The following is a 115,343-nucleotide window of genomic DNA, read 5'->3' as shown; positions in this document are numbered from 1 at the left end:
CGGGGGTCGATCATTCCCTGGCTCATCTTGTAGACGGCGCATTCCATGGTCGACTTTCCTTCCATATCAGGGTCGTCGTAACGGGCGGTGCGCTGGCTGGCGAAGATCGCTCTCAGGCGGATCTCGTCCCCGTTTGCGATGGCTCGAAGTGCATCGGGATCACTAGAGGGCTCGAAAAGTTCTGCTACTGCAGTACGACTTGCGTACCCGAAGAGTTCAGGGATCCCCTTCTTGCGGCAGTGTTCGCACCCGTCCGGGTTACGGATCTTGAGCGGATCGCTGCCGAAGTCGTATAGGGCTTCGATGTCCGCCAAGTACCGTTGCCATGTATCGCGATCTCGATTGATTCCCATCCGATCCTGGGCGCCGTCAAGGAGTGCCACGGCGGGAAGTGCGCAGCTGCACAGCTTTGGCATCAAAGCCTGGTGAACGAGCAGCTTCAAAACGCCAGGGGTTCCCAGCGTGCTGCGCGGTATTCCGATTTCGCTGGAGGCAAAGCGCTGCGGAATGGCAAGCGCACCTCCCACGTGCGTCGTGCAATATAGGTTGCTGCCCGAGAGCACGATGTCCTGAAATGCAGCGCCCGTGAGTACATCGCGAATCTCACCGAGAAAGACGTCACTGGCGGCTGCCCGCTTGAGCGCCATGAGCTTCGATTTCATCGTGTCGCGGTCGGAGCCATCCAATGAGCGCGAAACGCTGGCTTGGAGCACTGCCTCCATGATGAGTTCCACCGGATCCTCGATCGACATCCGCTTGCGGGTCTTCGGCAAGCGCACGATGAGTTGGGCGATGCTCACCGTTTTCCCGGAGCCGGGGATACCGCCCATGACGATGGCGCCGCCCATGCTGCGCATCGCCCGCTCGAACTGGGCGATCTGCGAGGGGAGGTATCCAAGGGCTGACATGTCCACCGTTTGCACCTTGGAGTCCACGTCCAGCAGGCGCAGTGTGATGGACGGCCCCTTGTCCGCAATGAATGAACCCCAGCGAAGCATGTAGCTGCGCTCGTCCACCACCTCGTACAGCCGGCCCTGTTGCTCGTTGGCCATGTCAAGGAATAGGCCGTTCCCGCCGCTGACATCCAGCCATGCAACGCTGGCCATGTCGAGGAGCTGCTGCGTGGGCATCGCCAGATGTTCAGGCGTGGTGTACTGGCCGTCGATGGTGGCGCTGATGCGCGATTTCGCGGCCGTAGTGTCGATGTTCAGATGCAGATCGCTCGCATCGTTGCGAACCGCCCAGGACACAATGTCGTAGAACCCCTGGCGAACCGCCGACTTCTCCTTTTGGCCACGGATCCGGGAGCTTCGCTGCATCACGTCTTCGGCCTGCATCCGCTCTCTGACAAGGGTCAGCAGAATGACCGGGTTGATCGTATATATGTGGACCGGGCCTTTGGCGGCGTCGATGGCGCGCTGTTTGACGGCGCGAAAGATGTCCGTGTCGACTTCGCGCGGTTTGACGAACACGACATAGCGCGGTCCCTCGAGCTCGGCGACGCATGCGGTGACCGCCGATGTCGAGCCGCACCAATCGACCTTGAGCGTCCTGAACGCCGGCTGCATTTGCGTAATGTCTTCGAACGAATCGAGGTGCGGGTAGTCGTCACCGGTGGGCACTGCAGGCATCGATGCATGCATATCCAGCACCGGCATTTCCTCTTGTTCGCGCAGGCTGACATGCAACGTTCGCTTGAGCCGCCGCACCCACTGAAGGAAGCTTGAAATCATGGTGTTCCCCGATTAAGGCAATAGGTGACTACGTCCTGAGACTGGTCAACGAAGCTGGCGCAGGGTTGCGAAACGGCCTGCAGGCGCAGTCCGAGGTCGACGCCGGCAACCGGCTCGGCGTGGCCGCTGCGAAAATGCGCCCGACGGCCCGCCTGGTCGACCATCACCGTCAGCTGCTTGCCGACACCTGTGATGGCGAGAAGCCGAGGCGGGGCAACAACTGGCGTTGCGTTTGGATCGGGTTTGGCGGCCTGCGCGGCAGGCGGGCCAGAAGCGGCAAGGTGCGCGCTTTCGCCTATTCCGGGCTGCGCCTTGCGCTTTTCCTCATCGAGTGCGCGTTGGGCATCGAGCTCCAACAGTTCTTGCACCATCCGAGGAACTGGCTGGCTTAGATTGACGGCATCGACGCCAAAGACGGGAATCTGCGCCGCCACCGATAGCGGCACGGCAATTGCAGCTGCTGCGCAGACGACTATTGCGACGAATCGTTGTCGCTGTCTGCGTTCAGGGCGATTCAACATAGATGGTTCCTTTGAGCGTTGTGTCGAAGGCGCTCGTCGTGAGCCCTGGTGTGGTATCTGGCGAAAAGCGCACGTGCAACTGCGTGACTTCGGTGGCGCGCGGAAGCGCCAAGCCGTACAGGGAGCGCAGCGGCGCGTTGATGACGAGCGCGCGCGTTGCCGGAAGCTTGATCTCCTTGGGCCGGATCACGGGTTGTTCCAACCCGTTGGCAAGCTTGATGTTCGGTACCGAGATCGGCACTTGTCCTGGCGCAGACAGAGAAATGTCCTGCAGCGCTGGGCGCAGTGCCTGCCAGGATGGCTCCCAAACCTGCCGCATCGCGTTTGCGTCGGGGAGTTCCGCCAGCAGCAACGGCTGAGCCGCCAGCCCCGCAGGGACGGTCCAGGAGGCGTTCGCGCTCTCCAGATCGACATGCTCAATCTTCCAGGTGGGAGGTAAGGCCGCGTGCAGGGTGCGATTATCCGCAAGTCGCGTGCGCTCGTACTTCGCTACGCAGCTGCGAACCTTGGGTTGGCAGTCAACCTCGACGAGCTTCCACCGACCGGGCGCGGTCGGCACGGACTCCACTTGTTGCAGCAGCGGAGTGAGCCCCGGCTCGCCAAGTGTTCGCGCGGTCTTTGCCCACGCAGCGATTGCCTTTTTCCACAGCGTTGCTGGGTCAACTTCGGGCTGCGCGGCCAGCATCTCCTGTGCAATTCGTGCTTGCCGCTCCTCCCAGTAGCTCATGCCGATGTCCCAGGCCTCGTACACCAGAAATAGCCCCAGGATGGTCCACCAGAAGGGCGAGACCATCGCGAGACTGAAGCCCGCTCGGCGCAGGGTCGACTGCTGGTTGGTGTGCGCGGCAAGCTGTTGCAAGGAGAAAGGCCGCGACTGCGTGCGGTGGTCCCCGTGCACCTGCGCCTCGCCGTAGCGGGCCAGCGCCTCATCGAGCGCACGCTGTGCCGCCTGCAGATCTGCGAAGACCGCGTCTCCGCCTGCCTGGACCACACCAGCAACGACGACGGCAATCCATACGGATTTGTCGGGCAGGTTGAGCGTCACGATGTGGGTGCCGTGACGGTGCATCTGTGCAAACGCGGAGGCCGCCGAGAATAGGCTGGCGCGCGTCTTTGCGCGACGCTCCTTCCCTTTGGCGATGAGGAGTCCGACGGAAGGGCTGCGGGCATCGCTGTGGACAAAGTGCGTGGCCTTCACCTTGCGTGCCAGCCGCAGCGCTTCTTTCTGCGGATCCTCTCCGAGGACCGTCTGCCATCGGACGCCGAAGACAAGCTGATTCGATGTGCCGGGGATGGCGACGAGCCGATAGCTCAGCCGCCGCGGGGCTTTCTCTCGTCGTGCCACGTCAGAATCCTTCTTCGGGAATGGCCGTGACCAGCACGACCGTGAGCATCTGCTTCTCTTGCGAAGCGTCGGAGCCGCCGGCGAGCATCGGAGCCTTGTCATCCAGGCGCCGCCTGGTAGAGGTGTCGGCCGATTGTTGGTAGCCGCCGATCACGACCTGCTCGCCGGGGCGCACCATCACCTGCTGCACTCGTCCCTGGCCACCGATGTCAGTCTGCTGGACAAATGACTGATCACCACGCGCACCGACCGGCTCCTTTTTCATCTCGATGAGCCGGGTGTCGTCGTAGGCAATGGTCAAGAGCACTTGGCCGTCGTCCTGCGCGTCCGGCACAACCGTAAGGAAAGTGCCGACCGTCTTGTTGTCTTGCGTGACCGTGACGGTGGGGGCTGAGGTGTCCGACGTGCTTTGCGTTTGCTGCAGGTCCTTGATGTAGTCGAAGGAGCGGCGGGTGTCGTACTTGCCTGGGCGGCGGTTTTGCATCAGGAGCGGGATGCTCTTGTGGTCGATGATCGAACCCAATTGCGATAGCGCTGACAGTGCAAGGTTGGTTCCTGCGAACGGGCCGCTGCCCACTGTGGCTCCTACGCTGCCAGCGGCCTTGGCCGCGTCCAGCATTGGAGCGACACCAATTGCTGACGCGGTGTTCTGGCGCCCGAGGCTGTTGAACAGGATGCTCCAGTCCACACTCCCCTGGTTGATCCGATCGCTCTGCACCGTGATTTCTTCGAAGACCAGGCGCACGCGACGAGTCATCTGCCGATTCTCGGCGTCCAGGAATTCGCCGATCCGGTCCTGAGCTTCCTTGGTGTCCGTTACCACGATCGTGTTTGACGCGCCGTCCGCCGCCTTGATCACGCCGGCGCGGCTGAGGAACTGGCTGACCTTGCTGACGACCGCCGCCAGCTCGCGGGCTTCGTCTTTCGCACCAGCGGTGGTTCTGTCTGCAAGCATCGAATTGGTCGACTTGATATCGCGCTGCAGGTTTTCCTCGGCCGCCTGAGTGGGCGTGCGGACCACATAGCTCTTGGTCTCTGTCCGGTAGAAGCGCAGCGCACCGATCTTGTCGTCGTAGCGCCAGTACACGCCCAGGCGCAGTGCGATTGCGTCCAGCACGGAGGCGAGCGGGGCCTGGCCAGCTGGCAGGGGCGCCATCTTTGTGCGCGCTACGCCCGTCGGCAGCGCGGGACCCGCAACACGATCCACTGCCGCGCCGGGGATGAGAGCCGGGACGAGCGTGTCTGCCGTGCTGGCGCTCAGGCTAAGCGGGTTTACCGTGCCGAGATCGCCTGCCAGGCGCGGCAAAAAGTATTCGGCGGGGAGCAGGGCGTCGGCAGTGACCTGCGTCAGGATGCCGGTGGCGATCTGGATCCGGTCGGCCAACGTCTTGAGATCGGCGGAGTTGTTTTCAAAGAGCAGCGTCGTATTGACGTTAGCCCGGAGCGCCGGCGGCAGGGTGACTTCGCGGGCCAACGGCTGCGGTCGGCCGGCGATCCAGGGGAGCTCCACGACTTGACCCTTTGCCCGGTCGATGTCTCCGGCTTTGAGCTTGAAATGGTCCAGCGCGATGGCGCCGTCGGCTTGACGGAGGGCGGCGCGGGATTCGACTCGGTCGGTGGCCTGCAGGGCCGAGCAGCCAGCAAGCGCTGCCAGCATGACCGCCGTCAGTACGGTGCGGTAAGCAATCATTGGATTTCCTGTTCAACGCCACGGCTAGGATTGCGTGGCGGGGGATCGGTTGCAGCTGCGGGTGAAGGGCACCATGCGAAGCACGCGGTTGCCATAGAAGCAGGGGCGGATCGGCGATTCACTCATGGCGACCGCCTGCGATAGCGCCTGGGTGGCCTCTTGGAACGAGTCCGCCTCAAACTCGGCGGGAGCCTGTATCGGAATGTCGAAATTCAGTTCCCACTGATCGGGCCCGAAGGTCCAGCTGGCATCGGCTGCCCAGCGCACGAGCGCTTGGCGGACCGTGCCGTCTTGCGGACTGACCCGCCAAGTCTGTTTAGGCGGCTCCACGACTTGCGGTTCAGCAACGGGCTCGGTCGGAGCAACTTCGACCGTCACGACGGTGCCAGCGGTCGGAGTGACTTGTTGCGGGCTTGCGTTCACGTCAGTAGTAGGCGCCGTGGTTTCATTTGCCGCTACCGGCGTCGGCGTCGACGCAGAGCTGCTGGCGCCAGGCGTTGCATCAGTCGTGACCGGCAGAGGCGCGGTGGCGGCGGGTGCAGTGCTTTCGAGCTTGGGCGGCGCTTCCGGTACGGGGATGGGGGGAATGTCTGCCGAAGCCAGGGCGGTCGGCGATTTACCCGGTAGAACAGTGCGCGGATCCGCCTGGTTGATGAGGATGCGTCCAGAGTCCGGAGGTGTCGGAGGGGCGGGCGGGACAAATCCGCAGGCCGAAAGAAGGCAGGCCGCCGAGACGACGGCCGCCAAGAGGGGTGCTTGCATTGGGGATCCTAAAGAGTTACTTGAAGGTCTGGGGCGTCACGCCCTGCCGTTCAAGTTCATGGTGAACGGCGCGCAGCTCGGCCGGGGAGCTCTGTCGCCTGGTGAGCAGCAACAGTTCGAGGAGGATGGGGAGCAGCGAACCGTCGGACTGTCCGCTCGGGGCGTTATCCAGCAGCGTGAGGCGCAGCTGCGAAACATGTTCGGCGACCTGGTCGTCGACTTCGAGCCGATCCCGCAGGTACGCGGAAAGCGTCATGCCGCGATCCGCAGCTGCTTGCGCGTACCGCCGGCGGGCGTCATCGGATAGCCGGAATGTGATCGGGCGCTCAAGCAGGGAGCGCATGAAGCCTCGCCTCCTCCACCACGATGTGGCCCATGGCCTCAGCAAATGCCTGCTTGAAGGCGTCCCGCCGGATTCTGCGTTCGAGGGGCGAATCGGCTTTGCCTTTGCAATGCTCGATAAATTGCTGGTCGCGGTACTGAGCCGGAGTCATCTCCGGAGCCGTTTCGAACCAAGTGCGAGCTGCTTGGCGTGCGTCGCGCGCCGTGGATGGAAATTCAAATGCGGCGCCGGATGGGTAGGCCGCGGACGACTGAACCATATAGATCCTCTGCGAATGACGTGCGCACCTCGGCCTGCCGCCGTGGGCGACATACGCGGGCTGCGGGTTTAGCTGACTATCCAGCGTGACTGGGGATGTGCCGCGAAGGAGCGGCTAGGGCTGCTGGCGCATGTGTCGGCGCGCCAGAGAGGTGAAAGTCCTGCTAGGTTCGCGCGGCAGCGGGCCTTGACCAAATCTTGACCGCAATCATTAAAAAAGACCGCAAAACCCTGCGAATCACTGATTGAATGTCCAGTGGCTAAAGGGGGGCTATCGTTGCAAGTCTTTGATTGAAAAGACATTCTGACTTGCAGGGATTTGCAGATCGGCGGACTTTTAATCCGTTGGTCGCGAGTTCGAGTCTCGCACAACCCACCACCCAGATACTGAAGTACCCAGGAAATAACGCCGCTCTTATGAGCGGCGTTTTTCTTTGGGTTCTGTTTCTGAAGGCCTACGATTCGGAAATAACTTTTCCAGATATCCGGGCTGCACCCGATATCTTCCGGGTTTCGCTAGAGATTTAGGACTTCGCGTTGTTCCGGTCCTTCTCAAGGCAAGCAAGGTTCGGAGGCGTTACGATCTTGTCCACGTGCAATCGCGATGAGTTAACTCATCGATCGAAAGAAGGGCGCCAGCTGGAGAAACTATTGCAAGCATCTCGACAATTGAGATCTCGCGATTCTTGTGTTCTATCGCAAGAAATGTTTGAGCTTGACGCAGGCCGTCATTGGTGACTTTCAGCACGAACCCGTAAACCGTGCTTTTGATGAAGCTTTCGCCAGCCCCAAAGTCTCGCTGCTCGAAATGCGCCGGGCGCTCTTTGTACACTTCGTCTCCCCCGGGTTCTCGGTATGTTGTCCGAAGCTGTGTGCCGTCCCATCGCCACTGGACCGAATGCGGGCGTTTCGTGCCTGACTTGTTTACTGCAGTCTGACAGTCAATGACGAACGCAGCTTGCGCCGATGCACTCGCAGCCATAAGCATCACAACAATAGCAATTTTCTTCATGTATTCAGCCCAGCCAAAAATTTTAAAGAAGCGCTCCTTAAACTAGCCTGAGGACGCTAGGGAGGTTGAGGAGCGCAGCGGAGGTTGTCGGCTATTTAATCTGGTTCCGAACTTCATTCTTCCGCGCGATTTCAGCGTTGTGTTTGTCGAGACTGGCTTTGTCCTGAGCCGACGCTGATTCGTCTTTGCAGCCCGAAAGCAGAGTGCCAATTAACGCCAGCATTGTGACCACTGCGGCCCTCGTCGCGAGAGTGACAATGCGGGGCTGGCTGTTATGCGTCATATCGTTTGACCTATGGAAATAGTGAATTTGGGAACTCAAATTACATCATATGTCTAAACGAAACGTTGTATTTCTAATATTTCCTTAGGCCTGCCATTCCGTTTTGGCGCGCGCGCCTCTTGGTCTTTTCTACTTGTTCTGACGCTCACGATTCATTGGCGATAATGACTATTTTTTATAGTCATCCGCTGTTATAGTGACCACTTTATGTGACTATTTGACCGGGGGCGTCATGCACAGTCAGCAAGTGTCGAAATCTGAGTTCAAGGCGCGGGCGCTTGAGCTTTTTCGGCAGGTCGAAGCCACCGGCGAGCCCATCGTCGTCACTGATCACGGTCGGCCTGCGCTGGAAATCCGTCCCTATAGGGTGCCCGCAAAACGCAATCCGCTGGACATGCTGCGCGGCTCTGTCCTGCGTTTTGACGATCCTTTTTCGCCGATCGGCGACGATACGTGGGAGGCGGCGCAATGATCGTGTTGGACACCCATGCATTGATTTGGTGGGTGAGTGGCGACTCTCAGCTGAGCCGCCCCGCACGCAATGCCATCGAGGCCGAGGCGCAGAACGGGGAAATCTTGATTTCGGCCATGAGCGCCTGGGAAATTGCGATGCTTGCCAAGGCGGGGCGACTGGCGCTAACGATGGATGCAGAGGCTTGGCTGGATACAGTTGCCGAGGTGCCGGCGATTCGGTTTGTCCCGGTGGATGTCCGTATCTCTGTTCAGTCGGTCGACCTACCGGGAGACTTCCACAAGGATCCCGCGGACCGGATCATTGTGGCTACTGCGCGGCACCATTCGGTGCCTCTGGTGTCTGCTGACTTAAAGATCCGCGACTATCCACATGTCCAGACAATCTGGTGAGATCGACCCATCTCGCTTAAGCAAAGGTCGCTCCTGAGCGAACCTTTGCTATTGCATAGACCGCGCTTCTGTTAGGTGCGTCCGTTCCAACCGGCTGCGGTCGCGGGTCCCTCGTTGGGGCTTCATGAGAGTCGCCCGGCGTGACATCGTTAATCCGGTGGCATTGCCGAGGCATCAAACGGCTGGACGCGCCTTCTGCAGATACTTTGTAATTTCTGCTTCCGGCACCGCGCGCGAAAACAAAAAACCCTGCAGCTCATCGCATCCCGCCGCACGTAGAAAATCGCGCTGCGCGGCTGTCTCGACCCCTTCCGCGTTGATCGTCAGTCCCATTGACCGTCCCAGCATCACGACCGCATTCACGATGGCGGTCGAATCGCTGCCTTCGCCAATATTGGCCACGAAGCTGCGGTCGATCTTGATCTTGTCGACCGCGAACCGCTGCAGGTAGCTCAGGCTGGAATAGCCGGTTCCAAAATCGTCCAGCGCTATCCGGAATCCCGCGGCGCGCAGTGTGGCGATGGCCCTCTGGACTCGGCCATCGTCCTCGATGAACACGCCTTCAGTGACCTCCAGTTCAATCTGCGCGGGGTCCACGCCCGCGCGTTGCACCAGGTCGATGACGCGCTCGGCGAATCCTTGGCCGCGAAACTGCACGGGCGACAGGTTCACGGCGATGGACAGGCCCGGCCATTGCAACGCGGCGCGGCAGGCTTCCTTCAGTACCCATTCGCCCAGCGGCACGATCAGCCCCGTGGATTCGGCCACCGGCACAAAGATCTGCGGCGACACAGGGCCCTTGCCCGGATGATTCCACCGCACCAGCGCCTCCACGCCCACCAGCTGCTGCGTGCTGCTGTCGATCTGCGGCTGGAAATGGACCTGGAGCTGGCCGCTGCCGGCCAGCGCGCGGCGCAGGTCTTCCTCGATGACCGCCTTGGCCTTCAGCGTGTCGTCCATGTCGGGGGCGAAGAAGCTGTACTGGTTCCTGCCCAGCTCTTTCGCGCGATACAGCGCGATGTCGGCCTTGCGCAGCAGCTCGCTGCGCGTCGTGCCGTCACGCGGGGCCATCGACGCGCCGATGCTGGCGCCCACGAAGGCCCGGCCGCCCAGCAGGTCGAAGGGCTCGCGCACCTCCGCGAGAATGCGTTGCAGCAGGGCGGTCGCGCCAGCTTCGGTCGCGTTCTGCATCAGCACGGCGAACTCGTCTCCGCCCAGCCGCGCGACCGCATCGTCCGGCCCGAGGATGAGCTTGACCCGTCTTGCGAACTCTTCGATGAGCGCGTCGCCCGCGGCGTGGCCCCACGTGTCGTTGACCTGTTTGAAATGGTCCAGGTCCAGCAGCAGCACCGCACAGCACGCATCGGGCCGGCGGCGGACCAGCGCCTGGTCCACGCAGGTGTTGAAATAGGCGCGGTTAGGCAGTCCGGTCAGCACGTCGTGAAAGGCAAGGTGCTGCGCGTGCGCCTCGCTGGCCTTCAGTTCCACGTGGGCCGTCCGAAGCGCGCTCAGGTGCGCCTGTTGCTGGCGCAGCAACCGATAGGTGCGCAGCGCAAGCCACGCGACAAGGATGAAGGCGCTGGCGAGCATGGCGGCAACAGCGGGCAGCATCGCGCGCCACAGTTCGGAGCCGGGCAGGTCTGGCCGCCACATTAAATAGCCGAGCAACGCGCCATCGGACGACAGCAGGGGCTCCTCGCGCTCGTTCACGCCATTGTGACGCGTGCGCACGGGATGATAATGAAGCCCGTCTATCAGGTTGTCCCGAGCGAACGAGCGCAGGAAATCTCCGTCGACGAATCTGACGCTCACGAGCAGATTGGGCGTCTCGACCGCCGGGGTATCGAGGTTGGGCGGAAAGCGCGCGACGCGCATCACGCTCACCACCGCAGGCCTTTGCCCGATGGTTGCGAGGTCGGTGGCATGCACGGCGGCAGCCGTCGTGCGCACCGAAGAATTGGTGGAGGGAGGCTGGCCGGGCAGGCGCTCATGGTCGTTGTTGGGCCGGGTGTCCTGTCCGCGAGTCAGCGCGATGAACGGGCGCAGATCCGGTTCGTACACGGCGTAGCGTTCAGGGGGAACCAGTTCGCCGTGGACATTGCCGAAGCGCACCGTGTTGTCCGGGCCAAGGATGAACACCAGATCCTGTTCGAACAGCCGATGCAGAAAGGCCCCCACGTTGTCGTCGAGCCAGGCCTGGTCGGGCGCGGGCTTGGTCAGTTCGTCGGCCAGCATGTCCCAGATGGCGACGGCTTCCTGCGCCTGCGCCACGTCGTCCAGCGTGTTGCTGATTGCCTGCTGCAGGTCCTTGCTCTGGCGCATCGCCGCCATATCGTCGCTTTTGTCGACGGACAGGTGCAGCGAGAACAGCATTGCCGCCAGAAAACCGACAAAGGCGATCAGCAGCAGGACGAGAAGTCCGCCAGCGGAACGGGGAAGCGGCCCTTCTTTTATTCTCATGCCGGTACAGCTCCGTGTTGTTGGGGCGATCAACAGACGGATCAGATGTGCTTCGAGGCCGCGTGCCGGCGCGGCAGCATTCGAAAAGGCACATGATCGATCCGCACGCTGACGCGGTCGTCGACGATTCCAGTGCCGGGCAGGCATCGGTCGCAGCAACTCGCGTGCCTGCGCGGCGCGTTGTTGGTGCGCACGGCAACGCCGCCAACGCGCCGATGCATGCCTGCGGCATGGCGCTTGCTCAATGACGGCGTTGCCATTCACCGCGATCCCCTGCGGATCAAAAACACCCGATGGACCTCACGCAAGCGCAAAACCCGGCTGACGATCCTGCTTTGCCGGCATCCCCCCTGGTCGTGATATCGCCCCATCTGGACGACGCCGTCCTGAGTTGCGCGGGCCTGCTGGCCGCGCGGCCAGGCAGTACGGTCGTGACGGTGTTCACGGCGCGGGCGCCCCTGCACCAACCGCTGACCGATTGGGACCGCCGATGCGGGTTCGACAGTGCAGACGCCGCGATGACGTGCCGGCTGGCCGAAGACAGGGAGGCGCTTGGCATCGTGGGGGCGACTGGGCTGGCGTTGGGCTTTTTGGACTGTCAGTACACCGCCACCCCGGATCAGGACGCGCCGCTGATCACCGAACGCCTGTTCCAGCTGCTGGCGAGCCTGGCGCCCGCCAGTGTGGTGATGCCGCTGGGCGTCTTCCATTGCGACCACGAGCGCGTCAGCGACGAAGCCCTGATGATCCGCGACGCTTTGCCCGGCGCTGCCTGGTTCGGTTACGAGGATGTTCCGCACTGCGAGCGGCCAGGCGTCGTGCAGGCCAGGTTGGCGCAACTGCACGCGCGGGGCGTGACGGCTACGCCGGTTCGGCTGGCGGTGAATGCGGCGGACAAGGCGCGCGCAATCCAGGCCTATGCCTCGCAGCTCAAGGGATTGGAAAGCACGGCGCTGGGGCTGGCGGTGCATGAGACGTACTGGCGACTGACGGACAGTGCGACGGATGTGGGTTGAAATGCTGAAATGGCCACGTCGGGTGCCAGTAGCAGCGGCCCGGTGCAGGCGCATCGGTCTTTGGTCGTAGATGGCGCGCGGCCGCCCGCGATGTCTTTCGTTTTTCAAAGCCATCGCGTATAACTGCCGAACGATATGTGCGCCGCAACATGGTTCATATCGCAGTTATCTGATCGCAAGCTCCCTCAGCCTCCCGCAAGGAGTACCGCCGTGGCCCGATCCAAAGCGTCGCCGACTGACCGCGATCCCCTGTTGATCGACCTGGCGCTGCAGGGCGGCGGCGCGCACGGCGCGTTCACCTGGGGCGTGCTGGACCGGCTGCTTGAAGAATCCTGGCTTGGCATCGACGGCATTTCCGGCACCTCCGCCGGCGCCATGAATGCCGCCGTGCTGGTGCTGGGGCATGCGCGGGGCGGCGCCGACGGCGCCCGTGCGGCGCTGGAAGACTTCTGGCGCCGCGTGTCCGACGCCGCGCGCTACAGCCCTTTTCGCCGCAGTCCGCTCGACATCCTGATGGGTTCCTGGTCGCTGGATCATTCACCCATGTTCATCGCGTTTGATCTGGCGTCGCGGGTGTTTTCGCCCTATGACCTCAGCGCTTCGGGGGCCAATCCGCTGGCCGCCATCCTGCGGGAAGTCATCGATTTCGACGAGCTGGCGCGCGCGCCCATCCATCTGTTCATCACGGCGACCAATGCGCGCACGGGGCGCGGCCGGGTGTTCAAGAATGCCGAGGTGAATGCCGACGTGCTGCTGGCCTCGGCCTGCCTGCCGACCATGTTCCGGGCGGTGATGATCGACGGCGACCCGTATTGGGACGGCGGCTACAGCGGTAATCCCACGATCACGCCGCTGGTGCAGGACTGCCAGTCGCACGACACGATCCTGGTGCAGATCAACCCGGTCGAACGCCCCGGGTTGCCCAGCAGCGCCCGCGAGATCATGAATCGGCTGAACGAAGTCACGTTCAACGCGTCGCTGCTGAAAGAGCTGCGCATGATTGCGCTGCTGCGGCAGGTGGCCGACCCCGGCAATGGCGAGGGCAGGATGTGGGCGGATATGCGCATCCATCGGGTCTCGTCCGACCTCATGGTGGAACTGGGCTATTCCTCCAAGCTCAACGCTGAATGGCCATTCCTGTGCATGCTGCGCGACGAGGGCAGGAAGGCCGCCGACCGCTTCCTGGCCGAACATGGCGATGACCTGGGTAAGCGGTCGTCACTGGACATAGACGAACTGCTGGGCGAGGTCTGACCATGGGACTCTTTGGCATCCTGCTCGCGCTGGTATTACTGATCGGGCTGGCCTACCGCGGCTGGAGCATCCTGCTGCTGGCGCCGGCGGCGGCCATGGTGACGGCGGCCGCGGCGGGAGAGCCGCTGCTGGCCCATTGGACGCAGACGTTCATGGGCGGCGCGGCCGGATTCGTGGCCCAGTTCTTTCCGTTGTTCCTGCTGGGGGCGCTGTTTGGCAAGCTGATGGCCGACAGCGGGTCGGTCACCGCGATTGCCGACGCGATGACGCGCAAGCTCGGCGCGCGGCGCGCGATCCTGGCGGTGGTGCTGGCCGGCGCCATCGTCACCTACGGCGGCGTCAGCCTGTTCGTGGCGTTTTTCGTGCTGGCGCCCATGGCGCACGCGCTTTTCAAGTCGGCCGGGATTCCGGTGCGCCTGATGCCCGCGGCCATCCTGCTCGGCACATCCACCTTCACGATGTCCGCGTTGCCCGGCACGCCCGCCGTGCAGAACGCGATTCCCATGCCGTTCTTTGCGACCACGCCGTTCGCCGCGCCCGGACTGGGCATCATCGCCAGCGCGATCATGCTGGGTTTCGGACTGTGGTGGCTGAGCCGGGCGGAAGCGTCGGCCCGGCGCGCGGGCGAGGGCTATGTGGCGCCAGCGGGCATGGCCGCCGACGTGTCTGACGATGTTCTGGTGCGCGAGCGTGCCACGGTCGCGCGCGAGTTCGATCCGGCCGAAATGCACCACGGCCAGCGCAGCCCCGACGCGCCGTCCACGCTGGTGGCCGCGACGCCGCTCGTTGTCGTCATCCTGGTCAACCTGTTCATGACGCTGGTGGTCCTGCCGCGCATGGACACCGCCTGGCTGGCCGAGGCGCGCTGGGGCGGCACCAGCCTGGCCGCGGTGGGTGGGGTCTGGTCGGTGATCACCGCGCTGCTGGCCGCGATTGCCGTGCTGGTGGTGTTGAACTTCCGGCGCCTGCCGTCGCTGCGCGACACCATGGACGCGGGCGTGAACGCGTCGGCGCTGCCCCTGCTTAGCGTGGCAAGCCTGGTGGGTTTCGGCGCGGTGGTCGCGTCGCTGCCGTCGTTCGCCGCGGTGCGCGATTGGGTGCTGTCGATCGAAGGCGGGCCGCTGGTATCGCTCGCGGTGGCGACCAACGTGCTGGCTGCGCTGACCGGGTCGGCGTCGGGCGGCCTGACCATCGCGCTGCAATCGCTGGCCGCGACGTACATGGAGCTGGCCCAGACGCTGGGCATCGATCCGGCGCTGATGCACCGCGTGTCGGTGATCGGCGCGGGCACGCTGGACAGCCTTCCGCACAACGGCGCCGTGGTGACGCTGCTGGCGGTGTGCGGGTCAACGCACCGCGAGGGCTACATGAACATCGTCGTGGTGGGCATCGTGGGACCCATCATCGGGCTGGCCGCCGTCATTGCGCTGGGCAGCGCGCTGGGGTCTTTCTGACGGGCGAACGCTCAGGACAGCGTGCGCGCGGGCAGCGCCGCCGACAGGTCGTTCAGACTGAGACCGCAGCACCGCGCCCGCTCGGCCAGCGTTTCGCTCTGCGCCAGCGCGCGGCTGCTTTCGTCCAGCAGCACGTCCAGCTGCTCTTGCGGCGTGGCGGCCATCGCCCACGCGCGCTCGGCGAAGCGGACGGCAAACTGGTCCACACAGGTTTTGCAGATGGCCGCGCCGTTCTGTTCGAGCAGCGGCGCGCCCTGCGCGAGCGTCGATTGGCAAAACAGACAGGCGAGGGCGTGGTTCATGCGTCGGGCGGCCGGTGCGAATTGTTCGAAGGCGGCCGCGCGGATGGCGGCGCCTGTCATTGAACAACGGCCGCGCACGCCCAGTCTTAAATCGCGATGCGGCCCCTTAATCGACGTTGAAGCCGCCCGGGCCCGCCTGCCCGAGGAGTTCGCGGGCGCATTGGACCGCTTCGCCCGGCGTCGCGACCACCAGGAACGGCAGGCCGAAGGCGCGGGCCATCTTTTCGCCGCGCTTGCGCAGCTTGTCCAGCGCGTCGGTATCGCGCTCGACGGCGATGAATGCCCGGCAGCGTGCCCGCAGTCGCGGCATGTTGGCCGTCTGCCATTCGATCATCGCCTTGCGGTCCTCGTGCGCGGCCTCGTGGCGGGTATCGGGCACCACCATGACGAAGCTGCGCGGGTTGTCCACCAGCAGCTCCATCTCGCGAATCCACGAGGCCGAATAGCCCAGCGGCGCGCCGCCATGGCGGGCGGTCACGATGGGAAATTGCGACAGGTCGTGGAAGAAAAACTGATCGTGGTTCATTCGAAGGCTCCGTGGGGCAGGGCGGGGTCGTCCTTGGCGCAGCCGCAGCTGCCGTATAGCACCAGGCTGTAGGAATCCAGCTCGAAACCGCTGCGCCGCGCGATCTTCCTGACCAGTTGGGCCATGGCGGGATCGCTGGATTCCCGGATCTGTCCGCAACGCGTGCAGACCAGATGGTCGTGATGGCCTTTGTCGTTCAGTTCGAACACATTGGTGTGCGTATCGAGCTGGGTGCGTTTGAGCAGGCCGGCGTGCTCCAGTTGCGTGATCACCCGGTAAACCGTGGCCAGGCCGATATTGCTGTGATCCGAGATGAGGCGGCGGTAGATATCCGCGGCACTCATGTGCTGGTCTGCGTGGCGGTAGAAGATCTCCAGGATCTTCATCCGCGGGAAAGTGGCTTTGATGCCGGCGTCGCGCAGCCGTGTGTGGTCCATGTCGATTCTCCATCCGGGGGGCTGATACCCGGCTGATGAGAATGATGTACATTTTCAAATGGACCCGCTAACGGGAACCCGTCAACCTGTACCTCAAACCTGCCAACCATGCTTCAAGCGGCTGCCGCTTCCTCTTTGCCCGACGTCCTGCTGACGCCGTTCAGCCTGCGCAGGCGGCGGGAGTCCAAGGGCATTTCCGTGCCTGCGCACACCCACGCCGAGGGCATGCTGGTGCTGGTCCACGAAGGGCTGGTGATGGTGCAGTCGGGCGAGCGCGTACTGACGGTGCTGCCCGGCAGCCTGGGGTGGATTCCGCCCGGCGTGCAGCACGGGGCGCGCTGGTTCGGTGAGGCGCGCGGGTCATTCCTGCACGTGCATCCGGACATCTGCGGGCGCCTGCCGGCAAATTGCCGGGCGTGGCCGTCTTCCCGGCTGATCGAGGCGCTGGTCGAACGCTTTACGGAAGGCAGGTGGCAGGATGCGACGCCGTCTTATCAGGCGCAGTTGTTCGACGTGCTGCTGGAGGAACTGCGGCAGCGCACCTTGGATGCCACCGCGCCGCTGCCGATGCCGGCCGATCCGCGCCTGCAGGATCTGGCCAACACGCTGCTGGACACGCCGGACGATACGGCGGGTATCGACGAATGGGCGCAGCGGCTGAATATGTCGTCGCGCACGCTGATGCGCCGTTTTCGTCAGGAGACCGGCGTGACGCTTGGGCAGTGGCGCCAGCAGGCCCGGCTGCTGCGGGCGCTGGAAATGCTGTTCCGGGGCGGATCGGTCACCCAGGCCGCGCTGTCGGTCGGGTATGAAAGCACCAGCGCGTTCATTGGAAGCTTCCGCACGGCGTTCGGCATGACGCCGACACGGTATCTGGCGGATCGCGGTTAGGGGTTGAACGCGGTCAGGCGTGCCACGCAGTCAGGGGGCCACGCAGTCGGGAGGCGGCGCCGTCAGGCGGCGGCAGGCTGGTCCGGATGCAACGGGCCTTCCGGGTCGTTTTCTGCGTCCGGCCGGGGCGGCACCGGCGTCAAGCCGAGCGACAGCCGCAGGCGCTGGCAATCCGGATTGGGCGCGCCGTCCGGCATCCAGATGTCGAACTCGCGGCACGGCGTGGGCCGGCTCTCGTAGATGTCGCAGTGGATGCCGGGCTTGCCCAGTTCGCCGCGCAGTGAAATGCAGCGTCCGCCGCCCATTTCCGTGCCCTTCATGCAGGCGCGCAGCGGGCTCATCTGGGTGACCAGGTCCAGCGGCACGTGGCCGCCGTTTTCGCCGGCCAGTTCCCCGACGTAAAACGACACGCGAAAATGCGCGCAGCAGGCGCCGCAGTCCAGGCAGGGATTGGCGGACGGGTCGTCGCCGGCCAGTACCGCGGGCGAGACAAACGAGACGAGCGAGGTCAGTGGCAGGGACATGGGCGTAGGTCCGAAGGCCGGAAATATTATCTGGATTTGCGTTGCGGCCGCTACGACTTTTTTCAGGGACATTGCAGGAGTAGCATCGGTACCCTGTCAGTCCAGAGGAGCGCTTTCTTGTCCGCAAAAACCGATTTTCCAGATGGCCTGGCCCGTTGCGGCTGGGTGGACACGTCGGCCGAATACATGGCCTATCACGACACCGAATGGGGCCGCCCCGAAGGCGACGATCGCGCGCTGTTCGAACAGCTCTGCCTGGAAGGTTTCCAGTCCGGACTCAGCTGGCGCACCATCCTGAACAAGCGCGAGGCCTTCCGCCGCGGTTTCGCCAACTTCGAGCCCGCCAAGCTTGCAACCTTTGGCGAACCGGAAGTCCAGGCGCTGCTGGCAGATGCGGGCATCGTGCGCCATCGCGGCAAGATCGAAGCCATGATCAACAACGCGGCCCGGGCACTGGAAATGATCGACCGCGAAGGATCGTTGGCCGCGTATTTCTGGCGCTTCGAAGCGCCGCCCACCAAGGTGTCCACCTACGGCGCTTCAACGTCCGAACAGTCCGAGGCCTTGTCCAAGACGCTCAAGAAGCTGGGCTGGAAATTTGTGGGGCCCACCACGGTCTACGCCTTCATGCAGTCCGTGGGCATGGTCAATGACCACAGCCCGGGCTGCCATTGCCACGCGATCATCGAGAAAAAGCGCAAGGCGTTTGTGCGGCCGTTTGTGCGTCCGCCCGTGCGGCCAGCCGGCTGACGCCTTGTACTGAACGGCCCGCGTCAGGCTGCGCGGCCGTTCTCCGGCCCGGTCTGCACCGGCGCCTGCCCCGGCAGGCTGTAACGCCCCTCGCGGTAAGCCCAGCTTGGCCACAACGCATGCGCCAGCGCCTCGGTCGCCAGTTCGGGGTTCAGCGGCGCGGGGGCGTAGTCTTCGGGCGCGGTGTAGCGGTATTGCACCGCCGTCTTGTTGGGCGCCAGCACCAGCAGGTCGTCGCCCTTCAGATACCCGTATGTACTGTCGTACTGCATGATCGCGCGTCCCGGCGTGCTGCGCGTGAGGTCGTGCCCGATCATCGGATGCTCGGTATCCACGCCGATCAGCGACAGCAGCGTCGGCGGCAGGTCGATCTGGCTGACCAGGCGGTCGTCGCGCCGCGCCTCGATGCCGGCGCCCAGGATCACGGCCGGGATATGAAAGTGGCGCACCGGCACCAGGCTGGCGCCGAACACCCGCGAATCGTGGTCCGCCGCCACCAGGAAGACGGTGTTCTCCCAATACGGCGACGCCTTGGCCTTTTCAAAGAACCGGCCCAGCGCCCAGTCGGCATAGCGCACCGTGTTCTCGACCGTGGCGGGATTGCCGTCGGTCTCGATGCGGCCCGCCGGATACTCCCACGGCGTGTGGTTGGACACGCTGAACGCCAGCGTGAAGGTCGGCAGGTCGCCGTCTTCGCGCAGCAGGCGGTCCAGCTGGTTGAACATGTCCTCGTCCGAGGCTCCCCAGGTGCCGACGAATGCCGGGTCGACAAAATCGGCCCGGTCGACTATCTGCTTGAAACCGTTGCCCAGGAAGAAGCCCTTCATGTTGTCGAAGTGCGACTCGCCGCCATAGATGAAGCGCGAGTGATAACCGTGGCGTCCCAGCAGATCCGCCAGCGAGAAGAACCCGCGCTGCGAGCGCGGCAGCTTCAGCACCGCCTGCGCGGGGGTGGGAAGAAAGCCGGTGGTCACGGCCTCCAGGCCGCGCACCGAACGGGTGCCGGTGGCGTAGGCGCGCGTGAAGGACCAGGCGTCGCGCGCCAGCGCATCCAGTTCCGGCGTCAGGTTGGCGCCGCCCAGCGCTGCGCTGTACTGCGCGCCCAGGCTTTCTTCAAGAATGATGACCAGGTTGAGCGGGCGATGCGTCTTGCGGGTGGCCGGCTGGCGGTGCAGGCTGGGGTAATCGGGGTTCGGCGGCGGATACGGCAGTCCGGACTGCGCCAGCACCAGAGCGTGCATCTTGTCGTCGTCCATGTCGCCATACACGGCGGAGGCCGACTTTTCGTTCTTCATGCTGTAGACCGCGTAGAACACGTTGTACAGCGAGTTCAACGCCAGAGTATTGAGCATCCCGTCGGAGCTATAGGCCACCGAGGACGGGTTGATCGGACGGTGGCTCAGCGTGCCGCGGATGGCCAGGATCACCACGGCCAGGATCGCCACGCTGGCAAGCGGCATCTGCCACCACGTCAAAGGCGCGTCGGGACGCGCGTGGCCCAGCAACGTCCAGGCGGCCCAGCCGATGAGCGCCAGCGCGCCCAGCCCGCCCAGCAGCGCGCCCTTGTAACCGCGCCACAGCATTCCGGAAACCTCGCGCGGATGCTTCAGGTATTCGACAAACAGGCGGTTGGGGCGGGAGTCGTATTCGATGATGAAGGGCGGCGTCGCCACTTCCAGGAACGCCAGCAGCACGAACGCCACCAGATACCAGCCGGCGGCCAGGTTTGCCGCCAAGGGAATGTGACCGAAAAGCGGCGACAGGACGGCCGGCAGCGCCGCCAGCACCGCAATCTGATGCGCGTCGATGCGCAGTCCCCGCAGCAGCAAGGGCGCGAGACCGCCGGCATTGCGTACGCGCTGCCATTGCCACAGCGCAAGCGCCAGACGGCTGAGCGTCAGCAGCGCGAACGCCGCCAACACGAAAATCAAGGTTGAATGCCGCATCGGGCCTCCAGGTTGTCCTGCTTCACCACCCGGCGCGGGCGGATTCGGTCATTTGGCATTGGAACCACGCCGGCGTCAAAAATTCTGTGAGGGCGTCCGATAGGGCAGTTTTCGCACGCCCTAGTGGTCTCTGTTTGTAACGGCGGCGCCAGCGCCCGGGCACAGCACTTGCTGCGCAACGCCGCGGACGTTCGTGCCGTTGACATGACTGCCCGGCGCGACCGCCCAGAAAAATCCGCACACATTATGGCGTCGTTCCGTCAGACCGTCGCAACAGGCCGCGATACCCTGGGGTAGCAAGTCCGGCCAGCGGTGTGCGGCCGGCAGCCAAGCCAAGGATAGTAACCATGACGCGCACAAGAAAAATAGCGATCGGGATTGTAGGGGGCATTGCCCTGCTGGTGGCGGTATTGATCATCGTGATCGCCACGTTCGACTGGAACCGCGCCAAGCCCATGATCAACGAACGGGCCACCGCCGCCATGGGGCGCCCCTTTGCAATCAACGGCGACCTGAGCGTGCGATGGCAGCGCGAGCCCGGCGAAAGCGGCTTGCGGTCCTGGGTGCCCTGGCCGCGCGTGGTCGCCAACGACATCACGATCGCCAATACGGAGTGGGGCAAGGCACCGCATTTCGCCACGCTCAAGCGCGCGGAATTCAGCCTGTCGCCTTTGCCGCTGCTGGCTCAGCACGTCGTCATCCGGCATATTCAATTGACGGAGCCGGCCGCCGACCTGGAACGGCTGGCCGACGGCCGCGCCAATTGGGTCTTCACCCTGCCGGAATCGGGCCAGCCCTCGCCCTGGGTGCTGGACATCAACGAGATCGGATTCGACAAAGGCCGCGTCGGCTATGCCGACGAAATGCTCAAGGCCGACCTGACGGTGCTGGTCGATCCGCTGGGCAAGCCCGTGCCGTTTGCCGACGTAACGGGTAAGTCGTTCGTGCCCGAGGACGGCACGGCCCCGGCGCCGCGCGATTACGTGTTCGGCTGGAAGGTCGACGGCAAGTACAAAGGGCTGGCCACCAAGGGCGAAGGCAAGGTCGGCGGCATGCTGGCCCTGAAGGACCCCAAGCAGCCTTTCCCCTTGCAGGCCGATGTGTCCATCGGCGGCACGCGCGCATCGGTCGCGGGCACGCTGACCGATCCTGTGAATCTGGGCGCGCTGGACCTGCACCTGAAACTGTCCGGCTCGTCCATGGCGCAGCTTTATCCGTTGACCGGCGTGACGCTGCCCGACACGCCGCCCTACAGCACCGACGGCCATCTGGTGGCCAAGCTGCAGAATCCCGGCGGGGCGGTGTTCGACTACAAGAACTTCAACGGCAAGGTCGGCGACAGCGACCTGCACGGCGACATCACGTTTGCGCTGGGCGCGCCCAGGCCCAAGCTGACCGGCAAGCTGTCGTCCAAGCTCCTGCAAATGGCCGACCTGGGTCCGCTGATCGGCGTGCAGTCGGGCGGCGGGCCGAAGTCGGCCGTGGATAAATCCAAGGACGCGCCCGCCAAGCCCAAGGGCGGCAAGGTCCTGCCCACGCAAGAGTTCCGTACGGACCGCTGGCGCGACATGGACGCGGATGTCTCGCTGGACGCCGCCCGGATCGTTCATGACAGCAAGCTGCCGCTGTCCAAGCTGTCGGTGCATGTCATCCTGCAGGACGGCAAACTCACGCTGGATCCGCTGCGCTTCGGCATGGCGGGCGGCACCATGAACGCCACTGCGCGCCTGGACGGCTCGCGCGCGCCGCTCACCGGCCGTATCGACATGCAAGCGCGCCGCCTGCAGCTCAAGCAACTCTTTCCGTCGGCGGAAGCCATGCAGAAGACGCTGGGCGAGCTGAACGGCGACCTCGCGATCAGCGGCACCGGCAACTCCGTGGCGGCGTTGCTGGGCTCGGCGAATGGCGACGTCAAGATGCTGGTCAACGACGGCGTGATCAGCCGCAGCCTCATGGAGCTTGCCGGTCTGAACGTCGCCAATTACGTGGTCTCCAAGCTGTTCGGCGACGATGAAGTGAAGATCAACTGCGGCGCGGCGGACCTGGAATTGAAGAACGGCGTGATGACGCCGCGCATCTTCGTTTTCGACACCGACAACGCATTGATCACCATCACCGGCTCGGCCAACTTCAAGGACGAGACCATGGATCTGGACATCGATCCCGACAGCAAGGGCTTCCGCATCTTCTCGCTGCGCTCGCCGTTGTATGTGCGCGGGACGTTCGGATCGCCCGACGTGGGCGTGCATGTCGCCCCGCTGGCGGCGCGCGGCGCGGGCATGGTGGCGCTCGGCGTGCTGCTGACGCCGGCGGCCGGGCTGCTGGCGCTGATCGCGCCCAGCGCCAATGACGAGAATGCGTGCGGCCCGCTGCTGGAGCAGATGCGCAAGCCGCCGAAGGCGCCGGCGCCGGCCAAGAAGTAAGCGGGCGCGTGCCGGCGAATGCGCCGGCTCCGCCCAGGTGACAGGAATATGCGGGCCGGCGTGACCGCAGACGTCCCCGTCCCGCCACTGCGCGTGACGGTCAGCCCCCGGGCATCAGTCGAAAGCCATCCGGCGCGGCTTCGTCGGCCGCGCACACCACATTGCGGCCATGGTTCTTGGCGTAGTAGAGCGCCTGATCGGCGCGCTCGAATACCGCCTCGAGGGTCGCGCCCTGTTCCGGATAATGCGCCACGCCGGCCGAGATGGTGAGGGGGGCGGGTAGCGGCGTCGCCGCTGGCGTCGCCAGTCGCGCGCTCAGCCGCTGCGCAATTGCGATGGCCGCCGCCATGCTGGCGCCCGGCAGCAGCATCACGAATTCTTCGCCGCCCGGCCGCGTCAGCACATCACCGCTGCGCGAGCCCTCGCGCATCACGCCGGCCAGCGCCTGCAAGGCCTGATCGCCCGCCGCGTGGCCATAAAGATCATTGATGCGTTTGAAGTGATCGATGTCGATCGCCACGATGGCGACCGGCGTGCCTTCGGCGCCCAGCAGCGCCAGCGCCTCATCCATGCCGCGGCGGTTCAGCAAGCCGGTCAGTGTGTCGGTCGTGTTTTCGCGGCGTAGGTCGCTGAGCTTGTGATGAAACGACGCCAGTCCCATCAGCAGCGCGCGCCGCAGTTGCGCGGCCTCGAAATACCACGAGCGCACGGCACGGATACGGTCCGCGGAATCGGGGTCCTGCATGCGCTTGGCAATGCTGGCCATCTGCCCCAATGGGCGTGCGATCCAGCGCGACAACAGCCAGATCAGCGCCACCGATAGCAGCAGCAAGGGCAGGGTGTTGCGGGCGGTGGCCATCAGCAGGTCCGAAAGCGGGGCAAGCGTGCTGTCCACCGGCCGCTGCGCGATGATGCTCCAGCCGGTGCTGGGCACGGGCGCAAACCCCGCCAGCATGTCGCGGCCTTCGTTGTCGATGAAGCGCCGCTCGCCGGTCTCGCCACGCCGCGCCGAGGCAAAGGCTTCGTTGTCGGGGGCCGGCTTGCCAAGCTGCGCGCTGTTGGGGTGATAGATCAGCGTGCCCTTGCGGTCGATGACGTAGAGAAAGGAATCGTCGCGGTAGAAATGCTGGTCCAGCAGACGATCCAGCACGTTGTCCTCGTGCAGGTAAAGCGAGCCGGCGATGAAGCCGAGATAGCGGAAATCGCGCGAGAAAATCGGCTGGGTGTAGAGAATCTGCCAGCGGCCGTTGCTGGCCTGAAACGGCTCGCTGATCGTCGGCTGCCGGGCGGCAAGCGCCTGCTTGACCGCGTCGCTGACCAACTGATGTCCCAGCAATTGCGGATACGACGGCGACACCGCCAGCACCCTGCCTTGAGGTGATGAGACAAAGCTGGAATTGAAAAGCCCCAGCTGCTGCTCCTGCCGCCGCGTTTCCTCGGCCATGCTTTCGGGACGGCTTTCCATGCCGGCCAGCTCGTCGGCGCTGTAGGCGAGATAACGGCGAATGTCGTTCAGCAGCGCATCGGTGGTCAGCGCCAGCTTGGACGCATAGATGCGGTTCGTGTCCATGGCATTGCGCAGCAGCAGATCGCGCTGCACCAGATAGCTGGCATGCAGGCCGCCCGCAAGCACCACGACGACCGACAGCAGGCTGATCCACAGGATGAGACGCCGCAGGTCGACGCGGAACATGACGGCATCCGTCAGTTGCGGGCGCGGCCCGGTGGCACGCCGGACGGCGGCGGGGCGTCGCAGATCAGGGCGTCCCACGCGCGCATCGCCTGCCGCGCCACCGCCTGCAAGGTCTTGCGGCTGGCGCCGTCGCGCGCCTGGATGGACATGCCATGCAGCACCGTCGTGTAGAACGCGGCCAGCCCCTTCAAGTCCGCGCCGGCGGGCAATTCGCCTTGCGCGGCTCCTGCGTTCAGACGGGCGAGGATGCGGCTTTGCATCTCGCGCCGGTTGTCTCCCAGGAAATTTCCCACGCCAGGCTGGTTGTCGCATCCAGCCGGTGCGCCCAGGACGATCATGCAGCCAGGCGGCAGGCCAGGGGCGGTGAAACGTTCGGCCGATGCCAGCAGCATGGCCTGCACCGCGTCGCGCGCCGTGGGAGCGGCCAGCAGCGCGCGTCGCGCCGACCCGCCCTCGGTCTCGCGGTAGAGCTCGACGGCTTCGCGGAAAAGACCTTCCTTGGACCCAAAGGCGCCATAGAGGCTGGGCGAGTTGATGCCCATCGCTTCCGTCAGATCGGTCAGCGATGCCCCTTCATATCCCTTCGACCAAAAAACTTCCATGGCCTTTTGCAAGGCCTGGGCACGGTCGAAGTTCCGCGGGCGCCCACGTTCAGCCATGCCCGCGATTTTACTCGCGTCGCGTATTTTGTGTTGATCGATAAAAAATTGTTGACCGTGCCGCAAGCGCGCGGCGATGATATTTGTACCGATCATTACAAAACGAGGTTTCCCATGCAGAACTTGAACGGAAAAGTGGCGTTCGTCACGGGCGGCAGCCGAGGCATCGGCGCCGCCATTGTTCGACGCCTCGCCGCCGACGGCGCGAATGTGGCCTTCACCTATGTCAGCGCATCGTCCGCCGAGCCTGCCCGGGCGCTGGCGCAGGAGCTGACGGCGCAGGGCCGACGCGCGATAGCCATCCAGGCCGATTCCGCGGACGCCGGCGCGGTCAAGCGCGCCGTCGAAGACGCGATCCGTGAACTTGGTCCTGTCGACGTGCTGGTCAACAACGCCGGCATTTTTCTGGCCGGGCATGTCGCGGACACCAGCCTGGACGACTACGAGCGGACGATGGACATCAACGTGCGCGCGCCTTTCGTCGCCATCCAGACGGCGCAGGGCTCGATGCCGGATGGCGGCCGCATCATCAACATCGGCAGTTGCCTGGCCCCACGCGCGGGCCGCGCGGGTGTTGCGCTGTATGCCGCCAGCAAGTCCGCGTTGGTCGGACTGACGCAAGGCCTGGCGCGCGATCTGGGGCCGCGCGGGATCACGGTGAACGTCGTACACCCGGGCCCCATCGACACTGATATGAACCCGGCCGACGGAGACCGCGCGGCTGATCTGATTGCCGTATTGTCTTTGCCCCATTACGGCGAGGCGCGTGACATCGCGGGGATGGTCGCATTCTTGGCAGGACCGGAAGGCCGTTATGTCACGGGCGCGAGCTTGGCCGTCGATGGCGGGTACGCGGCCTAAAAGTGGATGCCTTCAAAACTTTTTCGCCGCCCGACTTGCACAAACAAAAAAAGCCCCATATAATCTTTTTTCTTCGCAGCACACACATAACGAAACGCTACAGCGCTTTGCGCAGCAGCAGATCAAAGTGAGTGACTTGCAGGGCTGTTAGCTCAGTTGGTAGAGCAGCGGACTCTTAATCCGTAGGTCGAGTGTTCGAGCCACTCACAGCCCACCAGAATTCTTTGGCGGTACTTCTGGCAGTAACTGCAGCAGTAACCCCCAGCAGTACCCCAGCGCTAAGCCCACCGGAAACGGTGGGCTTTTTGCTTTGTGGGAATTTTGGCCGCAATGCTAACGTACTCCGGTTTCATCTCCTTAGCTTGCGAGCCGCATCTCGACAGTCGGCAGGGGGATTGCAGGAAGGACGACGCATGTACGACATCATTGGCGACATCCACGGCGAAGACCTGAAGCTCGAGGGGCTGCTGCGTTGTCTCGGCTATATGCCGGCGGGCAAAGGCTACAAGGCCCCGCAAGGCCGGCAGGCAATATTCCTGGGCGATCTGGTGGATCGCGGCGCCGGGCAGCGCCGTGTCCTGGAAATCGTCCGCGCCATGATGGATGACGGCCAGGCGCTGTGCGTCATGGGCAACCACGAATTCAATGCCATCGGCTACGCCGTCGAAGACCCTCACCATCCCGGCGAATTCCTGCGGCCCAATCGCGGCGACTCGGCGACGTGCCGGAAGAACCGCAAGCAGCACGGGGCCTTCATCGATCAGATAGGGGAAGGCAGCCCCGAGCATGCCGCCTGGGTTGCCTGGTTTCGCCAATTGCCGCCCTGCATGGACTTGGGCGGCATTCGCGTTGCGCATGCGTGCTGGGACGACCGTGCCGTCAAAGCGTTGACCGAAGCGGGTTGGGTGGCTGGCAAGTCATTGGATGACGCCATGCTGGTGGCCACGCATCGAAAGGGCTCTGATCTGGAGCAAGCCAGGAAGCTGCTGACGTCGGGAATGGAATTGGCATTGCCTGACGGCCGCTACATCGAGGACAAGGAGGGGCACCGCCATCACCACGTGCGCCTTGCCAATTGGCGCGATTGGGCCGGTGCCTTGCATGAGGTCGCTTTGGTGCCGGCCGGCCAGGAAGAGCAGATCCGCGGCTTGGCATTGCCCGAGGGCTTCAACCGGACGCCCATCACCGGCGCGCCCGTGTTCATCGGCCACCATTGGTTCAAGGGGCAGCCCAAGATCGAGAGCGGGAAGCTCGCCTGCCTGGACTGGTCGGCCGCAGCCGGCGGTCCGCTGGTGGCGTACCGCTGGGATGGCGAGGACACGCTGTCCAATGAAAATCTGGTCTGGGAAAGGGAATAACGCCGCGACGGCTTTCAAGCCATGATCCGCAGCGCCGTCTCGATCCCGAACGTCTGCGCAAACTGCTGCGCTGCCATCGGCTTTCCGAACAGATACCCCTGACCTTCTTCGCAATGCTCGGCCTGCAGCCGTTCGCGTTGCGCATCCGTTTCGATGCCTTCGGCGATGGTGTTCAGGTCAAAGCTGCGCGCCACATCCAGAATCGCGCGGACCACCGTGGCGTCCTGGTTCGATTCCAGTATCCCGCTCACGAACGATCGATCGATCTTGATGCGCGTGATCGGATGGGTCTTTAAAAGGCTCAGCGAGGCATACCCCGTGCCGAAGTCGTCGAATGAAATGCCTACGCCTTGGGCGCGCAGGCGCTGCAGCGTTTCCAAGACCGTGTCGTCGCTGTTCAGCACGATGTTCTCGGTGATCTCCAGTTCCAGCGCCTCGGCGCCTGTCAGTGCGCCCGTCGCCAGATTGATCTGCGGCTGATAGAAGAGCTGGAATTCGCCTTTGGCGACCGCGCGGTGCAGCTCCATGCCGTAGAGGCGCCGCGCCACGGCCTCCAGGCGCAGGTTGGGAGCGAAGACAGAAATGCGGCCGCGGCCGACCGCCTTGGCTTTGACCAAGGCGAGATCGGCGTTGCCCACCAGTTCCAGCGCTTCGTGGGCATGCAGCGGGGCCAGAGCCGGATGCGGCCTGTTCGTGTTTGCGAATAGCCACTCCCGTTACACCAGCTACGCGTCAAAAGCATGTCCGGACGCGAAAAATCGACCCTTTTCTTGCGCGGAAGGTTTTCAGCTCGCATTCATCGTTGCGTCATACGCGGCAAACAGAATGCGGGCCTCGAATAGCCTCCACGGGAAAAAGGAAAATGAAGCACTGGAATCGGAATGCGCTGGCCTGCGCAATGATGAGCGCAATGGCGCTGATTGCTGGCTGCGGTGGCGACAACGACAACGACAACAGCAGCGACCCCGAGACGCCGCCCGTTACCGAACCTCCCGTGCAGGCGCGTCCGCTTGAGCTGACGATCCTCCACATCAATGACCATCACTCCACGCTGGACGGCAAGGACCGGACGCTGACCCTGAAGAACGCCGCGGGCGCCGATACCGAAGTGACCGTGTCCGCCGCTGGCATGCCGCGCGTGAAGGCCGCCATCGACCAGCTGGCCGCGAATTCTCCGAACGTGCTGAAGCTGCACGCGGGCGACGCGCAGACCGGCACGCTGTACTTCAATCGCGCCGGCGAGCCGGGCGAGGCCGATGCCGCGCTGATGAACACGGTCTGCTTTGACGCCATGGCCGTGGGCAACCACGAGTTCGACAAGGGCGACGATGGCCTGAAGCGCTTTGTCGACTTCCTGCACGCCGGCGCCTGCCAGACGCCGGTCCTGAGCGCGAACGTCAACTTCGGCGCGAGCTCGCCGCTCAAGGGCACCGACCTGATCAAGCCCGCCATCGTGGTGGAACGCGATGCCCAGAAGATCGGCATCGTCGGCCTGACGATCGCCAGCAAGACCAAGGAATCGTCCAGCCCCAACGCGGACACGACGTTCACCGACGAAACCGTGGCCGCGCAGGCGCAGATCGACGCCCTGCGCGCCAATGGCGTCAACAAAGTGATCCTGCTGAGCCACATCGGCTACGGCTATGACAAGGAAGTCATTGCCAAGCTGAGCGGCGTGGACGTGGTGGTGGGTGGCGATTCACACACGCTGCTGGGTCCGGACGCGATGAAGACGATGGCCGTGGGCACGCCGGGCGGCGCCTATCCGACCCGTCTGGCCGACAAGGACGGCAAGCCCGTCTGCCTGGTGCAGGCTTGGGAATACTCGCAAGTCGTAGGCGAACTGAAGGTCAGCTTCGACGCCAACGGCGACGTGACGAACTGCGCCGGCACGCCCCACGTGCTGATCGACACCGACTACCGCGTCAAGTCGGGCAGCACGCTGGTTGCGGCCTCCGATGCCGATCGCGCCGCCTTCAAGGCCGGGGTCGCAGCCAGCGGCTTCCTGCGCGAACAGACGCCGGACGCCGCCGCATTGTCGGTGCTGCAACCTTTCAAGGCCAAGATCGACAGCTTCAGCAAGACCAACGTCGCGCAGGTGCCGCTGGAACTGTGCTTCCGCCGCATTCCGGGTCCCACGCCCGCCAGCAATGCAGCCAGCCCCGCTTGCGAGAGCGAAGGCAACGTCGCCCTGCGCGGCGGCGACATCCAGCAGTTGGTGGCGCAAGCCTATCTGGACGTGGCCAATGCCGAATACGGCGGCGCCGACATGACCCTGCAAAGCGGTGGTGGGGTGCGCCGCGCGCTGAACGGCACGGTGACGGCCGCCGACGTGATCGCCGTCGTGCCGTTCGGCAACATGCTGTGGCGCCTGGATCTGACCGCCAACGAGGTCAAGTCCATGATCGAGGATGGCCTGGACGCGACGTACAAGCCGGGCGGCAAGGACGGTCCTTACCCCTACGCGGCCGGCCTGCGTTGGGATGTGACCGCGTCCAACGCCAAGGGCAGCCGCGCCAGCAACTTCCAGTATCTGGACCAGGCCACCAGCACGTGGCTGCCGCTGGATAATGCGCGCACCTATCGTCTGTTCGTGCTTAGCTTCAATGCCACCGGCGGCGACGGCTACACGACGCTGGCCAACGTGCCGGCCGAGCGCCGTTCCGACATCGGTGTGCTGGACGCGGATGTCTTCCAGGCCTACATCGACATGCAGGTGAAGGATTCGGGTACCGGCCTGCCTGTCTTGAACCGCATCGACAACGACCGGTACAGCACGCACAACTGGCAGCAGTAATCGTTAATCCGGCAGGCCGGAACGCCGGTCCTGCCGTGCCGTTGGCGGGTCCCCGATGCGGGGCCCGCCTTCGCGCGTTCTGAATACGCGCTCGGCCTCGCGCCAGCCGCGAGGCCCGTCGCTCAACCGTATTCCAACTGATAGAAATGCTGGCTGGCGATCAGCGTGGCGCCGCACGACGTGCGCATGCCTTCCAGCGCGGTGAGGCGGTCCGAGCCGACGTTCTGCACGCCTTCGACGATGGTGTGGGTGTCGCCGCATTTGGGGCAGGTGACGCGATCGCCGACGCGGGCCATCGGCTGCCCGAAGATGACGACGGTTTCGTCGCCGGTCACGACGACGCCGCCGTGCGACGTTTTATCGCCCTTGCGGATGACGGAGCGTTGGGACATGTTGCGCGCCAAGTATGTGTTTACAGATACGTGCCGTCCGGCGCCAGCCGTGCCGGGCCCACCACGAAAGTGCCGTCCGGCGCCATGCGCACGGGACCGCCGCCGCCTTTGTAGCTGCCGTCGGGGGCGCGTTGCGGCGTGCCGGCCACGTAGGTGCCGTCCGGGGCGCGGGTGATCGGACCTTCTCCACCGACGATGGTGCCGTCGGGCGCGCGGCGCGGGGTGCCGGCGATGAAGTGCCCGTCGGGCAACATGCGGATCGATTTCGTCGTCATGGGTGCTCCTTGATCGGAGCGCAAATCATAGCGAAGCATCGTGACGCGCTTTGTAATAGGACGTGTCATCTTTGAACGTCCTGCGTAAACGGTTGTGGGATGATTTGCGCCTACTTACATATGCTCCGCGCCCATGACCGACATCAACGCCCTGTTGCTTCCGATCCCCGGCGACGCGCCTTGCGGCGTCGACCTGGTGTTTTCGCCCGAGTTCGACGCGATCCGCGAGGCGCGCCGGCATGACGATCCCCAACTCGACCAAGGCGATTGGGTCATCGACCTGAAAGAGGCCGACTGGCCCGAGGTGGCGCGCATCTGCTCGACGGTGCTGCGCGAGCGCAGCAAGGACATCCGCATCGCGTCATGGCTGGCGGAAGCCTGGGCCAAGACGCGCGGGTTTGCCGGGCTGCGTGACGGTTATCTGCTCATCGACGGGCTGTGCCGTGATTATTGGGAAGGGCTGCATCCCGTGCCGGAAGACGGCGACGTGCAGCAGCGCGTGGGCAATCTGGCGTGGCTGCTGTCGCGATCGCAGCAGCTGATCGGCGAGATTCCGCTGACCCAGGCCGACGGCGCGCGCTACGGCGCGGTGCTGTGGGAGGCGGCGAGCCAACTCGCCAACGCCGTCAAGCGTACGCCGGACAACGCCAATGAATTGACGCGCGGCAAGCTGACGCTGGACCGCTTCGACGCCGCGCGGCGCGATACGCCGCCGTCGTTCTATTCCGAGCTGGACACGCAGCTCGAAGGTTGCTCGCAGGCGCTGGCGCAACTGGAGCGCACGCTGGACGAGCGGCTGGGCGACGAAAGCCCGGCGTTTTCCCGTGTGCGCGAGTCGCTGCGCAATGTCACGGAACTGGTGCACCGCTTTGCGCGCGATGCGGGCCTGCTGGTCCGTGTCGACCTGGCGGCCGCACCGCCGCCCGCGGCGCCCGCACCTGCCGTTCCCGTTCGAGTGGAGCCCACCTTGCCCCCCGCCGATCACTTTCCCGCTGTCGATACGCCCGCGCAGGGCGCCGCACCAGCCGCCGTGCGCGGTCCGATCCAGACCCGCGAACAGGCGCTGGCGCAACTGCGCGAGGTGGCCGATTTCTTTCGCCGCACCGAGCCGCACAGCCCGGTTGCCTACCTGGCAGACAAGGCCGCAAGCTGGGGCGAGATGTCGTTGCACCTGTGGCTGCGCACGGTCGTCAAGAACGACGAGACCCTCTCGGGCCTGGAAGAACTGCTTGGCATCAAGAAGGCCGGCGAGGGCAGCTAAGGCGGCCCTCGGCGCGCGGCCTCAGCGCGCCGCGCGGAATTCGATCCGCCGGTTCTTGGCGCGGCCTTCGGGCGTGGCGTTCGTGGCCACCGGCTGATCGGGGCCGGCGCCCATCGCCTCAAAGCGCGATGCCGGCAAACCCTTATCGACCAGATAGTCCCGCACCGCGTCCGCGCGCGCCTGGCTGAGCGCCAGGTTGGTGCTGCGGCTGCCTGAACTGTCGGTATGGCCGATGATCTGGATCTTGTCGGCACGCAGCTTCGGCACGGCATCGGCCACCCGGTCCAGCAGCTCGCGGCCGCGTGCGGTCAGGCGCGTGCTGCCCGTCTCGAATTCCACCACGCGATTGCTGAGCAGGTTGTCCAGCACGTCCTGTTCGTCCTTGTCCGCCGACACGCGCAGGCCGTTGACGATCTTGTAGGTGGGGTTGAGCGAGGTGGCGAAGGTGCTTGCGATCTGCTGGCGCGAGGCTTCGTTGTCCACCTCGCCGCGCAGCCGGATCTGCGTGCCGTCGATTTCCAGCTGTCCGCGGTTGATCTGCTTGAGCGGACTGTCCAACAGCTTGCCGACGTGTTGCGACCAGTTCGGCGGGGCGACGACGCCGCCCACGTCGATGCGGTCGATCACATTGCCTACGCCATACACCTTTTGCAGCCGTTGCAGCACGTCGGCCTTGGTGGCTTCGTCGGGCACCGCGCCGCTGGCGACCACCTGGCCGGGTTGGGGGATGACGTTGGCGGGAACGACCGTCGCCGCGTCCTGGGCATGCGCCGCCCAGGAGCAGGCCGCGGCCAGGACCAGAGTGAATGTGCGCATGTCCTAGGCTCCGATGAAGACTTCGCGGTAGGTCTCCAGCGCCTGGCGCAGGGACAGCCGCTGTTGATCCAGATAGCTCGACAGCTTGGCCAGGCCGTGGCTGGCGCTGACGTGGTCGCGCACCCAGGGGGCGGCGTCCAGCATGATGTAGTGCTGCGACAGCGTCTGCGGCGTCGACAGCAGGGTGGCCAGCGTCTGCGGTGACGCGCCGCGAAACCCCACCACCAGCCGGTGCTTGCCCGCGATATGGCCGATGAACATGGCGATCTCGAAGTCGGCGCGGTTCAGGAAGGGCGCGATCAGCGTCATCCAGTACGTTGCCACCAGATTGATGTAGAGCGGGTCGTCGGGCAGCGGCAGCGCCAGTCCGGTGTCCAGCTGCGACGAGCCGCTGGACATGACCGGCGTGAGCAGGATGCCCAGCGCCAGCACGATGTCGTGCATGTTGGCGGCGTGGCCGTTGCTGCGCAGCATCGCTTCCACACGCTCGAGCGTCTGCAGGTCGATGAATGCGTCAAAGCCGTCGTCGGCGGCGGTGCGGATTTCGCCTTCCAGGCCGTTCAGCGTCTGCAACGCATCGGCGGGGTCGCCTTCCTGCATGAGCTGCGACGCGGCAGCCCCCATGCGGTTCCACATCCGGCTGAAGGCCAGCGGACTGCGCGCAATGAAGTCCAGCGGGCGCGATACCTCGACCGAGGTCGCGCTGATGAACGGGAAGCGCCGTCCGGACTGGTCGCGGCTGGGCTGCAGATGGCCCGCGATGGCCAGCTTGCCGCGCGAACCCAGCACCGCGAAGGGCACCGGCTGCGCCTCGTCGTACAGCGTCTTCCAATGCGGATCCTGCGCCAGGATCTCCATGGTGTTGGCGACCCAGGCGTCCAGCGTCGCCATCAGCTGCGGGTGCGAGGTGTTCTTGACGAAGTCGCCACGCGACGGAATCTTGCCGAAGTAGGCCGTGCGGAAAATGGGGGACTGCGGATTGCTCATTGCTGCACTCCGGCAGCCGTCGATGCGACGGAAGGTTGAGGGGAGGAGCCCGCGACCGTGGCGGGCAGACGCAGGTTGCGCAGGCCCTGGCTGCCGGGCTCGGCGCCGCCTGCGCTGGCCGCCTGGGTATTGCTGATGATGCGCAGGCGGACCGGGACGGTGATGTTGGACTTGGTCCAGCTCATCTCGAAGCTGCCGTCCTGGTTGGGCTTGCGCTGGGCGCCCGAGATCAGGCGTTCCAGGCCGAAGCGGCCGGGCTCGTTCACGATTTCGATCACCGTGCCGTCAAAGGCGGTGGCGGTGATGCGCGCGCCGGGTGCGCCCTGCGCGTTGGGCCACACGAAGTTCACCCATTGCGGCGGCGTGTTGCGGTAGCGCAGTTGCTGGCCATCGATCTCGATCGTGTACTCGGTGACGCCGCCCGCAGGCTTGGGCTGGATCTGGAACAGCGTCTGCGGCTGGCTGGCCGCGCCTGATCCGGCTGCGCCGCCCGACAGCGGCGCCACCCATTGCGCGAAGTTCGCGGTGAACGACGGCTGCAGGTCGATGCCCATGTCGCCCCACGTGCGGGCCGTGAGGATGTCGCCGCGGCGCACGGTGAGCGGGCCCAGGGTCTCATTGACGTACTTGGCGATGCTGCCCTGCGGACCGAAGACCTGCGCGATCTCTTCGCTGCTGGCCTCGATGCCGGCCTTGGTCGAGAACGGATACTTGTCGGCCAGGTTCTGCGTGAAGCCCTGATAGACCTGCGCGTTCCAGACCTTGTTCAGCTCGGTCTGCGCGGGCTGCATGGCGACGGCGTAGCCCTGGATCAGCGGCCGCACCAGCAGCGGGCGCAGCGTCTCGCGCTGTGCCGGCGTCAGGCCGGCAAGCATCTGCTCGTCCACCAGCTTGAGCGCGTCCGCCAGTTCGGAGTCCTTGCCTTCCAGCGTCTGGCGCATCAGCAGCAGGGCGCCCGGGCCGGGATCGCCCTGGTTGTTGATCAGGTTGAAGCGCGTCCGGATCTTGGACAGGGCGTTCATGTAATTGTCCAGCAGCGACTGGTTGTCGCGTTGGACCACCAGGCGCGCCACGTCGGAGAATTCGCGGCCCACCGGGCCCATCGGGATCTGTTCGCCGCCGGGCGCCGCCTCGGCCGGCTTGGGCTGGCCCTGGCGCAGGATCACGCGCTTGAACCAGGCGACGACGCCCGTCTGCGCCTGCGTGATGCCGGTGTTGATCAGCGACGGGTTGTCCCACGAGGTCTGTTCGTACGTGGTATTGATGAGCTTGACCAGCGGCGAGTTCTGCGGATCGCCCAGGCGGTTCATGCCTTGCACCGCCTGATCGAAGCTGGTGAAGGGCTTGATGGTGACCCCGCGCAGCATCTTCTGCCATTCCTGCGCGTACTCGGTCTTGTACATCGTGGCCAGGCTCTTCTGGATCTGCTCGGGGCTGCCTTCCAGCGTGAGATCGTCGCGCGCGTTCACGCCCAGCACCCAGTCGCTGGTCTGCACCTCGCGGCGCGCGGCTTCGCCGATGGCCGGCTCGATGTATTGCTCCCAGGCCTCTCGCGTGAACGTGCCCGGCACGGCGTAGCTGCCCGCCACGACCGCGGCATCGGCCTCGCCCATGATGCGGGCGACGGTCATCGCGGGGAAGCGCGTGGCGGCGCGCGCCTTCAGCGTGGCATAGGCGCGCTCGCGCGCCGGCATGCCCTGCATCACGCTGCGCAGGTTGCCGCGCGTGCGTTCCACCATGGCCAGATTGGTTTCAATCTGCGGCCAGTCCGCATCGGCGGCTCGCGCCACGTAGAACGAGATCAGGCGCTCGGCGCTGCGGATCAACTGGTCGCGCGGCATCGCGCCCCGGTTGGTTTCCAGCCATCCGCGCCAGAATCGGGTGATCTGGTCGGACAGATGCGTGGGATCCACGTGTTCGCGGTTTGCCATCATCAGGTACGTCTTGAGCGCGTTGTAGGCGTCGTCGACGTTGGTGGGCGAGGCGTCCTGGAACAGCGTGTTGCCGGCATTGGCGCTCACCGGCTGAGCCTGCGGCGGCGCCGTACGCGGCGCGCCGCCCGCGGCCGCCTGCGACACGTCCACGCGGCCCAGATAGTCTTCCAGGCTGGCCTTGACCGGCACCAGCATGAACTGGCGCAGACCGTTGTAGTACTCGGCCAGCAGGCGCTGCTTGAGCACGTCGCCCTGGTACAGACCCAGCCCCAGCGACAGCGGCCGGCTTGTTGAATAGCGGTCCAACTGCTCGATGCGATCCTGCAGGATCTCCATGGCTTCCAGGCGGCTCTGCAGATCGGTGCGTTCGCTTTGCAGGCGCACCACCTTGTCCAGATCCGCCTGCACATTGCTCGCCAGTTGCCGGTTGCCCAGATACGACCAGCTCCAGCCGCCCAGCACCAATCCCAGCGCCAGCACCAGGCCAAAGAAGGTCAGGTAGCGCATGCGGACCTTGTTGGGGCTGGCGTGCTGGCGCACCAGCTTCTTGTCGGCAAATATGACGTTGGAGAACAGGTCGCGCAGGAAGAATCCGTTGTGCGACGTCACGCTGCGCGCCGCTTCGCGCGAGGCCGGCCGCAAGCCGAAGCGCGCCGCGAGCTTGTCGGTGGAGGTGCTGCGCGAGGCGCCTTCCTGCAATGCGCTGGTGAAGTAGAAGCCTCGGAACACAGGCTTGTACTGGAACGGGTTGGTCTCGAACAACGTGGACAGGAAGGTGCGCAGCGCCGGCTTGATGCCCGCGAACTCCAGCGGGAAGGTCAATAGCCCCGGCGGCAGGGCCGCATTGCGGCGCAGCGAGATCTGGGCCGTGCCCATTTCCTTCAGGCCTTCATACAGCTCGTCGAAGCGCTCGTCGAACAGCGTCAGCACGTCGCGGCTTTCGTCCGCGCCGTACGGCAGCGTCGCGCCCCAGACCCGGTCACGCTCGCGCGCGTCGGCATCGGCAAAGAATTCGGAAAAGCCCGCGATCAGGTCAGCCTTCGTGAAGATCACATAGACCGGCGCAAACACTTCCAGCCGGTCGGTCAGTTCCTGCACGCGCTGGCGCAGGTTCTTGGCCAGGTTGATCGCGAATTCCGGGCCCGCGTCCGTCAGCTCGCTGATGCTGGCCGCCACGATGATGCCGTTGATCGGCGCCTTGGGGCGATGGCGCTTGAGCAGGTCCAGAAAGCTCATCCACTCGTTGCGGTCTTCTTCGTGCACCGAGTAGCGGCCGGCGGTGTCCAGCAGGATGCCTTCGGTGGTGAAGAACCAGTCGCAATTGCGGGTGCCGCCCACGCCGCGCACGGCGGCGCCGTTCTTGTCGGCAAACGGGAACTGCAGGCCCGAATTGATGACGGCGCTGCTCTTGCCCGCCGCGGGGTTGCCGATGACGATGTACCAGGGCAGCTCGTACAGCGCCTCGTTGCCGGAGGTCTGGCCGATCTTGGAGGTCTTGATGGTGCGGACCGCCTGCGTCAGGCGGGTGCGCAGCGCCTCGATTTCGCTGCGGTTGGCGGCGGGGCTGGCGGCCGCGCCCGTCTGCACCTGCTGTTCCAGCATGTCGCCCAACTGCTGGTTGGCCCGCCGCGTGCGGCGCCGGCGCCAGAGATAGACGCAGAGCCACAGAAGCAGCAGCACGCCCAGCGCCGCGCCGGCCCAGGTCATGGCGATCTGCATCGTGTCGGCGAACAGGAACAGGAAGACGATCAGCGCGATCAGGCCGATGAGCATGAAGGTGCGTGGGTTGGCGAATACGCGTCCACTCCAATAGCGCACGTCGCTCATGGCGCTGGAAAATCGAGAAAGCAATCCTGATGGGCTACGCATGGTTTTCGCTTTTGTTTTGGGTCAGGCGGTGGCGCTGGCGGCCGGTCGGGAGACCAGCGCGGCGGCGCGCAATGCGGGGTCTTGCAGGGTAAGGGTCAGCACGGGCTGGTCGAATTGCAGGCACGTTTCGCAGGCCACGGCCAGCGTCAGCAGCGAAGCCGCCGCGCCCGTGTGGCCGCAAGTCATGCCGACGGCCTGGCAGTCCTTTGCGGCATCCAGATGGTCGAACACCTGCGATGCCACGTTCAGCGGCTCAAGCGGACGGGCGCCGCGGTGATCACCATCGCTGACGATGTGGCCGACGGCGCCGGGCTCCACGGCGGCGGCTTGCAGCAGGTCGCGCGCCAGGTCCGCCAGCGGCGCTTCGGCCAGGGCGCCGCGCGCGTCGGCTGCTTTCTGCCGTTGCAGCAGCGGCGACAGCGTGACGTGGAATTCGGCCTGCGCATCGGGCGGCGCCAGCAGCAGGCCGGCGGCGGCTTCGCCCGGCACGCGGCCCTGCGGATTGGCGTGCGTCAGCAACGTGGTCAGGCTGTCCCAATGGGCGACCTGCTCGGCGTCGATATAGCCATCGCCGGCCAGCAGGATGCGCCATTGCGGTTCGGCGTGGGCATTAGCTGACTCGGCGGCGATCTGGCGCAGCAGGTGGTCGGTGGCCATGCCGTCGCGTGCGGGATGTTCGGTGGTGTGGATGCGCGCATCGGGCCAGGCCCCCGCAGCCGACCGCACTGCCGCGAGCGCGCGGTGGCGCGCCGCTTCGGACCACGCCGCCGGCAAGACCACGTCGAGGTGCAGGCGGGGCCAGTCCGCTTCGCGCGCGGGCACGTCCAACTCGGTTGCGCGCGCGTGCGCCTCATGCGTCAGCACCTGTGCGACATCGGCCAGCATGGCCGTCACACGCAACGTGGCGGCGGCCAGGGCGTCAGCGGGCGCGCCCCGGTCCCGCGCGGCGGCATACAGCGCCATGTCGTCCATGCCGGCCACGCGCGCGGCGAAAATCGGATAGCCCTGCGGCGTCTTCAGTTCCGCATCGAGTTCGGGCCGCTTCTGCTCGGCCAGCGCTTCGGCGATCGCCGCGACATTCTCGCCCGGCGCGGCGCGCGCGGCGGCCGCGACCAGCCGCAGCGCAGCGGGGCGGGCCGGCGCGTCGGATTGCGTTTCCGTTTGCGCCTGTGCGGGCGCCGCCTTGGGCGCGCGGGCGACGCGCACCATGCGCGCACCGATCCAGATCGCGGCCAGGATGCCCAGCGGCAATGCAAACAGGTACAACCCGATGTCCACGCCGGTGGGCAGCGTGCGCGACTCCTGCCACCAGATGATGACGGCCAGCCACACCACGGCGAACAGGGCCAGGACAAGCCCGCCTTTCTTCAGCACGCGAATCATTGTTTCGCGGCCTCCCGTGCGCGTTGCATGACGCCGGGGCGGCGCAGCTCCACGTGGCCGAAGTCCATCATCTTCCAGCGTCCGCCCCAGGTCAGGCCGACGAGCTCGGCGGTCTCGCCGAACAGCTCATAGCCGCGCATGACCCAGGGGTCTTTTTCCGAAATCACGATCTTGCCGTCGCGATAGAACGCGCTGTCCGCGGCCAGACCGAACTGGTGATAGCTTTGGAAGGCGCCGGCGTTCGTCACGTGCGACCCCATGCCTGCCAGTTCATCCTGCCGCTCGGGACTGCGGTAGCCCTCGATCAGGGTCATTTCATAGCCGTGCTGTTCGCGCATGATGCGATACGCCAGCAACAGCCGCTGGCGGAAATCGGCATCCAGCAGATCCCAGTTGCGGCTGGCGCCGCCCAGCTTCGGACGCACCTGTTCGACTTCGCGGGTGGTGAATGCTTCAGGGGGCAGGGCGGCGGGCGGAACCAGTCTTTCGCCCTCAAGCAATGCCTGGATTCGGCGGTCCGGACCGCTGGTTGAGGCGCTGTAAACGAATGTGTGATTGTGTCGCATCAAGAAAGCAAACAGTGACGGAAGCAATACAACTGTCAGCCCGATTGCGACCTGCCACCGGTACCTTCCGACCCACTCGAACGAGGCGCCGAACCCTTTTCTTATCGCGCCGGCCGTGCCGCCCACGGCGCCGCCTGCCTGGTTCGCGCCACGCGTCGCGCCCCGTGCCACGCCCGCTACGCAGGCGCGCATCCCCCGCACGGCGCCTTGGCGCAGTGCGGGAAAAAACAGGAGAGCGGAGACGCCCACCGCCAGCAAGAAATACAGGGGCAGAAGCAGCAACAAGGCAGGTCCCTCATGTGAAGGCGTAATCTTTTGTTTTATCCGTGCATGAGGCAAGCGATCCGGCGTTGCAAACCGCGTCGGAGGCTTAGAAATCGTAACAAGAATCGGTGTCTGAAAGGGGTCGATCAGGTATTCTCGGCGGGCTTGGTTACAGGGGGGCTGCACACGCCTCCTGCTGACACGGGAACCCGCATGGCAGAAGAGAAAGAACAAGCTCGCCCTACGATGACCGCGCCGAGTCTGCTGATGACCTCGACTGCCGCGCGTGGCGAGGCCGACTCGCCGCGAATCCTGGCCGCATTGGAAGGACGCGCGCCGGAAGCCGAGGTCAAACACATGGCAACGCCGCGACGTTCGCGCGCGCGGCGCTGGACCGCGCTGTTACTGGTGCTGTTGTTGGCGGGCGGCATCGTCTGGGTGATCCATGAAGACGACGCTTCGTCGATGATGGCGCGGGCACCGGCGCAGGCGCCTGCCGCCGCGCCTGCGCTTGCGAACGCGTCTGCAAATGCGCCGGTGCCCACGCCGGTGCCCGCGCCGTCAACCCCGCAGCAAGCCGCACTGTCGCCGTCGCCGGATTCGGGCAGCAACCCGCTCGGCACTTTGGAAAAAACACCCGACGTCGCCACGATCATTGATGAGTCGCCGCCTGCGCGCGACGCAGACCTGGGCCGCGACGAGCCCGAACCGCTTGGCGAGCCGGCCAATCCCTTGTCCATGCTGGCGATGACGCCATCATCGGCGCCCGCCGCCACGTCTTCGCTCGCAACCGCGGCGGCGCCGGGTCCCACGCGGCAGGCCGCGGAGCGGCTAGCGCAACGCGACGGTGCGTCGGGCGCCGCTGCGCCGGGCGCCGCTGCGTCGGGCGACGGTGCGCCTCGCGCGGTGAAGTCCGCGCCCGCCGCTCCGCGCAAAAGCGCCAAGACCGCCGATAAGGATGCCGCGCTGTTGTCGGCGCTGATGGACTACGGGTTGCCGCCTGCATCACCGCCCGGCACGCGTGTCTACAAGTCCGACGGCGTGTTCATCCGCGAGATGCCGGGTTCGCCGTTGTCGGAGCGGTTGAAGGAATGCCGCCGTTTGAGCTTCATCGCAGGTGAACAATGCCGCCTGCGCGTCTGCGCGGGTCAATGGGGCACCGCTCCGGAATGCCCGACCCCGCAGGCCAATATCGAACCTTGAATTCTTGCCGGCTCGACGATGCCGGCGCCGCCCACGTTCCCATGAGGTTTTTCTTCCATGGCTGTCAACGCTAGCAACGGCAGTTTCAGCGCCGAGTCCCGTCTTTTCCGGCTTGATGGCGAGGGCGCGATGTCGTCCCTGCAGGTCGAAGGCTGGGTCGCGCGCGAAGGCCTGTCCACGCTGAGCGAAATGCGCGTGGTGGCCCTGGCCGAAGATGCCGCGCTGGATCTGAACGACATGGTGTCGCGGCCCGCCACGCTGTGGACCACGCGCGCCGACGGCACCGAGGCCGGCCGCAGCGGCGTGGTGCGTGCCGCCGAGATGCTGGGCGGCAATGCGGGCATGGCCCGGTATCGCCTGACGCTCGCACCCTGGCTGTGGCTTGCCACGCAGCGGCGCGACAGCCGCATCTACGAGAACCAGCCGGTGCTGGACATCGTGCGCCATGTGCTGGACAGCTACGAGGGCTATACCTACAAGGTGGCTTCCGATGTGGAGGACCACCTGGCCGGCCTGCCGGCGCGGCCCTACACCACGCAGTACCGTGAAACCGATTACGCCTTTCTGTCGCGCCTGCTCGCGGAAGCCGGCCTGGGTTGGACCACCGTCGAAGACGACAGCGCACCGTCGCGCCACGCGGTGCTGATCTTCGCCGACAGCCGCAGTCTGGCCGAAGACGCGGAATCGGCGGGTGCGGGCGTACGGTTCCAGCGCGCTCATGCGAGCGAATCGCGCGACGGCGTGCAGGCCATCGCGCGCCGCATGCGCCGCACCGTGGAGAAAGTGACGGTGCTGGCCTGGCATGAAAGCGGCAAGCACGCCATCACCGGGCAGGCCTTGGCCGGCCCCGCCGATGACGCCGCGGACGAGCGGGCGCTGGAATGGTTCGAGCCGCTGGGACACGGCGGGCTGCTGAACCAGGCGCACGCCCAATTTCAGGCGAACCTGCTGATGCAGGCCGCGCAGGCCAGCGCAGAGACCTTTGTCGGCCGCGGCACTGTGCGCACCTTCCGCTCGGGCACGCGGTTCACGCTGCAGGAGATGTCGCCGCTGGGGCCTTCTGGCGAGGCCGGGTTTGAGCCGAATTTCGCACTGGATCGCGTTGAGCACGCAGGGGTGAACAATCTTCCCGGACAGAACGACGCCAGCCTGGCGAACAGGCTGGGCGCGCTGGACGATTTCCTGTGCTTTGAAGACGAGGCCGAGGACGACGGCCATGCGGTGCACGGCGATGCCGATATCGGCGTGGGGCGCCCCGAGGCGGCCGTGATGGCGCGCGCGCACGAGGTCGGCTACGCCAACCGGTTCTGCGCGGTGCGCTGCGACCGCCCGTGGCGCGCCTTGCCCGCTGCGGCACGCGGCGCCAGGCTCGCGGGGGCGCCGTCCGCCGTCGGCGTCCATACGGCCATTGTCACCAGCGCCGACGGCGCGACCGAGGCCACCGGTGAAGACGAAATCCATCGCAACGCGCGCGGCGACGTGCGAGTCCGCTTCCATTGGCAATCCGACGGCGAGGGCCTGGCGAAAAGCCGATGGGCGCGCGTGGCGCAGCGCCAGGCAGGCGCGGGCATGGGCATGAGCTTCGTGCCGCGCATCGGGCAGGAAGTGCTGGTGCGATTCCTGGACGAAGACATCGATCAGCCTCTGGTCGTGGGCGCGCTCTACAACGGGCGCGGCGAGGGCGGCATTCCGTCCACGCCCGGCGGCAAGGCGGGCGAGCCGATGAACACCGAGGTGTACGCGGCGGCCATCGACGGCAAACCCAGCGCGCAGGCCAACCTGGCCAGCGGCAACGCGCCGGCGTGGCACGGCGCGGCCGGCGGCGACGATCAGCACCGCAACGCAGCCGCGTTGAGTGGCTTCAAGAGCAAGGAATTCGGCGGCGACGGCTACAACCAGATCGTGTTCGACGACAGCGATGGCCAGCTGCGCATGCAGATCAAATCCTCGCTGGCGGCCAGCGAATTGAATCTTGGCCATCTGATCCACCAAAGCGGCAACTATCGCGGCAACGTGCGCGGCGTGGGCGCGGAACTGCGTACCGACGCGTTTGGCGCGGTGCGCGGCGGGAGCGGCGTGCTGCTGACCACCTACACCGCCGCCGGCAGCGAGCCCGCGGGCGATTCGGCGGGGCCGCTGGCGCTGGCCGGGCAGGCCGACATCATGGCGCAGTCGTTCGACGGCGTGATCGGCGCCCATCAGGGCGTGCGGCTGGCCTCGGCGCGCGGCACGGCCTCGGCCAGCGCGAGCCGGCTGGACGGCGAACGCGCGCCGCTGGCCGCCATGACGCACGCGGTGTCTGGCACCGTCGCGGGCGAGGCCGTGGGCGGCGCGGCCGGCGACGCGTCGGCCAAGCACACCGAAGTCGTCGACGGCAAGGTGCCGCACCTGACCGATCCGCTGGTGCTGATGGCGGGACGCGCAGGGCTGACGCAGGCGGCGGGGCGCAATGTCCAGGTGGCGGCCGGCGAGCTCGTGCATTGGTCGTCGGGACAGGACCACAACCTGGCCGTCATCGGTTCGCTGCGTGTGCATACCGGCCAGGCGCTGGGCATCGTGGCCGGCGTGCAGACAGGCGGCGCGGAATCCGGCCTGGACCTGATCGCGGGCACCGGCGAGGTCGATGTCATTTCTCAGCACGACACGCTGACGGTGCAGGCGCAACAGGACCTGCGCATGGTCAGCGCCAACGCGGGCATCGAGTACGCGTCGCCGCAGCGCATCCGCATCGCCAATGCGGCGGGTGCCAGCATCGTGATCGAAGGCGGCAACATCACCGTGACGGCGCCGGGGCGCATCGACGTCAAGACCGGCAACAAGCAGTTCGCCGGCCCGACGCAGATGCCGTATCCGTTCCCGCAATTCACCGTCTGCAAGACCTGCATTCTTGACGCTCAGGAAAGCGTGCAGTCCATCACCGACAAGGCATGACGGCGATGCAATATTCCTGGCAGGACGCGCTGCTGTCCACGTTCGCCGAATTGCCCCATCATCGCGGCCCGTATGGCGAGGCCGCGCGCGCCTATGTGATCGTCGACTTCCGCGGCCATCCGGACCTGCTGGCGCGGCTGACGGCCACCGAAGACCTGAGTTTCGGATCGGTGTGGGCGCAGACCGGATTGGACATCTATGGCGACGTGGCGCCGCTGCTGATCGAAGTGGACGGCGCGTCGCAAGGCGTACTGCGAGGGCCGCGCCATGGGGACTTCAGCACCGTGCTGGTGCGCGTGCTGGAAGCCCTGCACGAACGTTCCGGCGGCCGATACGCGATGATGAGCTTCGCGTCGGCGGCGCCGTTGGAGAAGCTGATCGCGCACTTCGGGCCGTTCTGCGACTACGCCTTGCCCGACGCCAGCGAGTTCTTCCTGCATTGGTACGACAGCCGCATCCTGGCGCGCGTGTTGCAGGTCTGGACGCCAGAGCAGCGCGCGCGATTCGCCGGGCCGTTCGTCACGCTGCGCTACGCGCTGCGCGATGGCACGCTGGCTGAATTGCCGGGCGCGGGCAGGCTGCCCGCCGCACGGCCGGAAGGTATCGAAAAATTCTCGCCTGAACAGCACCAGATGCTGTTCGACCTGGACTACCCCGACAAACTGGCGGTGCAGTTGCGCCGGCTTTATCCAGACATGCTGCCCGGCAATCCCGATCAGGACACGCTGGTGCCCCGCGTGCAGAAGCAGTTGGAACGTGCCCGCGCGCACGGCGTGGCGGGAGATAAGGACACGTTCGACTACGTCGCCTGGGGCGTGGCGATCTCGCCGCGCTTCGATGAGCACCCCTTGATCGCCGACGGGCTGCGCGCCTATCGGCCTGGCGCAGAGGGCGGGCTGGCGAAAGCGCTGGAAGCGGTGCCGGATGCGGTGTGGGATGAGGTGCATCGGGCGGGGAGGGATCGCGGCGATGCGTAAAGCACTGGCCGGCATGCTGCTTTGGTTTGGCCTGTTGACTGGCTGCAACGCAGAGCCCACTTATCAAGGGGTGAGCGTCATCACCTACAACTACACGCCCTGGGATCTTGAGTCCGTTCAAATAGCCGATGCGTTTGGCGGTGTGGCCGCAAGCGGCATGATTCCATCAGGGGGTGGCGAAGGAAGCGTCTCGTGTTGCTATTCGCTGAAAGGTACTGACTTCAGGATCAAGTGGAGAGGGGGCGACGCCGATTTGATGCGCAAGCATATGTACGACGGAAAGTTCGATGACGTGATCTTCACCAAAGAGACGAAGGCGCGTCTGCAAGATCAGGGGCCGCCTCCGGGCGACGGACCCGTCATATTGGAATTGCACATCTATCCGGACGAGCACATGGAGTTGGCCCTCAGCCGTCAACTGTTGGGGCAAGTCAGGATTCCCATCGTTGAAACCACGCGCTGGCTATACAAGCATCACAAGGAAGAACTCGAGAATTACAGAAGCATTCACGAGCTGAGGTATGTGCTCGCGAAGGTGACAAAGCAGGCTTGGACGCGTTATCGGATTGAGGACGAAAAGGACATGCGGGGCTACATGTATCTCTATTTTGTCGTCGCTTCGGATTTCGACAAGGACGCGCAGATTGCGGCCCTCTTGAAGGACCCGGCTCGAAAGCCCGGCGCATTTGGCAGCGCGGTGATGTCGTTGCCGGCAGAGAAGATCGCGCAGTTGAAGGCGGCTGGTGCACCACGTGGAGATAAGAATGTTGGAAGTGGGTATGGCGGGACAACTCGGGAGCAATGAATGCGTAAGGGTTTGATCGGAGTACTGCTGTGGCTGGGCCTGTTGGCGGGCTGCAATGCCGAACCTACCTATAAGGGGGTGAGCTTCATTACGTACAACTACACGCCATGGAACCTGGAGCCCGTTCGCATCAGCGATGCATCGGGTCGCGTGGCAAGTTCCAGCACGCTCCCATCGGGCGGCGGCGAAGGAAGCGTCTCTTGCTGCTATACGTTTTCGGGTACGGAATTCAAGGTGAAATGGAGCGGAGGCGACCCCGACGTGCTCCGCAAACACCTGTTCGACGACAAGTTCGAGGAGATGCTCTTCAAGAAGGAAACGACGGTGCACTTCCCCGCCACGAAAGTGCCCGAAGGGGATGGATCGCTGATTCTGGAGTTGCACATCTATCCGGATGAGCACATGGAGCTCGCCTTGAGCCGCGAGTTGAAAGGGCAAGTCAGAATTCCGATCGTCGACACCACTCGCTGGTTGTATGGGAAATACCGTGACGAGCTTGTGGGGTACAAGGATGCAAGCTATCTGGCCAACGAAGTTGCCAGGGTCACCAAAAAGGCGTGGATGTCCTATCGACTTGAAGACGCCGAAGACTTGCGGGGTTATATGTATCTGCACTTCATTGTGTCTTCCGAGTTCGGCAAGGACCCCGATGTGGCGGCGGTGCTGAACGCCCCAGACCGCAAGCCCGGCGACTTTGGCCGCGCCGTGGCCGCCTTGTCGGAAGAGCAGATTGCGCGGATCAAGGCGACCGGCAAGCCGGCGGGAGGAAAGCATGTCCAGTGATCAGCTTCCGGAACAGGATAGAACTCCCGCATCGGTGTTGAAGGCGATGGCCGAGAATGAGGCGGCCTATCCCAAGGACTCCTGCACGGAATGCGGAATCACATTGCGGATGGGATTCTTCTTCGACGGCTTCGGGCGGAACAAGGATCTGGATAAGGAAAACCCCACGTTCCTGTCCAACGTCAGCCGGTTGTGGATGGCGCACTACAACGCAGGCAACAAGCCCGTCACGAACAAACAACGTTGGTATGGGTTTTACTATTCCGGCCTTGGCATCGATCTTAATGAGGGCGCCAAGGAAAATATCCTCGTCAGCGCGCTTACGCTTGCCGGCGGCAAGATGGTCGACAAGGCAGTCTCCAGTGCGCAGGATGCCGCGAAGAACATTACGCGTATTGATGAAGTGCCCGATGTGGATGTCTCGGGGCGCGCAAAATCGGCTGTCAAGCAATCCATCAAGGATGGGTCCTTCCACCCGATGGTGAAGGCATACAAGGACGTCGTCAAAGACGTCCAGTCGCTTCCCGAAAAGACGGTAAGAATCTGGAATGCCCTGGATCCCGAGCGAATCCGCAATCGCACAAAGGCCACCGTTCGCGGCTTCTGGTCGGATTTCAAGAAGAATCCGCTGAAGGTTGCCTGGACTGCGGGCAAGAACGCCGCCAAGGCCACGTTGCTGGAAGGCGTGCCGGTCGTCCGGGACAATGCCGCCGTCGCCGAATTGATGGGAACGGGCGTTGATACGCGTCTGGACGCGGCCAGGCGTCAGTTCGAGCAGGCCTATCAGGCGGAGAATTCGGGCACGGAAAAAGTCGTGCGTATCGAGATCTGCGTTTTTGGCGCCGATCGTGGCGGGGTGATCGCCAAGCAGTTCATCAACGATATCGTCAAGAAGTACAAGCGCCGCCACGACACGGATCTGGCCATCCCGGGAAAAGATGGTGCGCCGGACGCAAAGATCGTCATCCGGTTCCTGGGGCTGTTCGACAGTGTCGCTTCCATCATGGAAGAAAGCTGGTTCCTCGAATTCATCCCCTTCACGGATCTGATCAAACAGACGCACAAGGACCGCACTCTGACCGTACCCGCCGCTGTGGAGAAGGCCGTGCATTTCGCAGCGGCGCATGAACTGCGCCGCAATCAACGGCTGGATTCCCTGGAAAAGACGCGTGGTCTGCAATATCTCTATCCCGGCTCGAGCGGAGATGTCACCGGCGTGGCCCCTCTGGGGTCACTGGGCACTCGCGCATCGCTATCCCGGGTTCCCTTGCGCGAGATGATGAACCTGGCGCTCGCGCACGGCGCCGCAATGCATAGCATGGAAAGCCTGGTGGTCCGGGATCTGGCGCTTTACCGGATGCTGAGCCTGGCCGGCTCGATCGAAGACGAAGGCCAGACCTATCACGTTCAGGAATTGGTCGACGCCTACCGGGAGATCGTCAAATACGAACCCGGCTGCGATTTCGCGCCGCACATGGAAGTTTTCCTGCGCTGGCTGGCGGTGCGTTATCAGGACCCCGTGTTTCGCGCCGGGATGTCGGACCCCGCGGAAGCGTGGATCCAGGACCGGGACTTCTTCACGCCGGAGCAGGAGCTCGCAGAAGAGCGCAGGCGTTTGAGCATGCTTTCGCGCGAGGAGCTTGCCAAGCCCGAGACCACGGCGCGTGCGCGGGAACTGGAAGCACTTGCCAACGAGCGCCGCGAGCGCGCCAATGCCAGCCGCGGCGAAGCGCCGCCGCAGCGCTTCCTGCCGCTGTGGGAGCGCCTGGAAGAAGAGTACAAGGGCCTGGAAGAAGCCGAGCGCCAGGATGCGGCGACGGAGCAGCGGCGGCAGGACATGGAACGCAACCACCCCGAGCAGCTTCGCACCATGGAACGGTGGGAGCAGGATGCGATCGCCATGGAAAACATGCGCCTCGGCAAAAAGCCGGGCGACGCCGATTATGTTCAGTCGCTGCCGGACCCGTTTGCCGACATGAAGGCTGATCGCGCCATGCAGCAGCGTCTGCTGACCGCCTGGCGTGACGCGCGCGATGGCAAGACGCAGTTGCCGCCCAAGGTCATGACGCTGTTCGACTGGCTGGTGCATGACGCGATGCTGAGCAGTTGGCCTGATCATCTGCTGGCCAGCACCCGGATGTATTTCCGTGTGCGCGACAAGGATGTGTTCGGCAAGACCGATGCGAAGGCCGAGATGGATCAGCGCGCCAAGGATATGCAGAACGCTGAAAAGGTGGAGGCAATGGCCGCGCGCAACGAGCAGAACATCCGGCAGATGACGCCTGCGCGGCCCTGAACGGGGGCCGTTCACTTCTTGCCGTCTTCGACCTCGATCGTCACCGTGTTCGATTTCACGTCCTCGGCCTCGATGTAGACCTCGTACGTGGCCGGTGTGGCCGGCAAATGCAGCACGCCGGCCATGTCGGTGGTGAAGCGCGTTTCCACCGTCATGCCCGGCGGCAGGGCCATCTTCGGGGGGCGCGGTCCGCCTTCCCGCGGATCCACCGAGACGTTGGGCAGCTTGGGTCGCACGTAATTGAAGGCGACGCCGCGGTAGACCTTGCCGGTTTGCGTATCCTTCGCCACGAAGCGCGGCAGTTGCGGATTGTCGATCACGGGCAGGATGCCGCGCGCGCAGATGGGAATCGTCAGGGTGCTGCCGTCGCGGATCTTCACGCGCGAGGGCGCGGCGATGCGCATCTGCGCGTCGTAGCCTTGCAGCGGCGGCATGCAGGCGTGCTCCTGCTGCGAGTGCGTGGGCACCGAGGCAAAGGAGGCGGGTTCGATCCAGTCGGTGGTCATGATGGGCATGTTGGTGTCGATTCAGAGGGCGAAGGGGATCAGGGGCGCGTCGTCAGAATGAGGTCCAGCCTTCCGAGCAGTCCACCTTGCGCACGGCTTTGCTGCAACTGGGGCAGAAGTGGATGTTGGCGCAGGTGATGCCGTACATCACGCATTGCCCGATCTCACTGCTGTACTGGCCATTGCGGTTGGGCAGGCCAAAGTAGCAGTGTCCCCCCATGTTGTAGTAGAAGTGCTGCGGCGGATCCAGCTTGGAATCGTCGGCCGACGGGTCTTCGTCGCGCAGGCCGGGCCAATCGGGGCCGCTGGGCACCATGCCGAGCAGGTGGCCCATTTCGTGGGCCAGCGTTTCCGTCAGGTAGGCCTGCGAGTTGGGGACGTAGGGATCCAGCGTGGACACGAACAAGAGGTTGGTCCCGGTGATGGCCAGACCCGCGTAGCTGGCGGCCACCGTGTTGAACTGGATATTGAGCACGCCGTTCAGGGGCGTGGACGAAATCTGGGTCAGGTCGACCCTCACGGAGAAGACGGCGCCCGAGCTTTCGGGCAGCGGCGTCATCAGGTGGCGCGGGATGGGAATGGACCGTTCCGCGCCCGACGCGTCCGTATAGATGTAGCGGGCGTGGACGAGCCAGTCGTCGCTGTCGTCGAACTCGTACCAGAGGCTGGCCAGCGTGCGGTCGTCGTTGACGATGGGCACCGTCATCACGCGGCCCCCCGGTCCGGCGGGCACGGGCAGGCGCATGTCGCCGCTGGTGCCGGGCGCCGCCAGCCTGTCCACGTGGCAGACCACCAGCGTGTAGGGCTCGCGCTGTTTGCCGGGCGAGGTGGCGTACACGCGGCGCACGGCATCCATGATGGCCTGCTGCGAGTCCACGTGGTCCGCCGCGTCCACCGCCGAGCGGCCACGGAATTGCAGGCGCGGCAGCTGGATCATGTCGATGCCGTGCAGTGCGAATTCCGCGGTGACGGGCGTCACGTCGGCCAGATGGTTGGCCGGCCGGGTGCTCATGCACATGACTTCCTGCACGTACAGCCGGCGGGCGGTCTCGACGCGTTCGGTCTTGATGAGCTGGCCGCGTTCGTCGCGCACTTCGAACAGATAGACGTTGCGACCGGCGGCGGGCAGGTCGATGTCATCGACGATGCGGGTGCCGTCGGCATCCGTGACGTAGCTGCGCGGGTTGGTGTGCGGTTCCTGGTAGCTGGCGCGGCGGCCGCGTTCGCGGCTGGAGTACGTGATGTTCCCGGTATCCGGCTTGACGGTGATGGTGAAGCGGTGCGCGCCCGGGCGGTTGAATTCCACGTGGATGCGGGGGCGCCGGGTCTGCCGCTCGGTGGTGGTGAGCGCGTTGCCATCGTTCCAACGTTCGTCGGCGCGTTCCAGGTTCACGTATTGCAGGCGCGCGCCGTCCTGACGGCCGCGATAGGTGGATGCGCTCGGGACCACGCGGCCGGCGTCGCCCATCGGAGGCATGCCGCCAGGCAAGTTGGTGCCCTGCGTGCGTGCGACCGGACCCAGGCCGATCGTGTCCAGCACATCGCGGGCGATCTGGGGCAGCGGCGATTCCGCCACGCCCGGGATCTTCATCAGCACCTCGGCCACCTTCGGCAGCGTTTCCGTGGCCAGCGTGGGCGATTGCAGGATGGCGCCGATCACGCCGGGCACCGACGAGGACGACAGCCCCGGCATGCTGAGGATGGCGCCCGCGACGGCGGGGATGTTGGCCTGCTTGACGTCGGGCAGCGTGAACAGCGTGTCGACGGCGGACCCCAGCGCGGCGGCACGGTCGCCGGCCGCGTTCAACGCCTGCGTCATGACCGGCACGATGGCGGCGCCGACGCTGGCGCTGACGCCGCCTGACAGGAGCGTGGACGCGCCGGCCATTGCCGTGGACGCGGCGCTGGCCTGCTGCGCAACGGCGGCAAGGCCGCCGCCGGCCGCCAGCGCGCCGAAGCCCGCAGCGCCTGAACCGCCGCCTCCCGCAGCGGCGGCTGCGCCCGTTGCCGCGCCCGCACTCGCCACCGCACCTGCGCCGCCCGCGGCGGACAGGTCGGTGGCGCTCGTGGCGGGCGCGCTGTCGGACATGCCCGCCGCCTGCGCCGTCGTGCTGCCGAGGACAGCGTCAGGGCTCCCGGCCGGGGTGACGGCGGTAGGCGGGGCGGTGGCGCCTGAGACGGTGGTGGTGGGCGACGCGGTCGGCGTGGCGGAGGGGTGGTTGATGGGGGGTGTGGCGCCCGGGGGGGAGGTGGGGGTGGCGGCTGCGCCGGTTCCGATGGTGGTGCCGGTGCTTGTGCCTGCGGTTGCGGTTGCCCCGGCGCCTGCGGCTGCTCCTGCCCCTGCACCCGCGGTGGCTCCTGTAGACGTGCCAGTGCTTGCACCAGCGCCTGCGGCTGTGCCAACGCTCGCGCCCGCGCCAGCGCCAGTACCAGCGCCAGTACCAGCACCAACGTCAGCACCTGCTGCGCCGCCCGCTTGAGGGTTTGTTCCAACGCCAGCATCCGCGCCCGCGCCCGCTCCTGTCATCGTGCCGTCTGCGCCTGGGGCTCCCGTCATGCTTGCGGAGGAAGACCCGACGGTCGGTGACACTTCAGCGCCCGGCGCTGCCGTGGCCCCGGCGACTGAGCCCACGGCCGGCGCCGTGCCTGCCGTCGCGTTGCCGCCGGAGGCCGCGCCGACGGCGGCGCTCGTCCCCGCGATGCCTGCCCCGGCCGACGGCTGCACATCGGGCAGCCCGGCGCTTTGCGGCAGTCCGGCTCCTTGCGGCAGCCCGGCGCCTTGCGGCAAGCCCGCTCCTTGCGGTGACCCGGCGCCTTGCGGCAATCCTGCCGTGCCGGCCTCCGGCACGAAGCCCGGCGTTTGCATCGAGGCTTGCGGCAGGGACGTCGCGGAGGCGGATGAAACATCGGTTGCCGGCAGCATCGTCGCTTCGCTCATGACGGCGTCAGGCGCGGAGGCCGAGGGCGCATGCTGCGCGAATGCGCCTGTCGAGGACATCGCGGCAGCGGCGCCGCCTTGTGCCGGCGCAGACACGGCCGCCGAATAGTCTCCGCTCATGGCGCCGCTGGCGGATATTCCGGACGCGGCGCTGCCAGAAGGCGAAGCCATGGAGGGAAGATCCGAAGCGCCGGGCAGGCCGCCTTCCACCGTGGACGCGGAGGTCAGCGGGCCGGCATGGCCGGCTGCCGACGCAGTTGTGCCAAGCAGGCTGCCCGCGCCCGCGGCCAATGAGGCGAGCAGGGCCGCATTCGGCAGCGCCGTGGTGCTCGCCGTGTTGTCGCGGTGAGAACCGGATTGCGCGTTGCCGGTCTTGGCGTCGTGGGAAGCGTGCGGGAGCGTGGCTGAACCGTCCCCTGCCTGTGCGCGCGCGGACGGCGCGGCGGCTGTGATGGACTGTCCCGAACGGCCTGCGGCAAGCAGGGCCAGCGCGGACAGCGCGGCTGTCTTCGATTCGGAATGCCGATCGTGCGCGGCGGGCGTTGCCTCGCCCTGTGTCGGCGTTCCGTATTGGTCGGGGTTCGCAATGGAGGCAGCGGAGCCGGTCGCGGCGCTGCGCGGTGCATCGGCGGTGTGGGCCTCATCGGCACGGCGGCTGACGCCTTCGCTGTCGGCATGCGACGACGCTTGTGCCGACATCGCGTGGGCCAATGTCGCCAGCATGCCAGCAGACGCGATCGGTGCGCTGGTTTGGCGGGCGCCCGAAGACGCGACGTTGGCAAAGCCGGCGAGCAGGGACGGCTGGGCGTCGAAGCGAGAGACGGCGTCCTCTGGCCGGACGGAGCGCTTGATGTCTGCGGCGTAAGCGGAGTCCGCCGGACTCGCCGAATTCGCTGCGGCCGTGGCGGCAAACGGAGCAGCCGTTTCCGAATCCGGGGCGTCCGTGGCTGCACGCGCGCCACTTGCGCTCGGCTGGGGCTCGCGCGAGGCTTGGACCTTGCCGCCAATCGTGCCGGCGGCAACGCCTGCGGCCATCGTCGCGCCAGCCGCTGCGCCCATTGCATCCAGAACGGGCCTTGCTGTTGCGCTCGCACCCGCGGCGTCGCTCGCGAGACCCGCGCCCGCGAATGCTGCCGACGTTCCCGCTGGCGTAGTCGCTGCAATGCCTGCATCTGTCACGCCGGTCGGGAGACCTGCTCCGGCGATCGCTGCTGGCGAACGCTCGATGGTTTGCGTCGCGATGCTTGCGCCATTAGACGGGTCCACCGCTGCGAGCGGCAGCTCTGCCGCCGAGCCCGCGCCTTGGACATCAAGCGCGGGACTCGCGAATTGCGCGCCGGCGTTCATGGCCGCCGCGGACGGATTCACGCCCGCCCCGCCCGCGGTCAGACCTGCGACCTTGCCTGCTCCGACAGTGCTGGCAGCCAGCCCCGCGCCGGCCCCGGCCGGCAGGGCGTTGGCGGCTACGCCTGCCGCCGCGCCCGTGGCAGAAAAGGCGGAAGCGTTTGCCGCGGCAGTTGCGTTGCCTGCCGCCGCGCCGGAACTCGAGGCAGTGGCTGGTGTCGTCGCGGATTGCGTTGGCGTTGCGTTGGCGGACGCTGTCGGCGCTGCGGAGGGCGCGTCAGCGGCTGCCGACGTGACATTCGGCGCAGATGCGGCCGATTCAGCCGCTGATGGTGAAGTCGATGACGACGCCGATGCTGCTGTCTGTGCGGATGCGGATGCCGTTGCCGGAGCCGAATCCGATGCCAAAGCGGGACCCGATGCCGAAGCAGAGGCAGGCGCCGAAGCCTCGGCGGAAGCCTGTGCGGAGTTCGGCGCCGATGCAGGCGACGCAGCGGCGTCCGCCGTGGGGGCCGAGCTGTTGGTGGCGGGCGATGCCGCAGCGGGTTGCGACGCCTGCGCGGCAGTTGCGCTGCCTTGCGCGCCTTGCGTTCCGGCCGCTGTTGCCCCGCCGGCAGGTGCAGCGGACGCGGGGCCAGCCGCTTCAGTCGGCGAGGTCGCTGATGCTTGCTCGGCAGTTCCTGCGGCACTTGCGCCGCCTGCAGCGGCAGGCCCGCCAGACGTGGCGCCAGGGCCACCAGCAGCGCTTGCCGCGGGTGTCGAGCCTGCGCTTGTTTGCGCGCTATCGGCAACACCGGCTGGGGCAGCCGCTTCACCCGCCGTGCCAACAGCCGCACCAGCACCAGCACCAGCACCAGCACCAGCACCCAATCCCCCCGCCACGCCGGCGCCCGCTCCGCCAGCGCCGCTCCCGATCCCCGCCAATCCGGCGGCGCTGCTGATCATCTTCGACGCGCCTTCGGGTGCGACGGAAGCCAGCATGTCGGTGGCGGCCGGCAGGGCGGACATGGGGTTCTTGACGAGTTCAGCCGCCTTGGAAACCGCGCCCGCAGCAGAAGCGGCGCCGTCGATCAGGCCGCCCGCGCCGGGCGCCACGCTACCCAGCAATCCCTTGGCTGCCGGCAGCGCCGACATGGGGTTGGCAACCATGGCCTGCGCCTGCGACACCATACCCATGGTGTTCTTCGCCGTAGTCAGCAGGCCGCCGACGGCAGGGCTGGCGTTGCCCAGCAGCCCGGGGGCGGCTGACAGCGCGCTCATCGGATTCTTTGCCATGCCGGCCAGCGCATTGGCCTGGCCGGCCAGTTGCGACAGTTTGCCGGCTGCACCCGCAGCGGTCTTGCCCAGGTCGCTCAAGCCGCTCGGCACCATGTCGCCCAATCCACCCAGGCCACCGCCCGCGCCCACAGCACCCGCCGCGCCGCCAAAGCCCGCCATCAGGCTCGTACCGGTCTTCTTGGCGGCGGTGGCGAACACGCCGTCCTTGTGCACCAGTTCCGCGCTGACGATGAGCGGATCATCCACCGTCGTGCTGGGCAGGGCCGGCAGGCTGGCGGCGTCGCTGCCGGGGCCGACGAAGTTGTGCGTGGCGCCCTTGACCGAGAACAGGCCGGGCCCCTTGAACACGATGTCCGCGCCATCGAGCGTGACGCTGCCGCCGGCGGCCTGCAACGTGACGCGCTGGTTGCCAAGGATCTCGATCCCTTCGGCCGACGAGGTCACGGTGATGTCCTGCCCGGCCAGCGCTTCCAGGATGTCGGTGTGGGCGTGCAGGGAGACGGGCGCCTGCGCCGAGATGGCGCGCAGCGGGCCCTGCTGCGCGAAGACGCTGGCGGACTTGGCCGAGACGGCTGCATACGTCTGCGTGGCCGCGACATGGGCATCGGACTGCGCGGTGGCATGCAGGTGTTCGCCCGCATGCAGCACGGCGCTGGCCGGTGTGGCAAGGTTCAGCGAGTTCGGCGCGTCGACCAGCAGGTGCGGCCCGTCGATGCGTTCGATGTCGGCCTCGGCCGTGCGTTGGCCGTTGATCGCCTTGCCGGCCGCCTGGCCATTGACCTGGCGGGCGTAGCGGCCGTCCTGCTCGGGATCCAGCGCCTTGATGAGATCGTCATAGCCCTCGGCGGCCGCCAGGGGCCGCGCCTGGTGCTGGCCCGCACTGTCGTTGAGCCGGCGCGAGGCGTCCTGCGCGCCGCGCAGCAACAGCAGCGCTTCGTTGATATCGGCCTGTGTCGACTTGCCCTGCTCGCGTGCCGTGGCCGACACGAGCAGGCCCTGGCCCGAGCGCAGCACGGCCCAGGCGTCCGTGCGCAGTTCGAAGCCCGTGCCGCGCCATTGGCCGCGGCTGGCGTCGTCCAGACCCTGTTCCACCAGATAGCCCAGGCCCAGTTGCGTGGCGGCGGTGGAACTTGCCAGGCGCGTGCGCAGCTTGCCCTTGGTGTCGTCGAAGACCCACTGGTTGCGGCCGGCGCCGTCCAGTCCCTGGCTATGCCAGCCGCTGAGCACGCCCGCGTGGTTGGCGTCGCCGTTCTCTCCCGCGGACCAGGGCGGCAGATCCGCGTCGTTGTATAGCTGGCCCGCCACGACAGGCTGATCGATATCACCGTCGATGAACTCGACGATGACTTCGGTGCCACCACGCGGTAGATGATGAGCGCCCCAGTTCGGCCCGGCCTGCGCGCTGGCCACGCGCAGCCAAGTGCCGGACCGGTCGTCGCCGGGCGCGTTGCCGCTGGCGTCGCCATGGGAGCGATGCGGCAGGCCGCCCGTCAACGGCTTCTCGCCGCGTTGCCACGGAAACTGCACCTTCACGCGCAGGTCGCGGTCGGACGTGATGGGCGCGTCGGTGGCGCTGACCACCACGGCGGCCAGGCTCTCGGGCGCCGTGGGGCGGGCGCGCCAGGCCGGCATGAGCGCTGCCGCCTCCGGCTGCGCGCGGAAGCGGTTGCGATAGGTGCCGCGCTCCATGTCCGGCGTGTTCAGGACCTGCGCGGCTTGCCCGCCCAGGTTGTTGGTCGCTTCGTGCGTGACGTCGAGCAACACGTACCGGTTGCCGGCAAGCTCATCGATGGCCTCTTTGCCGCCGCCCTGCGCATAACGGTCATGCTGGCTCAGCGCGAACACCCGGCCCGGCGCAAGCGAGCGGGCCGTGCCGGCGCCCTCGAAGCGCACCAGCCGCGACTCGTGCGCGCGCATCGCACGCGCCGCGCTCTGTTCGGCGGCATCGTCGTCGGCGTACTGGCCGTGGCCCGCGTAGTCATAGTCTTCCAGCACGGGCAGCGCCTCGACGACCACCTGCGACTGCAACTGCGCGGCATGCGCGGTCAACGAGCGCTCGTTCCACGCCGCGCGCGCCACGCTGCCCGGGCGCACGGATTGAGAGGCGGAAAAGCGCGTGATGCTGTCGCTGGTTTCCGTGGCGTCGCTGCGGTGAAAGCGCAGGGGTGACGCCGGGTCTTCCGGACGCGCCGCATCCGCATCGAAGATCACCACGCGGTGGCGTGCGCCGCCGCCGGCGCTTTCGCCATCGTCCTGCTGGTGCTCGAACCTGTAGCACAGGCCGGCCTGCGCCAGAATGCGCTCCACGAACGCCAGGTCCGATTCGCGGTACTGGGTGCAGATCGCACGGGGCGGCAGCGCTTCGGTGAGTTCGAAGGCGAACGCGGCCTGGGGATAATCCGAAAACACCTCGCTGACGATGTCCTGCACCGACAGGTCCTGATAGATGAAGCTGTCGCGGCGCAGCGCGAGCGCCGCCATCCACGGCGCGGCGTGCAGGCGGTAACGGGCCAGGCCGCCATCGGCGCCCAGCGCGTCGGCGCCTTCGACTACCGCGTGCCAGTGCCGCATCGTGCCATCGGCCTGCAGCAGGCTGACGGTGATCTCCTTGCCCAGCAAGGCCGCCACGTCCAGTTCCGCGCTGGCCGCCAGGCAGTCGAGCGTCATCGAGAACAGCCGCGAGACGCCCTCGGACAGGCTCATGTGCTCGATGACCAGTTCCGCATCAAGCGCGGTGGTCAGGCGCAGCAAGCGGGCTTGTTGCGACAGGGTGGCGATGTTCAGCGTGGAATAGGCCGGGGCGTTGGAAGGCGAGGCGTTCATAGGGCTGGGCGGTATTCGTTTGGCGGAGCCAGAGGCGCGCGGGTGCGCCGGAAGGGACAGGCCCTCTCATGCGTGGCCCGCCCGGGTCTTGCGTGCCGCCGCTAGGGCAGCGAAATCGTCAGGTGCGCGGCACGCGGACCCAGCTTGACGATGTCGTGATAGGGCGCCATCGCGGTCTGCATTTCGGTGTTCAGGAAGTGGCCCATGCCCAGGAAGGCGAGCAGGCCCAGCAATGCGAACAACGCCATGATCGACCACAGCGGCACGTCGCGCTTGAGCGTGTGCGCCACCTTGTCGGGCAGCGGCCAGTGCGGCGCGAAGCCGGTGCGCTTGCCGCGCAACAGGGCGATCTCGTCGCCCAGGCGCGCCGTCAGATAGCCCAGCTTTTCCTGGGCTTCGATCAGGTACTTGCCCTGAAAGCCCAGCAGCAGGCACATGTAATAGATCTCCAGCGATTGCAGGCGCGGCGCGCCCTGCGCGCGCAGATCCTCCAGCCGGGCGAAGAAGTTCTCGCCCGCCAGTTGCTCGCCAAAGAGCGCAAGCTGCAGCGGCTGAAGCATCCAGGCGTCGCGGATCGCGAAGCCGGAATTGAGCACGGTCTCGTCCACGGCGGCACAGAACGCGTACTTGGTGGCGTACACGTCCTCCGCGGGAATATCCATTTTCTTGGCGGCGCGCTCGTAGTCCGCCAGGAACTGCTGCACGTGGGCGGAGAAGGCGGCCGCGTCGGCGGGCTCCTGGCCGCTCTTGAGCAAAAACAGCATCAGGAAGCCGTCATACATCAGATCCAGCAACGACCTGGCGGGACGGCTAGCGTGAAAGGCCGCCGCGTGCGGCGGCAGCGTTGCGCCAGGCATCAGGGAGGGGGCGTCAGCAGTCATGGCGGTGTCGTTCCTGTCAGCGAGTCACTGCGATCAGATCCAGCTTGAGTTCGGGAATCCCGGCGGGGGCATAGATGGCAATGCTTCGCGCCTGCAGCATGCGGTCATACAACGAACCGCGCGTCTGCAACGCGAAATAGACAGCGCCCGGCTTGACGGGCACGGCGGGCGGCACCTGCGGCGTATAGGAAAGCGGCACGCCCGGCATGGCGGACAGCACCAGCTTGTCCACGTCTTCCGGCGCGCCCACCTTGAAGCGCATGGGTACGCTCTCGGCCAGTTCAGCGGCGGGCATCGCGGCCTGGACCGCCAGATACAGCGAGGTGGTCTCGTCCAGCTTTTCGGAATCGAGGCGGCCCATGTGGAACGAGGGACGCAACTCTTCGAGCACGATCGAGAAGTACCGGGTCGAGATCACCGTTTCGAGCAGGTCGCGCAGGATCTCGTCCATGCGGGCGAACGCCGGTCCGGGCGCATCGTGGCGATACACGGGAAGATCCGCCAGCGTGTGCACCTTGGAAAAGGTCATCAACGCGCCCGCCAGCCGCGCCAGTTCCTGAAACAGGCGTTCGGGATGCAGTTGCGGGTGATGGAACAGGTGCGACAGCGTGGCGTAGGCCTCGTTTGCGGTGTGCAGCAGCCAGAACGAGGCGACGTCGCCGGAGCGGAACTCGATGATGTTCTTGCTGGGTTCGCGATGAAACCCATAGAGCGCGTTGACCTTGGCCTGCAAGGCGTCGAGCAGCCGCCGGAGCAGCTCGTGCAGGGCGCCCGAGGCAGTCAGCGACAGGCTGGGCGCAATGAAGGTCGTATCCAGTTCATAGCTGGCGTTGGCCGTGCGCCGCACGCGCGCCACGGGAATCGCCAGCAGTTCGTCACGCGGCTCGAATTCGGAGATCAGGCGCACGTCCTTGCGCAGGAATGCGAGCTCGGCGGAGGCCGCGCCGGTATAGAGATCGGGGGCGGGAGTATTGCTGTGCGTGTAGCGGGAATCGAAGCTGCCCGACGTCTGGGCGTCGCGATAGTTGCCGCCGATGGCCTTCAAGGGATGGATCGCCAGATAGAACACGGCTTCGGACACGCCATCCAGCGCGGTCAACGCGACAGGCGGTGGAAGTTCGTCGCCGTGTGGCGCGCTGTAGAGTTCGCCGTCCGGAAACACGGCGCTCATTTCGGTGGCGCGCAGCATGCCGTTGGCTAGCGCCGAGGCATCGAAACGCGCAGAGCGCAGACCCCATGCATAGGGGTGCAACACGCGGGCCATTTCGGCCAGCCGATCTTCGTGATACGCATCCTGCCGCTGGAAATGCTGCGGCCGGAGGAACAGACCTTCGCCCCAAAGGACTTTGGCGGAGTAACTCAAAATACGCGCTCCCTGTTTCGTCTTTCCTGGTTTCTCTATTGCTTTAAGAATTGAAGGATGTGAACGGCGGGCGGCTTTGATGCGTCAGCCTGGACACTGCACGCCGGACAGGCGTGACGGATCGTAGGCGGGCACGCCCGCAGGCAACGTGGGGCGGCCCTTGGCCACCGTCAGCGCGCAGGCATGCGCGCCCAGTACGATGCCGTCGTCTTCCACATCCCCGACTTTGAATATGTACTTCCAACGCATGGGCGCGGGTGCATAAAACAGCCCGGCGACAGCGATGTAATCGGCTTGCTTGGGGACTTTTTCGACGGTTTCGTAACGCTGTCCCGGCGTGAGCGTGAGCTCGCGCGAACCCAGCATTGATTCCCCCAGCGCTGCCTTTTCCCCGGCAGTGTCTATCAATTGCGTGAGCGGCGCACGCTGGAATGGCTCAGGATTCTTCAGGTAGTATATTTTTGTAACGACCGCCATCGCCTGGCCGGCGCCGGCATTCAAATTTTCTCCGGCGTGAATCGCCAGGTTCACTTCCACAGGCGCGTTTTCGGGCTTTTTCAGGCCCGCCATCTCCATCGCATTGCCCGTCAAACCGGCCACCGCGCCGATGGCCGAAACGGCTGCACATCCAGTAAGGACGGTGCTCGCGAGCGCACACGACAACCCCGTGAACAAACGTGATAAACGGATATGTTTGGACATGGCTCTTTATACCGGAAGTGTGTGAAGCAATACAGATCACGGCACGATACGTGCAAATTCGACGCAAGTAACATGAAGAAACGTGCTGTAGCGCTGCACTAACAAAAGGTTGATGAAATACGGCCCCTGGTTACAACCTTGCTAGGTGCTTAAAAAATGCCCTTCTTCCGCCTCGTTGTCATCACAGGGGTCGTTGCATTGATGACCGGCTGTGTGTCGGTCAAGCCGCAGTCCGAAGCCGAGTACAAGCAGTCCCTGGCCGATGCCGAAAAGACGTTGGCGCAGAAAGACGCTGACCAGGCTGTCGCGCAATTTGAAGAGATCGCGCAGCGCAATCCGTCCAAGGGCGAACCCTGGTCCTACATCGCAAAGATCCGCTTCGATCAGCAGAAATATGGGCAGGCGATCGTTGCCGCCGACGAAACGTTGAGCCGCGATCCGGACGACTTCGTGGCCAAGACGGTGCGCGCCGTCGGTGGCTTGCGTGTGGCCATGCAGTCCCTGGCCGATGTGCGCGCCGACGCGCTGCTGGCCGGCAATGCCCGCCCGGACGCCGTGGCGCTTGCCGAGGCGATGCGTGAAACCCTGGGCCAGGACGTCCTGTTCCCCGAGGGACGCCGCCCGCCGCCCCGGCCGCGCCAACCGCGCAAGGTGGATCCGGCACCCGCAGTCAAACCGGCTGCCGGGCTGCCCGCCGCAGGAGCGACCGTCCCGGGAGCGCCCGCCGCGGGAGCGCCCGCCGCATCGCCTGCCGCATCCCCCGCCGCGTCCCCGTCTTCGCAACAACCCGCCAGCCCGCCTGCCCAGCAGCCCAATCGCGCGCCGAATCCGTTCGGCGACCTGCTGACCAAGTGATTCGCCTTGGGGCGCCGCCATGGCGGCGTCTCCCCGACCGACAGACAAGATCCTTTGCACGGAGCCGTCCATGGCCAAGAAAGAAAGCGTTCAGAAACGATTGCAGAAAGTCCGTCCGCCGCGCGTTCAGCTCACGTATGACGTGGAGAAGGGCGACGCCATCGAACAGAAGGAGCTTCCCTTCGTGGTCGGCGTGGTGGGCGACTTCTCTGCGCAGTCCGAGGCCGAGCTGCCCCGTCTGAAGGACCGCAAGTTCGTCAACATCGACGTCGACAACTTTGACGACGTGATGAGGGGACTGGAGCCCCGCGCGGCGTACCGCGTGAAGAACCGCCTGACTGATGAAGGCGGCACGTTCGGCGTCGACATGAAATTCCGCTCGATCGAGGATTTCCGTCCGGAAGCCGTCGTGCAGCAGGTGGATCCGCTGCGCGAGCTGCTGGACATCCGCACCAAGCTGGCCGATCTGCGCAACAAGCTTGCCGGCAACGACAAGCTGGAAGACCTGCTGGGCGAAGTGCTGACCAGCACCGAAAAGCTGCAACAGCTCACCAGCGAGACCGACAAGGGAGGCCGCAATGAGTAATTCCGCCGCCGCACAAAACACCGCCGCCACCGCCACCGCCACCGACGCGCAGAGCGGGCTGCTGGACCAGATCGTCGAGCAAAGCCGAGTCGCCAAATCCACCGCCGAGCACGACCGCGCCAAGGACATCATTGGCGAGCTGGTGCGTGAGGTGATGAAGGGCACCGTTGTCGTGTCCGACAACCTGTCGGCCATGCTGGACGCGCGCGTCGCCGAGCTCGACCGCCTGATCTCGGCCCAACTGAGCGAAGTGATGCATGCGCCCGAGTTCCAGAAGCTGGAGAGCACCTGGCGCGGCCTGCACTACCTGTGCCAGGAGACCGACACCAGCCCGATGCTGAAGATCAAGGTGCTGAACACGACCAAGCGCGACCTGGTGCGCGACTTCCAGACCGCGATCGATTTCGATCAGAGCCTGATGTTCAAGAAGGTGTACGAAGAGGAATTCGGCACGTTCGGCGGCGCGCCGTTCGGGGCGCTGCTGGGCAACTTCGAGATCACGCGCCAGCCCGAGGACATGTATTTCATCGAGCAGATGTCGCACGTGGCGGCCGCGTCGCACGCGCCGTTCATCGCGTCGGCGTCGCCGGAGCTGCTGGGGTTGGACAGCTTTGCCGATCTGGGTCGCCCGCGCGATCTGGCCAAGGTGTTCGATACCGTCGAATACACCAAATGGCGCAGCTTCCGCGATTCGGAAGATTCGCGCTATGTCGGCCTGACCATGCCGCGCTTTCTCGGCCGCCTGCCGTACGACCCGGTGGAAGGCACCACGGTCGAAGGCTTCAATTTCGTCGAGGACGTGGACGGCACCGACCATTCCAAGTACCTCTGGTGCAACGCCGCGTGGGCCTTCGGCGCACGCTTGACGGCGGCATTTGCGGACTTCGGCTGGTGCGCGGCGATCCGCGGCGTCGAAGGCGGCGGCTTGGTCGAGAATCTGCCCACGCATACGTTCAAGACGGACGACGGCGAAATCGCACTCAAGTGCCCGACCGAGATCGCCATCACTGACCGGCGCGAAAAGGAACTGAGCGATCAGGGCCTGATCCCGCTGGTGCATTGCAAGAACTCGGATTACGCCGCCTTCTTTGGCGCCCAATCGGTGCAGAAGGCCAAGAAGTACAACACGGACAGCGCCAACGCCAACGCGGTGTTGTCGGCGCAGCTGCAATACATCTTCTCGGTATCGCGCGTGGCGCACTACCTGAAGGCGATGATGCGCGACAAGATCGGCAGCTTCGCATCGGCGCAGTCCGTAGAGAGTTTCCTGAATCGCTGGGTATCGCAGTACGTGCTGCTGGACGACAACGCGACGCAGGAACAAAAGGCGCAGTTCCCGCTGCGCGAAGCATCGGTGCAAGTGGCCGAGGTGCCAGGCCGCCCTGGCGTCTTCCGTGCCGTGGCGTTCCTGCGGCCGCATTTCCAGCTTGACGAACTCTCGATCTCGTTGCGCCTGGTCGCCGAATTGCCGGCGCAGGCCCAGAAATCCTGAGCGTCATTGCACTGACAACTCATCCATCATCTGAAGAGGCTATCAACAATGAAGGACATCTACGTCAAGTTCGGCAATCCGGCGCTCAAGGGCGAGTCGCAAGACAAGGACCATCCGGACTGGATCGAAGTCAGTTCGTGGCGCCACGAGATCATCCAGCCGCGTTCGGCCACCGCATCGACCTCGGGCGGCCATACCGCCGAGCGCACCGAACACGGCGAAATGGTCTTCACCAAGGATCTGGACGTTGTCAGCCCGCTGCTGTATCAGCACGCGTCGGGCGGCACCACCTTTGACGAAGTGACCATCGACTTCCTGCGCGCCGACGGCGAAGGCAACCGCGTCAAGTACCTGGAGATCAAGCTCAAGTACGTGATCATTGCCCGCGTGGCGCCGGAAGTCGTGGCCGAAGGCCTGCCGCACGAAACGTTCTCGCTGAAGTACGCCGCCGTGCAGTGGAAGTACACGCAGCAGAAGGTGGGCGGCAATCAGGGCGGCAACGCCCAGGGCGCCTGGAGCCTGACCAAGAACGACAAGACCTACTCGGTCTGATCTCCGCCGGGCAGGCACGAAGACCGCGGCCCGAGAGGGTCGCCGTCCTTCTTTTGAGGCCCCGATGAAAGGATTCGAACCGAGTCTCTTCGACAAGCTGTTCGAAGCAGAGGGCCAGTCGCCCTATGCCTTGCGGCGCTTGTCGATCGAGGAGATGAAAGAGACGGTGGCGCGCGACATCGAGGCGCTGCTGAACACCCGCATGGTGTTCACCGAGGAGGACCTGCGGCGCTACCCGAACTGCCGGCGTTCCGTGCTGACGTACGGGCTGTCGGACTTTTCTGGGCTCAGCCTGGCCAGCCACTACGACCGCGAGTTCATCTGCCGTTCGCTCGAACAGGCGATTGCGCGCCACGAGCCCCGGCTGACGCACGTGCGGGTCATGCTGCAGGTCGACAGCCGGGCGACGTCGGTGCTGTATTTCGCGATCACGGCCATGCTGGATGTGGGGCCCGCCCACGAGCCCGTGACCTTCGACGCCACGCTGCAGCCCTCGACCTTGCAGTACTCCGTGACCAAGGGTTGGGCCAAAAGCCCGGCCACGGTCTAGCGCATCAACCCGCGGTGCAGGTGCCCTGGCGCGCCGGACAGGAAGACATCAATGGAAGAATTGCTGCCCTATTACGAGCGCGAACTTGGCTTCTTGCGCACCTCGTCGCGCGATTTTGCCGAGCGTTATCCGAAGATTGCCGCGCGGCTGGGGCTGTCGGGCGAGACCTGCGAGGATCCGCACGTCGAACGCATGATCGAGTCGTTCGCATTGCTGAGCGCGCGCATCAACAAGAAGCTGGACGACGATTACCCCGAATTCACCGAAGCGCTGTTCGAGGTGATGTATCCGCATTACCTGCGGCCGTTTCCTTCGTGCAGCGTGGCGCAGTTCGACTTGGGCGGCGCGGGCGCGCAATTGACCGCACCCGTGCGCATCGGGCGAGGCACCGAACTGAAATCCCATCCGGTACGCGGGGTGGCGTGTCGCTTTCGCACCGCCTATGACGTCACGCTGGCCCCCATCGAGGTCCGGCGCGCGGCGTTCGAGTCCAGCGCCAATGCGCCGGCCATGGCCAAGCTGCCGGCCGGCGTCACGGGCCGCTTCTCCATTACGCTGGGCTGCCTGGGCGAGAACCAGCATTTCGGCATGCCGGGCGTCGACCGGCTGCGTGTCTATCTGCACGGCGAACCGTCGTTCGTGGCGGCGCTGCGCGACGCCCTGTTCCTGCGCGCGGCTGCGGCCTATGTCGAGCTGCAGCCGGGACGGTGGGACCGCCTGGCCACGATTCCGCTGGCGCAGGTCGGGCTGGCCGAGGAAGATGCGCTGATCGACTTTCCCGCCAGCTCGCACCCGGCGTACCGCCTGCTGGCCGAATACTTCGTGTTCGCCGAGAAATTCAATTTCGTCGATATCGACCTGGCCGCGCTGCGTCCCCATCTGGGCGCCGTGCGGCAATTTACGCTGCACGTGCCGGTCAGCGGGGTGCGTGCCGATTCCAACACGGCGCGGCTGCTCGAATCGACATCGGCGGACAACCTGCGGCTGGGCTGCACGCCGGTGGTGAACCTGTTTGCGCAGCGCGCCGATCCGATCCGCGTGACGCACGCCGCGGCGTCGTATCCGGTGGTGGCCGATGCGCGTCGCGCGTACGGATACGAGGTCTATTCCATCGATCGCGTGCGTCAGGTGCGGCAGAACGCCCAGAACGATACGGTGGTGGACTTCCGGCCGTTCTATTCGCTGCATCACGGCGAATCGCCGGAGTCCGCCGGCCACTACTGGACCATGCGGCGCGATGCCTCGATGGCGCAACGCAGCCCGGGGTACGAGACCGAGATTTCCATCGTCGACATCGATTTCGATCCCTCGGTGCCGCAGACCGAAACCCTGAGCCTGGACCTGACGTGCACCAATCGCGACCTGCCGGCGAGCATCGCGGTGGGCCAATCGGGCGGCGACCTGTTCCTGGAAGGCGGTACGGTGGCGCGCAGCATCCGGATGCTGCGCCGGCCGACGCATTCGCACCGTTTCCAGCAGGGGCGCGCCGCCCACTGGCGGTTGATTTCGCATCTGGCGCTGAATCACCTGTCGCTCGTGCAGAGCGGCCTGCCCGCCTTGAAGGAAACGCTGCGCCTTTACGACCTGTCCGGGTCGGCGGTCGCCGCGCGTCAGATCGAAGGACTGATTGGCCTGGACTACAAACCGGCCACGCATTGGATGCCGGGCGAGCCTTTCGCCACATTCGTGCGCGGGATCGAGATCCGCCTGACCGTCAATGAAGATCACTTCGTGGGCACGAGTCTGCATACCTTCGTTGCCGTCATCAACCGCTTCTTTGGCCTGTACGTGCACGCCAACAGCTTTGTGCAATTGGTCGTGTTGTCGCGCCGCGGCGCAGAGGAATTACTACGATGCCCCCCATGCAACGGCGACGCCATCCTAGCGTGATGGACGCGCTGCTGGCAGAGCCGCAGCGCTTCAAGTTTTTCCAGGCCGTACGTCTGCTCGAGCAGTGCTTCGCGCGGCAGGAACGCGGCGCGACGCGCCATACGGTTCCCGTGCACCTGCGCTTTCCCAATGCCCCCGGGCTGGCGTTCCCGCCCAGCGAAGTCGTCGATGCGGTGGCGTATGACAAGGACGGCGAGGCGTTGGCCGACGAGGCGGCGCGCCAGGCTGCCATTGCCGAGGGACGGTTGGGCCGTGTGGAAGTGACGCCGGCATTGTTTGGTCTGCTGGGCGGGCAGGGGGCGCTGCCGCTGCATTATTCCGAGATGCTGGCAAACCGGGAGAGCCTGCGGCGCGACCGCGGCGCGCGCGCCTTTTTCGATATTTTCTCGAACCGGGCGGCGGCGCTGTTCTACGCCGCGTGGAAGAAGTACCGCATGCCGCTGCGGCACGAAACCGAACAGGACCATCACTTTCTGCCGCTGTTGCTGGCGCTGGGCGGGATCGGTCACCCGGCGCTACGCGACCGGTTGCACAGCGGCGCGGGCAAAGTGTTCGACGAGTCCGTGGCGCATTACGCGGCGGCCGCGCGCCAGCGGCCTGTTTCGGCGCCGATGCTGCAGCGCGTGTTGCAGGACTACTTCGGCGTGCCCCTGCGCGTGGAGCAGTTCGTGGGGCGCTGGTATGACGTGCCGCCGCAGAACCGTACCCGATTGGGACAGCCGGGCGCGGTACTGGGCGTGTCCGCCCTGGCGGGCGATCGCATCTGGCAGCGCGACCTGCGCATACGGTTGTGGATCGGACCGCTGCCGCGCCAGGCCTTCGCCGATTTCCTGCCGGGTGGCGAGCGCGCGCAGGCGCTGGAAAAGCTGTTGACGATGTTCGGCGGCATGACCTTCGAGTACGAGGTGCGGCTGGTGCTGGCGCGCGAGAGCGTCATGCCCTGCCAGCTCGGCGAGGGCGGCGACGTGCGCCTGGGCTGGAATTCTTTTCTGTGCACCGGGCCGGCCGCTGAGGACCGCGACGACGCCAGTTATGAACTGCACACCATCCATTGAACCGAAGACAAGCTAAAGACTCATGGCCACTCCGCTGAAGACGTTGATCGGGAAGTTGAATCAGACCTGCCGCCAGGCCGCCGAGCGCGCGGCCAGCCTGTGCATGGCACAAGGCCACTATGAAGTGGATCTCGAGCATCTGTTCCTGGCGCTGCTGGAAAAGCCGGCCAGCGACGTGAGCATCATTGCGCGGCGTTGCCACATCCAGGCTGATGCGCTGGAAGCCGATCTGAAGGCGGAGATCGACCGGTTCAAGAATGGCAACACGCGTACGCCCGTGTTTTCGGCGCATCTGCCCAAGCTGTTCGAACACGCGTGGCTGATCGCGTCGCTGGATACGCAGACCACCCGGATCCGTTCCGGACATCTGCTGCTGGCGCTGCTGACCGAGCCCGATCTGGCGCAACTGGCGCGCCGGGGCTCGCCGCTGTTCGAATCGTTCCGGCTGGACGAACTGAAACATGATTTCGCCGCCCTGACGCAAGGGTCGGAGGAGACGGGGCAGGCGGTGGGCTTGGCCGATGACGCGGGTGGGCAAGAAGCGCCCGGGCAGCCCGCGCCGGGCTTGTCGCAGACGCCCGCGCTGGACCAGTACACGACCAATCTCACCGAGCGTGCGCGGGAAGGCAAGATCGATCCGGTCATCGGGCGGGATGCCGAGATCCGCCAGATGATCGACATCCTGACGCGCCGGCGGCAGAACAATCCCATCCTGACCGGCGAGGCGGGCGTGGGCAAGACTGCGGTGGTCGAGGGGCTGGCGCTGCGCATTGTCGCGGACGACGTGCCGCCCGCCTTGGCCGGCGTCACGTTGCGCGTGCTGGACATGGGCCTGCTGCAAGCCGGCGCCAGCGTCAAGGGCGAGTTCGAAAACCGCCTGAAGAACGTGATCGACGAGGTCAAGAAGAGCCCGTCGCCCATCATTCTTTTCATCGACGAGGCGCACACGATGATCGGCGCTGGTGGGCAGGCGGGCCAGAACGATGCCGCCAATCTGCTCAAGCCCGCCCTGGCGCGCGGCGAGCTGCGCACCATCGCCGCCACGACCTGGAGCGAATACAAGAAGTACTTCGAGAAGGACGCCGCGCTGGCGCGGCGCTTCCAGGTCGTCAAGGTCGAGGAGCCGGACGAAGCGCTGGCGGCGTCGATGCTGCGTGGCATGGCGCCGCTGATGGAACGCCACTTCGGTGTGCGCGTCCTGGACGAGGCCATTGTTGCGGCCGCGCGGCTGTCGCATCGCTACATCACGGGCCGTCAGTTGCCGGACAAGGCCGTCAGCGTGCTCGACACGGCCTGCGCGCGCGTGGCGCTGGGCCGCAGCGCCACGCCGGCGCTGATCGACGATGCGCGCCATCGCCTGACGCGGCTGCGCACCGAACGGGAGGCCCTGCGGCGCGAGGCCGCCACGGGGGCGCCGCAAGCGCGGCTGGCGGAACTGGACGCGGAGATCGCCAGCGTGGAAGCGGCGCTGGCCGACGCGGAAGGGCGGTACGCGGCTGAGATGGCGCTGGTCGACAGGATCCAGGCCTTGCGCGCCGAACTGGAAGCCCAGGGCCAGGATGCGCCGAACGCGGACGCTTCCGCGGCGCCACCCGCCGCGCCGGCTTCCGGCCGCCGCAAGCCGGCGCCCGCGCCGCTTACGCCCGAGCAGCAGCGCCTGGCCGGGCTGATGGACGAGCTGCGCGCCTTGCAGGGCGAGCAGCCGCTGGTGCCCGCCTGCGTGGACGCCCAGATCGTGGCCGAGATCATTTCGGCCTGGACCGGCATTCCGCTGGGCCGCATGGTGAACGACGAGATCCGCACCGTGCTGCAATTGCAGCCCATGCTGGCCGAGCGCGTCATCGGCCAGGACCACGCGCTGCATGCCATCGCGCAGCGTGTGCGCACGGCCCGCGCCGGGCTGGAAGATCCGGACAAGCCCAAGGGCGTGTTCCTGTTCGTGGGCCCGTCGGGCGTGGGCAAGACCGAGACGGCGCTGGCGCTGGCCGACATTCTTTACGGCGGCGAGCGCAAGCTGGTCACGATCAACATGAGCGAGTACCAGGAGGCCCACAGCATTTCCGGACTGAAGGGCTCGCCGCCCGGATATGTCGGCTACGGCGAGGGCGGCGTGCTGACCGAGGCGGTGCGGCGCCAGCCCTACAGCGTGGTGCTGCTGGACGAGATAGAAAAGGCCCATCCCGATGTGCTGGAACTGTTCTTCCAGGTGTTCGACAAGGGTGTGATGGACGATGCGGAAGGGCGCGAGATCGACTTTCGCAACACGCTCATCATCCTGACGTCCAACGTGGGGTCCAGCACCATCATGCAGGCCTGCCTGAACAAGCCGGCCAGTGAGCGCCCGTCGCCGGAGCAGTTGGCGGAACTGCTGGCGCCGCAGTTGTACAAGGCGTTCAAGCCGGCGTTTCTGGGCCGAATGAAGACGATTCCGTACTACCCGGTGGACGACGACGCGCTGGCGCACATCATTGGCCTGAAGCTCGGCCGCATCGCGCGCCGCGTCCAGGCCACGCACCGCGCGGCGTTCGACTGGGACGACGGATTGGTGGAAGCCGTGCTGGCCCGCTGCACCGAGGTCGACACGGGCGCGCGCAATGTGGACCATATTTTGAACGGCGCGCTGCTGCCGGAGATCGCCGAGCAGGTGCTTGGCCGCATGTCGCAGGGTGAGGCCATCGCCAAGATCCGTGTGACCGCGGGCAAGAACGGCGAGTTCCGGTTCCGGATGAGCTGACGAGGGAGACGCAGACATGGCCCTTGAATCCGCTGCCGCCGGCCCGCTGGGCGCAGGCTTTACGCAGGCCGATCGCCTGTTGGACCTGGCCACGCCGCTGGGTCCGGACACCTTGCTGGCCGAGCGGCTGCAGGGCCGGGAGCAGTTGAGCGGCGGCGGCTTCGTGCTGGACGTGGACGCGCTGTCCGGTGATGCCCACATCCCGCTGAAGTCGCTGATCGGCCAATCCGCGCAGGTCAAGCTGCAGACCGCCTTGGGCCGGGACGAACACCGCGTGTGGTGCGGCGTGGTGACCGAGGCGCGCTTCGAGGGCGCCAATGGCGGCTTTGCGCGCTACCGCCTGCGCATCGAGCCATGGCTGGCGCTGCTGCGCCAGCGGCGCGACAGTTTTGCGTTCCAGGACCTGTCGGTGATCGACATCGTCGACAGCGTGTTTGGCGATTACAAGGGCCAGGGTGCGCTTGCGCCCCAATGGCGCTGGGAAGTGAAGGATCGCGATGCTTACGCCAAGCGCAGCCTGACGATTCAGTATCGCGAAACCGACTTCGCTTTCGTGGAGCGTCTGCTGGCGGAAGAGGGGCTGTTCTATTGGGTCGAACATGAAGGCGGCGACGGGGAACCCGGTACCCATACGATCGTGATCGCCGATCACAATGGCGCATTCGAGACCGGCCCGCAGGACAGCGTTCCCTTCCAGCGCGCCGATGCGACCGAGGAACAGGACTCCATCCAGGCCTGGCGCCAGCACCGCGCATGGCGCACGAATGCCGTGCGGCTGGCCACCTGGGACTATCGCGCCATGCAGGCGCGCAAGGTCAGCGCCCAGGTCGAAGACAAGTTCGCCAATGCGCTGGAACTGGCCGACTCGGATTACCCCGGGCAATATCTGTACGAAGACAGCGCGCAGGGCGAGCGGCTGGCGCACAACGCGCTGGCCGCGCAGCGCGTTCGCCAGTCGTTGTTCGAGGGCGAAGGCACCGTGCGCACCCTGGCGCCGGGTCAGCGCTTCACGTTGACCGGCCATTGGGAGCCCTCGCAAGGCGCAGGGGCGGACTTCGTGGTCATCGGCATCCGCCACGAAGCGCGCAACAACTTCGACGAAAGCCTCGGGCAGGCCGTGGCGCAGGCGCTGGGCGCGGCGGGCGGCGGGGCTGTGGAAAAGGCGGATGGCGAGGCGGCGGACTTCTATCGCAATCGCTTCGAGGCCATTGCCGCCACGCTGGAGTACCGGCCCAGCACACGCGATGGCCACGGCGCGCGCCTGCATCCGCGCCCCACCGTGCACGGCGCGCAGACTGCGCTGGTGGTGGGCGCCGGCGATTCGGTGCACACCGACCGCGATCATCGCATCAAGATCCAGTTCCACTGGCAGCGCGGCAGCGCGTCGAGCAGCCGGCAGGACCATCCGGCCGGCGACGACAATGCGCCCGCCAGCGAGGCGCTGGGCACCTGGGTGCGTGTGGCCGAGCCCGTCGCCGGATCGGATTGGGGCGGGCATTTCGTTCCCCGGCTGGGACAGGAGGTGCTGGTGCAGTTCCTGCATGGCGATATCGACCGGCCTGTCGTCGTGGGCGCGCTGTACAACGGCGCGGGCACGGAAAACGCCGCCAACAACCAGGTGCAGGGCGGCGCGGCCAAGGCGACCGGCAATGCGCCCGCCTGGTTCGCGGGCAGCGAAGCGGGGCACGCGCATAACGTGGTGATGTCGGGCTTCAAGACCCAGGCGCTGGCGTCCAGCGGGCAGGGCATGGGCGGCTACAACCAGCTCGTGCAGGACGACACGCCGGGCCAGTCGCGGTTGACGGCCTCGACCACGCAGGCCGAATCGCGATTGAACCTGGGGCACTTGAAGCAGCAGCGCGACAACGAGCGGCTGTCGGATCTGGGCCATGGCGCCGAGCTGGCGACGGCCGAGGCGCTGGCGCTGCGGGCGGGGGAAGGCCTGCTCATCAGCGCCCACAAGCGCGAGGACGCAACGGGCGGCCTGCTGGACAGCGAAGAGGCCATCCAGCAAATGGAAAAGGCCATCGAGCAGGCCGCCGAGCTGTCCGCAACGGCCGGCCGCCAGGAGGCCCTGTTGCCCGGCGACAACGACAAGCCGCGGGCGCTGAACGAGCTGAATGCAGTGCGCGAGATCATCGAAGGCACCAAGTCCGACGCAGAACACAATGTGCCGGCCTACACCCAGCCGCACATCCAGGTCAGCGCGCCCAGCGGAATCGGGCAATACACGCCGCATAACGCGTACACGGTGGCCGGCGCCACGCTGTGCCAGATTGCCCCGGACGTGAACTGGGCGGCGGGCGCAAATCTGGCGATGTGCGTGGCGCAGGGCGTCGCGCTCTTTACCAAGGGACTGGGCGGCAGCGGAAGGGCGGTGCAAGAGCAAGGCATCCGCCTGCACGCCGCCGGTGGAAAGCTGCGGCTCCAGAGCCAGAAGGCCCGCATGCGGCTGGCGGCGGAAAAGGCGGTGACGCTGGCGTCGGCGCAGGGCGCGGTGGACGTCAATGCGTCCAAGAAGGTGCTGGCGACGGCCGCGGGTGCGTACATGCGGATCGAGGGTGGTGGCATCCAGCTGCATGCGCCCGGCAAGGTGGAACTGAAGGCCGGTGTGCACAACTGGGTGGGACCGCAAAGCGGCGCCGGACCCGCGCAGCCGCCGCAGGGCGACATGGAAGGCTGCGCCGCGGCGCTCGAAGACGCGGCCGGCAGCGGCGCGCTGGCGGCATGACGATGGACATGACGTTGGACATGACGACCCGCCAGCCCGAGTATTGGACGCCCGCCGCCGAGGCCCGCGTCGAGCACGCCATTGCGGGCCTGCGCGCGGTGCTGGACGCGCGCGCCGACCGCCGCGTGCTGCTGTTGTGCGATTCGACGCTGGCCGATCCGCTGGGCGAGGACATCGCATCGGCCGGTCTGCGGCGCTGCGAGGTCGACCTGATTTCACAAGGGGCAAGCGCGCCGCCCTTGTATCTGGCCGAGGTGCCGGATGAAGTGCGGCACGAACGTCTGATCAACCGCAGCCTGCGGCTGGCGGTGGACGAGGCGGTGCGCCCGGCGCCGGCGGCCAAACGGCCGCGCTCGATGTCGGCATGGCTGGCCACCGATCTGCCGCTGGCCGAGGTCGCGCAGCGCCTGGTGCTGCGCGCGCGCCTGCGCGATGCGCAGGGGCGCGTGCGCATCCTGCGGTTCTGGGACCCGCGCACCACGCAGTTCCAGAGCGAGCTGTACGCGCGCACCGCGCCGGCCTCCTGGATCGAGGGCGTCACGTGGATGAGCGTGGACGGGTTCGGCCAGTGGCAGACGCTGCCGGACGCGCGCGGCCCGATGCAGACCGTCACGCCCGATTGGCCGCGCCTGGCGCGGCTGGGCCGCGTCAACGCCGTCCTGCAACGGTTGAATGCGCAGGGGCTGTGTTATGAGACGCCGGCGCTGGAAGCGGTACGGCGCGCGCTGGATGCCGCCGCGGGGTGCGGCATCGCCGATGACGAGGACGCGGCGCTGTTCGCGGCCTGGCGCGTGCGACTGGACGCGCCGCTGGAATGCGCGCCCTCGTTCCTGGCGTTGCTGCGCGAAGTGCGCGAGGAAGGCGGCCGCCTGTATCGCGCCGCCGAGGACATGGACGACGAGGATTGGCAGGCGTTTGCGCACGAGGCGCAGGCGCGGGAGGATCTGCAAGCATGACGACTGACTACGACGCGCTGCCCTGCAAGGGCAAGTTCTGCGGCCGGCCGGGCCTGCCCATCCTGCCCATGCGGATCGCCTATGTGCCGGGCGGCAAGAACGACCTGCCCGACGGCGTGTACATGGATCCGGAGCTGTACTACGAGACCATGCGCCAGGGCGCCTACATGCTGCGCGCCATCACCGCCGGCTACGTCTACATCTGGGATCCGCGCCGCAGCTACGGTTGGCGCGCATTCGCGGCGACGGCGACGGGCCAGATGAAGGAAGTGCCGGTCGACGACGACAACCGTCCGTCCGAACAGCCCACGTTCACGTGCACGCGCGAGGGGCACGGCCTGGAATCCACGCTGATCAACGTCGAGGCGCCGGCCAACGCGTCTCGCACGGTGTGGGTGGGATATTCGCGCGTATGGTGGACGCGCGACATCCGCCGCGATCTGACCCGCGACGAACGCTGGCGCAAGAAGATCATGGTGGAGCTGGACGCCAAGGCGGTGTGGGGCGGCGGGTATCCCAAGCCCGAGACCGGCTACCGCGTGGCCGAGGACGGCGCCAATCTGGCCAAGCACTCGATCGAGTTCCGCGACGCGGCCGGCGCCGCCACGCTATTCAGCAATACGCTGTCCCCGGCCGTCAACGTGTTCGGCGGGCAGGGCGCGGCCGTTGCGGCCAAGATGCGGCAGATGACGCCCAAGGGCGGCATCGTGCTCGCGCTGCGCGACCCCGTCGGCATCCTGGCCGACGTGGCGACGTGGCGCAACAAATGCATGGGCGAGCTGGCCGAACACCATCTGGACCCCACGCGCATGCGCGAAGTGGGCGTCGCGCAGATCATCGACGGCCTGCAGAAGCAGATGGGCAACACGGGCGACGAGATCCGGCGCCTGCGCGAACGTGTCGATACCGGCAAGGTCGCCAAGACGCTCAGCGACAACAAGGTCGCGATCGACCGCATGCGCGAGAAGATCGAAGGGGCGGGCAAGGACTGGGCGTGGTGGTATGGCCGCGAAGCGTTCTGGCTGGCGCTCAAGGCCTATTCGCCCAAGGACGCCGCGGCCGGCGAGCGGCTGGAAGAGGACATGGCGCTGTGCGTGGATGGCGCGGGCGCGATCGAAAGCGAACACAAGGCCATCGACGATTCGCTCAAGGACGAGGACAGCGACAGCACCTATGCGGCGATCTGGCGCGCGCTGGCGGCGAACGACGGCGAGCTGCTGGGTTTCCTGGACCGCGAGGCCAAGGGCAAGGTGATCTCCAAGCAGGTCTCCAATGTCCGCCGGATGATCAAGAGCTACAACGACTGGATCAAGGCGCGGGCGGCCAAGGGCCAATTGCCGCCGATGCGGGTGGCTGGCGCGGCGATCGGCCGGTTCATGGCGACGCAGCTGCTGCGGCTGACCCTGGCGGGCGACCCCATCGCCGAACGTGTCGCGGCGCGGGTCACGCTGACGATGTCGGCGCGGATGAACGTCGTGATGGCCGTGCGCACGCATACGACCACCTTGCCGCGGATGATCGCGGACATGCACCAGATTGTCTGGGAACCGAACCCGGCGACGGTGACGGTGGGCGCGGGCAGCAGCGAGGGCCTCGGTGCGAGCAAGCAGATGCAGTCCGGCTGGATGGGCACGCAGGCCGAACGCTCCACGCCGGTCACGCTCAACTACATCATTCCCGAAGAAGTGGATGCGCAGTTGAACGCCGCGGCGGCGGCGCCGCCCCGTCCCGGCGGCGGCCCATCGCCGGCGCTTGCGCTACCGGCGCCCGCGCCCGTGCTGGCGCTGCCCGCACCGACCATGTCGCCGCTGGCGGGCCTGGTCAAGTGGGCAAAGTCCAAGGACGGCGCGAATGCGGGGGCGACTGGCGTGCTGACGCTGGTGGCGCTGTATGCGTCGGTCTCGGACTTGCGCAACGCGCAGGTTGTGCAGGACGCCAAGGCCGCGCGCAAGGCATGGTTCGGCATCACGTCGGGGGTGTTGGGCGTGGGCAGCGTCGCGATCGAAGTGACCGCGGGCGCGATCGGTGCACGCGTGGGCGCCAACACCGCCTTCACGATGAACCTGAAATTGAACATGCGCCTGACTGCGGTGCGGACGGCCGGCGCCGTGTTTGCGGCAGCGGCCACGTTCGTCGACGGTGCCAACAACGCGCTGAATGCGATCGACCAGTACGATGTGAAGAACTACGAGGCGGGCAACGCCTATGCCACCTCATCCGTGTTCCTGCTGTTGTCCGGGTTGACCGGCGTGGCCACCGCCCTGGTTTCGTTGGGTGGCGCATTCAGCACGGCCGGGGTGGTGGCGGGCGCGGGGGGCTTTGGCAGCGCGATGGTCGGCCTTACCAGCGGCGGCACGGTGCTGCTGGGTATTCCCGTGTGGGGATGGATTGCGCTGGGCCTGTGCCTTCTGGCTGCCGGGTTGTACTTCAAATTCTGGGGCGACAGCGCCAAGGAAAGCGAACTGGAAGTCTGGTTCACGCGTTGCTGCATGCGCTCCGCGCAGTTCTCGGACGTGAAGGATCGCGAACTCTATGCGACCCGGGAAGAGGAACTTGAGGATTTCAACTGGGCCGTGTTCGGCGTGCGCGTGATGCTGGAGTGGAAGGGCTTTAAGCAGGGGGAAATCTTTGGCCGCGATCGTTTGGTGCTGGACGTGGTGATGCCGGGCTATACCGAACACAGCGATTACGCATACATCCTGAAGCTCGTCGGACCGGGCATCAGCGTCATCGTGGCAAGCAAGGGATCCCCGCGCGCGACGGACCCGGATCTGCTGCCGCGTGGACCATCCGATATGCAATGGGTGCAGGGGCGCCCGCGCGAGGAGACCTGGGCCGACCGTGTGGACAACTACGTCGACAATATGACCTCCCGTCCCGGGTGGGCGGATGCCTGGCGCTGGATACGCAAGGATCGCAGCCAATCCATCGAGTTCACCGCCAAGCCTTGGGACGAGTCGGTTCAGTTCAATGTGAGCAGCGGCCGCGGGGTGCTGCGCACGGAGGTGCTGGTCGATGACGATATTTTCAATGAAGCGATCCTGAAGGTCGAATACTGGCCCGACCCGGACCGCATGCCCGACATCCGCTCGGTGCCCATGGGCCCCGGCGGTTCAAATCTTGTAAGAGCGACTAACTGACAAGGCGCACGCATGAACAGCAACGAACGGATCCCGGTGTCGGTCTATACGCGATGGCACCAGTTGTCGGTGCCCCTGGCGTTCGCGCTGGCGGCAGGCAGCTTTATGCTCGTGGTCTTCAACCGCGGGCCGATCGGGCTGGCTGCCGTGCTTGCCGTGTTGGGCCTGCTCGTGCCGCCGCTGGTGGCGTTCAGGGGATTTCCCACGCGCAATGACGTGAAGGTGACGGCCGAAGGGCTGGAGTTCTCGCGCCGCAAACCCGTTGCCTTCAAAGATCTGGCTAGTTGGGGCACGGACGATTATCTGAAACTGGTCCGCCCCGGTCTGCCGACCCTGCTGGTCAGCGCGGCGGACTTGCCCAGGCGCGAGCGCCTGCTGCGCGAATTCGAACAGGCATTGACGGCGTGGCAGAAGCGCCAGCCTGCAGGCACGCAGGCGGCGCGCCGCACGCATTTCTATGGGTCCACGGCGGGGCGTCTGGTCGGCTTGGCAATCACCGCCCTGGGCGCGGGATCGGCCATCATGGCGCTGAACCTGCGCGAGCCATCGGTGTCGCTGGCCATCGTGGGCGGGCTGGGGGCGTTGTTCGGGCTGGCGATGGTGTTTGGCCGGCGCGGGTGATCGCACCGCTGATGGCCCGCGACGGCGTGGCCTACCGGATCGTCGGCACACGGGCCGAATCCGAGAACACGACGCTGATCGACGTGTTCGACGTCAGGCGCAAGCTCACGTCGGCTCTAGGATGAACCGCGGAGCCCACCGTCTTGGCGGAGGTCCAGATCAGCCCAAGCAATGGCACGGCTGCCGATACCAGATCGCCGATTCCGGGCGCGGGATTGAGCGGCGCACGCACCACCGCGCTGCTCATGCCTGCGTCGCGGCACAAGGCCTGGAGGCGGGTGACGGCGAGTTTCAGGTCGTCGACGTTTTCAAGGAAGAAATCCGCTTTTGCGCCGCACAAGCGGGCGAGTTCGTCGCCGGCCATCCTGTTGAAAAAGTAGGTGCGCGCCACGGACATGGGTTTCTCCATCGGAAACGCCATCTTAGCGTTGGCCGCGTACAAAATGTTGCCCGGCGCCCCATTTCCCCTTGCTAGCATGATCCACACCGGAATGATCCGGCATCTGGATGGATGGACAGTGGAGGTTGCCATGAATTCAAGAAGAACACTCAACCGTATCGCCGTGATTGTGGCGGCGGGTGCCTTGATGGCCGGTTGCGCGACGCAACAGCAAACGAATACCGCTGTCGGTACGGGCGCCGGCGCGGCGTTGGGCGCGGGCATCGGCGCGCTGATCGGGCACGGCAAGGGCGCTGCGATCGGGGCCGGCATCGGCGCGGTGGCGGGCGGCCTGGTGGGCTACAACTGGAAGGTCGTGAAGGATGACGTGCAGAAGTCCGGCGCGTCATCGCTCGGCATCGACGTCGTCGAAATGCCCGACGGCAGCCTGAAGGTCAACATCCCGAGCGGCGTGTCGTTCGATACGGACAAGACGCAGCTCAAGCCGGCGCTGCTGCCGGTGCTGGACAGCGTGGCGCGTTCGCTGAATCAGCATCCTGAACTGCGGGCCAAGGTGGTCGGCCATACCGACAGCACCGGTGCGCTGGCGCATAACCAGACGCTGTCGGTGAACCGCGCCAGGAGCGTGACGGATTATCTGGCCAAGCAGGGCGTGGCCGGCACGCGTCTGACGGTGGAAGGCCGCGGTCCGAACGACCCGATCGGCGACAATGCGACCGCCGAAGGGCGCGCGCTGAACCGGCGCGTGGAGATCTACCTGTACGCGGTCCAGCAATAAACGCGGGCGCGTCATTTGCTGACAGGCGGCTGGCGCGATGCGCCGCCGCCTTTCTTTACGGAGTCTGTCATGAGCGATTTTCCCCCCGCCCGCATCGGCACCGATATCGCGATCGCCGCGCTCACCGGCTGGCAGGCCGTGGCCGGGCGCGATGCCATCGAAAAGCGCTACCGCTTTCCCAACTTCAATGCCGCGTTCGGTTTCATGGCGCGGGTGGCGATGTTCGCGGAAAAGCTGAACCATCACCCCGAATGGACCAACGTCTACAACCGCGTGGACGTCACGCTGACCACGCATGACGCTGGCGGCGTGACCGAGCTGGACGTGCGGATGGCGCAGTTCATGGACGAAGCCGCCGAGCACGCGGGCGCGACGGCGCCGAAAGCACAGCCCTGAACGACGCTGCCGCCGCGCTCAGTCCGCGGCGTCGCCGGCCTCGGCTTGCAGATGGCCGATCAGGCGGTCCAGCATATCGCCGAACTGCCGCTGTTCTTCGGCGGTCAGGCAGCCGAAGATCTCTTCGTTGCGGTGCGCGATGAGGTCGATGATGCGCCGGTAGTGCGTCAGGCCCTCGGCGGTTGGCGCCAGCACGACGCCGCGTCCGTCTGACGCCGACACCGTTTTTTCCACCAGCCCGCGATCCACCAGTGCTTGCGCGGAGCGGCTGGCCTGGCCCTTGTTCAGGTTGGCGGCGCGCGCCAGGTCATTGACCGAGAGCGGCGCAAACCGGCCGATGGCGGCCAGGCACCGCGCCTCGCCCAGAGGAATGTCGCAATCCTTCAAGTAAGCCCGATTCGTGTCCCGGTCCGTGATCTTGTTGAGCACGTGCAGGCGGTAAGTCAGGAATCGTTCCAGAGGGGGCGTTTTCACGTCGGGCGGGCGGGATCTGCGCCCGCGGAAGATGAGGCCGGATAGTTTGCCATAGCGCCGTCCTCGAGGCTGGCGGCTTCGGCCTGCGCCAGCAGGGCCAGCGCGTCTTGCGTGGAAGGCAGGCGGCTCAGCAACGACAAGCCGAGTATCGACAGAAAGAGCGGCGCGCGCGATTCGCCGACGCGCGTCAGCGCCTGCGCCATGCTGGTGTAGACCTGATCCAGAGATTCGTTGTTCATGCTTGGCCTTTCGGGGTGGCGTTCACGTGCAGCGAGGGGTAGTAGGGCGCCAGCGCGGCGCGCAGTTCAGCGGCGGCGGGCGCGATCCAATGGCCCAGCACGTAGCCGTCCGGACGGAGCAGGTAGACCGCGCGTGCCTGATTGCCGTAACGCGCGGCAAGCTGGCCGTGCGGGTCGGCCAGTCCGCCTTCGCCTGCCCGCAGCACCCGCAGTGGCTGGGGCGCGTCTTGCGTGTCGGCGGCCAGTGTGTTCAAAGCCGCCGACAACGCCGCATCGGGCGCAATGGCCAGCGCGACGAAGCCCGCGCCAAAGCTGGCGGTCAGGTACTGCGGGGATTCGCCGTCTTGCAGCAGCACGTCGGGCGCGGGCTGTCCGGGCGCGGCGGCGGGGCCGGCTTCGGACGCACGGTCCTCGCGGTTCAGCGGAGAGCTTTCATAGGAGATAGGTGCGGACTGGCGCGGATTGATGAGCGGCCGCAAGCCGTCGTCCACCAGGGCCAGGCGCAGCGCGGCGTCGCGCATGAGCCGGAAGCCGAAATCCGGCGGCGCCATGAATTCCGTGCTTTTGGCGCCATAGGCCAGGTTCTGCCGCGTGGCATGGACGCGCTCGATGCTGTAGCTGTCCAGCAGGGTGTCGGGCGACTGGCCCTTCAGCACCCACGCCAGCTTCCAGGCCAGGTTGCCGGCGTCGTCCAGCCCGGAATTCAGGCCGCGCACGCCGAAGATCGGCACGAGGTGGCCCGCGTCGCCCGCGAACAGCACGCGGCCGTGGCGGTAGCGGTCCAGCGTCAGGCACTTGGCGTTGTAGATGGAGATCCAGAGCGGCTTCCAGGGCGCAGTCTCGCCAATCATGTCCAGATGGCTTTGCACGCGCGGCAGCACGTTTTCCGGCTTGACGGCCTCGTCGGGGTCTTCGTCGTCGCGGATCTGGTAATCGACGCGCCAGATGTTGCCGGGCTGGCGGTGCATCAGCAGCGTGGAGCCGGGATTGGATGGGGGATCGAACCAGGCCAGGCGCTCGACGGGCCGTTGCGATTCCTGTTCGATATCGACGATGACGTAGCGGCCTTCGTACTGCATGCCTTCGAGCTTCAGGCCCATGGCTTCGCGGACGGTGCTGCGGCCGCCGTCGCAGGCGACGAGCCAGTCGGCGCGCACCGTGTGACGGGCGCCGCCCGCCTCCACCTCGACCGTTACGCCGTCGGGACCGGGCTGCACGGCAGTGACGCGTGCTGACCAGGCGAGGGTGGCGAGGCCGGGATGGCGCTGCATGGCCTGGTGCGCGAATTCCTCCACGTAGTACTGCTGGATGTTCACCATCGGGGCATACCGCTGCAGGGGATCGTGCGGCATCTGGAAGTGCAGGACTTCGCGGTCGCGGTAATAACTGCGACCGCCTGTCCAGGCCAGGCCGGTGTCGATCAGCGGCCGGTCGGCGCCGATCCAGCCCAGGATTTCCTGCGACCGGCGCGACATGCAGATGGCGCGGCTGCCGCTGCAGTAGGCTTCATCGGCCTCGATGGTGAGCGAGGCAATGCCGTACTCGGCGAGCAGGGCGGCCAGGGTCAGACCGACCGGACCGCCGCCGGCGATCAGCACGGGAACATGCGAAGGGAGCGTCATGCCGTCTCCATAATTTGGTTGTTTGCGCAACTATATTCCCGGTATGTTGCGCACGCAACCAAATTTTGAAGACGATAAAAAACCCGCCGAGGGGCGGGTTTTGGGGGCCAGGTCAGGCCGGGAAAGGGGCCTTCAGTGGCACATGCTTTTAGTTGCGCACGCCTCAGTTGCGTACGTTGTAGATGCGCATCGCCTGCTGTTTCTGGTTGGGGTCCAGCACGCGCAGCACCACGACCCGTGCGGTGAACCCGTCGGGCAGCTTGAGCTGGCCCAGCGCGTAGTCGTAGCGGTCGACCGTGAGCGCGGGGCCTTCCGGGGTCACGGTGGCGGCGCGGCCGTTGGGGTAGGAGCCTTCGATGGCGAAGGTCAGCGTGCCCTTGAAGGGCGCGCCCGTGTGGTCTTCGCGCATCACCAGCACCTGATAGTCCAGCAGGCCGGGGGCGCGCTTGAAGCTGGCCGATCGGATGCCGATGTTGCCGCCGCGAGGATCGGGCGGCATGGCGTCCTGGAACAGCACCAGTTCCTTGTTCAGCGTTTCGATCTTGGCGCGGGATTCCGCCAGGTCGGTGGTCAGCTTTTCGTGGCCGGCCTTGTTGGCGTCGCGCTGCTGGGTGGCTTCTTCAAGCTGGGTCTGCAGGCGCTGGCGCTCCATGTTGGAGGCGCTGAGCTCGCTGTGCAGCTGTTCGGATTGTTCGACGGTCAGGCGTTGCGGGCCGTAATTGGTTTGCAGGAAGAGCACACCGCCCGCGCCAAGCGCAATGCCAACCATCAGCAGGACGAGCCAGCGCGGCATGCGGCGCGTGCGTTGCCCCGGCTGGTATACGGAGGGCTTGAACGTGGCCCGTTGCGATCTTCCAAACATCCCCATTCCTAGAAAACTTCCTGTGTTTATGCCTGTGGGCAAGCGGCGCGCGCATGCCAAAGCGTCAGAGAATACCCCGTTAGCCGGGGGCGATGGTGCGCAGACAAGCCTCGTTGCGCACCTTGATATTGTGAAATATGTGGGTTTCAGCCAGCCCTGTCAGGCAGCCCTGTCAGGCAGCCGTGTCAGCCAGTTCCGCGTCCAGGTCGGCGAGCCGCTGCGGGGTGCCGACATCCGTCCATCGGCCCGCATGCCGGGCGCCATGCACCTGGTCCTGGCCCATCGCCTGCCTGAGCAGCGGCGCCAGCGGCGCTGCTTCGCCGCGCGGGACGTCCGCGAATAACGAAGGATGGTAGACGCCCACGCCGGCAAAGGTCAAACGCGGCTCGCCGTGGGCCAGCACACGCCCATCAGCCGTCAGGACGAAGTCGCCGGCAGGATGATGCGCGGGGTTGTCCACCAAAAGCAGCCAGGCGCCGCCCCGCGCCACGAGGCGCGCGGCGTCTGGCGCGGCGGCCGGATCCCAGTCGCACCAGATGTCGCCGTTGATGACGAGGAACGGGTCGTCGCCCAACAGGGGGAGCGCCTGCGCAATGCCGCCGGCCGTTTCCAGCGCGGTGGCTTCGGCCGAATAGCGGATGCGCACGCCATGCGCGGCGCCATCGCCCAGCCCGCGTTCGATCTCGTGGCCAAGCCAGGCGTGGTTGATGACGATGTCGCGGATACCGGCCGCGGCCAGGCGTTCCAGGTGCCAGACGATCAGCGGCTTGCCGCCCACCGGCAGCATGGGCTTGGGCAGGCGGTCGGTCAGCGGGCGCATGCGTTCGCCGCGGCCCGCGGCGAGGATCATGGCGCGCATCAGAACGTGTATCCGACGCTGACCTGGCGGTCGTCCAGGCGATCCAGCAGGCGCAGGAGCGGCGTGAAGACGCCGTAGCGCTGCGCCACCTGGCGGACGTAGCCGTTCACGCGCGGCATGTGCGCCAGGTAGTGCGCCTTGCCGTCGCGGTGGTTCAGGCGCGCGAAGACGCCCAGGATCCGCAGGTTGCGCTGCAGGCCCATCCATTCATAGGCGCGGTGGAATTCGGCGAAATCGGCGTCGACGGGCAGGCCGGCCGCGCGCGCCATTTCCCAGTACCGGATCGCCCAGTCGAGCTGTTGCGGTTCTTCCCAGGTGGTCCGGGCGTCGGTCACCAGCGACGCCAGGTCATAGGTGATGGGGCCGGCCAGCGCATCCTGGAAGTCGATGACCCCCGGGTTGGGGCCGTACTGCGGCTGGTCGCAGACCATCAGGTTGGGCGAATGGAAATCGCGGTGCACCAGCACCTGGGGCTGCCCGCCGTTGCTGGCCGACAGCAGGGCGAAGATCTTTTCCAGGGCATTGGCGGTCTTGTCGTCCAGCGTGACGCCGTGGTGCTTCTGCACGTACCACTCGGGGAACAGTTTCAGCTCGTCGGCCAGGCGCGCGCTGTCGTAGGTGCCCAGGCCGGCGGTCGAGGCCTTTTGCAGCTTGACCAGGGCGGCCAGCGCCTCGCGATACAGCGTCTGCAACTGGGCGTCGTCCAGACCATCCTGGATGCGCTGATAGTAGGTTTGTTCGCCCAGGTCGGACAGCAGCAGCAGGCCCTGGTCCAGGTCCTGCGCCAGCACCGCCGGCACGTTCAGGCCGGCATCCGCCAGCAGCTTGTCCACGTGCAGGAAGGGACGGCAGTCCTCGTGCTGGGGCGGGGCGTCCATGACAATCAGGGTGCGCGATCCGGCGTCCAGTCTGAAGTACCGGCGAAAGCTTGCGTCAGCCGACGCGGGGCGCAGCGTTTCCACGGCCAGGTTCAGGGCAGGGGGCAGGCCTTGCAGCCAGTTGCGCACCTGCGCCAAGCGGGGGTCGTGATCGTTTTTCAAGGAAGATCCGTGTCAGAAGGGCAAAATTGCGGAAATTTCGATTTGGCGAACATAAGGCTGGGCGTTGTTCGCGGCTTCTCTATAATACCGGCTCATTTCCGTCAGCATTGGCCCCCCGTGGGCGCCTTTGTCCGGCTCTCCCGTGGTCAAAAAGGGCTGTTTTCATTCGTGCGCAAGGTTCCGTGGTTGATCCTCTCTGTTGTCAGCGTCGCCGCCGGAGCCGCCCAGGCTCAAGGTAGCCCGGGCACCGCTGCTTCCGCGCCGTCGGTCACGTCAACCCCCCAGTTGCGCACGTCTCCGGGTCTGCGCATGCACCGGTTGCCCGACGAGAGCATTCCCGCTTTCATGGAAGCGGACACCATTTCGGGCGACCCCGACTACGAGCTCACGCTGTCCGGCAACGCGCAGGTGCGCCGCATCGACGGTGTGATCAAGGGCGACGAGATCAATTACCGCAAGGACACCGGCAAGGTCGACGTGCGCGGCGACGCCCGCATGATGCGCGACGGCACGCTGGTGACCGGCCCGAACGCCACGTTCAACGTGGACCGGTATTCCGGCGAAGTCGAAAAACCCAATTTCTGGCTGGGCGCCACGGGCGGCTTTGCCGTCGCCGACCACGCAGACATCTTCAGCAAGTCGCAGATGCGGCTGCACACGGTGACGTACAGCGGCTGCCCCTGCGAAAACCCGTCCTGGTACATCAAGGCCAATTCGGTCGATATCGACTTCGACGAAAACGAAGGCGTGGCCCGCGGCGGCGTGCTGTATTTCAAGGACGTGCCCATCCTCGCATCGCCTTACATGACCTTCCCGGTCAAGCGCGAGCGCAAGTCGGGCTTCCTGATTCCGACGTACGGCACGACCAGCCAGGGCGGCTTCGACATTTCGATCCCGTACTACTTCAACCTGGCGCCCAATTACGATCTGACGGTGCAGCCGCGCTACTTTTCCAAGCGTGGCACCCAGTTGGGCGGCGAGTTCCGCTATCTGGGGTCGAGCTATTTGGGCACCATCGATGGCGCCTACTTGCCCGATGACCATGTCACCGGCGAAGACCGCTGGATGTATTGGTGGCGCCACCAACAAACGTTCTCGCATGGCTTCTATACCGACTGGGACGTGGCCAGGGTCTCGGACGACAATTACTACCGCGATATTTCGCAGCTGGGCCTGAACCAGGCCTCGACCACCTACCTGCCGCAACGTGGCCGGGTAGGCTGGGCATCCCGCTATTGGAGCACCTATGCCCAGGTCTATAAGTATCAGACGCTGCAGGATCCGGATGCGCCGCTAGTTCCGCCGTACAACAAGGAACCCGAGTTGTACCTGCGAGGTGCCCGGTACGACTGGGGCGGCTTCGATGTCGATTGGACCTCGACGGCCGTGCGTTTCAAAATGCCGGAGTTCGGCGCCGTAAGCCGGTACCCCGACGGGGACCGTCTTCAGACCTATCTGTCGGCGTCCTATCCGATCGTGCGTCCCGGCTGGTTCATCATCCCGAAGGCCGGCGTCAACTACACCGATTACCAGACCAAATGGTATGGCGTGGATACGCTCGGCTTGAACGGCGGCAACGCAGCCGGCCTGCCGCGTTCGCAGTCGCGCACACTGCCCATCATGTCCGTCGATGCCGGCCTGATCTTCGAGCGTGACACGACGCTTTTCGGCAAGTCCTCCACACAGACCCTCGAACCCCGCCTGTATTACCTGCGCGTGCCGTATCGTGACCAATCCAAGCTGCCCGTGTTCGACACGTCGCTGGCCGATTTCAGCTTCTCGCAGGCCTTCGAGGAAAACATCTACACCGGCGGCTGGGACCGTATCGCCAATGCCAACCAGCTCACCGCAGCGCTGACCACGCGTTGGCTGGATGCCGACACCGGCTTCGAGCGCATGTCGCTGGGCGTCGCCCAACGCCTGTATTTCGAAGACCAGGAAGTCACGCTGCCCGGCGAAACGCCGCGCGAGAACGTGCGCTCCGACTTCCTGGTGGGCGCCAGCGCGGCCCTGACCGATACGCTGTCCACCGACCTTGCCGCGCAATACAACCCCTACGACAACAACTGGTCGCGCGGGCTCGTGAGCGCGCGCTGGTCGCCGCAGCGTCTCACCACCGTTGCGGTGGCGTACCGCTACCAGCGCGATCCGCAGCAAGGCGTGCTCTACCAGCCCCAAGGCCAGAACCAGGTCAGCCTGGCGGTCCAGTGGCCGTTCAGCAAGCGCTGGTACGGCGTGGGCCGGGTGGACTATTCTTTGCGTTCAGGTCCGTCCAGCACGGTGGCCAACACGACGGAATCTCCCCGCGTGACGCAGGCCATTGCCGGCCTGGAGTACAAGGGCGACTGCTGCTGGGTGGGCCGCATGGTCTACCAGCGCTACGCCGTATCGGCGGCGGACACCAACTCCGCGCTGTTCTTCCAGCTTGAGCTCACGGGCCTGGGCTCCCTCGGAACCGACCCGATGAACCTGCTGAACAGAAGTATCCCCGGTTACACGCGCGTCACGCCGCCCGCGCAGGCCGGGACCACATTTGAAAGGTATGAATGATGCGTAGGTTGCACTCTTTGCGCCGCCTCTCCGGCAATGCGCTGCTGCTGGCCTTGTGCGCCGGCTTGCCCGCCGCTCATGCGGCCGAGCAGACCGCCCGCGGCGCGAACAGCGCCAAGGCCGCTTCGGCTGCGCAGAACAAGGAAGCGCCCGCGCCCAAGGGCGAGCAGTTCGTGGACGGCATTGCCGCGATCGTCGACAAGGATGTGATCACGCTGCGCGAACTGCGCGACGCTTCCCAGCGCATCGCAGGCGAACTCAAATCGCGTGGCATCCAGGTGCCGGACGACCAGACGCTGCAACACCAGGTGTTGCAGCGTCTCATCATGGAACGCGTGCAGCGCCACGAAGCCGACCGCCTCGGCATCCGCGTGGATGACGCCCAGATCGACACGGCCATCCAGGCCATCGCCGCGCGCAACAAGATCACCGTGGCGCAACTGCGCCAGGAGCTCGAGAAGGCCGGCACGTCCTGGGACGGTTACCGCAAGTCCCTGCGTGACGAGATCCGCTCGGATCGCCTGCGTCAGCGCGCGGTCGATTCGACCATCGTCATCTCCGACGCTGAAGTCGACGCCTTCCTGAAGGACCAACGCCGCAACCCGGCTTTCGGCGCGGCTCCCCCGCAGGCTCAGCAACCGCAACCCCAGGCGCAACCGCAGCCCGCGCCCGAGCAGGCCGCCGCGCCCGCCGGTCCCATGCTGTACGCGCTGGCGCAGATTCTGGTGCGTGTGCCCGAAGGCTCGTCGCCGGAACAATTGGCGCTGCTGCGCAAGAAGGCCGAAGGCCTGCTGGCGCAAGCCAAGCGTGGCGACGACTTCGCCAGCCTTGCCGCGGCGGCGTCCGACGGTCCCGAGGCGCTGCAGGGCGGCGTCATGGGCGTGCGTCCGCTGGACGGCTGGCCCGACCTCTTCGTCAAGGCCATCAGCAACCTGCAGAAGGGCCAGGTCAGCCAGCTCATCCAGAGCGGCAACGGTTTCCACATCATCAAGGTGATGGACCGCGGCACCGCCCAGCCCGCGCCCAGCCGCACGGCTCGCGCGCCGGCGCCCCAAGCCGCTCCGCAACCGGCTCCGCAGCCGGCCGCGCGCGCGCAGGCGCCGCAGGGTCCCACGCAGGTCGTTCAAACGCGCGCGCGCCACATCCTGATCAAGACGTCGACCGTCATGAGCGATGAACTGGCCCGCCAGCGCCTGGAGCAGGTTCGCCAGCGACTGGTGAACGGCAGCGCCAAGTTCGAGGAAATGGCGCGCCAGTATTCGCAGGACGCCACCGCGCCGCAAGGCGGTGAACTCGGCTGGCTGAACCCGGGTGAAACCGTGCCGACGTTCGAGGCCGCGATGAACGCGCTGCAACCTGGCGAAATCAGCCAACCCGTGCAGACGCCGTTCGGTTGGCACCTGATCGAGGTCGAAGAACGCCGCGATCACGATGCGACCGACGATCTGGCCCGCATGCGCGCCCGCCAGACGCTGTTCGAGCGCCGTGCCCAACCGGCCTTTGAAGACTGGCTCGAGCAACTGCGTGCGCAGGCGTACGTCGACAACCGCCTCGAAAAGCAGCAGAAGATCCAGCAGAACAACCGCTAAACGCATTACGGGCTTTTCATGTCTCAACACCAGGCGCGCAAGCGCTTTGGCCAGAACTTCCTGACCGACGACAGCGTCGTCGAGTCCATCGTCCGGGCGGTTGCGCCCGCCCGCGACGATACCGTGGTCGAAATCGGCCCAGGCCTGTCCGCGCTGACGCGGCCGCTGCTCGAGCGCCTGGACCATCTCACCGCCGTCGAAATCGACCGCGATCTGGCCGCCCGCCTGCGCAAGCAGTTCGAGGCTTCGCGCCTGACGGTCGTCGAGGCCGACGCGCTGACGGTGGATTTCTCGCAGTTCGGCGGCGCGCTGCGCGTTGTGGGCAACCTGCCCTACAACATTTCCAGCCCGTTGCTGTTCCACCTGATGACGTGGGCCGACCACATCCGCGACCAGCATTTCATGCTGCAGCGCGAAGTGATCGACCGCATGGTGGCCAAGCCCGGCTCCGGCGATTTCAGCCGCTTGTCCGTGATGCTGCAGTCGCGCTATCGCATGCACAAGCTGTTCGACGTGCCGCCCGAGGCCTTTGACCCGCCGCCCAAGGTGGTGTCGGCCATCGTGCGCATGGTGCCCTTGCCGGCGGACCGCCTGCGGCCCATCAGCGAGCGTGCGTTCGAAACCGTCGTGGCGCGCGCCTTTTCGCAGCGCCGCAAGATGCTGCGTCGGGTGCTGGCCGACTGGGCGCCGCAAGTGCCCTGGGAGGCGCTTGAAATTGCGCCCACCGCGCGCGCCGAGGATATTTCGGTGGACCGCTACATCCGCCTGTCGGATGCGCTGGTCGAAGCCGGGGTGTTGGCGCGCGATTGACGTCTTTTCTGTATGACAAGGCAATGCAAAAAGGCCCCTCGGGGCCTTTTTGCTTTTCCGCGCTGCGGCGGGGCGGCAACGTCGCCGGCATGCACGGCGAGGGCAGCCGGCTGCCGGATCACAGCATGCGTTTCTGCGCCGCCATCCAGAGCTGCATCACGTCCCGCGCCCGGTCGGTCAGCAGGCGCTCGGCGTCCACCAGAGCCTGCTGCAATGTGATCGGGCCAGGGGCCAGACTGAATGCGGCGCTGATGCCGCAGGTGTGCAGGGCCTCGTAGCCTTCTCCCAGCGAGCCGGCCAGCGCCACGACGGGTACGCCCGCGCGCTGCGCAATCCTGGCGACGCCGGCGGGCGTCTTGCCCCGCAGGGTCTGTGCGTCCATCCGGCCTTCGCCGGTGAAAACCAGCGTTGCGCCTTCCACCGCGTCGGCCAGGCCACCCAGTTCCGCGACGATTTCGACCCCGGGGCGGAAGTGCGCGTTGAGAAACGCCTTGGCGGCAAAGCCCAGGCCGCCCGCAGCGCCGGCGCCGGGCGCATCGCGGTGATCCGCGTTCAGATGCCGGGCGCAGACGTCGGCAAAGTGGGCCAGCATCGTGTCCAGCTTCTGCACCTGTTCCGGCGTCGCGCCTTTTTGCGGACCGAAGACATGTGAGGCGCCCTGCGGACCGCACAAGGGGTTGTCGACGTCGGAGGCGATGTCGATGCGGACGTGCGCCAGCCGCGGGTCCAGGCCGCGTGTGTCGATCGAGGCTAGCTGCCCCAGCGCGCCGCCGCCCGGCGGCAGGCTGTTGCCGCCCGCGTCCAGCAGGCGCAGGCCCAGCGCCGTCAGCATGCCGGCGCCCGCGTCGTTGGTGGCCGATCCGCCAAGGCCGAGGATGATGCGCGTGGCGCCCGCGTCCAGTGCCGCGCGCATCAGTTCGCCCACGCCGTGGCTGCTGGCGCGCATCGGGTCGCGCTTTGCCGGTGCAATCAATTCAAGCCCCGCCGCAGCGGCCATCTCGATGATGGCGGTGCCGTCTTCCAGCAGTCCCCAGACGGCATCGACCTTGTGCCCGAGCGCGTCGTTGACCGCGATCTGCCGCTCCTTGCCGCCTGTGGCCGCGAGGACGGCTTCTACGGTGCCTTCGCCGCCGTCAGCCATTGGGACGCAAACCGTATGCGCGCCGGGAAAGGCTGCCTTGACGCCGCGCGCAATGGCGGCGGCCGCATCCGGCGCGGAAACGCTTTCTTTGAACGAGTCGGGAGCGATGACGATTTTCACGGGTGTCGTTGGGCGCGTTGAGGGTCGGAAATGTCACCCATGATACCCGTGGCAACGCGGCCGGCGTACCATAGCGCTTTCGTTGTTTTTGCGAGAGTGGACCGCCATGCCTGTATTGCGCCGCACCAAAATTGTCGCCACCCTGGGACCCTCGACCTCGTCGCCCGAACGCATCGACGCGATGATTCGCGCGGGGCTGGACGTGGCGCGGCTGAACTTCTCGCACGGCAGCGCGGACGATCACCGCGAACGCGCGCGCATGGTGCGCGAGATCGCCGCCAAGCAAGGCCGCTACGTCGCCATCATGGGCGACCTGCAGGGTCCCAAGATCCGCATCGCACGCTTTGTCGACAAGCTGGTGCATCTGCAGGTGGGCCAGCCGTTCACGCTGTCGCGCGTGCATCCAAAGGACGCGGGCACTGCCAGCATCGTGGGCATCGATTACCCCGAACTCGTCACCGACTGCCGCGTGGGCGACGAGCTGCTGCTCGATGACGGCCGCGTCGTGCTGGTCGTCGACCGCGTCGAAGGCGACGAGGTCCACACCACCGTCACGGTGGGCGGCCCGTTGTCCAACAACAAGGGCATCAACCGCCGCGGCGGCGGCCTGTCGGCGCCCAGCCTCACTGACAAGGACCGCGTCGACATCAAGCTGGCCGCTGAAATGGAACTGGACTACGTGGCCGTGTCGTTCCCGCGCTATGGCAGCGACATCGACGAGGCCCGCACCCTGCTTGCCGCCGCCGGCAGCCAGGCGTGGATCATCGCCAAGATCGAACGCGCGGAAGCCGTGGCCGACGACGAAGCCCTGGACGCGCTGATCCGCGCCAGCGACGGCGTCATGGTGGCGCGTGGCGACCTGGGCGTGGAAGTGGGCGACGCCGAACTCGTGGGCATCCAGAAGCGCATCATCCAGCACGCGCGCACGCTGAACAAGGTCGTCATCACCGCCACGCAGATGATGGAGTCGATGATCTCCAGCCCCATGCCGACCCGTGCCGAAGTCTCCGACGTGGCCAACGCAGTGCTGGACTACACCGATGCCGTCATGCTGTCGGCCGAAAGCGCGTCCGGCCAGTACCCGGTGGAAACCGTGCAGGCCATGGCCCGAGTGTGCCTCGGCGCCGAAAAGCACCCCACCTCGACCAAATCGCACCATCGCGTGGGCGAAACCTTCACGCGCTGCGACGAGACCATCGCGCTGGCGGCCATGTATGCGGCCAACCATTTCCCCGGCGTGAAAGCCGTCATCGCGTTGACCGAAAGCGGCCATACGCCGCTCATCATGTCGCGCATCCGCTCAGGCGTGCCGATCTACTGCTACAGCCCGCACAGCGTGACGCAGAACCGCGTAACCATGTTCCGCGGCGTGTACACGATTCCGTTCTCGCCGTCGGACTACGATCCCGCGGACCTGTCCAACGCCGCCATCGACGAACTGCGCAAGCGCAATCTCGTGCAGACGGGCGACTGGGTCATCCTGACCAAGGGCGATTTCTACCGCGACAGCGGTGGCACCAACGGGATGAAGATCCTGCTGGTGGATTGAAGCGGACGCGTTGCGGCGCGGCGCGGGCGCGAATGCCGGCCGCCGCGCCCCGCGGTCAACCAAAGAACCAGTAGCAGACGCCGATCGCGGCCAGCACGCCGGCAAGGTCGGCGATCAGCGCGCAGCCCACTGCATGGCGGGCGCGCAGGATCCCCACCGATCCGAAATACACCGCCAGCACGTAGAACGTGGTCTCGGTGCTGCCTTGCACCACCGCAGCCAGCAGCGCCGGGAAACTGTCCACGCCAAAGTGCGTCATGGTTTCCAGCATCATCGCGCGCGCCGCGCTGCCCGAGAACGGTTTGACCAGTGCAGTGGGCAACGCGTCCACAAACCGCGTGTCCCAGTTGGCCTGCGCGGCCACCCAGCGGATGCCGTCCAACAGGAAGTCCAGCGCGCCCGACGCGCGCAACACGCCCACGGCGCAAAGCATCGCCACCAGATAGGGCAGCAGGCTCTTGGCGATGTCGAACCCTTCCTTCGCGCCTTCGATGAAGGCCTCGTACACGGGCACCTTCTTCCAGGCGCCCACGATCAGAAACGCCAGCAGGATGCCGAACAGCGTCAGGTTGCCCAGCAGCGAGGACAGCGAGGCGATCGCCGCCGCCGACATGCTGGCCAAGAGCGCCATGAAGCCGCCCAGCACAAGCGCCGCTCCGCCCAGCCACAGCATGATGACGGGATCGGCCAGGCGCAGGCGCTGGCACAGCGCCACCGCCAGAAAGCCGGCCAGCGTGGACGCGCTGGTGGCCAGCAGGATGGGCAGAAATACCAGCGTGGGATCGGGCGCGCCCTGCTGCGCGCGGAACATGAACAGCGTGACGGGCAAGAGTGTCAGCGACGACGCATTGAGCACCAGGAACAGGATCTGCGCATTGGTGGCGGTGTCGGGTTTGGGGTTGAGCGATTGCAGCTCGCGCATGGCGCGCAGGCCGATGGGCGTGGCGGCGTTGTCCAGCCCGAGGCCATTGGCCGCAAAGTTCAGCGTGATCAGGCCGATGGCCGGATGATTGCGCGGCACCTCGGGCATCAGACGCGCGAACAGCGGTCCCAGCAACCGCGCCAGCTTTTCGACGAGGCCCGCGCCTTCGGCTATGCGCAGAAAACCGAGCCACAGCGTCAGCGTGCCAAACAGCAGCACCATCACTTCCACGGACACGCGCGCCATGTCGAACAGGCTGGCGACCATCTGGCGAAAGACCTCGGGATCTCCGATGACCAGCCAGCGGTACAGGGCGGCCGCGGCAGCGGTAAGGAAGAAGCCAAGCCAGAGTTTGTTCAGCATGCGGACGTGCCCGGACAGCGGTTGATTGCGCATCAGCGCGGCGACGCTCATTGTCGCAGAGTCGGTAAGCCGCAGCTTGGCCGCACGACGCCAATTCTGGTACTTTGCCCCGATACGTCTTGTAGCGAACCACAGGGGGACCCATGGATTTCAACGCCTGGCGCCGGCGCCGCATTTCGGAACCCGCATACCGCTGGGCCCGCAATGCATTGCCGGCCATGTCGGCCACCGAACGCGAAGCCATCGAAGCCGGCGACAGCTGGTGGGACGCCGACCTGTTCACCGGCAACCCCGACTGGCGCAAGCTCCTCGCCGTGCCGCCCGCGACGTTGACGTCCGATGAGCAACGATTCATCGACGGTCCCGTGAGGCAGCTTTGCGGCATGCTGGACGAATGGGACATCTCGTGGAACCGCCGCGATCTGCCGCCGCAGGTCTGGGAATTCCTGAAGGCGCAGCGCTTCTTCGGCATGATCATTCCGCGGCGCCATGGCGGCCTGGGCTTTTCGCCCTACGCACACTCCGAGGTCGTGCGCCGCATTTCCGCCTATTCCATCACCGCCGGCGTCACGGTCATGGTGCCGAATTCGCTGGGACCCGGTGAGCTGCTCATGCAGTTCGGCACGCAGGCGCAGCGCGATTACTGGCTGCCGCGGCTGGCCGACGGCCGTGAAGTCCCGTGCTTCGGCCTGACCAGTCCCGAAGCCGGATCGGACGCGGCTTCGATGGTCGATACCGGCGTCGTGTGCCGCCAGGTCGTGGACGGCCGAGAGCTCATCGGCATCCGCCTCAACTGGCACAAGCGCTACATCACGCTGGGGCCGGTGGCCACCGTGCTGGGGCTGGCGTTCAAGATGTCGGACCCCGACGGCATCCTGGGCGGCGCCAAGGACATCGGCATTTCCGTGGCGCTGGTCCCCACGGATGCGCCCGGCGTCGACATCGGCCGCCGCCACCTGCCTGCGATGCAGGTTTTCCAGAACGGGCCCAACTCGGGGCGCGACGTCTTCGTGCCGCTGGATGCGCTGATCGGCGGCGTGGAGCGCGCCGGGCAGGGCTGGCAGATGCTGATGAGCGCGCTGGCCGCCGGACGCGGCATTTCGCTGCCGTCGCTGTCGGCGGCCGCCGCGGCGATGTGCGCGCACACCACCGGCATGTACGCCCGGGTGCGCGAGCAGTTCGGCATACCGATCGGCAAATTTGAAGGCGTGCAGGAGCGGCTGGCCAGCCTGGCCGGCAACGCCTATCTGGTCGAGGCCGCGCGCCGCCTGACCTGCGCCGCGCTCAACCAGGGCGTCAAGCCCGCGGTCGTGTCCGGCATCATGAAATACCACGCCACCGAGCGCATGCGCACGTCGGTGAACGACGCAATGGACGTGCACGCGGGCCGCGCCGTCATGGATGGTCCCAGCAATTACCTCGGCTCGCTGTACCGCGCCGTGCCCATCGCGATCACGGTCGAGGGCGCCAACATCCTCACGCGTAATCTGATCATCTTCGGGCAAGGCGCCATCCGCGCCCATCCCTACCTGATGCCGGAGATCCTGGCGCTGGGCAATCCCGACGAGGAACGCGGCATCGAGGTCTTTCACGATGTCTTCTGGCGCCATCTGCGCCACGCGGGCATGAACACGCTGCGCGCGATTGGCCGCGCCTGGACGGGCGGCATGCTGGCGCCCGCGCCGGCCTCGGGACCGGTGGCAGGCCATTACCGGAGGCTGGGCCGGTATGCGTCGGGCTTTGCGCTGCTGGCGGACGCTACGCTGGCGCAGTTGGGCGGCGGCCTGAAGCGCCGCGAAATGATCTCTGCGCGGCTGGGCGACATCCTGTCCGAACTCTATCTGCTGTCCGCCGTGCTCAAACGCTGGGAAGACGAAGGCCGCAAGCACGATGACCTGCCGCTGGTGCGGTGGTGCATGGCGCAAGGCTACGCCAGCATCGAGAAAAGCATGGATCAGGTGCTGCGCAACTTGCCGGTCAAGGCGCTGTCGTGGGGCCTTCGGGCGGCCATTCTGCCCTTGCGGCTGGCCAAGGGCCCGGACGACGCGCTCACGCGCGAATGCGCCGAGCTGCTGCTCAAGCCGTCGCCCACGCATGTGCGGCTGGCGGCCGACCTGCAGCGCGAGCCCGGCGATGATCCGTTGGGCCTGTTGACCCGCGCCTTCGCGCTGGCCGACGCGGTGCAACCGATCCGCGACCGTCTGCGGCAGTCCAACGTGCGCGACTGGCGCGAGGCCCATCGGCGCGGGGCGATCACGGACGCGCAGGCGGCGCAGCTCGAAGCCGCGGAAGCGACCGTGCTGAAGGTATTGCAGGTGGATGATTTTGCGCCGGAGGCGCTGACGCCGCAGGGCGAAGGGGCGCCGGTTCGGGTGCAGGAGCAGGAGCAACCGGAGCCGCAGCAGCCGGCACCGCAGCAGCCGGCACCGCAGCAACCGGCACCGCAGCAACCGGCACCGCAGCAACCGGAGCCGCCGCAGCGACCGCCGCAATCACCGCAACCGCCGCAACAGGAGAACGAGCCCCCCGCTGCGGCAAAACCCGCCGATAACCCCTAGTCGTCCTGGTTCGGGTCCATGCCCGGAAACAGGATTTCAGTGAAGCCGAACTTCGTGAAATCCTGGATCCGGGACGGATACAGGCGCCCGATCAGGTGATCGCACTCGTGTTGCACGACGCGCGCATGAAAGCCCTCGGCTTCCCGTTCGATCAGCTGGCCGTACGGATCGCGGCCGCTGTAGCGGATGTGGCGGTAGCGCGGCACCAGGCCGCGCAGGCCGGGCACCGACAGGCAGCCTTCCCAGCCGTCTTCCATCTCGTCCGACAGCGGCGTGATGACCGGATTGCACAGGATCGTCTGCGGCACCGGCGGCGCGTCGGGATAGCGGTCGTTGCGGTCGAAACCGAAGATGACCAGTTGCAGGTCCACGCCGATCTGCGGCGCGGCCAGGCCCACGCCCTGCGCGGCCGCCATGGTCTCGAACATGTCGTCGATCAGGGCGTGCAGCTCAGGGGTGTCAAAACGATCCACGGGCGGCGCCACGCGCAGCAGCCGCGGGTCGCCCATTTTCAGGATGGGATGGATCATGGCCGGCGTCCGGGTCAGTCCTGGCGGTCTTTCTTCTGGATGAACTCGATCTTGTAGCCGTCGGGATCTTCCACGAAGGCGATGACCGTCTTGCCGTGCTTCATGGGGCCGGCTTCGCGGGTGACCTTGCCGCCGCGTTCCTTGACCTTGTCACAGGCTTCGTAGGCGTTGTCGACTTCGAGCGCGATGTGCCCGTAGCCGTTGCCCAGGTCGTACTTGTCGGTGTCCCAATTGTGGGTCAGTTCGATGACGGCGCCATCGACTTCATCCTGGTAGCCCACGAAGGCCAGCGTGAACTTGCCGTCCGGGTAATCGTTGCGGCGCAGAAGGCGCATGCCGAGCACGTTGGTGTAGAAGTCGATGGACTTGTCGAGGTTGCCGACGCGCAGCATGGTGTGGAGCAGACGCATGGGAAGTTTCCTTAAGCGATGAGGGGTTGGGGGAACAGCCGGGCATTTCCGGCGCGTTCCCGGGTGATTCCGATGTCGCGCAGCGCGCCGCCCATGGCGTCGACCGCCTGCCGCATCTGACTGGCGCCAAAGGCGCCGATGCAGCCGACCCGGAATGTGGGTTCTTCGGTGTTGGTGAAGTTGCTGATCACATACCCGCGCTGCTTGAGCGCGTCCACGAAGAGCTGCAGGTGCCAGGTCGGGGCGTCCGGCGCGCGGACGTTGACGACGATGGGACCTTGCAGCTCGGGCGGCAGGTACGGGGTCAGGCCGAGGTCGATCACGCCATCATAGAGCGTGCGCATGTTGGCGGTGTAGCGCGCCAGCCGAGCCTCGCGGCCTTCCTGGCGGAACAGTTCCAGCGCCACGGCCAGCGCCGCCAGCGTGGGCGCGGCGGGCGTGAAGCGGGGCCCGGCGTTGGGCGCGAGCGTGTGCTGATAGATGTCTGCCAGGTCGAGCGACCAGCTTCCGGCGTTGCCGCGCGCGGCGTCCAGGCTGTCGCGGCGCGCGACGACGAAGGCGGCGCCGGGCAGGCCTTCCAGGCATTTGTTCGCGGTCAGCACCACGGCGTCGACCGCGGGCAGGGCCCGCAGTTCGAGCGGCAGGGCCCCAAAGGCGGACACCGCGTCCACGATCACGCGGCGTCCCAGCGCATGGGCGATGCGCGCCAGATGAGGCACGTCGTGGCAGATGCCGCTGCCGGTTTCGCTGTAGACCAGCGCCACGTGCGTGAGTGTCGGGTCGCGTTCCAGCGCGTCGGCAACCGCTTGCGGATCCACGCGCTCGGTCGTGCCCACCGCAAGCGGCACGGCGACGCGGCCGGCCTCGCCGGCCAGTTTCTGCAGACGGGCCGCATAGGCGCCGGTGGACGGCGCCAGCACGCGGCCGCCGGGCGGCACGAAAGTCCGGATGGCGGCTTCGACCGCGAAATGGCCGCAGCCGGGCAGGGCCAGCGCCACGTGTTCGTCCGCGCCGGCTTGCGCAATGGCCAGCACGCCGTCGCAGACCTGCCGGTACAGGGTTCGGAAATCGTTGTCCCACGGCGCGTAGTCCTGCGCCATGGCGGCCTTCACCCGCGCATCGGTCGTGACCGGGCCCGGAATCAGCAGCAACATTTCGATTCTCCTTGGAGCGCGATAGACGCTGGTGTGCCCCGGTGCCTCAGAACTGAGGCAGCGAGGCGGGATCGTGACGCCGCAGGATATTCTTGGCGTCTTCGAAGTCGGGCAGGATCTGGCCCACTTCGCGCCAGAAGTCCTGACTGTGGTTCATCTCGCGCAAATGGGCAAGCTCGTGCGCGATGACGTAATCGATGATGGCGGGGGCGAAATGGATCAGGCGCCAGTTCAGCATGATGTTGCCGTCGCTGGTGCAGGAGCCCCAGCGGGTGGCGGCCGACGACAGGCGCCAGCGGCGTATCTTCAACCCGCTGATCTGCAGGAAGTGGGCCAGCCGCGTGCCGAACCAGGCGCCCGCGCGCTGTTGCAGCCAGGCTTGCGCTGCATCGCGGATGCGGCCCTGGTCGGCATTGGATGGCAGCGCCAGCCACAGCGTGTCGCCATCCTGCGGCGCATCGGCGTCGCCGGACAGATTGGCCTGGCGGCTGTCGCCGCCCACGCCGATGATGATGCGGCGGCCCAGATACGGGAGTTCGCCGCCTGCCTGCCAGCGCGTGTGCGCCATCGCAAGCTGCTGCTTGCGGGCATGCCATTCACGCAGCTTGGTCAGGATCCAGCGGGATTTCTCGCGCACGGCGTCGTCGATCTGCGTCAGCGTTACCCAGTTGGGGGCGGTGACGCGCAGGCCGTCGTCAGTGATGACGAAGCCGATGCTGCGCCGCCGTGAGCGCAGCAGCACGAAACCGATGGGTTGCTGTTCGGTGGGCACCTCGCGCCAGCGCGCGCCGGGCGGCAGCGGGTCAGGGCAGGGCGTAGGCACACGTGAGGCGGCGTTGGGAGACAGCGTCAGCAGCGGCTCGCCGGTGGCGGCGGGCGTCTTGGCGGCATCGGGAAACAGGTTGGCGGGCGTGACGGGCCGGGGAATGTCAGGACGGTGAGCCTGGGGCCCGGCGGACGGCGCCCGGGGGGCGGCCGTCGGCGTCGGCACGGCGATCAACGGCGGCGCGCCCGCGGGCGCGTCGTCTTCCTGCGTACCAAACAGGAGTTCTAGCTGATCAGTGCTGGGCATACCTTTCGGGGTTGAGACGCCGCATTTCCCCTTCGATCCAGTCCTGAACCTTCTGGTTCAGTTCTTCGGGGGTGAGACCCTTAGATTCTATCGCGGGACCGATCGACAGGGTGACCATGCCGGGATACTTGACGAAAGCGTTGCGGCGCCAGCATTCGCCGGCGTTGTGCGCCACGGGAATGACCACGGCGCCGGTGCGCGATGCGAGCAGCGCACCGCCCATCTTGAAACGCCCGGCCTGGCCCGGCGGCACGCGCGTGCCTTCGGGAAACAGCAGCGGCCAGCGGCCTTCGTTCAAACGGGTCTGGCCTTGCTTGACCACCTGTTCGAACGCGTCGCGGCCCTTGGCGCGGTCAATGGCGATCATGCGCAAGAGCGCCAGGCCCCACCCGAAGAACGGCACCATGTGCAGTTCTTTCTTGTAGACGAAGCAAACCTCGCGCGGCATGTAGGCCGGGAAGAACAGGGTTTCCCAGGCCGACTGGTGCTTGGACAGCAGCACCGCGGGGCCGTCGGGCAGGTTTTCCCAGCCCTTGACCTGCCAGCGGATGCCGCAGAAGACCTTGGCGCCCCAGATGGCCAGGCGGGGCCAGCCCACCGTGAGCTTGTAGCGCCAGTGCAGCGGCAGCGGCGCCCACAGGATGCAGGCGAAGGCGTACGGGATGACCGTGACGGCCAGGAACACGAAATACAGGAAGGAACGAAGCCGGGCCATCGGGTCACGCGTCCTGCAGCAAGGCGTCGGCCACGGCCGACAGGTCGTTGCAGACGCGCGTGTTGTCCGGCAGTCCGCCCTTGGCTTGCGTCTTGGCGCCGTTGCCCGTCAGCACCAGCCACGGCGAGCACCCGGCGGCCGACGAGGCCTGCAGGTCGCGCAGCGAATCGCCCACGGCCGGGACACCGGCCAGATCGATGTCGTAGCGGTGACCAATCTGCTCGAACATGCCGGGACGCGGCTTGCGGCAGGTGCAGTCGTCGTCGGGGCCGTGCGGGCACATGAAGATGGCATCGACGCTGCCGCCTACCGCGGCGAGCTCGCGTCGCATCTTGGTGTGGATGGCCGTCAGCGTGTCCATGTCGAACAGGCCGCGCGCCAAGCCCGATTGGTTGGTGGCAACCACCACCTTCCAGCCGGCCTGCGTGAGGCGCGCGATGGCCTGCAGGCTGCCCGGCAGCGCGATCCATTCGTCGGGCGTCTTGACGAAGGCGTCGCTGTCCTGATTGATGACGCCGTCGCGGTCGAGGATGATGAGCTTCACTGGGCGAGCCTGGAAATGTCGGCGACCTGGTTCATCAGGCCATGCAGTTGGGCCAGGAGGGCGAGCCGGTTGGCGCGCACGGCCGGGTCTTCGGCCATGACCATGACGTCGGCAAAGAACGCGTCGACCGGTTCGCGGGCCTGGGCCAGCGTGGACAGGCTGCCGGCGAAGTCGCCGTCGGCAAGCTGCGCCTCGGCCTTGGGACGCAGGGCGGCCACGGCGGTGGCCAGGGCCTTTTCGGCCGGCTCCACCAGCGCGGCGTCGTTCACCGCGCCGATCTCGCCTTCGGCCTTCTTGAGCAGGTTGCCGATGCGCTTGTTGGCGGCGGCCAGGCTGGCGGCCTCGGGCAGCTGCGCGAAGGCGGCGGCGGCGCGTACGCGCTCGGCCACCTGGTGCAGCGGCGGGGTCAGCGCGATCACGGCCTCGACGGCGTTGCGGTCGAAGTCGTTGATGAGCTGATTGCGATAGCGCTCATAAATGAAGGTGCGGACCTCGGCCAGCGTGTCGCCCGGAATCTTGTCCGCCGGGAACGTGCCGGCGGCCAGCTGCAGCAGGCCGTCCAGCGTCAGCGGACCGTTCTGGCTGATCTTCAGCCAGCCGCCCGCGGCCAGTTGTTCGAAGGCGCTGATCAGGCCCAACGCGGCGCGGCGCAGGCCGAAGGGGTCGCGTTCGCCGGTGGGGGCCAGGCCGATGGCCCAGATGCCGACCAGCGTTTCGACGCGTTCGGCGATGAACAGCGTGGCGGCGGTCAGGGTGTCCTGCGTCACCGGCGCGTCGTAGCGGTTGCGATACTGCGTGCGCAGGGCTTCGACGACGCTGGCGGGTTCGCCGTCGCCGGCGGCGTAGTACGCGCCCATGATGCCTTGCAGTTCGGGGAATTCACCGACCATGTTCGAACCGAGGTCGGCCTTGGCCAGCATGGCGGCGCGGTCGGCGGCGGACACGTCGCCGCCCAGTTCGCCGGCGATGCCGCGGGCGATCGCGCGCACGCGCTCGACGCGCTCGAGCTGGGTGCCCAGCTTGTTGTGATAGACGATGGAGCCCAACTGTTCGACACGCGCGGCCAGCGGCGTCTTGCGGTCGGTTTCAAAGAAGAACTGCGCGTCGGCCAGGCGCGGACGCACCACGCGCTGGTTGCCTTCGACGATGTTCACCGGATTGTCCGTGCGCATGTTGCTCACGATCAGGAAACGGTGCGTGAGACGGCCGGTTGCCGGGTCGAACAGCGGGAAGTATTTCTGGTTCAGCCGCATGGTCAGGATCAGGCATTCCTGCGGCACCTGCAGGAACTGTTCCTCGAACTGGCCCACGTAGACGGTGGGGTGTTCGACCAGCGCGGTCACTTCATCCAGCAACGCGGCCACTTCGGGGTCGTCGCCCAGCGTGGCGGACAGGCGGGTCGCCTCGTCCTGCAGCTGGCGCTGGATCTCGGCGCGGCGCGTCTCGAACGACGCCACGACGTGGCCATTTTCCGCCAGCGTGGCAACGTAGGCGTCGGCATCGGCGATGGCAACGGCGCCTTCGCTCATGAAGCGGTGGCCCAGGGTTTCGCGGCCGGCGGCCAGGCCCAGCGCCGACACCGGCACCACGTCCGCGCCGAACAGGGCGATCAGGCCATGCGCCGGGCGCACGAACTTGACGGTGGAGACGCCGTCGGCCAATTGGTAACGCATCACCTTGGGGATGGGCAGGCCGTCGATGGCGGCTTCGATGCCTTCCTGCAGGCCGGCGGCCAGCTGCGCACCCGCGGCCGTGCCGCGCGCCACCAGGTAGTCCTGCTTGCCGTCGGATTCACGGTCCAGCGTGGCGAGGTCGATGTTTTCAAGGCCCTTGGCGGCCAGCTTCTTTTGCAGTGCAGGCGTGGCCTTGCCGTCTTCGGTCAGGCCGATCTTCACGGGCATCAGCTTTTCGGCATAGGCCTGGTCAGGCGCCTGCGCCAGCACGGCGGACAGGTGGACGGCCAGGCGGCGCGGCGTCGAGTACGGCGTCACGGCGCAGCCTTCGGCCAGCAGGCCGTGGCGGTCCAGCGTGGCGCGCACGCCTTCGGCAAAGGCCTGGCCCAGCTTCTGCAGGGCCTTGGGCGGGAGTTCTTCGGTCAGCAGTTCGACCAGCAGCGGGCGGATGTTCGTCGTCATTTATGCAGCCTCCCCGGCGGCCTTGTCGCGGCCCAGCATGGGAAAGCCCAGTCGTTCGCGGGAATCGTAGTAGGCCTGCGCGACGGCGCGCGACAGGTTGCGGATGCGGCCGATGTAGGCGGCGCGCTCGGTCACGCTGATCGCGCCGCGCGCGTCCAGCATGTTGAAGGTGTGCGCGGCTTTCAGCGCGGCCTCGTAGGCCGGCAGCGCCAGCGGCACGTCCATCAGGCGCTTGGCCTCGGCTTCGTAGTCGTTGAAATGCGCAAACAGCATCTCGGCCGACGAGTGTTCGAAGTTGTAGGTGGATTGCTCGACTTCGTTCTGGTGGAACACGTCGCGGTACAGCACGCGGTTGCCGTTGGCGCCTTCCGTCCAGACCAGGTCGTACACGCTTTGCACGTCTTGCAGGTACATGGCCAGGCGTTCCAGGCCGTAGGTGATTTCACCGGTGGTGGGCGTGCAGTCCAGGCCGCCGACCTGCTGGAAATACGTGAACTGCGTCACTTCCATGCCGTTCAGCCAGACTTCCCAGCCCAGGCCCCAGGCGCCGAGCGTGGGGTTTTCCCAGTCGTCCTCGACGAAGCGGATGTCGTGCTGCGTGGGATCGATGCCCAGCGCCTTCAGCGAACCGATATACAGATCCAGGATTTCCGGGGGCGCGGGCTTGAGCACGACCTGGTACTGGTAGTAGTGCTGCAGGCGGTTGGGGTTCTCGCCGTAGCGGCCATCCTTCGGGCGGCGGGACGGCTGCACATAGGCAGCGCGCCAGGGCTCCGGGCCGATCGCGCGCAGGAACGTGGCCGTATGCGAGGTGCCGGCGCCGACTTCCATGTCGTAGGGCTGCAGCAGGGCGCAACCCTGTTTGTCCCAGTATTCCTGGAGCGTAAGGATGATTTGCTGAAAGGTGAGCATAGGATTCTTGGAATTCGGCCGCCGGGCAAAAACTGCCCTGCGCGTGGGAAACCCGGCATTTTAACTGGCCTGCGGCCGCAGCGGTCCCCGGTGGGGCCGTACCCGTTACATCTGAGGCTGAGGGCGTCCCCGAATCTGCCCCCGGTGGACACGCGCCGGCCTTTGCCTGCGCCCGCAAACCAATGGTCGTATGATTCCGGGTTGAGCCTGAGTCTTATATAAAACCCGGAACCCGATTCCGAGAAATTCGCGAAAAAGGAGCAGTCCCATGTCTGACCTGATCACGGTGGAAGTCACCGACGGCATCCAGATCATCACGATCAACCGTCCCGAGGCCAAGAACGCCATCAACCTGGAAACCGCCGTGGCCATGGCCGCCGCGCTGGACCAGCTGGACAGCCGTGACGACGTGCGCATCGGCATCCTGACGGGTGGCGGCGGCACGTTCTCGTCGGGCATGGACCTGAAGGCATTCGCCGCGTCCGGCCAGCGTCCTTACGTCGAAGGCCGCGGTTTTGCCGGCCTGAACGAACGCCCGCCCAAGAAGCCGCTGATCGCCGCCGTCGAGGGCTACGCCCTGGCGGGCGGTTGCGAAATGGCGCTGGCTTCCGACCTGATCGTGGCCGCCAGCAACGCCAAGTTCGGCCTGCCCGAGGTCAAGCGCGGCCTGGTGGCCGGCGCCGGCGGCCTCCTGCGCCTGCCGCGCCGCCTGCCGTACCACATCGCCATGGAAGTCATCCTGACCGGCGAAATGCTGAGCGCCGAACGCGCCCACGCCTTTGGCCTGGTCAACCGCCTGACCGAGCCGGGCGGCGCCCTGGCCGGCGCGCTGGAACTGGCCCGCGCCATCGTCGAGAACGGCCCGCTGGCTGTCCAGACCGCCAAGAGCATCGTCGCGCAAGGCGGCGACTGGGACCAGGAAGGCATGTTCGACCGCCAGCGCCCGCTGATCGCGCACATCTTCACTTCCGCTGACGCCAAGGAAGGCGCCACCGCCTTCGCCGAGAAGCGCAAGCCCGTGTGGCAAGGCAAATAGGGCGCCCAATACTTTCACCACGCGGCCGCTAGCCGGCCGCGTTTCACGTTTTCCCCCTCCAGACCTGCAAATCGCCATGTCCGTCATCATTAAAGAAGAAGACTTGATCCAGTCGATAGCCGATGGCATCCAGTTCATCAGCTATTACCACCCCGTCGATTACATCCGCCACCTGGCGCGCGCCTACGAGCGCGAGGAAAGCCCGGCCGCGCGCGATGCGATGGCGCAGATCCTGACCAACTCGCGCATGTGCGCCGAGGGCAAGCGTCCGCTGTGCCAGGACACCGGCATCGTCAACGTCTTCCTGAAGATCGGCATGAGCGTGCGCTTTGACACCAAGCGCTCCCTGCAGGAGCTCTGTGACGAAGGCGTGCGCCGCGGCTACCTGAATCCGGACAATCCGCTGCGCGCCTCCGTGCTGGACGACCCGCTGTTTGCGCGCAAGAACACGCGCGACAACACGCCCTGTATCCTGCACGTCGAGCTTGTCCAGGGTGACAAGGTCGACGTGCAGATCGCCTCGAAGGGTGGCGGTTCCGAGAACAAGACCAAGTTCGCCATGCTGAACCCCAGCGATTCGCTGGTGGACTGGGTGCTCAAGACCGTTCCGTCGATGGGCGCCGGCTGGTGCCCGCCCGGCATGCTGGGCATCGGCGTTGGCGGCACGGCCGAAAAGGCCATGCTGATGGCCAAGCAGTCGCTGATGGAAGACATCGACATGTATGAGCTGCTGGCCCGCGGCCCGCAGAACAAGCTGGAAGAGCTGCGCATCGAGCTCTACGAAAAGGTCAACGCGCTGGGCATCGGCGCCCAGGGCCTGGGCGGCCTGACGACCGTGCTGGACGTCAAGATCAGCACCTTCCCGACGCACGCGGCCTCCAAGCCCGTCGCCATGATCCCGAACTGCGCGGCCACGCGCCACGCGCACTTCGAGCTGGACGGCTCGGGTCCCGCGCGCCTGGATCCGCCGTCGCTGTCCGAATGGCCCGAAGTGCACTGGGCGCCGGACTACAACAAGTCCAAGCAGGTCGACCTGAACACGCTGACCAAGGAAGAAGTCGCCAGCTGGAAGCCGGGCCAGACCCTGCTGCTGTCGGGCAAGATGCTCACCGGCCGCGACGCCGCGCACAAGCGCATCCAGGACATGCTGGCCAAGGGCGAACCGCTGCCCGTGGACTTCACCAACCGCGTCATCTACTACGTGGGTCCGGTGGATCCGGTGGGCGATGAAGTGGTCGGCCCGGCAGGCCCCACCACCGCCACGCGCATGGACAAGTTCACGGACATGATGCTGGAGAAGACGGGCCTGATCTCGATGATCGGCAAGTCCGAGCGTGGCCCCGTCGCCATCGAAGCCATCAAGAAGCACGGCTCGGCTTACCTGATGGCCGTCGGCGGCGCTGCCTACCTGGTGTCCAAGGCGATCCGCGGCGCGAAGGTGCTGGGCTTTGCGGACCTGGGCATGGAAGCCATCTATGAGTTCGACGTGAAGGACATGCCCGTGACGGTGGCGGTCGACGCCCAGGGCACCTCGGTCCACACGACCGGCCCGAAGGAATGGCAGGCCAAGATCGGCAAGATCCCGGTTGCCGTTGCCTGAACGCCTTGACTGCATGAAGCCTGAATTGGCCGCTGGCAACAGCGGCCAATTTTTTTGACGGGTGTTTTTGACGAGTGCGCGGCGCACGCGGTGTATATACTCCGTCCGTCGTTCCGGGATAGTTCAGCGGCAGAACATTCGGCTCCAGTCCGGATAGGCGCTGGTTCGAATCCAGCTCCCGGATCCCTTCCTCTTTTCCAAGCGACGCAGCATGGATGACGCGCCGGATGCGCACGGGGCGGGTGGCGGCTATGCCGCGGCCATGCTCGCCAAAGCCTTCCTGACCCACGAAAACCACCCGAACCCCGCCGTGCGCGAGCGCGCGGCGGTACGCGTCGAACGCTGGCGCCAGGTGCTGGCGCATGCGCTGGACGGTTCGGCACACTATGGCTCCGCCACGCCGTTGCCCGGCATCCCCGACTGGGTGACGCTGGATGTCGCCACCGGTGGTTTTGCCACGGGGGATCTGCTCGCCGGTGGGCCGCTGACGCCCTATGAGCGCGAACTGGCCGCGTCGCTTTCCGGCATCACGCCGGGCAGCGAAAGGCGCGATCTCAATGCCTGGTTTCTCAGCGAGGCCGGCGTCGCGCATCTGCAAGACCGCCTGGCGCGCGGCGACTATCGCATCGAGGTGCCGGAAGAAGCCGCGCTGGCGGTAGTGGCGTGGCTGCTGGGTCAGGGCCTTGCCGATGCGGCGCGGGAACAGGTCGCGGTGGTCGCGCCGTTCTTCGACCGGCTGCGCTTCTTCCCCGCGCCCGGCCCGGCCGATGAGGCGTCAGGCGCCGACATCCATGTCAGCACGGCGGGCGACGTTGCTGCCCGCCTGTCCAATCTGCCCGCGCAGCCGCGCATCGCGGCGCAGCGCGCGGCCGTTCAAACTCTGCTGCCCATCTATGACCGCGCCGTCGCGCTGTTCCTTGAGACGGTCGAAGACGATTGGCCGTGCCGGCGTTACCCGCAGGATTGGCTTCAACGCGCTCAGGCGCTGACCAACGAGATCAATGCCGCGCAGGACAGCGGCCAGTTGCCGGCCGGCACGTCGCGCAGGCATCGTCATAAGCGCGAGCTCTTCGACCTGCTGGCGCAATGCGCACAGGACGCCGCCAGCCTGACCGGCAGGCAGGTCGGCCGCATACGCCGCATCATTGGCGATTTTTTGGCCGCGCATGGCGAGCCCGGGTCTGCCGAGCACGAGGCCCTGCGTCAACGTCAGCGCGAGGATGTTTCCGCGGTCGGACTCCATGAGATCGCGCGCCTGGTGGCCGCTCGCTTGCGGGATCATCCGCAGACGGACGGCGTGCGCGACCTGGCCCCGGTGCTGGCGCCGTTGAGCGCGACTGAAGCCGCAACGCTCCAATTGCCGCCGGGCGTGCAGGTGCCGGCGCCCATCGCGCGCCGTGCGCAGCGCTGCCAGAGCGGCACGCTGGCCGACCTGGTGACGCGGGAACTGATCACCTCCTCGGACTTCCTGGCGACGCTGACGCCGCAGATCACGTCGGGTCTGCAAAGCGGCGGCTTTGCCGATGCCGCATTGCGCACGCTCTACAGCGCTTGTTATCGCGCGTTTCGCCGGCGCCGATCACTACTCCTGGTCAATCTTGAACGGCAGGCCTCGTTCGACCGGTTGCCCTGGATCGCGGCCCTGGAGAATCTGCGGCATCCCGCGCGGCAGGATGCCGACGCGGCGCGCGCCGCGCTGACGGAAATCGCGGAACTCGCGCTGGCGTCATTTCCGCATGCGCCCGTGCCGAACAAGCTGCTGCAGGAACTGCATGCGCTTGCCGAGCGCGCGCAATGGTCGCTGCCGCTGGTGGATGAGGTGGCGGCGGACATCTTCATGGGGCGATTCGGACGCAAGTTCCAGGAGGCGGCGCAATGCGCGGCGGCGCTGCTCGGCGACTGTCTGTACACCCGCTACTTCGACATCGACGCCCGCCAGGTGCTGGCGTTGCCGTTGCCGCGCACATCACGTGGCCAGGACGCCGGCGCCGATGCGTTCGACCGGCTTTGCATCACGCGCGCCGGCGTACAGCCAGGATTCGGCCAGGTGGGCGCCAACGGCATGGTCATCGAGCAGCAGCAGATCCTGACGACGCAGAATCTTGCCGTGCTGGTGAAGGGCGCAGGGCTGGATGAGAGGCTGCGTGACCAGTACGGCCGCATGGCGATGGCCGCCTTCGAATGGATCTGCGCGCGCCATCAGATGAAGATCCACGATTGGCACGCGTGTGTGCGGATGACCCGCAACACCGCCTACGCATGGCGGCAGGTGCTGTTCTTTCTGACGATGCTGCCGCAGGGGGCGCAGGCCGCGACGATCGCCGCAATGGATGCGCATTTCCGGGCGCAGAGCAGGGCGTTTCGCGATCGCTTCGAACCCGTGATTCGCGGCCTGCACGTGGCGGCAGGCGGCCAGCGGCTGCCGCAGCAAGACGCCGGCCCGCAAGGCGCGCGCGTGTTTCGAGGCTGGTTCAACACGCGCCACTGGCTGCTCGACGGCATGCACTGAGCCGCGCGGCGATGCCGGGGGTGACGCCGCAGCGTGCTGCAGCGCCTCCCCAGCCTACTTCCGAAACGCCGCGATGGCCTCCGCCGACTTGCCCAGCACGTCGCGCAGCACTTCCTCGGTATGCTCGCCCAGCATCGGTGGCGCGCGGCGGTACACGACGGGAGAATCCGAAAACCGCAGCGGACTGGCCGTCACGGGCGCCACGCCGCCCGCCGGATGCGGCATGTCGCGACGCAGCTGCCGCGCCTGCGCCTGCGGGTGCGCAAACGCCTGAGCGATGTCGTTGATCGGCCCGCATGGCACACCCACTGCTTCCAGCTTGGCAATCCAGTCATCACGCCGGCCTTCGCGCATGATGTCCGTCAGGATGCCGATCAGCTCCACGCGGTTGGTGACGCGCAGCCGGTTCGTGGCAAAGCGCGGATCGTCGCCCAGCTCCGGCATACCGATGGCGCGGCAGTAGGCGCGGTACTGCGATTCGTTGCCCGTGGCGACGATCAGGTGGCCGTCGCTGGCCGCAAACACCTGATAGGGCACCACATTCTGATGCGCGTTGCCGGCGCGCGTGGGCGCCACGCCCGAGTTGAAGTAGTTGGAGTTCTGGTTCGCCAGCAGGGCCACGTGGCTATCCAGCAGCGCAATGTCCAGATGCTGGCCCTGACCGCTGCGATGACGCTCCTGCAGGGCCGCCAGCACCGCTACGGTGGCGTACATGCCGGTCACGATGTCGGTGACCGCCACGCCCGCCTTCTGCGGCCCGCCGCCCGGCAGGTCGTCGCGCTCGCCCGTGATGCTCATCAGCCCGCCCATGCCCTGGATCATGAAGTCGTAGCCGGGCCGCTGCGCAAACGGACCATCCTGGCCGAAGCCGGTGACCGAGCAATAGATGAGGCGCGGGTTGATGGCTTTCAGGCTTTCATAATCCAGCCCGTACTTGGCCAGTCCGCCCACCTTGAAGTTCTCGACCAGAATGTCGCTGACCGCCGCCAGTTCGCGAATCAGCGCCGCGCCTTCGGACGTGGCCATGTCGGCTTCGACCGAGCGTTTGTTGCGGTTGGCGCTGAGGTAATACGCCGATTCGTTGGTGTCCTGGCCGTTCCCGTCCTTTAAAAAGGGTGGTCCCCAAGCGCGGGTGTCGTCGCCGACGCGCGGGCGTTCGATCTTGATGACGTCGGCGCCCAGGTCGGCCAGGTTCTGCGTGCACCACGGGCCGGCCAGGATGCGCGACAGGTCCAGCACGCGGATGCCGTCAAGCGGAGGCGGGCGCGTCATGATTGCACCGTCGCGGTGCCGTGGCTCATGACCACGATGCCGCGCTCTTTCGCGCGCGCAATGAAGCGGATCTGGCCATCCGGCATACGCCACATGTCGCACTGCAGCGTCTCGCCCGGATAGACGGGCGCCGAGAACCGCGTATTCAGGCTGGTGAGCCGCGCCGCGTCGTAGTCGCAGAAGGTCTTGACGATGGCATGCGCGGCCACGCCGTACGAACACAAGCCGTGCAGGATGGGCCGGGGATAACCCGCCTGGCGCGCGACCTCCGGGTCTGCGTGCAGCGGATTGCGGTCGGCGTTCAGGCGATACAGCAGCGCCGCGCTGGACGGAATGCGCAGCTCGCAGCGCAGTTCCGGGTCGCCATCGGGCGCGGCGGGCAGGGCCTCGGGGCTGGCATCGCCGTCGCCGAATCCGCCATCCCCGCGGCAGAACGTGCTGGAGCGCAGCGTGGCCAGGCATTGCCCGTCTTCGTCGTGCAGCGTGCGTTCGCTGACGATGATGGCGCCCTTGTCCGCACCCTTGTCGATCACGTGCGTGTTGCGCGTCCTGCCGGTGACGACGCCCGACACCGGCAGCGGCGCGTGCAACGTCAGCCGCTGCTCGCCATGCACCACTTTCACCCAGTCCACCGTCGAGCGCGGGTCGCTCACCCAGAAGCCCGGGTAGCCGAGGATCACGCTCATCGTCGGGAACGCGCGCAGGTCCTTTTCGTACACGTAGCGCAACTGTCCCGCGTCTTCCGGATCCTGTCCCAGGCCGATGCCCAGCGCATACAGCATCGTGTCCTTCTGTTCATAACGCTGACGCACATCGTCAAAGCGCCAGTCCTTCACGGTTGCATAGTCCAACGGCATGTGGCGGCCTCAGATGGGATCCCAATCGATCACGTCGGGCGAACGCTCCAACGCGTAGAAGTGCTTGCGCATCGCGGGCGCGGCGATCTCGGCGATGCGCTCCGGCGTCCAGCCTTCGCTGTGATGCACCGTGCGCAGCGGGCGGGGCTGGCTCATCAGCATGATCTCGTTCGCGCGCACGGCAAAGATCTGCGCCGTGATCTCGCTGGCCGCGTCGCTGGCCAGAAACACGGCCATCGGCGCCACCTTGCCGGCCTCCATCTTTTTCAGCTTCTCGACGCGCGCCTTTTCTTCGTCGGTCTCCGCCGGAATGGAGCTCGTCATGCGGCTCCAGGCAAACGGCGCGATGCAGTTGGACCGCACGTTGTAGCGCGCCATGTCCAGCGCAATCGACTTGGACAACGCGACGATGCCCAGTTTGGCGGCCGCATAGTTGGCCTGGCCGAAATTGCCGATCAGCCCCGAGGTGGACGTCATGTGCACGAAGGCGCCAGACTCCTGTTCACGAAAGTAGGGCGCCGCCGCGCGGCTCATGTAGAACGAGCCGTTCAGGTGCACGTCGATCACCTGCCGCCATTCCTCTTCGCTCATCTTGTGGAAAACCCGGTCGCGCAGGTTGCCCGCGTTGTTGATCACGGCGTCCACCCGGCCGAATGCATCGATCGCCGTCTGCACGACGCGGCTGGCGCTGTCGTACGCGGCCACGCTGTCGGTGTTGGCGACGGCTTGGCCACCCGCCTCCACGATTTCCTTCACGACCGCCTGCGCGGGACCGTCCGCGCCGCCTTCGCCGGTCAGCGACACGCCGATGTCGTTCACCACGACCTTCGCGCCCGCCTCGGCCATTGCCAGCGCCACGCTGCGGCCGATGCCACCGCCCGCGCCCGTCACGATCACCACCTTTCCGGATACCAAGCCGCTCATTGCTTCTGACTCCTGTGCTGCGGCGCGCACGCCGTCTGTGGAAAACAGTTCCGCATCAACCCGTCTGGTTCATGGGCATGGCCTCATGGTAGATTCGACCCGGCATTCGAAGAATTCAAAATTAGAAATGCCCCCCTTCTGCGTGGTGGAACATGAGACATGATCTGACGGACCTGCGTTTGTTCTTGAACGTGGGCGAAACACTCAATCTGACCCGTGCTGCGGAACGCACTTTCCTGTCCTTGCCTGCGGCAAGCGCGCGGGTCAAGCACATGGAAGAGGCATTCAAGGCCCGTCTGCTGGTGCGCATGGCCACAGGCGTCGCGCTCACGCCGGCAGGCGAGGTGCTGCTCAAGCACGCCAATGCCGTCTTCCGCCAGCTTGAATGCCTGAACGCCGATCTGCAGCCCTACGCCAGCGGCCTGAAAGGCCGCCTGCGCCTGCTGGCCAACACCACCGCCACCAACTCCTTCCTGGCCGATGCGCTGTCCACGTTCCTGGCGGAGAACCCCGACGTCGACGTCGAGCTCGAGGAAAAAATCTCCGGCGATATCGTCATCGCGATCCGCGCGGGCGCCGGCGACCTGGGCCTTGTCGCCGGCAACATCGACGTCGAGGGCCTGGACGTCACGCCGCTGTTCCGCGACGAACTCACCGTAGTCACATCGCTGGACCATCCGCTGGTCGCACAGAAGACCGCGCATTTCGCCGACCTTGTGGACGCCTACCAGTTCGTCGGCATCCACCCGGACAGCGCGATCCAGACCTTCCTCGAAGACATCGCCAGCGGCCTGGGCAAGCGCATCTGCCAACGCGTCCACGTAGGCAGCTTTGAAGCCGTGTGCCGCATGGTCGAGGCCGGCGCAGGCATCGCCGTTGTGCCGCGCGCGTGCGCGGCGCGCTACAGCCGCCCTGATTTCCTGCACGTGTTGAAACTGGATGACCCCTGGGCGCTGCGAGATCGCCTGCTGTGCCGCCAGCGCGGCCGCGACCTGCCCAGCTTCGCCGAGTGCTTCATCGGCCACGTGCAACGCGCCGCACGCGGGCAGTAGGGGGCTGCGACAGACAGGACGCCTGCAGCCAATCGCGCCTGCAACAGATAAGGCGTCCGCCACCCATGGCAGCCCGCGTCGTCGTCGAGCGCTTGCGACGCTGAAACGCCCGCGGTCGATCACCTGAATGCACCGGGTCGGGGTTTGCCCTGATCAGAATGTCCTAGCCCGTGTGCCGTAGCCCGGCCGCACCGCGAGATCGCCGGGCGTGCAGTCCGTCTTTCCGGCAGCGCGAAAGAGGGGCTTTTGCAAATACGTAGCGGCGTCGATCCGCATTCGGCAAATAATAAAAAACAGCGGCGGGCGGCAGCACGCGATGTCCAGCCGTGACCAGAACAAAACTCAGGAGACTGCCGTGATTCATCAAGACCGCCGCCGCGTCCTCGCGGGGCTGGGCGCAGCCTGCGCCGCCGCCATGCTTCCATCCTGGGCCCGCGCCGCCACCTGGCCGGGCCACGCCGTCACCTTCATCGTTCCCTTTCCCGCCGGCGGCCCCGTCGACACCACCGCACGCTTCACGACGCAGCCCCTCGGCCAGCTCTGGTCCGTGCCCACCGTCGTCGACAACAAGTCAGGCGCCGGCGGCATCGTCGGCGCCCAGTTCGCCGCGAAAGCAGAGCCCGACGGCTACAACTTCTTCTTCGCCTCCATCCACCACGCAGTCCTTCCCAGCCTGCGCAACAACCTCAGCTACGACATCACCACCGACTTCGTGCCAGTAGGCATGGCCGCGGTATTCCCCATCGTCCTCGTCGTCAACGCATCGCTGCCCGTCAACACCGTCAGCGAACTCATCGCCTACGCCAAACAGAACCCCGGCAAACTGTCCTTCAGTTCCTCCGGCACCGGCGGCGGCACGCACCTGGCCGGCGAACTCTTCAACGCCATGGCCGGCGTGCGCATCCAGCACGTCCCATACCGCGGCAGCGCACCCGCCATGCAAGACCTGCTCGGCGGCCAGGTGCAAGTCATGTTTGCAGACGGCCCCTCCGCCGTCCCCCACCTCAAAGGCGGCAAGATCCGCGCGCTGGGCGTCGGCAACCCCACACGATCCAGCATGGTCCCCGACATCCCAACCATCGCCGAATCGGGCCTGCCCGGCTACGAAGCCTACTCTTGGAGCGGTGTCATGGCGCCCAAAGGCACCCCGCCCGACATCGTCAAGCGCATCAACGCGGACATGGTGAAGGTCCTGTCGAACGACAGCACCGCAAAGGCAATGATCGCCGCCGGCGCGGAACCCAAGCCGGGTTCACCCGAGGAATTCGGAAAATTCGTGCGCGACGAAATCGCAAAGTGGCGCGACCTGATCAAGGCCGCGAACATCAAGCTGGAGTGATCCAGTCGGAATCGTGAAGATCAGCGTGAACCGGGCTGGTCGGCATTGCCGACATCAACCGAGGAGTGACCTGACGCAGCGCGCGATTGCGCATCAGGTCACTCGCGCAAACGCGATGGTAATCAGCGCACCGCGAACCAGTTGCCAGACAAACTGCCGTTCATGCCGCAAAACGGCGGCCCAAAGCCTTCATTCTTCGCACCGGCAGGCGGCGTCTCAACCGTCACCAGCACCGCACCGCGGCGCTTGAGCGTCAGCGACCAGGGCGGTCCATCCTGATAGATCACCGTCAGCGTGTCGCCCGACACAATGCCCCGGCCGCTCAAATCGCAAACCCAGTTCCCGCTATACGGCCGCGCCGAATTCGCCGCCACCAGAAACTCGCCACGCGAATTCTGCGTAACCTCGATCTCGCCCTCGATGTTCCTCCACTTGCCAACAAATCCGTCGGCCGGCTTGGGATTGATCGCTTTCAGAAACTCCAAGCGATATCGCATGGTGTCGGTAAGCGCCTGGAAAGGCGTGCTCTGCACGTAGGGCTCTGCATACGCTCTGTCGCGCACGCCCAGAAAGTACTTCTGATCGGCAACCAACGCCTTGGCCGCCTCGGCATCCAGTTGATCGCGCACGGCTTTGTATTGCTGCGCAATGGCAGCGTCCTGATCCCCCAACCGCGAATTGCCGCAAAGAGACTTCTCAACCGGCGTGGAAGCCTTGGCGCAATTGAACGAGGGCGCGGCCACAACACTGCCAGCCATCGCCAGCGAAGCCGAAAGGACCAGATATCGAATCATGGTGTGAAGCTCTCCAGAGGATGTACAAGTCCGGCCGCCAACCGGCGCCGCATGACCGCGCAGTTTACCGGTGTTGCCGTCATGTCGGAGAGGGTGTCTGACACCAGAGTGAAACACTCACCGCAAGCGCGAAGCGTCATCCACAAACGCAAGACACCGCGTAAGCGCCCGGAGGCCGCCCGCGCGGCCAACCGGCCGCGGGCCCCGCAAGACGCTCCAACCCCGCGCAAGCGCAGCCAAGAACCTTAAGAACTCAACCCGCCCCAGCGCCCGCCAAGCTGAAACCACCCGAGCCCGACGCCGTGCCGGGCGTCA

Annotated in this window: 93 protein-coding genes and 2 tRNA genes (1 of these 95 running past the window's edge); 45 read left to right on the top strand and 50 right to left on the bottom strand. The window is 66.2% G+C overall.

Annotated features, from left to right (window positions below; all coding sequences use genetic code 11):
• From B3098_RS10560 to B3098_RS10525, 8 genes are all read right to left on the bottom strand, one after another.
• Positions 1–1,733 carry the 5' portion of an ATPase, T2SS/T4P/T4SS family gene (locus B3098_RS10560; protein WP_175157419.1) on the bottom strand. The gene continues 61 nt to the left of window position 1, outside the view, so the window shows 1,733 of its 1,794 coding nt (coding positions 1–1,733); the start codon lies at positions 1,731–1,733; the stop codon falls past the left edge of the window.
• Positions 1,730–2,254, bottom strand: a complete 525-nt coding sequence (locus tag B3098_RS10555; RefSeq protein ID WP_152383464.1) for a hypothetical protein — start codon at positions 2,252–2,254, stop codon at positions 1,730–1,732. Before B3098_RS10555 ends, B3098_RS10560 begins: the two co-directional genes overlap by 4 nt.
• Positions 2,238–3,599, bottom strand: a complete 1,362-nt coding sequence (locus B3098_RS10550; RefSeq protein WP_175157420.1) for a hypothetical protein — start codon at positions 3,597–3,599, stop codon at positions 2,238–2,240. Before B3098_RS10550 ends, B3098_RS10555 begins: the two co-directional genes overlap by 17 nt.
• A 1-nt stretch (position 3,600) precedes the next feature.
• Positions 3,601–5,289 (bottom strand): type II secretion system protein GspD, encoded by a 1,689-nt coding sequence (locus B3098_RS10545; RefSeq protein ID WP_152383466.1) that lies wholly within the window; start codon positions 5,287–5,289, stop codon positions 3,601–3,603.
• A 24-nt stretch (positions 5,290–5,313) separates the two neighbouring features.
• Complete coding sequence (locus B3098_RS10540) at positions 5,314–6,051, bottom strand: TcpQ domain-containing protein (RefSeq protein WP_152383467.1); 738 nt, start codon at positions 6,049–6,051, stop codon at positions 5,314–5,316.
• Positions 6,052–6,067: 16 nt separating this feature from the next.
• A complete protein-coding gene (locus B3098_RS10535) occupies positions 6,068–6,394 on the bottom strand; it encodes a hypothetical protein (protein WP_152383468.1) in 327 nt (108 codons plus the stop codon).
• Positions 6,378–6,653, bottom strand: coding sequence for a hypothetical protein (locus B3098_RS10530; protein ID WP_152383469.1), 276 nt, complete (start codon positions 6,651–6,653; stop codon positions 6,378–6,380). The genes B3098_RS10535 and B3098_RS10530 overlap by 17 nt, the downstream gene beginning before the upstream one ends.
• A 576-nt stretch (positions 6,654–7,229) precedes the next feature.
• Entirely contained in the window at positions 7,230–7,664 is a 435-nt protein-coding gene (locus B3098_RS10525) for a hypothetical protein (RefSeq protein ID WP_286895876.1), read from the bottom strand.
• Between the two features lie 515 nt (positions 7,665–8,179).
• Here B3098_RS10525 and B3098_RS10520 point away from each other — a divergent pair.
• Positions 8,180–8,419 (top strand): type II toxin-antitoxin system Phd/YefM family antitoxin, encoded by a 240-nt coding sequence (locus B3098_RS10520; RefSeq protein WP_286896058.1) that lies wholly within the window; start codon positions 8,180–8,182, stop codon positions 8,417–8,419.
• Entirely contained in the window at positions 8,416–8,811 is a 396-nt protein-coding gene (locus tag B3098_RS10515; RefSeq protein WP_286895874.1) for a type II toxin-antitoxin system VapC family toxin, read from the top strand. The genes B3098_RS10520 and B3098_RS10515 overlap by 4 nt, the downstream gene beginning before the upstream one ends.
• A 174-nt stretch (positions 8,812–8,985) precedes the next feature.
• Here the strand turns inward: B3098_RS10515 and B3098_RS10510 are convergent, their stop codons facing one another.
• Positions 8,986–11,271 carry a putative bifunctional diguanylate cyclase/phosphodiesterase gene (locus tag B3098_RS10510; protein ID WP_286895872.1) on the bottom strand — a complete coding sequence of 762 codons (2,286 nt, stop codon included), beginning with the start codon at positions 11,269–11,271 and terminating at the stop codon, positions 8,986–8,988.
• A 92-nt stretch (positions 11,272–11,363) separates the two neighbouring features.
• Here B3098_RS10510 and B3098_RS10505 point away from each other — a divergent pair, with 92 nt between their 5' ends.
• The 4 genes from B3098_RS10505 (at position 11,364) to B3098_RS10490 (ending at position 14,995) form a co-directional block, all read left to right on the top strand.
• Positions 11,364–11,519, top strand: a complete 156-nt coding sequence (locus tag B3098_RS10505; protein ID WP_279975340.1) for a hypothetical protein — start codon at positions 11,364–11,366, stop codon at positions 11,517–11,519.
• Positions 11,520–11,606: 87 nt separating this feature from the next.
• Complete coding sequence (locus B3098_RS10500) at positions 11,607–12,287, top strand: PIG-L family deacetylase (protein ID WP_286895870.1); 681 nt, start codon at positions 11,607–11,609, stop codon at positions 12,285–12,287.
• 267 nt (positions 12,288–12,554) lie between these two features.
• A complete protein-coding gene (locus B3098_RS10495) occupies positions 12,555–13,541 on the top strand; it encodes a patatin-like phospholipase family protein (protein ID WP_414631269.1) in 987 nt (328 codons plus the stop codon).
• Positions 13,542–13,543: 2 nt separating this feature from the next.
• On the top strand, positions 13,544–14,995 hold the full coding sequence (locus tag B3098_RS10490) for a GntP family permease (protein WP_175125573.1): 1,452 nt from the start codon (positions 13,544–13,546) through the stop codon (positions 14,993–14,995).
• A gap of 11 nt (positions 14,996–15,006) precedes the next feature.
• Here B3098_RS10490 and B3098_RS10485 read toward each other — a convergent pair whose 3' ends face one another.
• The 3 genes from B3098_RS10485 to B3098_RS10475 form a co-directional block, all read right to left on the bottom strand.
• Complete coding sequence (locus B3098_RS10485; RefSeq protein ID WP_175139397.1) at positions 15,007–15,297, bottom strand: ClpX C4-type zinc finger protein; 291 nt, start codon at positions 15,295–15,297, stop codon at positions 15,007–15,009.
• Positions 15,298–15,403: 106 nt separating this feature from the next.
• On the bottom strand, positions 15,404–15,823 hold the full coding sequence (locus B3098_RS10480; RefSeq protein ID WP_175139396.1) for a hypothetical protein: 420 nt from the start codon (positions 15,821–15,823) through the stop codon (positions 15,404–15,406).
• Positions 15,820–16,260 carry a Fur family transcriptional regulator gene (locus tag B3098_RS10475; protein WP_286895863.1) on the bottom strand — a complete coding sequence of 147 codons (441 nt, stop codon included), beginning with the start codon at positions 16,258–16,260 and terminating at the stop codon, positions 15,820–15,822. Before B3098_RS10475 ends, B3098_RS10480 begins: the two co-directional genes overlap by 4 nt.
• A gap of 108 nt (positions 16,261–16,368) precedes the next feature.
• Between B3098_RS10475 and B3098_RS10470 the strand changes: the two genes are divergently transcribed.
• On the top strand, positions 16,369–17,151 hold the full coding sequence (locus B3098_RS10470) for a helix-turn-helix domain-containing protein (RefSeq protein ID WP_286895861.1): 783 nt from the start codon (positions 16,369–16,371) through the stop codon (positions 17,149–17,151).
• A gap of 62 nt (positions 17,152–17,213) precedes the next feature.
• On the opposite strand, the gene B3098_RS10465 is transcribed toward B3098_RS10470, so the two are convergent.
• A complete protein-coding gene (locus tag B3098_RS10465) occupies positions 17,214–17,675 on the bottom strand; it encodes a YkgJ family cysteine cluster protein (RefSeq protein WP_175139394.1) in 462 nt (153 codons plus the stop codon).
• Positions 17,676–17,792: 117 nt separating this feature from the next.
• On the opposite strand from B3098_RS10465, the gene B3098_RS10460 reads away from it, so the two are divergent.
• Positions 17,793–18,425, top strand: coding sequence for a DNA-3-methyladenine glycosylase I (locus B3098_RS10460; protein ID WP_286895858.1), 633 nt, complete (start codon positions 17,793–17,795; stop codon positions 18,423–18,425).
• A 23-nt stretch (positions 18,426–18,448) separates the two neighbouring features.
• On the opposite strand, the gene B3098_RS10455 is transcribed toward B3098_RS10460, so the two are convergent.
• Positions 18,449–20,371: an LTA synthase family protein gene (locus B3098_RS10455; protein ID WP_286895855.1), complete on the bottom strand. Its 1,923-nt coding sequence runs from the start codon at positions 20,369–20,371 to the stop codon at positions 18,449–18,451.
• A 347-nt stretch (positions 20,372–20,718) separates the two neighbouring features.
• On the opposite strand from B3098_RS10455, the gene B3098_RS10450 reads away from it, so the two are divergent.
• Positions 20,719–22,794: an AsmA family protein gene (locus B3098_RS10450; RefSeq protein ID WP_286895853.1), complete on the top strand. Its 2,076-nt coding sequence runs from the start codon at positions 20,719–20,721 to the stop codon at positions 22,792–22,794.
• A 100-nt stretch (positions 22,795–22,894) separates the two neighbouring features.
• Here the strand turns inward: B3098_RS10450 and B3098_RS10445 are convergent, their stop codons facing one another.
• Both B3098_RS10445 and B3098_RS10440 read right to left on the bottom strand, forming a co-directional pair.
• Entirely contained in the window at positions 22,895–24,487 is a 1,593-nt protein-coding gene (locus B3098_RS10445) for a sensor domain-containing diguanylate cyclase (RefSeq protein ID WP_286895852.1), read from the bottom strand.
• 11 nt (positions 24,488–24,498) lie between these two features.
• Complete coding sequence (locus B3098_RS10440) at positions 24,499–25,146, bottom strand: TetR/AcrR family transcriptional regulator (protein ID WP_175125552.1); 648 nt, start codon at positions 25,144–25,146, stop codon at positions 24,499–24,501.
• Between the two features lie 114 nt (positions 25,147–25,260).
• On the opposite strand from B3098_RS10440, the gene B3098_RS10435 reads away from it, so the two are divergent.
• From B3098_RS10435 to B3098_RS10425, 3 genes are all read left to right on the top strand, one after another.
• The gene (locus B3098_RS10435; RefSeq protein WP_286896056.1) at positions 25,261–26,007 is read left to right on the top strand and encodes a 3-oxoacyl-ACP reductase family protein; all 747 of its coding nucleotides are present in this window, start codon (positions 25,261–25,263) and stop codon (positions 26,005–26,007) included.
• Between the two features lie 141 nt (positions 26,008–26,148).
• Positions 26,149–26,224 (top strand) — tRNA-Lys (locus B3098_RS10430).
• A gap of 196 nt (positions 26,225–26,420) precedes the next feature.
• The gene (locus B3098_RS10425; protein ID WP_286895850.1) at positions 26,421–27,365 is read left to right on the top strand and encodes a metallophosphoesterase; all 945 of its coding nucleotides are present in this window, start codon (positions 26,421–26,423) and stop codon (positions 27,363–27,365) included.
• Positions 27,366–27,379: 14 nt separating this feature from the next.
• On the opposite strand, the gene B3098_RS10420 is transcribed toward B3098_RS10425, so the two are convergent.
• Positions 27,380–27,982, bottom strand: a complete 603-nt coding sequence (locus B3098_RS10420) for an EAL domain-containing protein (protein ID WP_286895847.1) — start codon at positions 27,980–27,982, stop codon at positions 27,380–27,382.
• Between the two features lie 245 nt (positions 27,983–28,227).
• Between B3098_RS10420 and B3098_RS10415 the strand changes: the two genes are divergently transcribed.
• A complete protein-coding gene (locus B3098_RS10415; RefSeq protein WP_286895843.1) occupies positions 28,228–30,162 on the top strand; it encodes a bifunctional metallophosphatase/5'-nucleotidase in 1,935 nt (644 codons plus the stop codon).
• 122 nt (positions 30,163–30,284) lie between these two features.
• Here B3098_RS10415 and B3098_RS10410 read toward each other — a convergent pair whose 3' ends face one another.
• Together B3098_RS10410 and B3098_RS10405 are read right to left on the bottom strand one after the other, a co-directional pair.
• Positions 30,285–30,554: a PAAR domain-containing protein gene (locus tag B3098_RS10410; protein ID WP_105237403.1), complete on the bottom strand. Its 270-nt coding sequence runs from the start codon at positions 30,552–30,554 to the stop codon at positions 30,285–30,287.
• Between the two features lie 20 nt (positions 30,555–30,574).
• Positions 30,575–30,829: a hypothetical protein gene (locus B3098_RS10405; RefSeq protein WP_239215195.1), complete on the bottom strand. Its 255-nt coding sequence runs from the start codon at positions 30,827–30,829 to the stop codon at positions 30,575–30,577.
• 133 nt (positions 30,830–30,962) lie between these two features.
• On the opposite strand from B3098_RS10405, the gene tssA reads away from it, so the two are divergent.
• The gene (gene tssA / locus B3098_RS10400) at positions 30,963–32,090 is read left to right on the top strand and encodes a type VI secretion system protein TssA (RefSeq protein ID WP_286895838.1); all 1,128 of its coding nucleotides are present in this window, start codon (positions 30,963–30,965) and stop codon (positions 32,088–32,090) included.
• 21 nt (positions 32,091–32,111) lie between these two features.
• Here tssA and B3098_RS10395 read toward each other — a convergent pair whose 3' ends face one another.
• The 5 genes from B3098_RS10395 to B3098_RS10375 form a co-directional block, all read right to left on the bottom strand.
• The gene (locus B3098_RS10395) at positions 32,112–32,906 is read right to left on the bottom strand and encodes an OmpA family protein (RefSeq protein ID WP_279975357.1); all 795 of its coding nucleotides are present in this window, start codon (positions 32,904–32,906) and stop codon (positions 32,112–32,114) included.
• Between the two features lie 3 nt (positions 32,907–32,909).
• Positions 32,910–33,893: a type VI secretion system-associated protein TagF gene (gene tagF, locus B3098_RS10390; RefSeq protein WP_175125526.1), complete on the bottom strand. Its 984-nt coding sequence runs from the start codon at positions 33,891–33,893 to the stop codon at positions 32,910–32,912.
• Positions 33,890–37,654: a type VI secretion system membrane subunit TssM gene (gene tssM, locus B3098_RS10385; RefSeq protein ID WP_286896054.1), complete on the bottom strand. Its 3,765-nt coding sequence runs from the start codon at positions 37,652–37,654 to the stop codon at positions 33,890–33,892. The genes tagF and tssM overlap by 4 nt, the downstream gene beginning before the upstream one ends.
• 63 nt (positions 37,655–37,717) lie before the next feature.
• Positions 37,718–39,079 carry a hypothetical protein gene (locus tag B3098_RS10380; protein WP_286895833.1) on the bottom strand — a complete coding sequence of 454 codons (1,362 nt, stop codon included), beginning with the start codon at positions 39,077–39,079 and terminating at the stop codon, positions 37,718–37,720.
• Positions 39,076–39,930: a M15 family metallopeptidase gene (locus tag B3098_RS10375; protein WP_286895831.1), complete on the bottom strand. Its 855-nt coding sequence runs from the start codon at positions 39,928–39,930 to the stop codon at positions 39,076–39,078. Before B3098_RS10375 ends, B3098_RS10380 begins: the two co-directional genes overlap by 4 nt.
• Before the next feature lie 246 nt (positions 39,931–40,176).
• Here B3098_RS10375 and B3098_RS10370 point away from each other — a divergent pair, with 246 nt between their 5' ends.
• The 6 genes from B3098_RS10370 to B3098_RS10345 are packed head-to-tail and all read left to right on the top strand — an operon-like array spanning position 40,177 to position 48,904.
• Positions 40,177–41,112 (top strand): hypothetical protein, encoded by a 936-nt coding sequence (locus B3098_RS10370; RefSeq protein WP_286895828.1) that lies wholly within the window; start codon positions 40,177–40,179, stop codon positions 41,110–41,112.
• Positions 41,113–41,169: 57 nt separating this feature from the next.
• Positions 41,170–44,043: a type VI secretion system Vgr family protein gene (locus B3098_RS10365; protein WP_286895825.1), complete on the top strand. Its 2,874-nt coding sequence runs from the start codon at positions 41,170–41,172 to the stop codon at positions 44,041–44,043.
• Positions 44,040–45,020, top strand: coding sequence for a DUF4123 domain-containing protein (locus B3098_RS10360; protein WP_286895823.1), 981 nt, complete (start codon positions 44,040–44,042; stop codon positions 45,018–45,020). Before B3098_RS10365 ends, B3098_RS10360 begins: the two co-directional genes overlap by 4 nt.
• Positions 45,013–45,825: a hypothetical protein gene (locus tag B3098_RS10355; protein WP_286895820.1), complete on the top strand. Its 813-nt coding sequence runs from the start codon at positions 45,013–45,015 to the stop codon at positions 45,823–45,825. Before B3098_RS10360 ends, B3098_RS10355 begins: the two co-directional genes overlap by 8 nt.
• Positions 45,826–46,608, top strand: a complete 783-nt coding sequence (locus tag B3098_RS10350) for a hypothetical protein (protein ID WP_286895814.1) — start codon at positions 45,826–45,828, stop codon at positions 46,606–46,608.
• Positions 46,598–48,904: a phospholipase effector Tle1 domain-containing protein gene (locus B3098_RS10345; RefSeq protein ID WP_286895811.1), complete on the top strand. Its 2,307-nt coding sequence runs from the start codon at positions 46,598–46,600 to the stop codon at positions 48,902–48,904. The genes B3098_RS10350 and B3098_RS10345 overlap by 11 nt, the downstream gene beginning before the upstream one ends.
• Before the next feature lie 11 nt (positions 48,905–48,915).
• On the opposite strand, the gene B3098_RS10340 is transcribed toward B3098_RS10345, so the two are convergent.
• The 5 genes from B3098_RS10340 to tssJ all read right to left on the bottom strand — a co-directional run bounded on the left by B3098_RS10340 (position 48,916) and on the right by tssJ (position 60,739).
• Positions 48,916–49,419 (bottom strand): hypothetical protein, encoded by a 504-nt coding sequence (locus tag B3098_RS10340; RefSeq protein WP_279975366.1) that lies wholly within the window; start codon positions 49,417–49,419, stop codon positions 48,916–48,918.
• A gap of 43 nt (positions 49,420–49,462) precedes the next feature.
• Positions 49,463–57,793, bottom strand: coding sequence for a type VI secretion system tip protein TssI/VgrG (tssI, locus tag B3098_RS10335; RefSeq protein WP_286895806.1), 8,331 nt, complete (start codon positions 57,791–57,793; stop codon positions 49,463–49,465).
• A gap of 101 nt (positions 57,794–57,894) precedes the next feature.
• The gene (locus tag B3098_RS10330; protein WP_286895803.1) at positions 57,895–58,674 is read right to left on the bottom strand and encodes a DotU family type IV/VI secretion system protein; all 780 of its coding nucleotides are present in this window, start codon (positions 58,672–58,674) and stop codon (positions 57,895–57,897) included.
• Positions 58,675–58,690: 16 nt separating this feature from the next.
• Positions 58,691–60,037 (bottom strand): type VI secretion system baseplate subunit TssK, encoded by a 1,347-nt coding sequence (gene tssK, locus B3098_RS10325; protein WP_286895802.1) that lies wholly within the window; start codon positions 60,035–60,037, stop codon positions 58,691–58,693.
• A gap of 84 nt (positions 60,038–60,121) precedes the next feature.
• Positions 60,122–60,739 carry a type VI secretion system lipoprotein TssJ gene (gene tssJ, locus B3098_RS10320; protein ID WP_286895800.1) on the bottom strand — a complete coding sequence of 206 codons (618 nt, stop codon included), beginning with the start codon at positions 60,737–60,739 and terminating at the stop codon, positions 60,122–60,124.
• A 156-nt stretch (positions 60,740–60,895) separates the two neighbouring features.
• Here tssJ and B3098_RS10315 point away from each other — a divergent pair, with 156 nt between their 5' ends.
• The 12 genes from B3098_RS10315 (at position 60,896) to B3098_RS10260 (ending at position 77,901) form a co-directional block, all read left to right on the top strand.
• The gene (locus tag B3098_RS10315; protein ID WP_286895799.1) at positions 60,896–61,594 is read left to right on the top strand and encodes a tetratricopeptide repeat protein; all 699 of its coding nucleotides are present in this window, start codon (positions 60,896–60,898) and stop codon (positions 61,592–61,594) included.
• A 70-nt stretch (positions 61,595–61,664) separates the two neighbouring features.
• On the top strand, positions 61,665–62,180 hold the full coding sequence (gene tssB, locus B3098_RS10310) for a type VI secretion system contractile sheath small subunit (protein WP_008168611.1): 516 nt from the start codon (positions 61,665–61,667) through the stop codon (positions 62,178–62,180).
• A complete protein-coding gene (gene tssC, locus B3098_RS10305) occupies positions 62,173–63,672 on the top strand; it encodes a type VI secretion system contractile sheath large subunit (protein WP_286895795.1) in 1,500 nt (499 codons plus the stop codon). The genes tssB and tssC overlap by 8 nt, the downstream gene beginning before the upstream one ends.
• 48 nt (positions 63,673–63,720) lie before the next feature.
• On the top strand, positions 63,721–64,224 hold the full coding sequence (locus tag B3098_RS10300) for an Hcp family type VI secretion system effector (RefSeq protein ID WP_105237422.1): 504 nt from the start codon (positions 63,721–63,723) through the stop codon (positions 64,222–64,224).
• A gap of 64 nt (positions 64,225–64,288) precedes the next feature.
• Positions 64,289–64,774 (top strand): type VI secretion system baseplate subunit TssE, encoded by a 486-nt coding sequence (gene tssE, locus B3098_RS10295; protein WP_105237423.1) that lies wholly within the window; start codon positions 64,289–64,291, stop codon positions 64,772–64,774.
• 51 nt (positions 64,775–64,825) lie between these two features.
• The gene (gene tssF / locus B3098_RS10290) at positions 64,826–66,664 is read left to right on the top strand and encodes a type VI secretion system baseplate subunit TssF (RefSeq protein ID WP_286895789.1); all 1,839 of its coding nucleotides are present in this window, start codon (positions 64,826–64,828) and stop codon (positions 66,662–66,664) included.
• Entirely contained in the window at positions 66,628–67,719 is a 1,092-nt protein-coding gene (gene tssG, locus B3098_RS10285) for a type VI secretion system baseplate subunit TssG (protein WP_286895787.1), read from the top strand. Before tssF ends, tssG begins: the two co-directional genes overlap by 37 nt.
• A 22-nt stretch (positions 67,720–67,741) precedes the next feature.
• Entirely contained in the window at positions 67,742–70,453 is a 2,712-nt protein-coding gene (tssH, locus tag B3098_RS10280; protein ID WP_286895785.1) for a type VI secretion system ATPase TssH, read from the top strand.
• 16 nt (positions 70,454–70,469) lie between these two features.
• Positions 70,470–73,184, top strand: a complete 2,715-nt coding sequence (locus B3098_RS10275; RefSeq protein ID WP_286895782.1) for a type VI secretion system Vgr family protein — start codon at positions 70,470–70,472, stop codon at positions 73,182–73,184.
• Positions 73,181–74,140 carry a DUF4123 domain-containing protein gene (locus tag B3098_RS10270; RefSeq protein ID WP_286895781.1) on the top strand — a complete coding sequence of 320 codons (960 nt, stop codon included), beginning with the start codon at positions 73,181–73,183 and terminating at the stop codon, positions 74,138–74,140. The genes B3098_RS10275 and B3098_RS10270 overlap by 4 nt, the downstream gene beginning before the upstream one ends.
• Positions 74,137–77,280, top strand: coding sequence for a T6SS effector BTH_I2691 family protein (locus B3098_RS10265; RefSeq protein ID WP_286895779.1), 3,144 nt, complete (start codon positions 74,137–74,139; stop codon positions 77,278–77,280). The genes B3098_RS10270 and B3098_RS10265 overlap by 4 nt, the downstream gene beginning before the upstream one ends.
• Positions 77,281–77,292: 12 nt before the next feature.
• Positions 77,293–77,901: a hypothetical protein gene (locus B3098_RS10260; protein WP_175138881.1), complete on the top strand. Its 609-nt coding sequence runs from the start codon at positions 77,293–77,295 to the stop codon at positions 77,899–77,901.
• A 31-nt stretch (positions 77,902–77,932) separates the two neighbouring features.
• On the opposite strand, the gene B3098_RS10255 is transcribed toward B3098_RS10260, so the two are convergent.
• The gene (locus B3098_RS10255; RefSeq protein ID WP_279975739.1) at positions 77,933–78,298 is read right to left on the bottom strand and encodes a hypothetical protein; all 366 of its coding nucleotides are present in this window, start codon (positions 78,296–78,298) and stop codon (positions 77,933–77,935) included.
• Between the two features lie 133 nt (positions 78,299–78,431).
• On the opposite strand from B3098_RS10255, the gene B3098_RS10250 reads away from it, so the two are divergent.
• Entirely contained in the window at positions 78,432–79,079 is a 648-nt protein-coding gene (locus B3098_RS10250) for an OmpA family protein (RefSeq protein WP_175138879.1), read from the top strand.
• Between the two features lie 69 nt (positions 79,080–79,148).
• Positions 79,149–79,475 (top strand): 4a-hydroxytetrahydrobiopterin dehydratase, encoded by a 327-nt coding sequence (locus tag B3098_RS10245; RefSeq protein WP_175123322.1) that lies wholly within the window; start codon positions 79,149–79,151, stop codon positions 79,473–79,475.
• An 18-nt stretch (positions 79,476–79,493) separates the two neighbouring features.
• Here the strand turns inward: B3098_RS10245 and B3098_RS10240 are convergent, their stop codons facing one another.
• The 6 genes from B3098_RS10240 to B3098_RS10215 all read right to left on the bottom strand — a co-directional run bounded on the left by B3098_RS10240 (position 79,494) and on the right by B3098_RS10215 (position 84,571).
• Entirely contained in the window at positions 79,494–79,949 is a 456-nt protein-coding gene (locus tag B3098_RS10240; RefSeq protein ID WP_175123321.1) for a MarR family winged helix-turn-helix transcriptional regulator, read from the bottom strand.
• Positions 79,946–80,188, bottom strand: a complete 243-nt coding sequence (locus tag B3098_RS10235; protein WP_175123320.1) for a hypothetical protein — start codon at positions 80,186–80,188, stop codon at positions 79,946–79,948. The genes B3098_RS10240 and B3098_RS10235 overlap by 4 nt, the downstream gene beginning before the upstream one ends.
• Positions 80,185–81,810: an FAD-dependent monooxygenase gene (locus B3098_RS10230; protein WP_286895774.1), complete on the bottom strand. Its 1,626-nt coding sequence runs from the start codon at positions 81,808–81,810 to the stop codon at positions 80,185–80,187. The genes B3098_RS10235 and B3098_RS10230 overlap by 4 nt, the downstream gene beginning before the upstream one ends.
• A 163-nt stretch (positions 81,811–81,973) precedes the next feature.
• A complete protein-coding gene (locus B3098_RS10225) occupies positions 81,974–82,672 on the bottom strand; it encodes a DUF6776 family protein (RefSeq protein ID WP_286895773.1) in 699 nt (232 codons plus the stop codon).
• 172 nt (positions 82,673–82,844) lie between these two features.
• The gene (gene murU, locus B3098_RS10220) at positions 82,845–83,531 is read right to left on the bottom strand and encodes an N-acetylmuramate alpha-1-phosphate uridylyltransferase MurU (RefSeq protein ID WP_286895770.1); all 687 of its coding nucleotides are present in this window, start codon (positions 83,529–83,531) and stop codon (positions 82,845–82,847) included.
• Positions 83,531–84,571 (bottom strand): aminoglycoside phosphotransferase family protein, encoded by a 1,041-nt coding sequence (locus B3098_RS10215; protein ID WP_286895768.1) that lies wholly within the window; start codon positions 84,569–84,571, stop codon positions 83,531–83,533. The genes murU and B3098_RS10215 overlap by 1 nt, the downstream gene beginning before the upstream one ends.
• A 168-nt stretch (positions 84,572–84,739) precedes the next feature.
• Here B3098_RS10215 and B3098_RS10210 point away from each other — a divergent pair, with 168 nt between their 5' ends.
• Genes B3098_RS10210 through rsmA form a run of 3 tightly spaced genes read left to right on the top strand, consistent with a single transcriptional unit; the run spans position 84,740 to position 89,520 of the window.
• Complete coding sequence (locus tag B3098_RS10210; RefSeq protein WP_286896051.1) at positions 84,740–87,121, top strand: LPS-assembly protein LptD; 2,382 nt, start codon at positions 84,740–84,742, stop codon at positions 87,119–87,121.
• Positions 87,118–88,710 (top strand): peptidylprolyl isomerase, encoded by a 1,593-nt coding sequence (locus B3098_RS10205; RefSeq protein WP_286895765.1) that lies wholly within the window; start codon positions 87,118–87,120, stop codon positions 88,708–88,710. The genes B3098_RS10210 and B3098_RS10205 overlap by 4 nt, the downstream gene beginning before the upstream one ends.
• An 18-nt stretch (positions 88,711–88,728) precedes the next feature.
• Entirely contained in the window at positions 88,729–89,520 is a 792-nt protein-coding gene (rsmA, locus tag B3098_RS10200) for a 16S rRNA (adenine(1518)-N(6)/adenine(1519)-N(6))-dimethyltransferase RsmA (RefSeq protein WP_286895763.1), read from the top strand.
• A 118-nt stretch (positions 89,521–89,638) separates the two neighbouring features.
• Here rsmA and B3098_RS10195 read toward each other — a convergent pair whose 3' ends face one another.
• Positions 89,639–90,781: a glycerate kinase gene (locus tag B3098_RS10195; protein WP_175185941.1), complete on the bottom strand. Its 1,143-nt coding sequence runs from the start codon at positions 90,779–90,781 to the stop codon at positions 89,639–89,641.
• 106 nt (positions 90,782–90,887) lie between these two features.
• Between B3098_RS10195 and pyk the strand changes: the two genes are divergently transcribed.
• The gene (gene pyk, locus B3098_RS10190) at positions 90,888–92,330 is read left to right on the top strand and encodes a pyruvate kinase (protein WP_175123311.1); all 1,443 of its coding nucleotides are present in this window, start codon (positions 90,888–90,890) and stop codon (positions 92,328–92,330) included.
• A 55-nt stretch (positions 92,331–92,385) separates the two neighbouring features.
• Here pyk and B3098_RS10185 read toward each other — a convergent pair whose 3' ends face one another.
• A complete protein-coding gene (locus B3098_RS10185; RefSeq protein ID WP_286896049.1) occupies positions 92,386–93,615 on the bottom strand; it encodes a nucleoside recognition domain-containing protein in 1,230 nt (409 codons plus the stop codon).
• Between the two features lie 143 nt (positions 93,616–93,758).
• Between B3098_RS10185 and B3098_RS10180 the strand changes: the two genes are divergently transcribed.
• Complete coding sequence (locus B3098_RS10180) at positions 93,759–96,173, top strand: acyl-CoA dehydrogenase (protein WP_286895760.1); 2,415 nt, start codon at positions 93,759–93,761, stop codon at positions 96,171–96,173.
• On the opposite strand, the gene def is transcribed toward B3098_RS10180, so the two are convergent.
• The 8 genes from def to glyQ are packed head-to-tail and all read right to left on the bottom strand — an operon-like array spanning position 96,170 to position 103,645.
• Complete coding sequence (def, locus tag B3098_RS10175) at positions 96,170–96,703, bottom strand: peptide deformylase (protein WP_152383492.1); 534 nt, start codon at positions 96,701–96,703, stop codon at positions 96,170–96,172. The genes B3098_RS10180 and def overlap by 4 nt on opposite strands.
• A gap of 14 nt (positions 96,704–96,717) precedes the next feature.
• Positions 96,718–97,113: a lactoylglutathione lyase gene (gloA, locus tag B3098_RS10170; protein WP_063955180.1), complete on the bottom strand. Its 396-nt coding sequence runs from the start codon at positions 97,111–97,113 to the stop codon at positions 96,718–96,720.
• An 11-nt stretch (positions 97,114–97,124) separates the two neighbouring features.
• A complete protein-coding gene (locus tag B3098_RS10165; RefSeq protein ID WP_286895755.1) occupies positions 97,125–98,267 on the bottom strand; it encodes a 2-aminoethylphosphonate--pyruvate transaminase in 1,143 nt (380 codons plus the stop codon).
• A 46-nt stretch (positions 98,268–98,313) separates the two neighbouring features.
• Positions 98,314–99,339: a M48 family metallopeptidase gene (locus B3098_RS10160; protein WP_279975728.1), complete on the bottom strand. Its 1,026-nt coding sequence runs from the start codon at positions 99,337–99,339 to the stop codon at positions 98,314–98,316.
• Positions 99,326–100,054: a lysophospholipid acyltransferase family protein gene (locus B3098_RS10155; protein WP_175138872.1), complete on the bottom strand. Its 729-nt coding sequence runs from the start codon at positions 100,052–100,054 to the stop codon at positions 99,326–99,328. The genes B3098_RS10160 and B3098_RS10155 overlap by 14 nt, the downstream gene beginning before the upstream one ends.
• A 4-nt stretch (positions 100,055–100,058) precedes the next feature.
• Positions 100,059–100,598, bottom strand: coding sequence for a D-glycero-beta-D-manno-heptose 1,7-bisphosphate 7-phosphatase (gene gmhB, locus B3098_RS10150; RefSeq protein ID WP_175123306.1), 540 nt, complete (start codon positions 100,596–100,598; stop codon positions 100,059–100,061).
• Complete coding sequence (glyS, locus tag B3098_RS10145) at positions 100,595–102,733, bottom strand: glycine--tRNA ligase subunit beta (RefSeq protein WP_349677732.1); 2,139 nt, start codon at positions 102,731–102,733, stop codon at positions 100,595–100,597. Before glyS ends, gmhB begins: the two co-directional genes overlap by 4 nt.
• Positions 102,734–103,645 carry a glycine--tRNA ligase subunit alpha gene (gene glyQ / locus B3098_RS10140; RefSeq protein ID WP_062683440.1) on the bottom strand — a complete coding sequence of 304 codons (912 nt, stop codon included), beginning with the start codon at positions 103,643–103,645 and terminating at the stop codon, positions 102,734–102,736. It abuts the gene before it with no gap.
• Between the two features lie 268 nt (positions 103,646–103,913).
• Between glyQ and B3098_RS10135 the strand changes: the two genes are divergently transcribed.
• The 4 genes from B3098_RS10135 (at position 103,914) to B3098_RS10120 (ending at position 108,790) form a co-directional block, all read left to right on the top strand.
• Positions 103,914–104,681, top strand: a complete 768-nt coding sequence (locus tag B3098_RS10135) for a crotonase/enoyl-CoA hydratase family protein (protein WP_056569111.1) — start codon at positions 103,914–103,916, stop codon at positions 104,679–104,681.
• Between the two features lie 76 nt (positions 104,682–104,757).
• On the top strand, positions 104,758–106,281 hold the full coding sequence (locus tag B3098_RS10130) for a fumarate hydratase (protein ID WP_286895748.1): 1,524 nt from the start codon (positions 104,758–104,760) through the stop codon (positions 106,279–106,281).
• A 112-nt stretch (positions 106,282–106,393) separates the two neighbouring features.
• A tRNA-Trp gene (locus tag B3098_RS10125) sits at positions 106,394–106,465 on the top strand.
• Between the two features lie 27 nt (positions 106,466–106,492).
• Entirely contained in the window at positions 106,493–108,790 is a 2,298-nt protein-coding gene (locus tag B3098_RS10120; RefSeq protein WP_286895744.1) for a hypothetical protein, read from the top strand.
• 54 nt (positions 108,791–108,844) lie between these two features.
• Here B3098_RS10120 and B3098_RS10115 read toward each other — a convergent pair whose 3' ends face one another.
• The 3 genes from B3098_RS10115 to B3098_RS10105 are packed head-to-tail and all read right to left on the bottom strand — an operon-like array spanning position 108,845 to position 111,843.
• Positions 108,845–110,062: a CaiB/BaiF CoA transferase family protein gene (locus B3098_RS10115; protein WP_286895742.1), complete on the bottom strand. Its 1,218-nt coding sequence runs from the start codon at positions 110,060–110,062 to the stop codon at positions 108,845–108,847.
• Positions 110,059–110,919, bottom strand: a complete 861-nt coding sequence (locus B3098_RS10110) for a MaoC/PaaZ C-terminal domain-containing protein (protein ID WP_286895740.1) — start codon at positions 110,917–110,919, stop codon at positions 110,059–110,061. The genes B3098_RS10115 and B3098_RS10110 overlap by 4 nt, the downstream gene beginning before the upstream one ends.
• Before the next feature lie 9 nt (positions 110,920–110,928).
• Positions 110,929–111,843 carry an SDR family NAD(P)-dependent oxidoreductase gene (locus B3098_RS10105; protein ID WP_175138867.1) on the bottom strand — a complete coding sequence of 305 codons (915 nt, stop codon included), beginning with the start codon at positions 111,841–111,843 and terminating at the stop codon, positions 110,929–110,931.
• Positions 111,844–111,995: 152 nt separating this feature from the next.
• Between B3098_RS10105 and B3098_RS10100 the strand changes: the two genes are divergently transcribed.
• Entirely contained in the window at positions 111,996–112,895 is a 900-nt protein-coding gene (locus tag B3098_RS10100) for a LysR substrate-binding domain-containing protein (RefSeq protein ID WP_286895738.1), read from the top strand.
• Between the two features lie 316 nt (positions 112,896–113,211).
• On the top strand, positions 113,212–114,234 hold the full coding sequence (locus B3098_RS10095; RefSeq protein ID WP_414631268.1) for a Bug family tripartite tricarboxylate transporter substrate binding protein: 1,023 nt from the start codon (positions 113,212–113,214) through the stop codon (positions 114,232–114,234).
• 122 nt (positions 114,235–114,356) lie between these two features.
• Here B3098_RS10095 and B3098_RS10090 read toward each other — a convergent pair whose 3' ends face one another.
• Entirely contained in the window at positions 114,357–115,028 is a 672-nt protein-coding gene (locus B3098_RS10090; protein WP_286895736.1) for a lysozyme inhibitor LprI family protein, read from the bottom strand.
• Between the last annotated feature and the right edge of the window lie 315 nt (positions 115,029–115,343).

The sequence above is a fragment of the Achromobacter sp. UBA2119 genome (genome assembly GCF_002331005.1).
In the GTDB taxonomy this organism is placed as follows: domain Bacteria; phylum Pseudomonadota; class Gammaproteobacteria; order Burkholderiales; family Burkholderiaceae_B; genus Achromobacter; species Achromobacter animicus.
The sequence above is the reverse complement of the archived record's forward strand: the minus strand, read 5'-3'. Positions and strand labels throughout refer to the sequence as shown.

Coding starts and splice junctions, on each gene's coding strand:
- B3098_RS10555 (WP_152383464.1), bottom strand. CDS start 2,254: ATGTTGAATCGCCCTGAACGCAGACAGCGACAACGATTCGTCGCAATA.
- B3098_RS10545 (WP_152383466.1), bottom strand. CDS start 5,289: ATGATTGCTTACCGCACCGTACTGACGGCGGTCATGCTGGCAGCGCTT.
- B3098_RS10540 (WP_152383467.1), bottom strand. CDS start 6,051: ATGCAAGCACCCCTCTTGGCGGCCGTCGTCTCGGCGGCCTGCCTTCTT.
- B3098_RS10535 (WP_152383468.1), bottom strand. CDS start 6,394: ATGCGCTCCCTGCTTGAGCGCCCGATCACATTCCGGCTATCCGATGAC.
- B3098_RS10530 (WP_152383469.1), bottom strand. CDS start 6,653: ATGGTTCAGTCGTCCGCGGCCTACCCATCCGGCGCCGCATTTGAATTT.
- B3098_RS10525 (WP_286895876.1), bottom strand. CDS start 7,664: ATGAAGAAAATTGCTATTGTTGTGATGCTTATGGCTGCGAGTGCATCG.
- B3098_RS10520 (WP_286896058.1), top strand. CDS start 8,180: ATGCACAGTCAGCAAGTGTCGAAATCTGAGTTCAAGGCGCGGGCGCTT.
- B3098_RS10515 (WP_286895874.1), top strand. CDS start 8,416: ATGATCGTGTTGGACACCCATGCATTGATTTGGTGGGTGAGTGGCGAC.
- B3098_RS10510 (WP_286895872.1), bottom strand. CDS start 11,271: ATGAGAATAAAAGAAGGGCCGCTTCCCCGTTCCGCTGGCGGACTTCTC.
- B3098_RS10505 (WP_279975340.1), top strand. CDS start 11,364: ATGATCGATCCGCACGCTGACGCGGTCGTCGACGATTCCAGTGCCGGG.
- B3098_RS10490 (WP_175125573.1), top strand. CDS start 13,544: ATGGGACTCTTTGGCATCCTGCTCGCGCTGGTATTACTGATCGGGCTG.
- B3098_RS10485 (WP_175139397.1), bottom strand. CDS start 15,297: ATGAACCACGCCCTCGCCTGTCTGTTTTGCCAATCGACGCTCGCGCAG.
- B3098_RS10480 (WP_175139396.1), bottom strand. CDS start 15,823: ATGAACCACGATCAGTTTTTCTTCCACGACCTGTCGCAATTTCCCATC.
- B3098_RS10475 (WP_286895863.1), bottom strand. CDS start 16,260: ATGGACCACACACGGCTGCGCGACGCCGGCATCAAAGCCACTTTCCCG.
- B3098_RS10470 (WP_286895861.1), top strand. CDS start 16,369: ATGCTTCAAGCGGCTGCCGCTTCCTCTTTGCCCGACGTCCTGCTGACG.
- B3098_RS10465 (WP_175139394.1), bottom strand. CDS start 17,675: ATGTCCCTGCCACTGACCTCGCTCGTCTCGTTTGTCTCGCCCGCGGTA.
- B3098_RS10455 (WP_286895855.1), bottom strand. CDS start 20,371: ATGCGGCATTCAACCTTGATTTTCGTGTTGGCGGCGTTCGCGCTGCTG.
- B3098_RS10450 (WP_286895853.1), top strand. CDS start 20,719: ATGACGCGCACAAGAAAAATAGCGATCGGGATTGTAGGGGGCATTGCC.
- B3098_RS10445 (WP_286895852.1), bottom strand. CDS start 24,487: ATGTTCCGCGTCGACCTGCGGCGTCTCATCCTGTGGATCAGCCTGCTG.
- B3098_RS10440 (WP_175125552.1), bottom strand. CDS start 25,146: ATGGCTGAACGTGGGCGCCCGCGGAACTTCGACCGTGCCCAGGCCTTG.
- B3098_RS10435 (WP_286896056.1), top strand. CDS start 25,261: ATGCAGAACTTGAACGGAAAAGTGGCGTTCGTCACGGGCGGCAGCCGA.
- B3098_RS10425 (WP_286895850.1), top strand. CDS start 26,421: ATGTACGACATCATTGGCGACATCCACGGCGAAGACCTGAAGCTCGAG.
- B3098_RS10415 (WP_286895843.1), top strand. CDS start 28,228: ATGAAGCACTGGAATCGGAATGCGCTGGCCTGCGCAATGATGAGCGCA.
- B3098_RS10410 (WP_105237403.1), bottom strand. CDS start 30,554: ATGTCCCAACGCTCCGTCATCCGCAAGGGCGATAAAACGTCGCACGGC.
- B3098_RS10405 (WP_239215195.1), bottom strand. CDS start 30,829: ATGACGACGAAATCGATCCGCATGTTGCCCGACGGGCACTTCATCGCC.
- tssA (WP_286895838.1), top strand. CDS start 30,963: ATGACCGACATCAACGCCCTGTTGCTTCCGATCCCCGGCGACGCGCCT.
- B3098_RS10395 (WP_279975357.1), bottom strand. CDS start 32,906: ATGCGCACATTCACTCTGGTCCTGGCCGCGGCCTGCTCCTGGGCGGCG.
- tagF (WP_175125526.1), bottom strand. CDS start 33,893: ATGAGCAATCCGCAGTCCCCCATTTTCCGCACGGCCTACTTCGGCAAG.
- tssM (WP_286896054.1), bottom strand. CDS start 37,654: ATGAGCGACGTGCGCTATTGGAGTGGACGCGTATTCGCCAACCCACGC.
- B3098_RS10380 (WP_286895833.1), bottom strand. CDS start 39,079: ATGATTCGCGTGCTGAAGAAAGGCGGGCTTGTCCTGGCCCTGTTCGCC.
- B3098_RS10370 (WP_286895828.1), top strand. CDS start 40,177: ATGACCTCGACTGCCGCGCGTGGCGAGGCCGACTCGCCGCGAATCCTG.
- B3098_RS10365 (WP_286895825.1), top strand. CDS start 41,170: ATGGCTGTCAACGCTAGCAACGGCAGTTTCAGCGCCGAGTCCCGTCTT.
- B3098_RS10360 (WP_286895823.1), top strand. CDS start 44,040: ATGACGGCGATGCAATATTCCTGGCAGGACGCGCTGCTGTCCACGTTC.
- B3098_RS10355 (WP_286895820.1), top strand. CDS start 45,013: ATGCGTAAAGCACTGGCCGGCATGCTGCTTTGGTTTGGCCTGTTGACT.
- B3098_RS10350 (WP_286895814.1), top strand. CDS start 45,826: ATGCGTAAGGGTTTGATCGGAGTACTGCTGTGGCTGGGCCTGTTGGCG.
- B3098_RS10345 (WP_286895811.1), top strand. CDS start 46,598: ATGTCCAGTGATCAGCTTCCGGAACAGGATAGAACTCCCGCATCGGTG.
- B3098_RS10340 (WP_279975366.1), bottom strand. CDS start 49,419: ATGCCCATCATGACCACCGACTGGATCGAACCCGCCTCCTTTGCCTCG.
- tssI (WP_286895806.1), bottom strand. CDS start 57,793: ATGAACGCCTCGCCTTCCAACGCCCCGGCCTATTCCACGCTGAACATC.
- B3098_RS10330 (WP_286895803.1), bottom strand. CDS start 58,674: ATGACTGCTGACGCCCCCTCCCTGATGCCTGGCGCAACGCTGCCGCCG.
- tssJ (WP_286895800.1), bottom strand. CDS start 60,739: ATGTCCAAACATATCCGTTTATCACGTTTGTTCACGGGGTTGTCGTGT.
- B3098_RS10315 (WP_286895799.1), top strand. CDS start 60,896: ATGCCCTTCTTCCGCCTCGTTGTCATCACAGGGGTCGTTGCATTGATG.
- tssB (WP_008168611.1), top strand. CDS start 61,665: ATGGCCAAGAAAGAAAGCGTTCAGAAACGATTGCAGAAAGTCCGTCCG.
- tssC (WP_286895795.1), top strand. CDS start 62,173: ATGAGTAATTCCGCCGCCGCACAAAACACCGCCGCCACCGCCACCGCC.
- B3098_RS10300 (WP_105237422.1), top strand. CDS start 63,721: ATGAAGGACATCTACGTCAAGTTCGGCAATCCGGCGCTCAAGGGCGAG.
- tssE (WP_105237423.1), top strand. CDS start 64,289: ATGAAAGGATTCGAACCGAGTCTCTTCGACAAGCTGTTCGAAGCAGAG.
- tssF (WP_286895789.1), top strand. CDS start 64,826: ATGGAAGAATTGCTGCCCTATTACGAGCGCGAACTTGGCTTCTTGCGC.
- tssG (WP_286895787.1), top strand. CDS start 66,628: ATGCCCCCCATGCAACGGCGACGCCATCCTAGCGTGATGGACGCGCTG.
- tssH (WP_286895785.1), top strand. CDS start 67,742: ATGGCCACTCCGCTGAAGACGTTGATCGGGAAGTTGAATCAGACCTGC.
- B3098_RS10275 (WP_286895782.1), top strand. CDS start 70,470: ATGGCCCTTGAATCCGCTGCCGCCGGCCCGCTGGGCGCAGGCTTTACG.
- B3098_RS10270 (WP_286895781.1), top strand. CDS start 73,181: ATGACGATGGACATGACGTTGGACATGACGACCCGCCAGCCCGAGTAT.
- B3098_RS10265 (WP_286895779.1), top strand. CDS start 74,137: ATGACGACTGACTACGACGCGCTGCCCTGCAAGGGCAAGTTCTGCGGC.
- B3098_RS10260 (WP_175138881.1), top strand. CDS start 77,293: ATGAACAGCAACGAACGGATCCCGGTGTCGGTCTATACGCGATGGCAC.
- B3098_RS10255 (WP_279975739.1), bottom strand. CDS start 78,298: ATGTCCGTGGCGCGCACCTACTTTTTCAACAGGATGGCCGGCGACGAA.
- B3098_RS10250 (WP_175138879.1), top strand. CDS start 78,432: ATGAATTCAAGAAGAACACTCAACCGTATCGCCGTGATTGTGGCGGCG.
- B3098_RS10245 (WP_175123322.1), top strand. CDS start 79,149: ATGAGCGATTTTCCCCCCGCCCGCATCGGCACCGATATCGCGATCGCC.
- B3098_RS10235 (WP_175123320.1), bottom strand. CDS start 80,188: ATGAACAACGAATCTCTGGATCAGGTCTACACCAGCATGGCGCAGGCG.
- B3098_RS10230 (WP_286895774.1), bottom strand. CDS start 81,810: ATGACGCTCCCTTCGCATGTTCCCGTGCTGATCGCCGGCGGCGGTCCG.
- B3098_RS10225 (WP_286895773.1), bottom strand. CDS start 82,672: ATGTTTGGAAGATCGCAACGGGCCACGTTCAAGCCCTCCGTATACCAG.
- murU (WP_286895770.1), bottom strand. CDS start 83,531: ATGCGCGCCATGATCCTCGCCGCGGGCCGCGGCGAACGCATGCGCCCG.
- B3098_RS10205 (WP_286895765.1), top strand. CDS start 87,118: ATGATGCGTAGGTTGCACTCTTTGCGCCGCCTCTCCGGCAATGCGCTG.
- rsmA (WP_286895763.1), top strand. CDS start 88,729: ATGTCTCAACACCAGGCGCGCAAGCGCTTTGGCCAGAACTTCCTGACC.
- pyk (WP_175123311.1), top strand. CDS start 90,888: ATGCCTGTATTGCGCCGCACCAAAATTGTCGCCACCCTGGGACCCTCG.
- B3098_RS10185 (WP_286896049.1), bottom strand. CDS start 93,615: ATGCTGAACAAACTCTGGCTTGGCTTCTTCCTTACCGCTGCCGCGGCC.
- B3098_RS10180 (WP_286895760.1), top strand. CDS start 93,759: ATGGATTTCAACGCCTGGCGCCGGCGCCGCATTTCGGAACCCGCATAC.
- def (WP_152383492.1), bottom strand. CDS start 96,703: ATGATCCATCCCATCCTGAAAATGGGCGACCCGCGGCTGCTGCGCGTG.
- gloA (WP_063955180.1), bottom strand. CDS start 97,113: ATGCGTCTGCTCCACACCATGCTGCGCGTCGGCAACCTCGACAAGTCC.
- B3098_RS10165 (WP_286895755.1), bottom strand. CDS start 98,267: ATGTTGCTGCTGATTCCGGGCCCGGTCACGACCGATGCGCGGGTGAAG.
- B3098_RS10160 (WP_279975728.1), bottom strand. CDS start 99,339: ATGCCCAGCACTGATCAGCTAGAACTCCTGTTTGGTACGCAGGAAGAC.
- B3098_RS10155 (WP_175138872.1), bottom strand. CDS start 100,054: ATGGCCCGGCTTCGTTCCTTCCTGTATTTCGTGTTCCTGGCCGTCACG.
- glyS (WP_349677732.1), bottom strand. CDS start 102,733: ATGACGACGAACATCCGCCCGCTGCTGGTCGAACTGCTGACCGAAGAA.
- glyQ (WP_062683440.1), bottom strand. CDS start 103,645: ATGCTCACCTTTCAGCAAATCATCCTTACGCTCCAGGAATACTGGGAC.
- B3098_RS10135 (WP_056569111.1), top strand. CDS start 103,914: ATGTCTGACCTGATCACGGTGGAAGTCACCGACGGCATCCAGATCATC.
- B3098_RS10130 (WP_286895748.1), top strand. CDS start 104,758: ATGTCCGTCATCATTAAAGAAGAAGACTTGATCCAGTCGATAGCCGAT.
- B3098_RS10120 (WP_286895744.1), top strand. CDS start 106,493: ATGGATGACGCGCCGGATGCGCACGGGGCGGGTGGCGGCTATGCCGCG.
- B3098_RS10115 (WP_286895742.1), bottom strand. CDS start 110,062: ATGACGCGCCCGCCTCCGCTTGACGGCATCCGCGTGCTGGACCTGTCG.
- B3098_RS10110 (WP_286895740.1), bottom strand. CDS start 110,919: ATGCCGTTGGACTATGCAACCGTGAAGGACTGGCGCTTTGACGATGTG.
- B3098_RS10105 (WP_175138867.1), bottom strand. CDS start 111,843: ATGAGCGGCTTGGTATCCGGAAAGGTGGTGATCGTGACGGGCGCGGGC.
- B3098_RS10100 (WP_286895738.1), top strand. CDS start 111,996: ATGAGACATGATCTGACGGACCTGCGTTTGTTCTTGAACGTGGGCGAA.
- B3098_RS10095 (WP_414631268.1), top strand. CDS start 113,212: ATGTCCAGCCGTGACCAGAACAAAACTCAGGAGACTGCCGTGATTCAT.
- B3098_RS10090 (WP_286895736.1), bottom strand. CDS start 115,028: ATGATTCGATATCTGGTCCTTTCGGCTTCGCTGGCGATGGCTGGCAGT.